The sequence below is a fragment of the Paractinoplanes polyasparticus genome, from assembly GCF_019710575.1.
In the GTDB taxonomy this organism is placed as follows: Bacteria; Actinomycetota; Actinomycetes; order Mycobacteriales; family Micromonosporaceae; genus Actinoplanes; species Actinoplanes polyasparticus.
The window spans coordinates 397945-513287 of the sequence record NZ_JAHWFK010000013.1 but is presented as its reverse complement, the minus strand read 5'-3'; the positions used below and the strand labels follow the sequence as shown (position 1 = coordinate 513287).

The window sequence follows — 115343 nt, the reverse complement described above, 5'->3', positions numbered from 1 at the left end:
TCGCGCAGGGCCTCGGCGGCGACATCATCTACATCTCCAGCAAGAACTCGATCTTCGCCGGCCCCAACAACGTCGCCTACGGCGCCACCAAGGCCGACCAGGCTCACCAGGTGCGGCTGCTGGCGGCCGAACTGGGGGCCCACGGCGTCCGGGTCAACGGCATCAACCCCGACGGGGTCGTCCGCGGCTCGGGCATCTTCGCCGGTGGCTGGGGCGCCAAGCGGGCCGCGGTCTACGGCGTGCCGGAGGAGAAGCTGGGCGAGTACTACGCGCAGCGCACCCTGCTCAAGCGCGAGGTGCTGCCCGAGCACGTGGCCAACGCGGTGTTCGCGCTGACCGGCGGCGACCTGACCCACACGACCGGCCTGCACATCCCGGTCGACGCCGGCGTGGCCGCGGCCTTCCTGCGATGACATCCTTCGCCGCGGTCGACCTCGGCGCGTCCAGCGGACGCGTCATGGTCGGCCGCTTCGCGGACGGTGCCATCGGGCTCACCGAGACGCACCGGTTCGCCAACGAGCCGGTGCGGGTCGGTGGCACCCTGCACTGGGACATCCTCGGCCTCTACCGCGGGATGCTCGAGGGTCTCGGGAAGACCGGCCCGGTCGAGAGCATCGGCATCGACTCGTGGGCTGTCGACTATGGATTGTTGGACGCGTCCGGATCACTGCTGGGCAATCCGGTGCACTACCGCGACGGCCGCACCGACGGCGTGCGCCTCGACATCAGCGACGAGCAGCTCTACGAGGTCACCGGACTGCAGAAGCTGCCGTTCAACACGATCTATCAGTTGGTCGCCGCCCGGGGCACGCCGCAGTTCGAGGTCGCGCAACAGATGCTGCTCATTCCGGACCTGCTGGCCTACTGGCTGACCGGCGAGATCGGCGCCGAGTACACCAACGCGTCCACGACCGGGCTGCTCGACGTGCGGACGCGCGACTGGTCGGCGCCGCTGCTGGTGGAGCTAGGTCTGCGGCCCTCGCTGCTGCCGCCCGTCCGGCCGCCGGGGTCGATCATCGGCGAGTACCGCGGCACGAAACTCACAGCTGTCGGGTCGCACGACACGGCGTCCGCGGTGGTGGGCGTGCCCGCCTTGGGGCAGAACTTCGCGTACATCTCCTGTGGCACTTGGTCCCTCGTGGGACTGGAGCTACCGGAACCGGTGCTCAGTAAGGAATCCCGGGCGGCCAACTTCACCAACGAGGGCGGCGTCGACGGCACGATCCGCTACCTGCGCAACGTGATGGGGCTCTGGCCGCTGCAGGAGTGCATGCGCGAGTGGGGCTCACCCGACATCGGCGATCTGTTGCGACGGGCCTCCCGCGAGAAGCCGGTGGTGATCGACCTCGACGACCCGAGCTTCCTGCCGCCCGGCGACATGGTCCAGCGGGTGGCGAAGGCGGCCGGGCTTCCGTCGGACGCCGACCCGGCGAAGCTGGCCCGATGCATTGTGGACAGTCTGGCGCTGGCCCACCGCAAGGCGATCGAGCAGGCCCAGGAGCTTTCCGGCCGGCATGTGGACGCAGTGCACATCGTCGGCGGCGGCGCCCGCAACGAGTTGCTCTGCCAGCTCACCGCGGACGCCTGCGGGCTACCGGTGCTGGCCGGTCCGGTCGAGGCCACCGCGCTGGGCAATCTGCTGATCCAGGCGCGGGCGGCCGGGGTGATCGAGGGCGATCTGGCGGCGCTGCGCGCGGTGCTGCGCGACACTCAACGGGTCGTTCGGTACGACCCCGTGCGGAGGTAGACGGTGCGGATAGCCCTGTTCGCCACCTGCCTCGCCGACACCATGTTCCCGGCGGCGGCCAAGGCGACCGTCCACCTGCTCGAGCGGCTCGGCCATGAGGTCGTCTTCCCGGTGGGGCAGACCTGCTGCGGCCAGATGCACATCAACACGGGCTATCAGGGTCAAGCCCTTCCCCTCGTACGCCGATACGTGCGCACCTTCGAGCCGTGCGACGTGGTGGTGGCGCCGTCGGGCAGTTGCGTCGGCTCGGTCCGGCACCAGCACGCCATGGTCGCGCGGCAGGCCGGCGACGAGGGGCTGGCCGCCGCGGCCGAGGCGGTCGCGGGACGGACGTACGAGCTGTCCGAACTGCTCATCGACGTGCTGGGCGTGGAGGACGTCGGCGCGTACTACCCGCACCGCGTCACCTACCACCCGACCTGCCACTCGCTGCGGGTGCTGCGGGTCGGCGACCGCCCGCAACGGTTGCTGCGCCGGGTGCGCGGCCTCGACCTGGTCGAGCTGCCCGCGGCCGAGCAGTGCTGCGGGTTCGGGGGCACGTTCTCGGTGAAGAACGCGGACACGTCGACCGCCATGCTGGCCGACAAGCTGCAGCACGTGCTCGAGACGGGCGCCGACGTCTGCACGGCCGGCGACGCCTCGTGTCTCATGCACATCGGCGGCGGTCTGTCGCGGCTTCGCGCCGACGTGCGGACTGTGCACCTCGCCGAGATCCTCGCGTCGACGGAAGTGGAGGCAGCGAGGTGAGCACCTTCCTCGGCATGCCCGCCCACGCGCCTCGCGGGGTCGGGCACCTGCGCGGGGACGAACCGTTTCCCGCCGCGGCTCGAACGGCGCTGGCGAACCCGCAGCTGCGGCGCAATCTCGAGCACGCCACGACCACGATCCGCGGCAAGTCGGGCCGGGTCATCGCCGAAGTGCCCGACTGGCAGGAACTCCGGTCGGCCGGGTCGGCTCTCAAGACGTACACGATGGCGAATCTGCCCCGCCTGTTGGAGCAGCTGGAAGAGAAGGTCACGGCTGCGGGCGGAGTGGTGCACTGGGCGGCCGACGCCGAGGAGGCCAACCGGATCGTCACCGGCCTGGTGCGGCAGACCGGCGAGCAGCGGGTCATCAAGATCAAGTCGATGGCGACCCAGGAGATCGGGCTCAACGAGGCGTTGGGGGAGGCCGGGATCGACCCGGTCGAGACCGACCTGGCCGAGCTCATCGTGCAGCTGGGCCACGACAAGCCGTCGCACATCCTGGTGCCGGCCATCCACCGCAACCGCTCGGAGATCCGCGAGATCTTCCTGCGTGAGATGCCGGGCGTCGACCCGGCGCTCACCGACAACCCGGCCGACCTGGCCGCGGCCGCGCGACGCTATCTGCGCGAGACGTTCCTGTCGACGAAGGTCGCGGTGTCGGGCGCCAACTTCGGGATCGCCGAGACCGGGACGCTGGCCGTGGTCGAGTCGGAGGGGAACGGCCGGATGTGCCTGACCCTGCCGGAAACGCTGATCACCGTGATGGGCATCGAGAAGGTCGTGCCGGCCTGGCAGGATCTCGAGGTCTTCCTGCAACTGCTGCCGCGCGCGTCGACCGGCGAGCGGATGAACCCGTACACGTCGATGTGGACCGGCGTGACCCCGGGCGACGGGCCGCAGAACTTCCACCTCGTGCTGCTCGACAACGGGCGTACGGCCGTGCTGGCCGACGAGGTGGGCCGTTCGGCGCTGCACTGCATCCGGTGCTCGGCCTGCCTGAACGTGTGCCCGGTCTATGAGCGGACGGGCGGGCACGCGTACGGGTCGGTCTATCCCGGCCCGATCGGTGCGGTGCTCTCGCCGCAGCTGACCGGGATCGAGGACAACGCGACGCTGCCCTACGCGTCGTCGCTGTGCGGGGCCTGCTTCGACGCCTGTCCGGTGAAGATCGACATTCCGTCGATCCTGGTGCACCTGCGGAATCAGGCGCCGCACCCGCGTGCGGAGAAGGCGGCGATGGCCGCAGCGGCGTACACAATGGACCGGCCACGGCTCTATCGGCGCGCGCAGCGGGCCGCCAAGCTGACCAAGTTGCTGGGCCGGCGGGGACGAGGATTGCCGCCGCCACTCAACGGCTGGGTCGCGAGCCGGGATCTGCCCTCGCCGCCGGACGAGTCGTTCCGCGATTGGTGGCGGGGGCGATGAGCAAACAGCTGATCCTGGACCGGATCCGGCAGGCCTTGTCCACATCGTCGGCCGAGCCGGAGATTCCGCGCGACTACCGTCGTGGACCCGCGCCTGTGGATCTTGACCGGTTGGTCGACCGCCTTGTCGACTACAAGGCCGTCGTGCACCGCGGATCGGACATCTCCGTTATAGCCCGGCAAATTATCGGCGCGGGGTCCCTTGTTGTCCCGCCGGGGTTGCCCCCGGAGTGGTTGCCGTCCGGCGTGCCCGCTCGCGTGGATGATCGGCTCTCGGCGGCCGACGTCGCCGCCGCCGACGGTGTGCTCACCGCGGCCGCAGTGGCGATCGCCGAGACCGGCACGATCGTGCTCGACGCGTCGCCCGACCAGGGCCGGCGCATCCTCTCACTCCTGCCCGACCTGCACATCTGTGTGCTGCGCCCGGAGCAGGTGGTGGCCTCGGTGCCCGAGGCCGTCGCCCGGCTCGATCCTGGCCGCCCGCTGACCTGGATCAGCGGGCCGTCCGCGACCAGCGACATCGAACTCAACCGGGTCGAGGGGGTGCACGGCCCCCGCAACCTCCACGTCGTCCTCTGGGAGGCAGCATGATCCTCACTCCGAAACCGCGCCGGAAGATCCGCATCGGGCTCGTGGCGGGCGGGCTCGGCACGTACTGGCCGCAGTTCCCGCATCTGCTCCCACAGCTGGAGGAGTCCGCCCGCTACGTCTCCGAACGCTTCCAGCAGATGGACGCCGAGGTCACCGACGTCGGCTTCATCTCCGACGCGCAGGAGGGCGCGGCCGCCGCCGAGAAGCTGCGGCAGGCCGACTGCGACCTGATCGTGCTGTTCCTGACCACCTATCTGACCTCGTCGATGGTGCTGCCGATCGCGCAGCGGGCCAACAGTCCGGTGCTGGTCATCGACCTGCAGCCGACCGAGAAGATGGATCACGCCACGTTCGACACCGGCGCCTGGCTGGCCTATTGCGGGCAGTGCCCGGTGCCCGAGGTCGGCAACCTGTTCCGGCGGGCCGGCATCCCGTTCCGGTCGGTCACCGGCTGGCTGCGGCAGGAGTCGGCCTGGGCCCGCATCTCGCAGTGGATCACCGCGGCCCGCGTACGCGCGGCTCTGCGCACCGCCCGGCACGGCCTCATGGGCCACCTCTACCCGGGCATGCTCGACGTCTCGACCGACCTCACGCTGCTGCCGGCCACCTTCGGCTCGCACGTCGAGGTGCTCGAGTTCGACGACCTGCGGGAACGCACGCTGGCCGCCACCGACGACGAGGTCGCCGAGCGTATGGAGCTGGCGCGGAAGATCTTCGTACTCGACGACTCGGTCAACGAGGACGACTTCGCCTGGGGCGCGCGGGTCTCGGTGGGGCTCGACCGCCTCGCCGACGACTTCGACCTCGACAGCCTCGCCTACTACCACCGCGGACTGAACGGCGAGCAGCACGAGCGGCTGGGCGCCGGCATGATCCTGGGCGCGTCGCTGCTGACCGCCCGTGGCATACCGGCCACCGGCGAGTACGAGCTGCGGACCACCGTCGCCCAGCTGGCCACCCAGGTCGCCGGGGCGGGCGGCTCGTTCTGCGAGATCCAGGCGCTGAACTTCACCGACAACGTGGTCGAGATGGGCCACGACGGGCCGGCCCACCTGGCCGTCAGCTCGCGCCGGCCGCTGCTGCGCGGCCTCGGCGTCTATCACGGCAAGCGCGGCTGGGGTGTGAGCGTCGAATTCGACGTACGCCCGGGGCCGGTGACCCTGCTCGGCCTGGGACAGGACCGGGACGGCTCGTTGTCGTTCATCGCCGGCGAGGGCACCGTGGTCGAGGGTCCGCTGCTCGCCATCGGCAATACCACGAGCCGGGTGGACTTCGGCCGCGATCCGGGCGAGTGGGTCGACGACTGGAGCGCCTCGGGCGTCGGCCACCACTGGTCGCTCTCGCTCGGGCACCGCGCGGCCGACTACCGGGCGGCGGCGAGCCTGCTCGGTATCGAGTTCCGGCAGGTCTGAACCGGGTACTGAGGGGTGGCATGACGATTGTTGTGACCACCCCCACCGGAAATGTCGGCTCCCGCGTCGTCCAGGTGCTCGTGCAGGCGGGCGTCCGGCCGCGGGTGCTCGTGCGCGACCCGGACAGGTTGCCGCCCGACCTGCTGCCGCTGGTCGAGGTGGCTCAGGGCGACCTGCTCGACCCGGGTTTCGTGGCCGACGCGTTCAAGGGCGCCGAGTCGGTCTTCTGGGCCACGCCCGAGGCGTTCGACGTGCCGGATCCGCTGTACGACATGGTGGCGATGGGCGAGAACGCCGCGGCCGCCGTACGCGCGTCCGGCGTCGCCCGGGTGCTGCAGATCAGCAGCGTCGGCGCCGAGCTGCGGCAGGGCGCCGGGCTGATCGACGGGCTCGCCCGCAACGAGGAACAGCTGGCCGCGACCGGAACCGACCTGCTCACGCTGCGCTGCGGCTACTACTTCACCAACCTGCTGGGCATGCTCGACAGCCTGCGCGAGGGCGTGCTGGCCACCACCGTGGCGCCGTCGCGGCGCATGCCGTGGGTCGACCCCCGCGACGTCGGTGACCTCGCCGCGGCCCGGCTGCTGGCCGGCTGGACGGGCTCCACGGTCGCGGCGGTGCACGGCCCGGCCGATCTGAGCTGGGACGAGGCCGCCGAGATCCTGGGAGCCGCGCTCGGGCGGCCCGTCACGGCCGTGCAGATCGCCGATGAGCAGCTGCGCGACGCCCTGACCGGCGCCGGGCTGAGCGAGGTGGCCGCGGCCGGCATCGCCGCGATGACCTCGGGCATCCCCGACGACTTCGAGCCCGAGCAGCCACGGGACTTCCGGAGCACGACGCCGACCACGTTGGCGTCGTGGGCGTACGGGACGCTGCGCGGGGCGGCGGAGCCGTCCACAGAGGAATAGGTTCGCGTCGTCGCGCATAAGCCCTAGGATCGCCAGCGTGACCACACCGATGCGGGTGCCGCCGTCCGAACCCGAGCGGGAGCAGGCAGCCGAGCTGCTCCAACGGGCGTGCGGCGACGGCCGCCTGACGCTCGAACAGTTCAGCGTGCGGGTCGGCGCCGTCTGGGCCGCCCAGACCGCCGACGAACTGGCCGAGGCCACCGCCGGCCTCAGCCAGACGCCGATCGTGGGCTCGGCCCGCACGGTCGACAAGGTCGTCACCATCTTCAGCGAGAACAAGCGACGCGGCCGCTGGCGGCTGCGCGAGCCCCGGCTCAAGCTGTTCACGCTGTTCGGCTCGGCCGAGCTCGACCTGCGCGAGGTGCTGACCGACCAGGACGTCATCGAGATCGCCGGCAGCTGCACGTTCGGCGAGCTGAAGATCATCGTCCCCGAGGGCGTCGAGGTCGACGTGACCGGCACGGTCGTCTTCTCGGCCCGCAACCTGCACCTGGCCGCGGTGCCCCGCCTGCCCGGCACACCCGAGATCCGCGTCCACATCACGACGTGGTTCAGCAACGTCGAGGTCGTCTCCAGGCCGTACGCCCTGCCCCCGGCGTAGGGGTGCTGTTCTCGTGAACCACTTCATCGACGCGCTGACCACGCTCGGCTGGGCTGCCGGTGCACCCCTGTTCGTCTCCGGGGACGAGCGGCCGGGCCGGGTCTCGGTGGTCCACGGCCCGAGCATCGAAGTGATCTGGTTCCCGTCCGATGCCGCGGCTGAGACCACGTTGTTCGAGTTGCGCCGCGATCTGAACCTGCGGCCGGTGGCCGGCGACTGGATCGTGATCGACGGCGGGGAGCCGGTCCGGGTGGTGCCGCGGCGGACGTCGCTGTCGCGTCCCGATCCGAACGAGAGGGACATCCAGGTCCTCGCGGCCAACATCGACACGGTGATGATCGTGTTGCCGATCGACCGGGGCCTGAATCTCAAGAACCTCGAACGGCTCTCGGTGATGGCGTGGGACAGCGGCGCCGATCCGCTGATCGTGCTCACGAAGGCGGACGCCACAGATGACCCCGAGCCGGTCGTCGATGAGGCCCGGGCGGCTGCACCCGGGGTGCCGGTGGTCCTGACCAGCGCCGTCGACGGGCGGGGGCTGGACGAGCTCCGGTCGCGGATGGCTGCGGGGACGACCACAACCATGCTCGGCGCGTCCGGGGTGGGCAAGACGTCGCTGCTCAACGCGCTGGAAGGACACGCCGAGGCGGTTCGGGAGGTCCGGCGCGACGGTCAAGGCCGGCACACGACGACGACCCGGAAGCTGTACCGGCTGGGCAGCGGCGGGGTACTGCTTGACCTGCCGGGGATCCGGTCGCTCGACCTGTACGCCAGCGACGCCGCTGTTGAGGAGACCTTCACCGACGTCGCCGCTCTGGCCGAGTACTGCCGTTTCCGGGACTGCGCTCATGACGGCGACAAGGGCTGCGCGGTCGAGGCCGCGGTGGCCGCCGGTGAGTTGCCCGAGCGGCGGTTGCAGAGCTGGCATGCGATCCGGCGGGAGATGGCGTACCAGTCGCGGCGCAGCGACCCGGCGGCGATGGCCGCCCAGCGCCAGGAGTGGAAGCGTGTCACGAAGGCGAGCAAGAAGGACGGCCGATGACCAGCAGGACCTGGCCGGCGTGCGTCAGCCGATGTCGACCCAGACGTCGTCGAGGGCGCCCTGGAACTGGTCGTTGTCGGGGTAGGAACCCTTGCCGCCGATGCTGAACGGCAGGCGGTTGCTGACCGACAGGTCGGCCGGCAGGGTGGCGCGGCCGCGCGGCACACCGTCGACCAGGATGGTCAGGCGGCTTCCGGAGCGGTGGCACTCCAAGGTGTGCCAGCGGTCGTCGGCCACACCGACACTGCTGATCGCGGCGTGGATCTCGGGCCGGCGGTCGTCGACCAGCACGCAGCTCGGCCGGCCGGCGAGCCCGTCGACCTGCAGCTTGTACTGGCTGCCGCGGGCCGAGTAGCCCTTCTGCATGACGTTCTCGCCCTTGGTGGTCTGGTCGGCAGTCAGCCGTACGGTGGCGCCGTAGCGCAGCGGACGCCGGCCCGGGTTGAGGTCGGTCGTGGTGGCGGCCCGCAGCGCGATCCGCGGACACGGTTCGGCGTGACAGGGCGCCGGGAAAGCGAGTGCCTTCCCGCCGTCCCGCGCGACCAGCTTGAACGAGCCGCCGTAACGGCTCACCGGGCTCAGGTCGTGCCCGTGCCCCGAGACGTCGGCCAGCGGCGCCGGACCGTCGAAGGTGTAGCGGACCCGCTCGACCGGAGCCGTGCCGGTCGCGGCCGCCACCAGCGCGGCGGCCAGCAGTGCCCGCATCATCCGAAGGACGCGTAACGCCGCGCGGTCCGGCCTCCGATAGTGGTGAAGTCGCCGCCGGCCATCACCGTCGCGCCGTTCACCACGAGTGTGCGTACGCCGACCACGCCGTTGGCCTGCGGCGCCCAGCGGCTCAGCGCGCCCGACCGGTCGACCGCGGCCAGCTTCACCCGGGACACCGATCCGGCGTCGCACTCGCCGTCGGCCGCGTCGTCGCTGTCAGCGCAGGCCCGGTCGAAATGACCGCCGACGTAGGCGACGCCGTCGAGCACCGCGACGGCCTGCGCGTCGCCATCGAAGATTCGGGTCCAGCGGGTCCGCCCGCTCGGCGAGTACGCCGCGGCGCGTCCGCCCGGACCGCCCATCGCCGCGTATACACCGGCGTCGTCGACGGCTACCGAGTGCACCAGGGCCGGCGCGTCCGGGCGGAAACCACTGTCGCCACGGCCGCTGGTCGCGTGCACCGCCGACAGCCGGCGCGGGAAGCTGCCGCCCAGATAGACCCGGTTCCCGCGTACGGCCAAGGCGTTGACCACCCCGCCCGCCCGCGGCGCCCACGTGTCGTCGAGCTGGTCGTCGGCCAGCGAGAAGGCGGCCAGATTGCCGCGCCGCTCGCCGTCCACCCGGCTGAAGGTGCCGCCCGCGTACAGGCGGCCGTGACCGACGGCCAGCGTGCGCACGCCACCGGTGATGCTGTGGTCGAAGGAGCCGACTTCGGCGTCGCCCGCGTCGATGCGGGCCAGCGACTCACGTGCCTCGCCGTCGATCTCGTCGAAGTCGCCGCCCACGTAGACCCACCCCGGGGTGACGGCCAGGGCCCGTACCGTGCCGTCGGCCGACGGCGCCCAGTCGAGCAGTTCGCCGGTGCGGCCCGAGAACGCGGCGATGCGGTTACGGGTCACGGTGCGGCCGTCGATCGTCATCCGGGTGAAGGAACCGCCGACATAGACCGTGTCGCCCCGGTGGGCGATCGCGTGGACGGAGCCGTTGAACGACGGTGTGACCCGGTGGGCGAAGGAGCTGACCACCGCGAGGGCGGGCTGCGCCGAGGCGCACACGGCGAGGGCGACGGCGCCGGCGACGGCTGCGCGGCGGACACGCTGAGAGATACGCACGCCGTGTCAACGCGCCACGCGAGCCGAGGATGCGCGCTGTATCCGCCGTATCAACGCCGCTGCGTGGGCGTTGCCGCGACCGTCGGCTGGGCTCAAACCGACGGTGAAGTGAAGCCATTCTCAGCCAGCCACACCCCCCTGCCGCCGGCCAGCGCGAGCGACACGCATCGCGCCTGGTGCGGCGGCAGGGGCGGGAGCGCCTCCGCCGCGAACCACCCGACCGCCACCGACTCGTCGTCGTTGACCCGGGCCGTGCCGCCGCCGTAGCGGCACAGCAACCCGACACAGAGCCAGTGGATCTGGTCGCCGTTGGGAGCGACGGCCAGGTCGAGAGCCTCGACGGCGAGCAGACGTTCCACCGTGACGTCGATGCCGGTCTCCTCCCACACCTCGCGGGCGGCTCCGGTGGCCGGTTGCTCGCCCGGCTCGAGGCAGCCGGTGGTCAGCGCCCACTCGGCGGTGTCCGAGCGGCGAACCATCAACCCCCGGTCGCGGTCGTCGAGCACAACTGCGATCACCCCGGCCAGCGGCAGCGGGTCCCGCCCGATTTTGGAACGCAACGCGACCACGAACTCAGGAATCGGCACGCCGCCAATGTAGAGGCGCCGGTCGACAATTGATCAACGCCTCGGCCGGCAGCACCCCACCACTGGCGGCCGTTCCGACGACCCGGAACCGTCAGGAAACGGCGCCGGCCCGATCAGCGTGAGGCTGGTCGGGCCGGCGGCTGTGCTGGTCAGGCGGGGATGTTGCGCCTGCGCAGGCCCGCCATGCCGGTGGCCGTGAGTAGTGCCGCCAGGAGGGTCAGCGCGATCAGCGGGGTGGCTGTGGCGTCGCCGCCGGGGAGGTGGGGGACGTGGGTGAAGGGGGAGATGTCGAGGAACCACTGGTCGAGTTGGAGCGTCTGGCCGACCAGCAGGATAAGCAGGCACAGGGCGGGCGGGGCCCAGGCCACCGCGGACAGGCGGGGGATCAGCCCGAAGGCCAGCACGGCCAGCGCGGCCAGCACCCAGACTGCGGGCAGCTGGACGAGCGTGCCGGCCAGGATGGCGCCCAGATCGCCCTGGGGGTAGGCGAGGCCGGTGGCCAGGCCCTCGGCGGTGAGCACCACGGCCGGGCCGAGCAGGACGAAGAACAGGTTGGTGCCGGCCCACGTGTAGCGGGACACCGCGGTGCTCAGCACCGCCTCGGCGTGGCCGGTCTGTTCCTCGTCGCGCAGACGCAGCGTGGCCTGTACGGCGTAGCAGGCCGCGATCAGGCCGACTATGCCCGCGGTGCCGGCGAAGTAGCTGTCGACCAGCGCGGTCGAGCCGCCGAGCCGGGCGAAGATGTCGCTCAGGCCCTCGTTGTCCGAGGCGATGTCGAGGACGCTGCCGCCGACCCCGCCGAAGATCAGGCCGAGCAGCGCGAACCCGGCCGTCCAGCCGAGCAGCAGACCGCGGTGCAGGTGCCAGGCCAGCGCGAACGGCGAGCCGAAGGATGCCGATGCCGGGCCGAGCCGGGCGGGCAGCAGCCCGGCGCCGAAGTCGCGACGAGTGAGCAGGACGGCTGCCGTGCCGGCCGCCGCGATCGTGAACAGGATGGTGAGGACGGCCGGCCACCAGTCATTCACGCCGTACGGGAAAAGGTGTTGGACCCACCCGAGCGGCGAAACCCAGGAGAGCCACGACAGCGAGCCGTTGCCGAGCGCCGAGACGTCGCCGCCGACCCGCAGCACGAAGGCCACCCCGAGCGCGACGACGGCAATCGACCGGGCGCTGCGGGCACTGCTGGTGAGCTGGGCGGTGATCGCGCCGACGCCCGCGAAGGCGCAGCCGGTCAACGCCATCTCGGCGCCGAACGCCACCGAACCCATCGCCGGCATGCCCTGACCGAGCATGGCCGCCGTCAGCACCGCGCCCAGCAGCACGCCGGCGACGCAGGTGGTGATCAGCGCGGCCGCCAGCTGGGCGTGCCGGCTGACCGCGGCCGCGCCGATCAGCTCGGTGCGGCCCGCCTCTTCGTCGGCGCGCGTGTGCCGGATGACCGTGAGCAGAGCGCACAGCGCGACCAGCACCGGCAGGAAGCCGGCACGCCAGGCCACCAACTCGCCGAGCGACGAGCCGTGCAGCGGGCCGTACAGCGTCACGAACCCGGCGTTGGACGCGCTGACCTGCGCATAGTTGACCCGCTCGGCCTCGGTCGGGAACAGCCCCTCGAACGACGCCACGTAGCCGGCCGGGATGAGCCCGAGCAGCACCACCCACAGCGGCAGGACGATGCGGTCGCGGCGCAGGATGAGCCGGACGAGTTTGCCGGTGCCGGTCATCGGTCGGCCTTCTGGTACTGCCGCAGGAACAGCTCCTCGAGCGAGGGCGGCTGGCTGACCAGGCTGCGTACGCCGACCTGGACCAGCTTCTGCAGGGCGGGCTCGAGTGCTTCGGTGTCGACGTCGAAACGTACGCGGTCGTGATCGAGCTGGAAGTCGTGCACGCCGGTCAGCGTGGCCAGCCCGTCGGGCGGCCCGGCCAGCTCGGCCTGGATCGACGTGCGGGTCAGGTGGCGCAGGTCGGTGAGCGTGCCGGTCTCGACCGTGCGGCCGTCGCGGATGATCGTCAACCGGTCGCACAGCGCCTCGACCTCGGCCAGGATGTGGCTGGACAGCAGCACCGTACGGTCGCCGCGCCGTTTCTCCTCGAGGATGACCTCGCGGAACACCTCTTCCATGAGCGGGTCGAGCCCGGAGGTCGGCTCGTCGAGGATGAGCAGCTCCACATCGGACGACAGCGCCGCGATCAGCGCGACCTTCTGCCGGTTGCCCTTGGAATACGTGCGGCCCTTCTTGCGCGGGTCGAGCTGGAAACGTTCCAGCAGGTCGGCCTTGCGCTTGGCGTCGAGGCCGCCGCGCAGCCGCCCGAGCAGGTCGATCACCTCGCCGCCGGTCAGGGTGGGCCAGAGCGTGACGTCGCCCGGCACGTACGCCAGACGCCGGTGCAACGCGGTGGCCTCGGTCCACGGGTTGCCGCCGAGCAGGCTGACACTCCCGCCGTTGTGCCGCATCAGGCCGAGCAGGATGCGGATGGTGGTGGTCTTGCCGGCCCCGTTGGGACCCAGGAATCCGTGCACCTCGCCCGTCGCGACGTGCAGGTCGAGCCCGTCGAGGGCGGTGACCTGGCCGAACCGTTTGACGAGCCCCGTGGCGTCGATGGCCTCGGTCATGATGCTTCCTCTCCGGCGATCAGCCGGTCAAGAGCGGCCTGCGCCTGCAGGGCCTGCTCCTCGGTGATGAGGGGTTGGGAGAACAGGTCGAGCGTCGCCTGGAGCATGCGCGCCCAGGTGGCCGGCTCGGTCACATCGCTGCCGAGTGCGCGCGACAGCAGGTCACGCATGGTGAACAGCGACATCTTCATGACGGCGAGCACCGCCACGAACGCCTCCGGGTCGGCGATCTTGAGGTTGGTGGTGGCCAGCCATTGGTGCCCGAAGATCAGCATGCGGTCGAACATGGCGGCGCCGGTCGGCGAACCGTCCATGGTGGAGCGGATCAGGTAGCGCTGGAGCAGCTGGACGCGGGGAGTCAGCCCGTCGAGCGTGTTGAACTCGGTGAACTGGCCGCTGATCTTGGTCAGCTCGTTCAGCGCCCACTCGTCGCACGCGTCGCGCAGGCCCTCTTTGGAGCCGAAATGGTGGCGCAACAGCCCGGACGAGACATCGGCCTGCTGCGCGATGTCACGAATGGTGGCTCCGTCGATGCCACGTTCAGCAAAGAGCTCGATCGCGGCGTCCCGGATGCGCGCACGTGCGGTCAGATCGCTACTCACGTGTGTAGGTTACTACACGCGTGTGTAGTCGAGGGTGTCAGGAAGCCGTCAACATCGATTGGGCTTCGCCCCTTACGCAGGTCGCCCGGTCGGGTTGAGCGTTCTGGGCGCGCCAGCGCCCTGCTCAGCCCGGCCGGGCCCTCGGCGGGAGCAGCGGTCCGTACACCGCTCCCAGCTACGACATTCTGACGTTGACCTTGGTCAGTCTTACCTGCGCTCCGGGAGCAGGCGCTCTTCGTGGTCCAGCTCTCGTTCGAGGATGCGCAGGCCTTCGTCGTTCAGGTTTCCGGCGTCGCGCCAGCGCAAAAGCTCCTCGCGCTGCGCCTCGATCGTCATTCGGCGCACCATGAGGGCCGCCTCGTACTGCGGGGAGGCCGGGACCTCGTCGGAGTCGGCCTTCTCGAGCAGGTCGAGGCGGCGGCGGTAGCGCTCGAGGCGAACCTCCAGCTGCTTGCGCATGTGCTCGATGGCCACGTCCTCGACGTGGTCGTGCTTCTCGGCCCGGACGTCGTCCAGCCGGTCGAGGGCGGCCTGCACCGCGGCCGAACGCGCCTCGTTGCGTTCCCGGGCCTCGTCCGTCTTGTTGGCGCGCAGGCCCAGCCGGTGCGCCAGCGGCGCGAACGTCAGGCCCTGGCCGAGCAGCGTGACCAGCACGACCACGAACGCGCAGAAGTGCAGCAGCCCCCGGTTGGGCACCGATGCGGGCAGTGTGAAGATCGCCGCAAGGCTGATCACGCCGCGGGTGCCGGCCCAGCTGAGCGCCGTGACCTCCCGGCCGTTGAGGGCCTTCTCGGGGTTGCGGGACGTGCCCTCGACGTCGGCTTCGCCACCCAGCCGCAGGTGTAGCGACCGGGGCAGCAGCTGCGTGAGGATCAGCCAGAGCGGGCGCAGCAGCAGCGTCACCCCGACGGTCACGCCGACGGCGGTGGCGATGGTCGCCGTCGTGTACTCGCTCAGCTCGTCGACCACGATCGGCAGCTGCTGGCCGATCAACAGGAAGACCAGGCCCTCGAGCAGGAAGTCGACCAGGCGCCAGACCGCGGTGGTCTGCAGCCGGCTGGCCGCCATGCTGTGCCGGGACGAGTCGTGGCCGATGATCAGGCCGGCGATGACCACGGCGAGCACGCCGGAGACGTGCACCGACTCGGCCAGCACGTAGGCCGCGAACGGGGTCGCCAGGGACATCGCGTTCGAGCTCAGCGTGTCTCTCCGCAGCGGCCGCATGAAGCGGATCGCGTAGGCCACGACCACACCGGCGATCACGCCGCCGATCGCCATGACGAAGAACTTGCCGGTCGCGGACGGGAAGGAGAAGCCGTCGCCGTCGGCGGCCGCGATCGCCACGGTGAGGATGGTGAGCGCGGTCGCGTCGTTGAGCAGGCCCTCACCCTGGATCAGCGTGATCAGTTTGCCGGGCAGCCCGGCCCGGCGGCCCACGGCCAGCGCGGCGACCGGGTCGGGTGGGGCCACGGCCGCACCCAGCGCGATGCCGGCCGCGAGCGTGGCGCCGCCCACCCACCAGCTGATGCCGAAGCCGATGAGCAGCGCGGTCGCCAGCACCAGCAGCACCGACAGGCTGATCACGGTGCGCAGGTGGCGGCGGATGTCGAGCAGCGACGAGTCGAGCGCCGCGCTGTAGAGCAACGGCGGAATCAAGTACGTCATGACCAGCTCAGGTTCGAGCTCGACGTTCGGTCCGGGAAGCACCGCGTACGTGATGCCGGCGATCGTCAGAAGAGCAGCGGCCGGCAGTCCGGTCTTCTCCGAGATCCACCGCATGGCGATGATCACTGCGACGGCGGCCAGAATGAAGAGCAGGGTGTCCTCGACGTGCACAAAACCATCTTTCCCCGCCCGCCCCGCCGATGCGGCCGGGCGGGGAAAGAGCAGTTGTCAGTAGCGGTAGTGCTCGGGCTTGTACGGGCCCTCGATGTCGACGCCGAGGTATTCCGCCTGCTTCTTGGTGAGCGTGGTCAGGCGTACGCCCAGAGCGTCGAGGTGCAGCCGGGCAACCTTCTCATCCAAGTGTTTCGGGAGAACGAACACCTGCTTCTCGTACTCGCCGGGCTTGGTCCACAGCTCGATCTGCGCCATCACCTGGTTGGTGAAGGAGTTCGACATCACGAAGCTGGGGTGGCCGGTGGCGTTGCCCAGGTTCATCAGGCGTCCCTCGGAGAGCACGATCACCGCGTGACCGTCGGGGAAGCGCCACTCGTGCACCTGCGGCTTGATCTCGACCTTTTCGATGCCGGGCACCTTGGCCAGGCCGGCCATGTCGATCTCGTCGTCGAAGTGGCCGACGTTGCCGACGATGGCGTTGTGCTTCATCGACGACAGGTGGTCGGCCGTGATGATGTCGGTGCCACCGGTGGTGGTGATGAAGATGTCGGCCTCACCGATGACATCCTCGATGCGGACGACCTGCATGCCGTCCATGGCCGCCTGCAGCGCGCAGATCGGGTCGACCTCGGTCACGACGACGCGGGCGCCCTGGCCGCGCAGCGTCTCGGCCGAGCCCTTGCCGACGTCGCCGTAGCCGCAGACCACGGCCAGCTTGCCGCCCAGCATCACGTCGGTGGCCCGGTTGAGGCCGTCGACCAGCGAGTGCCGGATGCCGTACTTGTTGTCGAACTTGCTCTTGGTGACCGCGTCGTTGACGTTGATCGCCGGGAAGAGCAGCGTGCCTTCCTTGGCCAGCTTGTAGAGCCGGGCCACACCGGTCGTCGTCTCCTCGGTCACGCCGCGGATCTCGGCCGCGATGCGGGTGAACCGCTGCGGGTCGTCCGCGAGGCTCGCCCGCAGGGTCTCGAGGATGATCCGGTACTCGTGGTTGTCGTCCTCGGTGGCCTGCGGCACCGCGCCGGCCGCCTCGAACTCGACACCCTTGTGCACGAGCAGGGTGGCGTCACCGCCGTCGTCGAGGATCATGTTGGGACCCCGGCCGTCGCCGAAGTCGAAGAGCCGCATGGTGGCCCACCAGTACTCCTCGAGCGACTCGCCCTTCCAGGCGAAGACCGGCACGCCGGCGGGCGCGTCGACGGTGCCCGTGGGGCCGACGACGGTCGCGGCGGCCGCCTCGTCCTGGGTCGAGAAGATGTTGCACGACACCCAGCGCACCTCGGCGCCGAGCGCGACCAGCGTCTCGATCAGGACGGCGGTCTGCACGGTCATGTGCAGCGAGCCGGCGATGCGCGCGCCGCTGAGCGGCTTACTGTCGCCGAATTCGCTGCGCAGCGACATCAGCCCGGGCATCTCGTGCTCGGCCAGGCGCAGCTGGTGACGGCCCGCCTCGGCCAGCGAAAGGTCGGCTACGGCGAACTCGACCCCGTTGACAGAGGTCAGACGGCTTTTGGCAAGATCTGTGCTCACGCGAGGGCTCCTCCCTCATCAGGAGGCGCCCTTGAGGTCATGAAACCCGGGTCGAGCGTGGCGGAGACCGGCACACCGGTTCCGTCGCAGCGCCTCTCGACGCGGGCAGGTAATAGCTTAACCGAGTGCCCGACTTCTTTCCCGCCACGTCGTGAGGATCAAAGCCCCAATCATGAGGCTCCGCACTCAGCTCACGCTCACCGTGACCGCGCTCGTCGCCCTCGTGGTCGCCCTCGCGGGGCTGGTCATCGTCGTGCGCATCGACCACCGGGACCGGGCCGACCTCGACCGGACGCTCGCCCAGCGCGCCGATCGGGTGAAGGCCGCGGCGACGAAGAACGGCTCGCTGCCGACGGACGGGACGTTCGCCATCCGGCTGATCGCCAACGGCGAGATGCTCAAGCAGGTGGGCTCGTCGGCCGGCTTCCCGCTGCCGGTGAGCGACGGCTATTCGACCGTCAACTCGGGCGACGAACAGTGGCGCTCGCTGGCCCAGACCCTCGTGACCGGCGCCCAGCTGCAAATTCTGGTCAGCCTGAACGGCCTCGAGGAGCAGCACGACGATAACGTGCTGATCGTGGATCTGCTGGTGCTGCTCGCCGCCCTGCTCAGCGCGGCCGGAGTCTGGTTCGCCACCGGCCTCGTCCTGCGTCCCTTCCAGCGTCTGCTGTCGGCCGCCCGCGACCTCGATCCGGCCGACCCCGATCAGCACCTGCCCGAGGTGAAGAGCCCGCGCGAGGTGGCCGAGCTCACCGCCACGCTCAACGATCTGCTGGCCCGCGCGCGGTCGTACGAGGCCCCGGAACCCGACGGTGTCCGGTTGCCTCCGGCCGCCCCGACGGTCGAGCCGCCGCCCGCGCCCGCGGCCGTCGCCGCCCCGACGGTCGAGATCAAGGCCGTCGAACCGCCCGCGCCCGCTCCCGCTCCTGCTCCTCCTCCGGCTCCGGCGCCGGTCGAGCCGCCGCCCGCGCCCGTCTCCACCGCGGTCGACGAGTTGCGCCCCAGCCTGGCCGACCTGGGCACCCAGCTCGACCAGCTGATGGACAACCCCGAGATGCCGGCCACCCAGCGTCACCTGCTGCTGGCCCAGATGGCCGACGAGCACCGCCGCATGGTCGCCCTGCTCGACGGTGACGCGTGACCAGTCACGCGATGGGCTGACCACACATCAAGGCTCTTCCATAGGCCCTCAGAAACCCCTCATCCTGTACGCGGGAGGTGGGGCTTCTCGTGAAGCATCCGCACCGGATCCGGGAGATCGCCGCCCAGGCCGGTCTCAGCCAGGCCACCGTCGACCGCGTGCTGCACCACCGTGGCGGCGTGCGCGAGAGCACGATCCGCGACGTCCACCAGGCCATAGCGGCCCTGGACCGCCGCCATGACCAGCCATCCCTGCCGGCCGGCACGTTCACCGTCGACCTGATCGTCGCCGACGGCACCCGCGCCGGCGCTGCTTTGCGATCCGAACTGCCGGCCCTGCGCCCCGCCGTGATCCGCCCCCGCCTGCGCCCCGCTGCCGACCCGCTGACCGAGCTGGCCAAGGTCGCCCGCTCACGGTCCCACGGCCTGATCCTCGAGGCCGCCGAGTCACCCGAGCTCATCGAGGCCATCGGCCGCCTGGAGATCCCGGTGGTCACCCTCAACACCGACCTGCCTGCCAGCAAGCGGGTGGCCCATGTGGGCCTGGCCGAGCCCGAGGCCGGAGCCACCGCCGCCTACCTGATCGAGCAGTGGCTGGCCGACCGGGCCGGTGACGTGCTGATCGTCCTTGCGACGACCGCGGCCGAACGCGTTGCCGGGTTTCGGGCTGAGCTGCGCACCCGCTCTCCGAACCGCCGCCTCCAGATGACCGATTCCGCCCACGTGCGAGCCACGTTGGCCGCCAACCCGTCGATAAGGGCGGTCTATACCCCGGAGCGCGGCCACACCGCCGCCGTGATCGCCGCCTTCGCCGCCGAGCGCCGCAAGTACGACGCCTTCGTGGCCCACGACCTCGACGACGAGAACACCGGATTGCTGCGAACCGGCCACTTGTCCGCGGTGCTGCACCACGACTTGCGCTCTGACCTGCGCGCGGCCTGCCTGGCCATCCTGCAGTCGCTCGGCTCGGTGCCCGGTCCGGTTCGCTCGACCCTGTCCAGCGTCCAAGTCGTCACCCCGCCCAACTTGCCGCCGGCGTGAGACGGACGCCCTCGGCGCGAATCCCTCTCCCGGCGCATCCTCGGCCGGTGAAACCGAACCCCGTGTAGCTGCATCACGGTCGAGCCGGCGAAGAAAGACGGGCAGCGGGGAAAAGTTTCGGGTGGCTGTCCGAATGGGGTGGGCGGCGTTCGTCATGTGGGTGAAGATGCGGAACGAGATGGGGAGACAGCGATGAAGTACATGATGTTCGTCTGCACCGACACCGAGCCCGAGACCGATGAGTCGCGGGTGCCCGACATCGACGTCTGGGTGGCCGAGAACGACGCGGCGGGGCGGCGGCTCGACGGGAACGTGCTGGCGCCGCCGACGGCCGCCACCACCGTGCGGGTGCGCGGCGGTGAGGTGTTGCTGACCGACGGGCCGTTCACCGAGACGAAAGAGGTGATCGTGGGCTACGACATCCTCGAGTGCGCCGACCTCGACGAGGCCATCGCCGTCGCGGCCGCGCACCCGATGGCCCACGGCGGTCGGGTCGAGCTTCGGCCGTACGCCGACCTCTGACATGGACGCCGTCGCCGTTGCGCACCAGGAGCACTGGGGGCGTCTCGTCGCCACCCTGATCCGGGTGACCGGCGACTGGACGCTCGCCGAGGACTGCGCGCAGGACGCCCTGGCCACCGCGCTGGAACGGTGGCCGCGGGACGGGGTTCCGGAGAATCCGGGCGGCTGGCTGATGACGGTCGCCCGGAACCGGGCTCTCGACGTGCTGCGGCGGGCCGCCGTGGAGGATCGCAAGCTGCGGGAGATGGCGATGATCGAAACTCCGGCCCCGAGGGACGACCGGCTCCGGCTGATCTTCACGTGCTGCCATCCCGCGCTCGCTCTGGAGGCGCGGGTGGCGCTCACCCTGCGTACGGTGGCCGGGGTTTCGACCAGTGACATCGCCCGGGCCTTCCTGGTCACCGAGGCGACGATGACGCGGCGGCTGACCCGGGCCAAGTCGAAGATCGCGGCGGCGCGGATCCCGTACCGGGTGCCCGAGGGCGACGCGCTCGACGAGCGCCTGCCGGGGGTGCTGGCGGTGCTGTATCTGCTGTTCAACCGCGGGTACGACGGCGAACCGCGGCTCGCCGACGAGGCGATCCGGCTGGCCCGGCTGCTGGGCACGCTGATGCCCACCGAGTCCGAGGTGACGTCGCTGCTGGCGCTGTTCCTGCTGCAGCACTCGCGCCGGCACGCCCGGCGCGACACGGCCGGCGACCTGGTGCCCCTGGACCGTCAGGACCGCGACTGCTGGGACCGGGCCGCGATCGCCGAGGCTGTGCAGATCCTGCAGCGCACCCCGGTCGAAGGCCCGTACGCCCTGCAGGCCCGCATCGCCGCCTGTCACGCCACCGCCGTCACACCGGGTGACACCGACTGGCGTTCGATAGCGCTCTGGTACGACGAGCTGGCTCGCGTGCAGCCGACCCCGGTGATCGCCCTCAACCGGGCCGTGGCCCACGGCTACGCCTTCGGCGCCGGACGGGGTCTCGAACTGCTCGAGCACACCAGGGACATCAGAGACGCCTACCCGATGGTCATCGCGGTCGAGGCCGACCTGACCGCCCGCGCCGGCGACCTTGAGCGCGCGAAAGACCTGTTCCGCGAGGCCGCCGCCACGACCGGAGACGGACCGGAACGCCGGGCCCTGCTGGCCCGGGCAGCCGAACTCTGAATCTCGCCGACCGCGGCCCCGAAGCGGGAAACGCGTCAGGCCGCTGCCAGCCGGTTGGAGGCGTCGAGCGCGCGCGTCGACCAGCGCACGGCGTCCATGTACTGCGGGGCCAGGTCGTACGAGCCGAGCTCGCCCTTCTCGTACCCGTCGACCGCCAGCAGCACCTGCCCGAGCCGCCCGGTGCCGTCGGTCAGCGCCGCCGTCACCGCGGGCGCCAGGGGGAACTGCTCGGCCATCTCGGCCGACGGGATGCCCAGCACCCGCGCCACGCCGCTGATCACGCCGGACATGAAGGCCGCGTCGGGCGCCGCGCCGAACCACTGGGCCACGTTCTCGCAGAGCCGGGCCCGGGTCAGCACGCCGAGCATGTGCTCCTCGGCGGGGCCGCCGACCTCGTCGAGCACCATCAGCATCGCCCACTGGCGGATGTGTTTGAGCCCCACCATCACCACGGCCTGGCGCACCGACGAGACCCGGTTGGCGTGGCCGGCCGCGACGGAGTTGCTCGCCCGCAGCACGCGCAGTGAGAGGGCCGGGTCGCTGGCGATGATGGCCACGATGCGGGGCATGTCGGTCTCGGGGGCGCTGAGCGCGGTGACCAGTTCGAGGCGGCGCAGACGGGAGGGGGAGAGGCTGGCAACCGTCAGCACCTGGGGGCGGCTCAGGGCGTACCCCTGGCGCAGTTCCATGCCGTAGTGGTCGGCCAGCGCGAGCTGTTCATCGGTCTCGAGCCGCTCGGCCACGAGCTGGATGTTCGGGAACTGCCGGACGGCCGCGACCACCTCGTCGAGTTTGCTCACGTCGCCGTCGAGAAGATCCAATTTGACGTACGAGGCCAGGCCGAACAGCTGCTCGTGCCCGGAGCCCCAGACGAAGTCGTCGAGCGCGATCCGGTAGCCGGCCTCGGCCAGGCGGGTGATCCCGGCGATCACCTCGTCGTCCATCTCGACCGTCTCCAGCACCTCCAGCACCACCTGGGCCGGGCCGAAGGGCAGGGGCAGCTCGCCGGCGAGGAACTCGCGGGTCAGGTTGATGAAGCAGAGGCGGTCGCCGGCGACCTCGCCGATGCCGAACTCGGTGAACGCGTTGATCATCACTGTGCTCGTGGCGTATGTGTCCTGCCGGCCCGCTGCCACGGCGTCCATGCTGCCGCGGAAGAGCAGTTCGTAGGCGACCACGTCACCGTGCACATCGAAGATGGGTTGGCGCCCGACGTGCACGAGCTTGGTGCCGTCGCCTGCCTCCGATGGTTTCACGCGCTGCCTATCGGCCGGACGGGTGCCGAGTTGATGACTTGGCCGAGGTTGATCCGCCGGTCAGCCACCACGGGCTCGCGTAGGCCAGGCCGAAGTCGTTGCAGGCGTGGCCCGCGGGACCGGGCGTGGGGTTGTCCAGGGCCGGGTTCGATACACGCAGCACGACCCAGTCGCCGTCCGAGACGTCGAGCGGCACCGTGATCGTGACGACCTCGCCCGCGGTGAAGTGCACCAGGCCGGCCACCTCGGGAACGGTCGTCCCCGGCCGCAGCACCTGGAGGCAGAGCGTCCGCCCGGCCAGCGCGGAGCCGGCGTCCAGGTCGACCCGGAACGTCACGTCACCCTTGGCGATCGGCAGGCGGCCACCCATCCGTACGCCGTCGGCCGTCGCATCCAGCCGGAGCGCGTCGACGCGACTGGCGAAGAAGCGCCGCGCCCGCATGGCCGACAGCACCCCGGCCCGCGTGTTCCCGGTGAGCCAGAGACCCGTACGCCCTTTGTCGTCGTCGTGGCCCCAGTCCCCGCCGTGCTCGTCGGAGACCCCGGTCAGCCCCGTCCGCCACCCCGCGTTGAGGCAGGCCGACAACGGTGAGTGGTGCGTCGGCCAGCCGCCGAAGAGGTAGTCGTCGCCGTTGTTGAACATCTCGAGCGCGACCATCTGGCCGGCGATCCGGGCGTCGTACGTGAAATCGCCGAACTGCTCGCGCTGCCGTCCCGGATGGTTGAAGCTGCCGATGCCCGACGTTCCGGCGAGCCACTTGTAGAGCGCGGCCGTGTCACCGGCCGTCTTGAGGTCGGCGAACTCGTCGGTGAACCAGATGTTGATGTGGCCGAGGTGGGAGTGCGACCACTCGAAGCCGCGCAGGGTCGTGTACGAGCCGGGCCGGTACGCGCCGTCGGCCAGCTTGCCCAGCTGCCGCCACTTCCGGCCGGTCAGACCGGTCAGCGCCTGGTCGGTGGCGTGGTCGGTCAGCGCGGCCACGTCGAAGCCGGCCGAGCGCATCGACGCGAATGCCAGCTCGGGCTCGCCCATGCCGTCCGAGAGCAGCGTGTGGTTGTGCAGGTCGGCGTAGGCCAGGGTGGTGCCCCGGCTGATTCTCGACGTGCGCCGGTCGCCGGCGGCCCGGCCGCGACCGGGCGTCGCGGCCAGCACGGCCAGTCCGCCGGCGCCGGCCAGCAGGGATCGTCGTCGGACACGGTTGTGGTGATGGGGCGCGCTCACCCGAGGAGCATGTCAAGGCCCCGGGCGATGGTCAGGTGAATCGCGCAAGGGCGGCCGAGGATTGGTCCGTACGAGGTCGGCCGATCAGGCGGTGAGCCACCACGGGCTCGAGTAGGCCACGCCCCACTCGTTGCCGGGGTGCCCGGCCGGGCCGGGGGAGGCGTTGGCCTGGGTGGGGTCGGCGACCCGGATGACCACCCAGGCGCCGTCGGCCAGGTCGAGCGGCACGGTGAACTCGGTCGTCGTGCCGGCGACGGCGTCGACCACCTCGGCCACCTGCGGGGCCCGCGAGCCCGGCCGCAGCACCTGCAGCTTCAGCGGCTTGCCGTCCCATTCCGGGCCGCGGTCGAGGTCGACCACGAAGCGGATGTCGCCCTTGACGGTGGGCAGGCTGCCTCCCATCCGTACGCCATCGGCCGTGGCGTCGAGGCGGAGCCCGCTGACCCGGGTGGCGAAGAAGCGGCGGGCCCGCATCGCCTCGAGCACCCCGTTGCGGGTGTTCTCGGCGACCCACAGACCCGTGCGTCCCTTGCCCTCGGGGAAGCCCCAGTCGGTGCCGTGCTCGTCGGTAACGCCGGTGAGCCCGGTGCGCCAGCCGGCGTTGAGGCACGCGTTCAGCGGGGAGCTCTGCCCGCTCGACCAGCCGTCGAACAGGTAGTCGTCGCCGCGGTTGAACATCTCGAGCCCGACCATCTGGTCGCGCAGGCCGGCGTCGTACGCGAAATCGTTGAACCGCAGCAGCTCGCGGCCGGGGTGGTTGAAGCCGCCGATGCCGCCCGACCCCTCGATCCAGTCGTAGAGCCGGCCCATGCTCGACGAGCCGCCCAGATCGGTGAAGCTGCCGGTGTACCAGACGTTGACGTGCCCGAGCAGCGGGTGCGACCACTCGAAGCCGCGCAGCGCTGTGTAGGCGCCGGGCACGTTGGCGGCATCGGCGAGCTGCCCGGCCCGTCGCCACTCCGAAGACGAGAGGCCCTCGATCGCGAACAGCGTGGTGTGGTCGGTCAGCGCGGCCACGTCGAGGCCGGCCGAGCGCATCGAGGCGAACGCGTTGGCCGGGTCGCCGTCACCGTCCGACATCAGGGTGTGGTTGTGCAGGTCGGCGTGCACCAGCGTGGTGCCCTGGGTGAGGCGAGAGGTGCGAGAGGCGCCCGTGGCCCGCTGGGGCGAGTTGTCGACGGCGACGCCGGTGGTGGCGGCGTGCGCGGTGCCGGGCGTGGCCGCCAGAACCAGGAGGCCGCCCGACGCGGCGAGCAGGGATCGACGGCTGAGGTGGTCGTGCTCGTGGCTCGTCATGAGGCCGAGCATCGCAAGAAAACGACAGCTGTGGATGGCTCAGCGATGAACGGTGGTCTGCCAGAGGCTGTCGGCCGTGGCCATCAGCAGGGTGTCGCCGCGGGCGGCGACGGCGACCGGCTCGGCCGGAGTCTTCCGTCGCGAGCCGGCGATCAGCAGGCTTTCTGCGGCGACGACGCTCTGTCCATGGGCAACGGCCAGATCTCGTACGCCCTGAGGGCCGCCTTCGGACGAGCCGGCCGCAGACCACTGGCCGTCGTGGCGGCGCCAGACCCGGAATTCGTCGCCGCTCATGCCCGCGGCCAGCACGTCGTCGCCGTCGCGGGTCGCGCGCTGGACCTCCAGGCCGTCCGGTATTCGCGCGTCGGGTGACCAACCCTCGGGCCCGGCTATCCAGGCGGCCGCCTTCTGGCCGGCGCCCGCCTGGCCGTTCGCTGCGCCGCCGACGATCAGCCAGCGGCCGTCGGTCAGCGGCACGGCGTCGCGGGCGAACGTTCCGGCGGCGCCCGACTCGCTGAGCGTGAACGCCTTGCCGTCCGGCGAGAACCACGCGGCCGCTCCGCTCGTGCGGTTGCCCGCGATGGCGAACCCTGCCGGCCCGGCGGCGATCCGCCCGACGTCGACGGCCTCGTCTCCGCCGAACGTCTCGAAGGGCGCGGCATTCTCGACCATGCGCTCGCCTTCCACGTGCCACGTGCTGACCCGCGGATTGCCGTGCGCGCCGCCCGGCGTGGCGCCGACCATCGCCACCCTCCCGTCCGTGCAGGCCACGCTCTTGATCACTTGGTGTGGGCCGTAGTAGCTCGTCGGCCGCGGCGCGAACGTGACCGCGGCGCCGTCGATCCACGCGGCCGGGCGGGTCGTGCCGTCGGCGGCCCGGATGCCGCCGACCGCCCACCACCGGCCGTCGCAGTCGGCCACATCGCTGAGCAGCACCGCGCCGTCCGCCGGGATGGTGATCCGGGTCCAGGTGGGGTCTTGCGGCTGATTGCTGCAAGCGGCGGTCAGCAGCACGACCAGCGTGAAAGAAACCGATCGCTTCACGTAAAAACCGAGCAATCTGCCGGAAACTTCGGACTGAACCTTGTGGACTGCGTCACAGCAATCTTATGGTCACAGCCACGCTCCCTCTCCCACCTCAGAGAAGAGTTCGTCGATGTCCCTGGCACTCCGACGGCCCGTCGCCGTGGCCGTCATAGCGTTGAGCGCCGTCGCGGTCGTCCCCGCCGGCGCTGCCCAAGCCTCGCCTGCCCCCGCCGTCCCTGCGGTGACCCGCGCCGCCCTCGATCCCGCGCTCGTCGCCGGCCGGGGCGCTTCGGTCGCCTTCCTGGAACAGGAAGCCGAACGCGCCCGCACCAACGGCACGGTCATCGGACCCGGCCGCACCGCGTACACCCTGCCCGCCGAGGCGTCGGGCCGGTCCGCCGTACGCCTCACGCCCGGCCAGTACGTCGAGTTCACGCTGCCCAAGGCGGCCAACGCGGTCACCGTGCGCTACAGCATCCCCGACTCGGCGACCGGCGGGGGCCTGACCGCCCCGCTGAGCGTCAAGGCCGGCAACGCCAGCCGCACCATGACGCTGACCTCGCAGTACTCGTGGCTCTACAACCAGTATCCGTTCACCAACGACCCGAACGCCGACCTGCTGCACCCGGACTGGTGGATCACCGAGTGCGCCTGCGTGCCCGCCGCCACCACGCCGACGCCGGCGATCACCAAGCCGTTTTGGCCCAGCCACTTCTACGACGAGCAGCGCCTCCTGCTCGGCCGCACGGTCCCGGCGGGCGGGAAGGTGCGCCTCACCGCGTCGTCGGCGGTGCCGTGGACCGTGATCGACCTGCTCGACTCCGAGCTGGTCGGGCTTCCCCACGTCAATCTGCTGGCGGCCAACGTGCTGGCCTTCGGCGCCGACCCGACCGGCCGGCGTGACTCGGCCCCCGCCTTCGACAAGGCCATCGCCTTCGCGCAGAAGACGAAGCTCAAGGTGTACGTGCCGCCGGGCACGTTCCAGGTCAACCGGCACATCGTGGTCGACAACGTGACGATCGAGGGCGCCGGCAACTGGTACACGATCATCAAGGGCGTCTCCGTGCCGCTGGCATCGCCGGCGCCGGACGGCTCGACCCACACGGGAGTCGGCTTCTATGGCAGGTACGCCTCTGAGGGCGGCAGCCGCAACGTGCACCTCTCGGGCTTCGCCATCGAGGGCGACGTCCGCGAGCGCATCGACAAGGACCAGGTCAACGGCGTCGGCGGCGCGATGAGCGACTCGACGATCAAGGGACTTCACCTGCGCCACACCAAGGTCGGGCTCTGGTTCGACGGGCCGATGTCGAACGTCCGGGTCGAGAACAACATCATCGTCGACCAGATCGCCGACGCCCTGAACTTCCACACCGGCGTCACCGGCTCGGTGGCGCGCAACAACTTCGTCCGCAACAGCGGCGACGACGGCCTGGCCATGTGGGCCGAGAAGACCACGAACGCCGGCAACACGTTCGACCGCAACACTGTGCAGACGCCGGTGCTGGCCAACGGCATCGCGATCTACGGCGGCCGGGACAACACGGTCTCGAACAACCTGATCGCCGACCCGATCCGTGAGGGCAGCGCGATCCACGCCGGTTCCCGGTTCGGCGCCGAGCCCTTCACGGGCACTCTGAAGATCACCAACAACACCACGGTGCGTGCGGGCACGTACGAGCTGAACTGGAACATCGGTCTGGGCGCGATCTGGATCTTCGCGCTCGACCGCAGCATCGACGCCGACATCCAGGTCACCGGCGACCACTACCTCGACAACACGTACAACGCGATCATGATGGTCTCCGACTGGCCGGTGAAGGACCTCTACTCGATCCCGAACGTCCACTTCAAGGACGTCCGGATCGACGGCACGGGCACCAGCGTGCTCAGCGCCCGCGTGGCCGGCGGCGCCACCTTCGAGAACGTCGACGCCCGCAACGTCGGCGCGGTGCCGGTCAACAACTGCGGCTCGTTCGGGTTCACCCCGGCCGGCTCGGAGTTCACCGTGACCGACCGCGGCGGCAACGACGGCTGGCTCGCGCCGTGGCTGCTCCCCAACACCATCACCTGTGACGACCGCCCGCCGGTCGTCGCGCCCCCGGCGCCGGCGCCCTTCTGATCGAAGGCCGTCCCGCTCGAGCGATTCGGGCGGGACGGCCTGCTCTTGGTAGCCTTTTCGATCGGAGTCGTCGGTCGGAGGGTTACGTTGAGTCACACGCTGCTGGTCACCGGTGGTGCCGGGTTCGTCGGTTCCGCCCTGATCAAGACCTTGCTCACGGACTATCCGGCCGCGGCCATCGTGTCGCTCGACAACTACTTCACCGGCGTCCCCGAGAACCACGTCAACGACCCCCGGGTCACCTACCTCGACGGCTCGACGGCCGACCTGGCCAAGATCTGGGCCGGCCGCGGTCTGCCCAGCCCCGAGATCGTCTTTCACCTGGGCGAATACTCGAGAATCGTCACGTCGTTCGAGGACCACGACCTGACCTGGGACTACAACCTGCTCGGGACCAAAGAGGTGGTCAAGTTCGCCTCGGCCGCCGGCGCCAAACTGATCTACGCGGGCTCCAGCTCGAAGTTCGGCAACGACGGCCAGGACGAGAACCTGAACCCGTACGCGTGGACCAAGGCCAAGAACATCGAGTACATCCGGAACTACGCGAACTGGTACGGCCTCGACTACGCGATCACGTACTTCTACAACGTCTACGGCCCCGGCCAGATCACCAGCGGCAAGTACGCCACCGTGATCGGCATCTTCGAGGACAAGTACCTGCACGGCGAGCCCCTGCCGGTGGTCTCTCCCGGCACCCAGACCCGCGACTTCACCCACATCGACGACATCGTCCGCGGGATCGTCCTGGTCGCCCAGAAGGGCAGTGGCGACGGCTACCTGCTCGGCGCCGGCCACGAGTGGCCGATCCTCGAGGTCGCCCAGATGTTCGGCGTGCCCTACGAGCTGACCCCGGCCCTGCGCGGCGAGCGCACCCGCGGCCAGGCCGACATCACCAAGGCCGCCGAGCTGGGCTGGCGCCCGGAGCGGCGGCTGGACGAATACGTGGCAGCCTTCGTGGCGGCGAACCCGCTCTGAGCCGCCGCACCAGGGGCAGCGCCCACACGGCGACGAGCGCGATCGTCAGCACGGCGGTCAGGACGTCGGCCCGGCCGTGCCAGAAGAGGCCGGCGAGCCACGGCGTGACGACAACCGTACGAAGTGAAAGCTCGATTCCCATGCCGCCCGATTGCCCGGGAGCCTGACCCGTCCGGGCCGGGGCTGGCCCCCGGAGGTCAACGGCGATAGCGGGGCAGCTTGACCTCCATGACCAGCCCGGTCGGCGCCAGCGGCACGGCCCGCACGGTGCCGCCGCGGGCCTGGGCGAGCTGGCGTACCAGCCACAGGCCCAGACCCCGGTCGTCCGGCGGAGGGCTCTGCCGGACCATCGCCGTCATCAGCTCCGGAGTGGGACCACCCTGATCGGCCACGGTCAGCCGCAGCCGGCGACCGCGCAGCCCCGCGGTCAGCCGGATCCGTCCGGGCGAGTAGCGGACCGCGTTGCCGACCAGATTGATCAAGATCTGCCGGGTGTGCTGAGGGTGCACGAGCCAGCGCATCGCGGACGGGGTGGCCCCCACGCTGAGCCGGTCGCCCGGCGCGGCGGCGGCCACGACCGGCAGCACCACGTCGAGCGGCGCCGGATCGGCCGGCAGGGTGTTGAGCCCCTGCGCGACCGCGGCCGCCTGCCGCAGCACCGACTCGGCGTGCGAGACGTGCTCCACGGCCAGTTGGGCAAGCGCCGCCCGGCGCTCCGCACTGGGCTGATTCTCGATCGCCCGCAGCAGCGAGGTCAGCGTGGCCACCGGCGGCCGCAGCTCGTGGCAGACGTTGCGCAGAGCCAGCAGAGCGGGGTCCGGCTCAGCTCGGCGCGACCTCAGGCGCATGAGTCGGCTCCGTACGGGAATGCGCGCGCCATGCGTGCAGGTATCCGGATCGCCATCGTGGACGACCATCCCCTCTTCGTACGTGGGCTCGAATTGCTGCTGCCCGAGGTGAGCAGCGGCCGGGCCGCCGTGGTGGCCAGCACCGGCGACGCCGCGGCGGCCGCCGGAATGGTCCGCCGGGCCGTGCCCGACCTGGTCATGGTCGACCTGCACATGCCCCCGCCGGGCGGGGTGCGGGCGATCGCCGCCATCCGCCAGGAGTCGCCGCGGGTCCGGGTGCTCGCCATGTCGGGTGACGACGACCCGGGCCCGGCGGTGCAGGCGCTGCGGGCCGGCGCGGAAGGGTTCCTGCCCAAGAGCAGCGAGCCCGCCGACCTGCTCCAGCCCCTGCTGGCCGCGCTGGACGGGTGGGTCGTGCTGCCGTCCGACCTGCTCGCCGCCGTGATGGCCCAGGCGCCGGGTCCACGGCGGATCGCGGTGCCCCTGTCGGGCGAGGAACGCGACCTGTTGCAGTACATCGCGGCCGGCGCGTCGACGACCGAGATGGCGGGCAAGCTCCACGTCTCGGAGCGGACGGTGAAGCGGCAGACGGCCACGCTGCTGCGCAAGCTGCGCGTCTCGAGCCGGGCCGAGGCGGCCGCGCTCGCCGGCAGTGCGGGACTGCTCTGACTCACCATGGCCGGGCGCGTTCCCGGTGCGGACCGGCTCAAACGGCTCTCTTCGCGGTGCGTGTCACGCGGCGAATGTACGGATGACGAGGAACACGTTGAGCGCGATGATCAAAGCGGCCGCCAGCATGGCGATCGCCGTCGTTACCGGGTGGTTTGTCTGGTCGCCCATGATGTCGCGGCGCCGGGTCAGCCAGATCAGCGGGATCAACGCGAACGGCACCCCGAACGACAGCACCACCTGCGACCAGACCAGGGCGGCGGTGGGGTCGACCCCGACCAGCAGGATCACCATGGCCGGGGCCATCGTGACCAGGCGGCGCAGGGTCAGCGGGATGGTGCGGCCGATGAAGCCCTGCATCACGACCTGACCGGCGTACGTGCCGACGCTCGACGACGCGAACCCGGAGGCGAGCAACGCGATCGCGAAAGCCAGCGCGGCGTACCGGTCGAGGGTGAGGCCCAGTCCGGCGTGGATGCCTTCCAGGGTGTCGGTGCCCGGGATGCCGCTGCCGAAGAACAGCCGGGCCGCGATCGTCAGCATCACCAGGTTCACCAGCCCGGCCAGGCCCAGGGCGAGCAGCGTGTCGATCCGCTGGCAGCGCAGCACCGTACGCCGCTCGGCCGGATCGGCGGCGGCCGCCGACCGCGACTTCGTCAGCGCCGAGTGCAGGTAGATGACGTGCGGCATGACGGTCGCGCCGAGGATGCCGGTGGCCAGCAGCAGGCTGTCGGTGCCCGAGAACGTGGGCACCAGCCCGCCCGCGATCCCGGCCACGTCGGTGCCGGCCCGCAACGCGTCGTAGACGAAGCCGAGCAGAATTACCCCGAGCAGCCCGCCGATCACGGCCTCGAACCGCCGTACGCCCCGCTTCTGCAGTCCGAGCAGCGCGAACGCCACCACGCAGGTGATCAGCCCGCCCACCGGCAGCGGAATGCCGAAGATCAGGTACAGCGCGAGCGCGCCACCGATGATCTCGGCCAGGTCGGTCGCCATGGCGACCAGTTCGGCCTGCACCCACAGCACCCGCGAGACGGGGCGCGACAGGTTCTCGCGGCAGAGCTCGGGCAGATCGCGGCCGGTGACCACGCCCAGCTTGGCCGACAGCGACTGGATCAGCATGGCCATCAGGTTCGCCGCGACGATGACCCACACCAGCTGATAGCCGAAGGTGGCGCCGCCGGTGAAGTTGGTGGCGAAGTTCCCGGGATCGGCGTACGCGATGGCGGCCACGAAGGCCGGCCCGAACCAGGGCGCGACCCGCGCCACCTGTCGCTTGATCGGCAGCGCGACGTCGAGAACCACCATGGTCGCCTCAGTCCCCGTTCCGGTGACCCGTGAGTGCCAGACCAGGACCCGTACGGGCCAAGGCACGACCGGGCCACGAACTGACCCGTCTGGGACATCCGTACGGGTAGCTGGTTGAGCGTCCCGCCTTCGTCTCCTTGGAGGAACGATGTTCAAGCACGTCGACTACCTGCAGTTCCAGGCCAAGCCGGAGAAGCCGGACGCCTTTTTCGCCGCCAAGCTCCAGGAGCTGGTCGGTGGCCAGTTCGGCGAGATGACCGTGATGATGCAGTACCTGTGGCAGGGCTGGTCGTGCCGCGTGCCCGGCAAGTACAAGGACATGATCATGGACATCGCGACCGAGGAGATCGGTCACGTCGAGATGCTCACGACCATGCTGGCCCGCCTGCTCGAGGGCGGCCCGGCCGAAGCCACCGAGAAGGCGGCGGCAGCCAACCCGGTGCTCGCGGCCGTGCTCGGCGGCCAGAACCCGCAGCACTCCATTGTGACCGGTGGCGGCGCCATGCCGACCAACAGCCAGGGTGTGCCGTGGAACGCCGGCTACATCGTGGCCAGCGGCAACATGCTCGCCGACTTCCGCTCCAACGTGTCGGCCGAGGCCCAGAGCCGCCTGCAGACCAGCCGCTGCTACAACATGACCGACGACCGCGGCGTCAAGGACATGCTGCAGTTCAACCTGGCCCGCGACACCTACCACCAGCAGCAGTGGCTGCTGGGCATCGAGCAGCTCATCGAGGACGGCTTCACCGACAGCCCGATCGAGAACTCGAACGGCGACGTCGAGAAGGACTTCGCCCGCCGTACGTTCTACAGCTTCGACCCGGCCAGCACGGCCGGCGAGGGCCGCTGGGCCCAGGGTGAGACCCTGCTCGGCGACAAGATCGACTACGTTCCCGACGCCCAGCCACTCACCGACGACAAGCCGCTGGGCCCCGCGCCCGACCCCAAGCTGTTCGTCACCTACGACGGCTCCCAGGGCAAGGGCAAGCCCGGCACCGGCGCCGGCGCCCACGCCCAGGGCGTCGCCAACGTGGTCAACAAGATCAAGGGCGCGCTCGACTAGACAAACAACACTTCTTGCCTCACGGCCGGGCGGCGTTGCCGCCCGGCCGTGGCTGTCTTTCCTGGGAACGGCGACTCGGCTCACTCGAAGCGGGTGTTGCCGGGCTCACCGATGATGGGCGGCATGCAACCCCACCGTGGAGCCGATCGTCATCGGGGTGTGAGACGAGACAGAGACGAGCAGTTCCACGATTTCGTGGTGAGCCGGCGACCTCGCCTTCTCCATACGGCGACCCTGCTCACCGCGGGCGACACCCACTTGGCCGAGGATCTGGTCCAGGCGACGCTGACGAAGCTGTACGTCGCTTGGCCGGCTTTCCAGCGGGCGGACAACCCCGACGGGTATGTGCGCCGCGTGCTGGTCAACGCGTTGATCGACGAGAAGCGGCGGGTCTGGCGGCACCGGGAGCGAAGTATGGCCGAGCTCCCCGACGTCGCCGGTGACACGCCGGGCGGTGCCGGAGCCGCGGGCGAGGCCGTCAGACAGGCCCTGCGTGAGCTCCCACCCCGGATGCGGGCGGCCGTCGTCTTCCGCTACTTCTACGACCTCGACGTGGCAGCGACGGCGGACGCGCTCAGCTGCTCGGAGGGCAACGTCAAGAGCCAGACAGCGCGCGGTCTGGATCGTCTCCGAGCCGCCCTGCACGGCAGCGCCCGACCCACCTTTCTCAGCCAGGGAGCCACCCCATGAACGACCTGCGTGACCACTTCCAGGAGATCGCCGGTCCGATCTCCGCCCCCTCGAACGACCAGATCGAGGCCGACCTCACCCGCGGCCGTCGCGCCCTGCGCCGCCGCCGGGTCGTCCAGGCCTGCACCGGTTCCGCCTTCGGAGTGGCCGCCCTGGCCGCTGCCATCGCCGTCGCCACGAGCACCAGCGCCCCCACGGCTCCGGAGGACCGCGTGGTCGCCGGCGCCGCAGCCGTTCAGCTCGTCGCCTACAAGGGCGAACAGCCCAAGGGCTTCACCGTCGACAAGGTGCCGGACGGCTGGTTCGTCCAGGCCAGCGAGCTCGGCTACGTGACGATCGCCCCCGACAAGGCCAAGAACCCCGGCCCCGGCGTGAACCCGTCGACCGACCCGGTCTACGACAAGGACTCGTTCGCCGACAAAATCGTCGTCATGCTCGAGTCCAAGGACCAGAGCGGCCCGTCCCGCGAGGGCAAAACGGTTAAGGTCGGCGACCACAGGGGCGTGCTGCTCAAGAGCCTGCGCGGCGAAACCCCCGACGGCCCCGCCCCGACCGCCCCCGGCGGCGACACCGGCTGGGAGCTCTGGATCAAGCAGCCCTCCGGCATCTACCTGATCGTCCAGGTCTGGCAGGGCCTCGGCCTCAGCGAAGCCCAGATCGTCGAACTCGGCGCCGGCGTCCACGTCCACAAGGACGCCGTTCAGGGCGTCGGCTGACCTTCCTGCCCCGCCGAACGGCCCGCGACCCCCAGGTCGCGGGCCGTTCCGGTCAGCCGCCGAGCAGCACGCGCAGGTTGGTCAGGCTGGTGACCAGCGCGCTCGTATAGCCCATGATCCGGCCTGCCCACTTGACCACGGCCGAAGCGATCTGCGCGGCCACGACCGGAATTGTCACGACCAACAGCGCCTCGGCGGCCCAGACAATGGCCCGAGCGACCAGATCAGCGATCAGATCCCGCACGATGTCGCGGGTGAACTGCACCAGATTTCCCGCTGCCTGAGTAGCTGCCGCCATCGTGGAGGCGAGCACGCTCAGCCCGCCCACACCGTCGACGTTGTTCGCCATCAACTGCTGGTAGGAATCGGCGGTCGTGCCCTGCCATCCCGGCAGGTCAGTCGCCAGATCGGCCTGCAGGTCGGAGGCCAGCGCCTGCAGTTCGACGGCCATGTTGGACCACGTCCCGGCGTTGGCCCTGACCTGGTCGGGAATTCCGGCCAGCCGGTCCAGAACCTCGCGCAGCGGCTCGAAGTACTCCATGGCCCAGCTCAGACCACTGGACAGAAGCGCGCTGAACGGATCGAGCACGATCGCCGCCGCCTCGAGCGCGAAGGCGCCACCGGCCAGGGCGCCATCGACCCAGCTTCCGCTCTGCACCGCGTTGTTCAAGCCTTGGAAGCTTTCCGCCAGGCCCACACCCGCGGTTCCGGTACGAGTCGAAACTACGCTCGCGACCAGAGAGCTGTCCGTCATGGCGAGTCCTCCATGCGCCCGGCGCGGCGGATGCGCCGGGCCGCGGTGTCGTCGGTCTCCGCGTATTCCTGAGTTGTCCGTATCAGCGCCTCGGCGGCCCGGACCAGATTCCGCTCGACGTCGGCGAACAGCTGGTTCTGCCGCTGGTGCCGGCGCTCCAGGACCTCGGCCATCCAGCCACACAGGACGCCGTAGGCGGCCTCGTTGCTGCTGATGCTCGCGCTCGCCGATCTGATGGCAGCGACCCGTTGACGCAAGGCCTGCAGCTTCGCCGCGTGCGCGCGTAGCTCCTCGACGTCGACCGCGAACCCTTCGACCATCTGCCGGTCACCCCCTCAGCGCCTGAAGCGTGGCTAGCGTCTCGGGATAGGAGCGGAAATGCACCCCGCTTCGGCCGGCGCGTTCGGCGAGGGTGAAGACCAGGCCTCGTACGCGTGGAAGGGCGCCCACGATTTCGCGCACGTTCCTGGGCGTGAAGTCGAATCCAACCAAGAGCGGATGACGGCCGGCGAGCTCGTCGAGGTCGGCGATCTGAAACTCCTCCTCGTATTCGGGTGCGCGGTCGCGCAGAAAAGTCCAGGAGTCGCGGTACTCGGGCAGCACGTCGGCCTGAAAGAAGGAGGCCTCCAGGCCCGGCTCGTCGAGGTAATCGCTGAGAACCCAGGACGGGTCATCGTCGTGGGCAATCTCGATACCGCCGTAGACGATGCCGACACCGGCGTCGTTCAGCCGTGCCCGTACGTCGGCCGGCGCTACCATGCGCCGCGCCGACTGCACCATTCGGGAATGCGTGGCGTGAGCGATCCGCAGGATCCGATCGGGATCGCCCGCCAGATCGAGGACCGGCACCAATGTCGCCCGGGCCAGAGCGCCGTCCATCGCGGTGGCCTGCTCGAGTGAGATCGTTCGGCCGTCGTCGAAGCGCGGATCCGGTGTGAGGTCGATCCCGAGCAGGTCGGCCCCCAGCTTCTCGAGCGTGACGGCCTCCTCGACCGAGCGCACCCGATCCACCTTGATCAGCTTATTCGTCATAGCGCACCACGTTTCCGCCCAGCTCGTCGGCGCCTCGGAAGTCCCTCGGGACGACCCAGGTCTTTCCCTGCGTACTCGTGGAAATCTTCCAGTACGGCGAACCTTCCGGCGTGTGCCGCCCGCCGCCGGGGTGGACCTGGATGTTGGTGATCTCGGGATGCCCTTGGATGCGCACCTGCTGGGCCCGCTGAGAAGTGCCGCTTCGGGTGCTCTGCTCGACATGGGCCCGGTAGCCCGCCGCGGTGAATTGATCGGCGATGTCCTGCGCCGACCTTCCGGCGACCGACCGCGGATCGCCGACGATGGTGTCAACGAAACCGTGGGCGCTGTCCGCGTCAGCCCGGGTCGCGCTGAGGGTGACGTCGGCGCTGTCACCGCCGGGGCCGTTGCTGGTGCCTCGTTCACCTGCCAGCCCCGCCTGAAGCCGAGCCGCAGCTGCTTCTTCCTGGGCGGCCGCGTTGTCGCCGCCCGGTCGTGGCCGGTGCGGTGACGGCGACCCGTCGTCACCTCCGCCGCCCCCGCGCGGCCTGGACGGCGCCATGAGATCCCCCGGCAAAGCGATGATCACTGTCGATGTCTCATCGTATTGCCCCGTCGCCACCGTTCCCGGTCACGCGATGTTCAAGCTACATTCCGGCCCTATGACGACTGGGGCCGAGCAGCGGGCCGGCGAGATGGTGGCGGCGGTCCGTGACGATCCCGCGCGGCGGTTGGGGCTGGCTGCTGCCTTCTATGAAAGGCCGGACATCCGGTCGTACCGGAGGGCCGAGGTTGCCTTCATGAAATGGCAGATCCGATGTGGAGTGCTTCGGGCGGACGGCGGCAGCCCGTGGTGGCGGGCCGTGAACGAATCGTTGCTGCGGGACGCGGCCGAGGCGGATCTGCTTTTCCGGGGGGCTGCCGGCGCGGGCAGCAACCGCAGCGTCGGTTTCTGGTTGGCCTTTCTGCGGGCGCCGGGGCCCGAGCGCTGGTATCGCGCGCACAATTCGAGCATCGTCGGCGGCTATCTGCGGCATCGAGATCTGGTCGCGGGTGAGGGGTCGCTCGAGCGGTTCTTCATGGATGTGGCTCTGCTCCGAGTGCTTTATGCCCACTGCCTTCTCGTACGGCCGAAGCTCGCGCTCGGAAGGCTGGCGGTGTTCGGCCGTCTGCTCGGCGACCCCCGCCGTCGCGGCGCCGACCTGTTTCTCTCGCTCAAGGATGTGCTGCCCGACGCGTACCCGTTGGGAAAGGTCGGCATCGACAAGGTCCTGGCGGCCGAGAACTACCTGTCGCGCATCGTGGATTACGGCGTCATCGTGCCGCGGATTCCGCAGCTGTACGCGCACGCCGCCGAGGATCTGGGCGAGCCGGAACTGGCCGGGTTGTGCCGCGACGAGTCCCCGGTCTACGCGTGGCCCTACGAGGAACGGCACGTCTGGCGTACGGACAAGTCGCCGTTCGCCATCGCCTTGGCCCGCGCGATGACCCGCTCAGATTGAGTCGTGTGCGACGCGCAACGCGGCCGTGCGCGCCTGGTCGGCGACAGCCCGCCACCGGCCGATCTCTCTGATCGCCGCCTCCAATTGCTGTTGTGATTCGCGCAGCTGCCGATCTCCGGTTCCGCGTACGTCGTCGACCGGTGGCGGAGATTCGCCGACGGCCCGGGCGGCGCGCTCGATCGTCCGGCGCAGCCCCGGCCCTCGCGTGCGCACCTCCTGGATCAGCTCATCGCGCTGACGACGGGCGAATTCGGCCTCGTGCCAGGCGAGGCGGTCGTCCTTGGCCCGTCCCGCGTCGGGTTTGCGGATGCTCCCGATACGCCTTCGCATCTCTTCGCAGGCGCGCAGAGCCTTGTCGCAGATCCGCACCGTTTCCACCAGCACCCGGAACTCGGGGTCGTCCCGGACCAGCAACGGCTCGAGCATTCCGTCGACGCGCTCGGCATAGCCGGCGTACCTGGCTTCGGCTTCCGCCAGCGCTTTCTGCGCGGTTCTGTGCTCGTCGCGGGCCCGCCGATATTGCTGGGTCCGCCCGTCGTCGGCGCTGAACAGACCACCCAGCAGCCGGTCGCGCCAGTCGGTGCCACCGGCCGATTGGGTCAGCCCCTGCTCGGCCGCCTCGAATCGCCGCCGAGCGGTCACCAGCTCTTTCTGAGCGGCCCGCAACAGTACGACGTGGGGCGCCAGAAGAGTGCGATCCCGATCGCTCAGCACCTCCTCACGGTATGTCGTATCGTGCCCACGAACCAGGAGGTGTCATGGGCGCCAAGACTGCGCTGCTGGCTTTCACCGACGGCGATCTGAGGCCGGCGTTGCGGGGCGCGACCCGATCCGATCCCAGCGAGGCTGAGGCTCTGGTCCGGCGGGTCCTTCCCGGCTGTGACGTCGCGCTGGTCGGCGACAGCAGTCTCTTTCAGACGTACCCGCCCGAAGACATCGCCCATGTGACTGTGCTGCCCGGCGCTGAGTTCGTGTGCGACCAGCGGCTGGTCCTGGATCGTCCGTCGGAGCTGCCGGAACATCTGCTCCGGGCCGGCGCCGGTCGGCGGATCGTCATGCACGGCATGCATTCGGTGGTGGATTGGCTCTGCTTCGCGGTCTGGGAGGACGGGAAGCTGGTTCGTTCGCTGAGCCTCTCCCCGGGCAGCGGCATCATCGAGAACATCGGCGAGCCGTACGAGTTCGAGCGCCCGTTCTGGAACGGCCGGCATCCGGTCGAACCGGTTCCCGGTTGGGAGGATCGAGAGCCGTACCCGCTGCCTTTCCATCCGTTGGAACTGGGTGAGGTGGCTCTGAGCGCCTTGTTCGGCTTCGTCATCGAAGGAGACCCCGGTCCGGACGATATCGAGGCGGAAGACGTTCCCGTGCACGTCTTCCGCGTCGGCGACCCGTCAGGTCAGGAACTGGCAGCACGCGAGGCGGCTCACGAGCGGGCAAAGCGCGATCTGGGCCCGTTCACGATGTACGAGATGGGTCCGGACGGCACGATGCGGGAGGTCAGCTGGGAAGAATTCGAGAAGGCCCATCCCCCGAACGCACCCGAGTCTCATTCGTGATCTTCGAAGGGTTGCCCATTGAGCAATCTCCATAGTTAATTCTCCTGCCGGTCGAGCGGGGGCTCGCCCCGGTCATAGGAGGAGAAATAGTGAAGAGAGCTCTAGGGCTGGCGCTCGCCGCCGGCCTGGGTGTGGTCCTCGGCGTGCCGGGTGTCGCATCCGCCGCCTGGCACCCGGACTCACCGACACCGGTCGCCATCGGGTGGACCGACTCGGCGAAACCCGGCAAGGCGTTCCCCACCGGCAACGGTCTGGACCTGCCGCTGGGCACCTCGCAGGACGACGCCGGCGTCACGCACACGTCCCGCGTCTACGCCACCTTCGACCTTTCCGAGTACGAGGGTGCGAAGGTCACCGGTGGCACGCTCTACGTCGTGGAGCGCAGCGCCGCCGACTGCACGAAGCGCTCGATCGAGGTGTGGCGCACGAAGGCGCTGCCGAGCCTGCCGACGTGGAACAAGGCGCCGGCCGAACTGTCCAAGCTGGATGAGATCCAGACGCCTGAGTACTGCCCGCGGGCGAACATCAGCTTCGACGTGAGTTCCGCGATCGCCGACGCCGTGGCGAAGAAGCAGCGTCTGGTCAGCTTCGTGCTGCGGGTGTCGGCCGACCACGAGGCCGACCCGGCGTACGGCCGGGAACTGAACTGGTACAACACCGTACGGCTCGGCCTTTCGCACAACACGGTCCCCAAAATCGACAACACGCACCTCTACAACGCCGGCTTCCCGTGTACGCAGCTGAAGCCGTACCCCGTGGTGGGTGGCTTCGCAGGCAGCCTGCAGGCGCTGGTCACCGACCCCGACGAGATGGAGCGCCTCACCGCCGAGTTCGCGATCTGGCCGGTGGGCAGCCCCGACGACCGCACGACCTACACCGACAACTACCCCCAGAGCGGCCGGGTGGCGAACGCCAACGTGCCGCGCTCGAACCTGGTGCAGGGCACGGCGTACGGCTGGCAGGCCCGGGTCAGCGACGGCACGGAAACGTCATCCTGGTCGAAGAAGTGCTTCTTCAAGTACGACGGCATCGCCCCCTCGGCGCCCGTCGTGACCTCGACCAACCACAAGCCCGACACGTGGGGCCCGGTCGGCGAGCACCCGACCTTCGTGTTCGACGGCCACAAGGACAAGGACATCGCCGGCTTCCAGTACTCGTGGAGCGGGCTCGGCGTCCCCAGCACGTGCGAGGGTGGTGACCACGGCCAGCTGATCTGCAAGGACCCGTTCGACCGGACCGGCACGGTGAAGGCCGACGTCCCCGGCGGAAAAGCGACCGTCACCCTCAACCCCGACCGGACCGGCCCGGTGCGGCTTGCCGTCCGCTCGATCGACCTGGCCGGTAACGCGTCGCCCGAGACCACCTACAGCACGTCGATCACCCGCAACGAGCCGGTAGTCACGGTCGAGAGCGGCACGCCGGAGTGGGGCCAGGAGGTCCTCCTCAAGATCACGCCGGCCCCCGGCATCACCGGCGTCACGGAGTACGAGATCAAGCGCGAGGGCCAGAACTACACCGACACCAGGACGCCCGGCGAGGACGGCGTGGCCTACTACAGCTTCGTCGCCTCCGAAGTCGGCGGTCCTCAACTACAGATCAGAAGCAGGAGCGGAGATACCTTCGTCTCGGCCCCGGCCAACTGGACCGCGTACTTCCCGCCCTGGCCCGGCATCCAATCAAACGTGTACGACATCACGGGCGCCCAGCCCAAGGGCGGCGTAGGCGTCGAGGGCACGTTCACCTTCACCCCGCCACCGGGCTGGCAGGAGGTAGCCACGTACCGCTACACCATCGACGCCGACTGGGACACCGAGCCCACCGTGATCGAGGCCGACGAGAACGGCCGGGCCAGCGTCACATGGACCCCGCAAACAGCGGGATACCACTCGCTGGAGGTGAACGCAGTCAAGCCGGACGGAACCATGAACGTGCACGGCCACTCGGTCTCGTTCCAGGTAGCAGGCTGACCGCCGGGCCCGCCGGGCTTCGGCCTGGCGGGCCCCCGGGCCACCTCCTGTGTTTCAGCGCGCCCGGCGGTAGTGCATGGCCACCGCGCCGTTGCGGAGCGGCTGCGCCGAGAGCAGCTCGAGCCGGCGCGTGGCGGGCAGCCCGCCCTGGTACAGCGTCGGGCCGTGGCCGGCGATCCTGGGATGGACGAGCAGCTTGTACTCGTCGATCAGGTCCAGCCGGTCGAGCTCGGTCGCAAGCTTGCCACTGCCGAGGAGCACACCGGCCGCGGTCGCATCCTTGAGCTTCTGCACGCCCTCCCGCAGATCCCCCGCGATGTGGTGACTGTTCTCCCACGGGAAGTCATTACGCGTCGACGACACCACATACTTGGGCTTCGCCTGCAGCTTGACCGCCCACTCGCGCACAGCCGGCGGCGCCTCTTCGTCACCACGAGCGACGGCCGGCCAATAGCTCTCCATCATCTCGTAGGTGACGCGACCCCACAGCATCGCCCCGCCCTCATCCATGAGACGCGTGAAGAAGGCATGCGTCTCGTCGTCGGCGATCCCCTCCTGGTGGTCGACGCAACCGTCCAGGGTGAGGTTGAGGCTGAAGATGAGCGCTCCCATGGCCGCGGAGTCTAACGCCGCTACGGCTGGGCTCAGGCTGGCGTCGCGTACACCCGAGAACCGGTCCTTGGCTCATCGAGAGCGTTCGAGGTACGCAGAGTTCGCGCGACCAGCGACACACAGCCGCGCCGAGCCGCATCGCGCAGCACACCGGTGCCGATCGGGCGAGGTCTATCAAACCAGGCCACGGCGCAGAACTGATGGTGCCACTGCCGTCCTGACCGGCGCATCACAGGCCGAGACCGCCCGCGCCTACGGCGTCTCGCAAGGCCGGATCAGCCGGCTCATGACCCGCTACCACGCTGAAGGCGAAGCAGCGTTCGAGCCCCGCTTCCCGCGCCCCGAACACCCGCCCCGCCGCCACCCCGGCCGCGACAGTCGAACTCGTCCAGGTCCTGCGCAAACAGCTCGGCGAGGCCGGCCTGGACGCCGGCGCCGACACCATCGGCTGGCACCTGCAGCACCATCACGACACCGTGCTGTCACGGGCCACGATCAACCGCATCCTGGTCCGCGCCGGGCAGGTCACACCCGCACCGGCGAAACGGCCGAAGAGCTCATACATCCGCTTTCAAGCCGAGCAGCCGAACGAGACCTGGCAGTCCGACTTCACCCATCACCGGCTCACCCGCCCCGACGGCCGGCCTGGTTCCGACGTCGAGATCATCACCTGGCTCGACGACCACTCCCGCTACGCCCTACACATCAGCGCCCACCCGCGGATCACCGCCGTCATCGCCCACACCACTTTCCTGCAAGCCGCCCAGCTCCACGGATACCCGGCGTCCACGCTCACCGACAACGGCATGGTCTACACCGCCCGCTTCGCCGGCGGCCGCGGCGGACGCACCGCCCTCGAGACCGAGCTCCGCCAGCAGAACATCATGCAGAAGAACTCACGACCCAACCACCCCACCACCTGCGGCAAGCCGAACGGTTCCAGCAAACGATGAAGAAATGGCTCCGCGCCCAGCCCCACCAGCCGGCAACCCTCACCCAGCTGCAAGCCCTGCTCGAGGTGTTCACCGACGAATACAACCACCGCCGCCCGCACCGCTCACTACCGCACCGGGCCACCCCGGCCACCGCCTACCAGGCCCGACCCAAAGCCACACCCGGCACCGACCGCAGCACCGACACCCACGACCGGGTCCGCCACGACACCATCAGCAAAGCCGGCACCATCACCCTGCACGTCCACAGCCAACTGCACCACATCGGCATCGGCAAGACCTACGCCGGAACCTACGTCCTACCCCTGATCCACGACCCCGACGTCCGCGTCATCGACGCCGCCACCGGCGAAATCCTCCGCGAACTAACCATCGACCCCCGCCGCGACTACCAGCCCACCGGCCGACCACCCGGCCCAGCCCCCACCAAACAAAAAGCCCGAACCTACGAAACGTAGGTTCGGGCTATTCCGATGTCCTGAGACATCACATGGTGCCCCCGGTAGGAATCGAACCTACGACACACGGTTTAGGAAACCGATGCTCTATCCCCTGAGCTACGAGGGCCTGCGGCCCATATCGTACCTAGCTGGGGATATCCACGAGTGCCCGGGCGTCCCGTCGGGTGCCCACCGGTGTCATCTGGTCGACCGGTTGCGGTTCCGTCGCTGGTCGGAGCGCGTCCGGAGCAAACCCCGCGCACACGCGGCTCGGCGTGCCCGGCAGTGACCGCGGGTGCCCAGCGCTGACGTCGAGTGATATTCACTCGCCGAGCACGTCCGGAGCATTAGCGGCGACCTCTGAAGGTGACATGCCCAGGATTTTATCCGTGGGAGAGCTGGCAGGACTTCCGCCGACCGTCGTTCCTGCGGCCGGAATGACCTTCCAGCGCCAGTGCCGTTCCAGGGGTTGGGCAGGCGTAAGAGGAGTAGTACTGGTAGCCGCCCACCGTGGTCTATCGCCCTGCCCAGTGCCGGTAGGCGTCGATCCATACCGAACCGTCCGGTGGCGGGGCGGGTAGTGGCAGGTCGAGCAGGTCGATCCGCTGCCGGTCACAGCCTCGAGCGCAGATGGCGACGATGTTGTCACCGATCAAGTCGACTTTCTTCACGGTGACCTCGACACCGAGCACGGTGGTGGCGAACGGTACGACCAGGTGGTCTTCGATCATGGTGAACAGGCCAGTGAGCTGTTCGTCGTCGTTGTACGCGTCGACGGTGGCTTCTTCGATCATCGCCTCGAGCGCCGCGTTCCGCTTCGGTGCCATCGGCGGAGGATAGCGGCCGGTCGTCGTAGGTTCGAAGCCCGATACGTCAGAATGATCCAGTGGATGCGACGGCTGAGCACGCCGACCTACGCCGCGCGGTACAGCGTTTACAGACCGAGAACGCGAGGCTGTCGCGGCTGCTGGAACTGCGTGGTCAGGACACTGCTCCGCCCCCGGAGCAGCTATCCGCCCCGGTCGCCGTGCCGGGCATGGTCACCATGGCGTCGCCGGTGGCGGACAAGTTAGCCTTGTTCGCCGACCGGTTCCGGGCCCGTACCGACGTGTACGCCGTCCGCTGGGAGAACACTCGTACGGGTGCATCTGGGTGGTCGCCGGCCGTCGCCGGCGGCTGGCGCAAGGGCATTGATCGGCGCAGCGCCACTCATCTACCCCGCACCCCGCAAGTCGTGGCGGCTCATCTCGTCGGCGACGTGTTTATGGGTCTTTACCCGCTGCTACCCAAGAACACGTGTCAGTTCGTCGTCGCCGACTTCGACGGTGCGATGGCGATGCTCGACGCGCTCGCCTACGTCAAGGCGGCGAGGGCCAGTGCTGTGCCGGCCGCGCTGGAGATTTCCCAGTCGGGCCGTGGGGCCCATGTGTGGATCTTCTTCACGGAAGCGCTTCCTGCGGCGACGGCGCGAGCTGTCGGTACCGCGTTGTTGCACGAGGCGATGGTGCTGCGCGGGTCGATGGACCTACGGTCGTACGATCGGCTGTTTCCCAATCAAGACGTCGTGCCCGACGGCGGGTTCGGCAACCTCATCGCCGCGCCGCTGTACGGCCGCCGCCGTAAGGAAGGCCTCACCACGTTCCTCGACCTCGGCACTCTCGAACCGCACGAGGACCAGTGGGCGTTCCTCTCCACGCTGGATCGGCTTAGTCCTGGCGATGCAGAGCGCCTCTCCCGCAACGCAAAACGCTCCACCACCGGAACCGACGTCGCCACGATCAGCAGGTCCGCCGCAACGCGGGTCCATCCCGCGCTACCTGCGGTGGTCCACGCGGGTCTTGGTGCCGGGTTGAACCTTGACACCGGCCAACTCACCCCGGCCGCGCTCGCGACGTTCAAACACGCGGCTGCCATGGCCAATCCGAAGTTCTACGAACTGCAGCGCCTGCGGAAATCAACCTGGGACACCCCGCGATTCATCCGCGGCTATGACCTCACCCTCGACGACCACCTGGTCCTGCCCCGCGGGCTGCGCCACTCCATCCACTCCATCGTCGAACAGGCGGGTTCGCGGCTTTCCGTCACCGACGCGCGAAACCCCGGCCGGGAGATCGACGTGGCGTTCACCGGCGAACTCACTGCCAAGCAGGGGACCGCGGTCGGCGCCCTTCTCGCCCATGACGACGGGCTGCTCATCGCCCCGCCCGGCTCCGGCAAGACCGTCATGGGCTGCGCCGTGATCGCCGAGCGTGGCACGTCCACCCTGATCCTCGTCGACCGCAAGGCCCTCGCCGACCAGTGGCGCATGCGCGTCGAGCAGTTCCTCGGTATCAAGCCCGGCCAACTCGGCGGCGGCCGGCGCAAGCTCACCGGCATCGTGGACATCGCGCTGCTGCCGTCGCTGGCCAGACGCGACGACATCGCCACCCTCACCCTCGAGTACGGGCATGTGGTTGTCGACGAGTGCCATCACCTCGGCGCCGCCGCGTACGAGCACTCCGTCAAAGCGATCGCCGCGCAGTTTTGGCTCGGTCTCACCGCCACGCCCACCCGGCGTGACGGTCTCGGTCAACTCGTCACCTGGCAACTCGGCCCAGTGCGGTACACCATGACCGACGACGAACAGGGCACTCTCGCCGCCGCCATGAACGCCGGCACTGGACCGCGGCGCGTGCTGTTCCAGCACGACACCAATTTCCAGGTCGGCGACGTCGACCTGGACGCGCCGGGCGCGCTGGCCGAGGTGCACCGGAGATTGGCCCTCGACGAGCCACGCAACACTCTGATCGCCGATGACATTGCTGCGGCCCTGACGCGTGGCCGCAACTGTCTGGTCCTCACCCGACGAGTCGCCCATGTCGAGGCTCTCGCCGCCATGCTCGCCGCACGGGGACATCAGCCGCTCGTGCTCCAAGGCGCGATGAGCACCACCGACCGACGGGCGGTTGTCGAACGACTTGACACAGCCAAAGCGGGTGACGCTCTGTTGGTCATCGGGACCACGCCGTTCATCGGCGAAGGCTTCGACGCCCCAGCCCTGGATACGCTCTTCCTCGCCGGGCCGATCTCCTACGACGGCCTGCTCGTTCAATGCGCCGGCCGCGTCATCCGAGCCGCACCAGGGAAGGACACCGCCGAGGTCCACGACTACCACGACGTTGCCACCCCCGTCCTTGCCGCCTCATTGCAGCGGCGCATGCCCGGATACCGGACACTCGGATTCACGGCGGCATGAAAAACTCGCCAACGAGATGGACATCGACCTCCACGACCCCCGCCGAGCAGGTGGCCTTGACGTCCGTTCTCCACCGGTCGACGGCCCCGAAGCTGAACTGGTTACCGAGTCCACCCACCAACTGGCGGCGCCCGAGTCGCCCGGTAGGTTTTCGGCGTGAGTAGCTCTTCGGAACCTCATATCGCCCGTACCGCGTACGAGGCTTTCCTCGCCGATCTGCGGCGTGAGCCGTCCGCGGCCGACTATGAACAGTGGGCCACCGATCACGCGGGTGATCCCGAAGCGGCCCGGGCGCTGGTGGATGCCGGGTGGTCGATTGCCCGCAGCAGCGGCGACCTTGAGCGGGCGCTGGAACAGTTCCGCCGGGCCGCGGGGTTCGGCGGTGAGGTCGGCAGGGACGCTCAGGTCGGCATCGCGGAGCAGCTCTACGCGCTGCATCGTGATCAGGAAGCGGACGAGGTCCAGCGTGCCCTCCGGGCCGAACTGGACGACCAGCCCAGCAGCCTGGAAACCGTGCGCGTTTTCGATGACATGACGGAGATGCTGTCCGACGCCGGGCAAGACCACCTCGCCCTCGAATGGTGCCAGGCCGGAGTGGATCGGGCGGTCGAAGCCGGCGACGACCCCGAGGTGGAGGAGCGTCGGCATGCACTGCTCTTCAGCCGCTCCTACCTGCGGGAGAAGCTGGGCGTAGAACTCGACGAGGAGGATCTTGAAGCGCTCGCGGAGTCCGACTCGTCGTTTGCGGAGCTCGCAGCGACGATTCGCGAGACGCTAGGTTCTTTACCGCCGGGCAGTGGGGCCGACGCAGCCCGTGCGGAGGGAGCGTTCGACGGGATCGTCCTGCGGTGGGTTCGAGAGGACTTCAGCGCGGTCCGCTCCCGCTGGCCGGAATCGACGACGGCCTATGGAGACGTTTACGAGACGTACGCCGGGCGGATCCAGCGGGAGGCCCGATCGTATGAACAGTCAGGCGCGACTCGGGTTCGCCTGGTCTCCGGCAGCCTTGCGGACTACGAGGCATACGCGAAGGCGCAGCAACGCGATCCGGCCGCCCCGTCGACCCGCCGGGACTATGGCGAATGGTGCACCACGGCGCGGCCCGATCGGGTACGGCTCTGGCCGCCCGAGCGTAACGAGGCGTGCTGGTGCGATTCGGGACGTAAGTACAAGAAATGCTGCGGAGCACCAGCCCGCAACTGACGCTCTCGATGAACTCGCCATGCCTTCCGAGCTGGAAAAATACCTTCAGCGATCGACTTGATGTTCGCGAGGGCTCGCGCGATCGTTCGTGCACCGGTACCGCGGGGGTGCGCCTCCTGCGGCAGCGTCGCCGGGCACCTCGCGCACGAGTTGCCCGGCGCGTGGCTTTCGCTGCTACGGCACTGACTACGCAGCGCCCCCGCATTGCGATGGGCCCGCGACTCTTCTCTCGGATTCGTCAGGCGGAACTGGCGCTAGCTGGAGCGTTCGTCGCACTATTGGTACGATCGCTCCATGTCGAGACGCACTGCCATAGCCGCGATCAGCCCCGTGACCGGTGAGCAGTGGGGCATGATCACCGCAGGGCAAGCCCGTCGGCTCGGGGTGTCCCGCCAAGATCTGAACCGTCTAGTCGATGACGGCACGCTGGCCGTCGTCGATCAGGCCATGCGGGTGTATCGGCTCACAGGCGCGCCCGAAGACCCTGACCTCGACCCGCTACGCGCGGCGTGGCTGCAACTCGGCGGCGCGCAATCGTGGCACGAACGCACCACCGTCCCGAACCTCGTCATCAGCCACCGCAGTGCTGCACACCTACGCGGACTCGGTGGCCTGATTCCGTACGAACACGAGTTCTACGCCACCACCCGACTGCGACCACGACGCGACGACATCAAGCTGCGCGTCCGGTCACAGATTGCCCCGGACAGCTGGGAGATCTGGGGCGGGCTTCCGGCGCGCACCGTACCGGCGATCATTGACGATCTGCTCGCCGACGGCGAGGACGAGTCCGCGGTGGCTCAGGTCGTGCAGGATGCCCTCGCGCTGGGCCTGCTGCGCGATGAAGCGCTCACCTCGATCGTCGGGCCCTACACGGTCGCCTATGGCCACACCGACCCAGGCGAGTTCGTCCAGGTACTCACCGGCAAGGGGGCGCGCCCATGACCGAGCCCGCGTTTCGGTATCAGACACCTTCGGCGTTCAGGACGGCACTCAAGGAACGTTTCGGGCAGATCGCGCGTACCGACCGGCGCTACCCACTCGCTGAACTCCAGCGACAGTTCGCCTACGACCGGGCACTCGCCCGGCTGTTCAGCTCCCATGACGCCGACCGGTGGGTCCTGAAGGGCGCGGGGGCGCTATTAGCCCGGCTCGCCACGGCTCGGCACAGCAAAGATGTCGACGTCTTCTTCAACGCTACCGAAGCCGCCGTCGATGACGCCGTTGACGCTCTGCGTGCTGCACTCCGTGCCGACATCGGCGACCACTTCGCGTTCGACGTCACCCGGATCGCTCCCCTCCAGGAGGAGGCCAAAGGGGCCCGTGTGCACGTCAACGCACGACTCGGCCCGACGTCCTTTGCCGGCTTCCACATCGACGTCGTAGTGGGCACCGCCATGACCGGCACACCGGATGTCGTCGCACCGCTGACGCCGCTCTCCATTGACGGCCTCGTCCGGCCGCACTATCGCGTCTTTCCGATCCCCGACCACCTGGCCGACAAACTCTGCGCGACGATCGGCACCTACGTCCGGGACGGACAGTCGGCGAGCAGCAGCCGAGTTAAAGATCTCGTCGACATCGCGATCATCGCCAGCACGCAAACCTTCAGCGCCGACCGGCTACGCACCGCGGTCGTCATCAACGCGGCGATACGCAAGGTTGAACTTCCCGACCGATTCATCGTGCCCGACGAGGGCTGGGCAAGGCGTTACCCGAAGGTCGCGGCCGAAGCACCCGGCATCGTCCCGGACTACGACACCGCCGTGAGCCTCGCGCGCCAGATCTTCGACCCCATCCTGGACGCAACAGCGACCGGTGTCTGGGATCCGTCGGCGCGGGTCTGGAGCCCAGAGTGACCCCACCGCCCAGATCGCGGGCTGGCACGACAGATCACCGTCCGGGACACGAACTCGGTCAACTGCTCCGGCACACGCACGTCGTCTTCTGCCGCGACGCTCACGACGCTCCTCGAACTTCTTGATCGCGGTCAGAACCTGCAGGACCTGGTGCGGCCACGCCTTGCCGCTTTGTCCTGGGTGTTGACTCTCGGGTCACCGGGTCGGGCAGTTCCGGGAAACGGGCCTGCCAAAGCGCTCGCATTCGGACGGGCAGCCATAGAAGCGGCCATACTCGGCGCAAGATGTCGGCATTGAGCCAGCGACTGAGGTCATCAGTGGTGGCCGCCTGATTCAACACCGTTTGATACATCACTCGAAGGTCGCCTGGATCGTCCAGGTCGTAAGTGCTGTCGCCCGACCAATCCAGTGACCGATCGAGCGTCACCTGACCGACGGCCGGGCCATGCAGATCGGCGAGGCTTGTCGGCACGACGTAGTGCCGCTGGTCCGCATAACGCGAATCGCGCGCCGCGCCATCGACCGCTGCCATCTGCTTTACCCCCTGAAGAGACCGGCCCAGCCGGTGCGGTCGACAACCGTCGGGCAGGATTGGTCTCGTGCTGATCGTCCGGGCGACCAAGAAGCTGCGCCAGCGGCTCGGGTCGGCGACGCCGTATGACGGTGAATCGTCGACCACCCTGCTCGGCGAGTGGTACGCAAACCTGCTGCCGTGGCGGCCCCAGCAGTTGATCCTGCTGGTCAACGAGGAGACCCTGTTGCCGGTGCTGATGCCGCTGGCGCTGGGGGCCACCGTGCCGGCCCGTATCGGACCGGAGATCGCCGCTGCTCTGGCCGCTCACCGGGCGCCGGCGGCCGTCATCGAGGGCGAGTTGAGGCAGATGCGGGACTGCCGGTTCGGTCCCACCGCGAACCGCAGCGTCGTCGGCATCATGAACGAGTTCGCCTACCTCGCCGACGTTTACCGGCACTCCGACCCTGGCAGAAGCCTGGCCGAGTTGGGCCTGAAGCTGGCGGAGACGCCGTGCAGTCCGCTCTACCGCCGCCATGTCCGGCCGGACCGTGAGCTCGAAGCGTTCCTGCAACTCGTCCAGCGCTCGGACTCCTGATCCTGCCGCCGTCCGGCCGGGGTGGCCAGCGTGTCTTTCGTTGTCACCCAGATGCTGTTCGTTCCCGCACGAACGACTCGCTACGTGGGCGTCAGTAGTAATACGCGTGGGCGGTGGCCGGAGCCGTCCCGGCCCGCCGGTAGGCGCGCATGATCGCTACGACCACCTGGTTGAACAGCCGTTGGTTCACACCCGCAGCGGTGCCTGACGGCTCGCCCACTGCGGGATCGAACAATAGATCCCCGATCGGCTGGCCGCTGTCGTCGGCTGGCCGGAACCGCCGGGTCGGTACCTCGAAGGTCACGTAGCCGGTCTGTTGGTCGGCTTCCCAGCGGTACAGCACCGACTCGCCGCTCGGGTCGCCCTGCGCCCAGATACCGATAGAGGCGGTCATTGCCGGCACCGCCCACAGCCACCGAACACGTCAGTCCTTTCGTTGATAGCCGACCCCATCGCGCGCTGCGGCTTCAGGGTCCCACGTAAAGCCTGCGTCGTTGGTGGCGGTGTGCGCGCGTCCGTAGCTGGGGTCTCCGGTGCTGGCCATGTAATCCGATTCGAATCGCTCGTGCCGCAACAGGTCGATGTCGGCCGGGTGCGGGTTGCCGGTGGCGAGCCGTTGCCATGCCTCGGCCATGCGGGGGTTGGCGTCGAAACGTGCCACGGTGTTGTCGCCGTACAGATCGAGCAGGTGCTCGTCGCGGAAGACGTGGTTTTTGATTGTGGTGATGTCTTCCGTGCTGAAGCCGTATTCTCGCGCGGTCGCGGCGACCGCCGGGAGCTCGTCATCACTGGCGCGAAAAGTGTCGTAGGCCCGGTCTGCCCATTCCTCCTCGAAGTCGATGTCACCGCGCGGACGCCGTAGTTCCCCACCGGTCTGTCGCACGGCGGACGTCGTGTCGGGTGTGGTCGCTGTCGGATCGGAGCGGCTGAGCTTACGAAGTGCCGTCTTGAGACCATCGAGGACGCCGGTCAGCTCGTTGAGCTTGCCGCTGAGTCGTCGCAGGCTGTTGAGCAGTGCTCGGATGAAGCCTTGGATGCGGTTGACCCATTTGGCGACCAGTGTGGCTACCTGACCGATGACCACCGGGGCGCCGATGCCGAGAGTTAGCCCAGCCTCGGCCAACCACATGGGCAGGCGGGCGGCGAGGGTGGCCACGAACTGGGCGATCAGGTCACGGACGATGCCGCGGACCAGTCCGACGAGCAGTCCGGCTCCTTCGACAGCGTACGAAATCGCCTCGGACGCCTTGGCGATGCCGCCGAGCGCATCGGCCTGCTGGGCGGCATGGTTGCGGTAGGCGTCGCCGGAGGCGCCGGACCAGCCGTCCGTGTGCGACCGGACGGCGTTGGCGTAGTGCTGTTGGGTGGCCGTCGTAGCGGCGGCGACGTTGCGCCAGGTGGCGGCATGGGCGGCGATCTCGTCGGGCTGACCGGCCAGCCAGTCCAGGCCCTGCTTCAACGGCCGCACGTGCTCCATCAGCCAGCCGACACCCCAGGCCACCAGCGAGCCGAGCGGGTCGACGACCGTGCCGAGCAGGTCCAGGGTGCCGCCGACGCCGCCCAGGGTGCCGTCGACCCAGCTGCCGTCCTGGATGCCGCTGCTGATTTGCGCCGCGTCTTCGGCCAGGCCGAGGCCGGTGTACCAGGTGGTCGAGCTGTTCGCCTGAGCGACCAGCGGATTGTCGGTCACAGCGGAAGATCGAGGTGCTGGGTCGCGGCTGTGTTCAGCTGCCGGGCGCTGCCGGCGTCGGCGGCGTTCATCCCCGTCGCGGTCGCCCGCAGTTTCGAGGACGTCTCATCGAGCGCGTCCACCGCGTCGCTCATGACCTCCGTGGCGCTGCCGAACAGAGGGCTGAGCAGGGCCGGCAGGAATTGGCAGAGCTGCCCGTACGCCTGACTGTCCATTGCGACTTCGCCTGCCGCCGATCGAGCCCGCAGCATCTCATCGGACGCCTCACTCACGGTGCTGGCATGGCGTATCACCGCCTCGGCGGGAAACTCCACACCTTCGCTCACCGGTCTTCCTGACGTTCAACAGTCGGGAATCGGGTCTCGAACGACTGGAGTACCGCGCGTCCCGTCTCGGTGTCTGCGCCCACGGTGTCCTGGACCTGATCGGCGACCAGACCGGATAGGGCCGCCTGGGCGCGCCGCATGACCGACACGATCTCGTCGGCAAGGCGGGGGCCAGACAAATCGTGTACGCGCTCGTCGAGCTCAAGGCGCTCGATCTGACCGGCAGACCCCACCGTGACCCGAATCGCGCCGTCGCGGCCCTCCGCCGTGCCGGTCAGCGCCGCCACCCGCCGCGACAGCTCAACACTGCGCGCCGCTTGGGCGTTCACCTGCCCGACCCAGGTATCCAGCCAGTCCTCAGCAGCATCGGCGCCGTCCATGGGCTCACCCCCATCGATGTCTTCCGACAGGTTATCGAGCGCTTGCTATCTGGATCTTCGACTCGGTCTTGACGGGCCTTCCGAACCGATGGCAGTTCGGCCACGGTGCAGACGTACTCCGAGCCCGAACCACTCCGCGGGTTCTGCCGCGCGACTATTCCGACGAGGGCTCGTCACGCAGATCGCGACGCCATGCGGCGAACCGTTTCCGGACGTCGTCGAGCGCTTGACCGGTGATGCCGTATTGGGCGAAGTCGTCCGGGTCCAGCAGATCGGCCTGTCCGAGAGCGTCAGCGAAGATCCGCCGGTCGAAGCCCGCGATCGGCGCGTTCGGCGAGGCGTAGAACGGCTTCGTGGGTGTACCTGCCTGATCGCAGGGCGGCATCGATGTCGACGAAGTCACGCGCGAACGCCCGCCCGTAGAGCGCACTCATCTTGTTCGCCACCGCGTCATCGGGATGCAGAACCGGTCCTACGGCCATGAGAATCGGTTCGTTGGCTCGCCAATCCACGCCGAGTTCCACCTTCGACGTGTGGCTGCCGTCGGTCACTGTTAGTCGGGCGAACGTGTCATAGCGCCGTTCGAGGTCGACAGTGAGGCCGTCGTCGCGGTACGCCTGAATAACGGCGGCGACCGCTGTGCCGAACTCGTTGCGGCGGTTCCAGCCGGTGAACAGGTCGATGTCCTCGCTGGGCCGCTCAAGAAGACCGGCTGCCTGGACCGCGTATCCGCCGGCCAGGGCGAAGCCTTACCGCTGAGCGGCCGCAAGCCCCGTACAAGCGAGTCGTTCGTGAAAGGGATCCACCAGTTGCTACGCGGCGTTCGTGCGGGTAGCGGCCAGTTCCGGGAAGCGTTCTTCCCAGCGTCGCCGGAGCTGCGGTGGCAGCCAGAGTGTGGGCCAGAGCCGGAGAAGCACGTCACCGGAGAGCCACATGTGCAAGTCCTCGAGGGTGGCGGCCTCGGTGAGTACCGCCTTGTACATGCTGGCAAGGCGAGCGGGGCGACTCAGGTCGTATTCGGCGTGGCCGGACCAGTCGAGGTGGTGGGGGAGTGTGATCACGCCACGGGTCGGCCCGTTCAGCGCGGTTAGCGTGTCGGCCAGAAAGTACGGCTTCCGATCACCGTACGGAAGGTAGCCCACCGGCGGCCGGGATACCGGCTCGTGCCGCCCGGTGTTAACGCCTTCAGAGGACTCGCCCACGACTCCAGCGTACTGGGCATCCCCGCACACTTCGTGCATACGCCCAGGCAAATGACAGTCTTCAGTCCTCGAATTCTGACAATCGACTCCTCCTTGCCCTAGGAGTTCTGCCCGAAATGCGTACTACATCACTTTCGGTGTGAGCCGTTCGGCTGATTCTCAAATCGGGGTGTTCGCGAGAGCTGACAAAGGTCGGTTTGAGGGTGTGAGGGAAGTGGGCGGCGGCGCCGGAGGCTGCCTCCCGCAAGCGGCCCCACGCCATCGATGATCGGCGCTCGCCATTGGCGCGACCTATCCGCGCTCACGCCGCTCGCGAGCGCAACCCGACGTCGTTCCACTCGGGCGATGCCCGAGGAGGTGCGCGATGCATCGACCAGCCCTCACGACGCCCCATCGAACAACACTCTGGAGCCTTCGTGTCTACACACCCATCCATATCGGGCATTTCACCCCGTGCGCTCCTCAACTGCCATCCCGGCTTGCCGTCCGATCGGATCCGGCGCTTGTCCTCCCTGTTGACCTCCGTTGGGAAACGGACCCGTGAATCGGCATCACGGCGCAGCACAACGCGCCTTTCCTCTACCGCGCTCGTCCTGCGACAGACCCTCCAGTCTGGGTCTCTCCCCCGGGGGAGACGACATGGTTAGGTCGCTGCGGTACGTCGATCCCGTCCTGCGCGTGCAGTCGCAGATCACCGACCGGGACTGCGTCCTGCTCGACTGGCTCGCCGAGCACGGTGTGCTGACCTCGGTGCAGATCGCGCAGGCGTTGTTCCCGTCGCTGGACTACGCGCAGGAACGGCTGCGCGCCCTGGTCGGTCTTCGGGTGCTGGAACGGTTCCGGCCGAACCGGGCCGGCGGCGGCTCGTTCCCGTACCACTATGTCCTTGCCCAGTTGGGGTTGGAGGTCATCGCGGCGCAACGCGGCGAGCGCCTTGAGCGCGGCTACCGCGACCGGGCCCGGCGGCGCCGCTGGCAGTTGACCAACCGCGCGAACCTGGCGCACCTGGTCGGCGTCAACGGCTTCTTCACCGCCCTGGCCGGTCACGCCCGCACCCGGCCCGGCTGTGAACTGGCGCGGTGGTGGTCGGCCCGGCAGTGCCAGCAGATGGGCGCCTTCGCCGGCGAGGGCGCCGACGTCACCGAACGTACCTACATCCCCAGTTCGCGGCCCGACGGACACGGAATCTGGATCGAAGACGGCTCGGAGATTCCGTTCCTGCTGGAGTACGACACCGGCACCGAACGGCCGCTCTCCCGCCTGGTCGACAAGATCGACGGATACGAGGAGCTCGCCCGCGTCACCGGGCGAGTGTGGCCGGTGCTGTTCTGGCTGCCCGGCCCGCTCCGGGAGCGCCACCTGCACGAGGAACTGACCGATGCCGGTGTGCGCTACCCCGTTGTCACCGCGACCCACGGCGCGGGCAACCCCGCCGAAGCGGAGTGGTGGCTGCACCGCCGATCGGGGCGGCGCCTGCGCCTGGCCGAGCTGTGCGGCCGCAACCTAATAGCCGTGGCGCGGTGAACGCCTGACCGGCTTTCCCGTAGTGACAGCCACCGCCGAGACCTTTCCGTGCCGGGTGACAGACGGCGCCTTCTGTCACCGCGCGTACGGCCGCGGTGGTGACAGATGCGGACGCTATCGTCGCGCCCCCGTCGCATCGTCGCCGGCACGCCTGCGGGCTGTGCCCGTCCGGGCTCCGTTTTCATCCATATCGACCGGAGGATCCACACCATGAAGTCCCGCCAGCACTTGCACACTCCCGCCTTCGCGTCCCGCCGCGTCCCCGACGAGAACCGTCGTGAACGTCCTCCGGCGCGTACGGCACGGACCGGTCCGCGGGGGGTGGTCCCGTAGCAGCAAAGTCGTTCGCCGGACCGGACCGTCCGCGGCAACCGCGCCGAGGGACTGGCCCAGATTCTGATCATGCTCGCGATCGGCGCAGCCGCAGGAGCCGCGAGCTTTCACCCACGTCCACAACGTTGCCGCGAGCCACGGGCAGCCGGGCTGGCTCGCCTGGGCCGACGCCATCGTCCTCGAGTTGATGTCGATCGCCTCCGGCCTGGAACTACGCCGCCGGCGACGCGAACACACCTCACCCCGGTTCCCCGCCGTGGTGCTGGGCTGCGCGGTCGTGCTGTCGCTGGCGGCGCAGGTCGTCGAAGCCGAACCGTCGCCGATCGGCTGGACGGCCGCCGCCATCCCGGCACTGGGTTTCCTGGTCATGGTCAAGGTCGCGCTAGCCACACCGGTGGACCGTCCGCCTCGAAACTCGACGATTCCCCGGTCCGCGCAGAGCCCGCCGACGCACCCGCGGTCCGCAGCGCAGCAAACCCGGATCAGCGGTCCACACCGGACCGGCGCCGGTCCCGTGGACCGTCCGCCGAGGTGGAAGACCTGGGGACCGTGCTGCCCGCCGCCCGGGCGATCAGAGACCGCCTGGCCGTCAGCGGCGAACCCCTGACCCGTGGCGCGCTCGCTCGCCACCTGCGAGCCGGTGGCACCAGCGTCTCCAACTCCAAGGCCTCCGCGCTGCTCAAGACGCTCAGGTCCGAGCGGGAGCCGCCACCGACCCGCCAGTACCGCGGCTCCGGTCCGGACTGGCAGGCCGAAAGCCCACGTCAGCGGCGTGATCACGGCGCTGACGTGAATTCCCGACTGGAGGGAGGTGATGCAGCATGACAAAGCTTTCAGAACGCTTCCCGGAGATCTTCCCGCCGGAACGTCCGGTTGTGGACCACGACGCCGAACAGTTCGCCCGGATATGGCTGCACGAGTCCCGCCGCCGCATCGCACGTACCGTGCCGGTGATCGCGGTGGTCCGCGAACTGGCGGCGACGCTGCGCGACGATCAGATCCCGGCACCGCAGGTTCTTCTTGCCCTGCGGCGCGCGGTCAGTCTGCTCACCGTGCTCGCCGACGTGGAGCACGTCAACCAGCAGGTGGTCGATTACGGCTGCTCCGAATTCGAGGACAGAGTCGAAAGGAACCGGCTCCTCGGTCGCGAGGCCATCTCGCGGCCGGGGGAATCGACGCGGTTCGCCAAGGCGTGGCTGCTCGCCAGCCCCGCTGAGGCCATCCGTACCGAACCGGTGATCGCCCTCGTCGAGCAGCTGCTCGACAGCCTGATCGTGCAGATGCCGGCCGTCGCCTACGACTGCCTGCAGCAGGCTGTCCCGGTGCTCAACGTCTTCGCCCGCGAAGACGACAACACCGCCGGCATCGCCGGGACGGCGGATTCCACCGCCGAGTAACCCATCCACACCTCACCGCCGAACGGGGCTGTCCCGCCGCCACGGGCAGGACGGCCCCGTCCCGGCGCGGACAAACCGCCGCTCACTATGTCGCCGTGAAACCCTTCAGTACGGCGGTGAGCCGCTCGTCGTGCGGATGGTGCCGCCGGCCCTCTTCCAGCACCGCCCGTGCCGGGCCGGCAAGGTTGTCGGCGAGAGCGACCACCGCGTCGACGTACTCCCGACGTATGAGGTACCGATAGCCGGCCAGCCACAAGTACCCGGCGCCGTCGGCAAACGGCCCCGCATAGGCGTCCACCGCCCGGCGCAACGCCGCGACCCGCGACTGCTGCTCGGGTGCGGCAACAGCGTCCGCGACAGCGTCGAGCATCGTCCACAAGTCGACGTCGAACCCAGCCCGGTCCAACACGTACTGATGCTGCCGCACCTTCAGGTAGCTGCCGTCACCGCCTAGCCGAGCGAAGACCTGCCGCAAGTTGTACGTGTAGGTGTGCAACCGCTCCACGGCCTTACTCCGGGACGGCTCAGGCAGCAGGTCCTCGAGGATGAAGTCCTGATGCACGCTGCCGCCGCACGCGATCAGGTACGTCAAGAACTCCAGGGAACGCTTCCGGACGTGCACATCCGCGGGAACATCCAGAATCTCCGGCTTCCCGAGCACCCGCACCCTGATAACCGCACGAGAACCACCACCGGCGTCGGTTCCATTGGGCAGCCGCTCCGGACGGCCAAGCACCGGGAGGGTACGGGCGTCCGGCCATAAATCCACGTCACCACCATCGCGACCGCCGGCCCGATCATGCATGAGCAGGACGGTAACGCATCAACCACCAAAGCATGGACGTCAATACGTACGCGCCAACCCGCCATCCTGACTGGGAGATACCTTGACCGATCGTCGCCGCACCCGGACACCCGCCGGTCCTGAACCGCCCACCGATTCGCCGCCGACCATCGAGGACCTGCAGGCACTCGGCGCCACCACCGACGTGGTCACCGCCGGAAAGCTCCTCGGCATCTCCCGCAACACCGCCTACCGACTGGCCCACCGCGGAGCGTTCCCACTGCCGCTCATACGCGTCGGCGCTCAGTACCGCGTTCCGACGGCCGCCCTAATCGCCGCTCTTCACCCGCAACCAGGAGAGCCACGCACTGTCAGCGGCGAAGCGCCGTAGCCACCGCACCAAGACGACTTGATCAATGTTAGGAGCAGAGCGTGAATGACGAGCGAGCACCGAAAAACCGTTGCACACCAACCCTCATACGCTGGGAGCGTCCACCTCGTGGCCACCGACACCCCGTTCAAAGTCTGCCGTTGCAAGGACCCTGATACCGACCGACCACTGCGCAACAAATGCCCGAAACTACGCCGCGCCAACCGATCCTGGAGCCTCACCCACGGCCAGTGGGCATACCAGCTCGAACTCCCGGCGACCGCCGACGGGAAACGACGCCAACTGCGGCCCAGCACCGGCTTCGAGAACCGCGATGCCGCACAGGACGAAATCGATCAGGTCCGTCGACTGCTTGACCTTGCCGGCAAAGACCCGAAACGGCTGACCGAGGTCGCCGACCTCATCCAGGCCTCCCGCCGCGCCACCGGCGAGCTGCCCGACCTCGACACCGTCCGGTTCCGCCTGAAGACCGACAGCGCACTCGGCGGCATCCCCACCCTCGCCCAGTACCTGACCGGCTGGGTCAACGACATCGAGATCGACGAGAACACCCGCCGCAGCTACGCCAACCACATCACCACCCACCTGATCCCGCACCTCGGCGACGTCGCCCTCGACCAGCTCCGGCCGCACCACATCCACACCCTCATCCGCAAAATCAAAGAACGAAACGAGGAAATCCTCGCCAAGCGAAACGACCCCGACCCCGCCGTACGCAAAAGCGTCGCCGGCAAACGACCCACCAGAGACGCAACCCGCTCCCGCATCCGCGCCACCCTGCGCAAGGCCTTCAACGACGCCCTCCGCGAAGGCATCATCGCCGGCATAGCCAACCCCGCCGCCCTGGTGAAGACCCCCAACAAACGATCCCGACCGATCGTCTGGGAACCCGAACGCGTCGAACGCTGGCAGACCACCGGCGAAGTCCCCAGCCCCGTCATGGTCTGGACCGACGAACTACTCGCCGACTTCCTCGACTACGCCGCCGACCACGCACCCGACATCCACCCGATGCTGCACCTCATGGCCTACCGCGGCACCCGCCGCGGCGAAACCTGCGGCCTGCTCGACGCCGAAGTCCGCCTCCGCAAAGCCGAAATCGGCATCATCAACCAGATCACCACCTACGGCGGCGGAAGCATCCGCCACAAAAAACCCAAGAGCGAAGCCGGCAACCGCGACGTCATCCTCGACCCCGACACCGTCGCTCTGTTCACCAGTTATAAAGCCCAGCGAGCGAAGTGGCAGCTGGCCGCCGGCCCCGCCTGGCCCGACACTGGCCTGTTCTTCGTACGCCCAGACGGCAGAGCCTGGCACCCCGCCGCGGTATCCCAGCGGTTCCGCCGCCTCATCCAACGCGGCGGCTTCCCACCCATCCGCCTGCACGACCTACGCCACTGCGCCGCCACCATCGCCCTCGAAGCCGGCATCGACATCAAAGTCGTCTCCGAACAACTCGGCCACTCCACCACCACGCTGACCCGCGACACCTACCAGAGCGTCTCCAAGGAGCTGCACCACGAGGCCGCCGGAGCGGTCGCCGAACGCATCAAAGCCAGACGCCGCACCGTCTCCTGATCTCGGCTGGTGATCAGAAAGTTTGAGCACGAATTGCCGCTGGCTACTCGTAGGCGCAGCGTCACATCTGACGACGGGCATGCGGCTAACTCCGCGGAGCCGGTGATCGGCTACGCCAACTTAGGCTCGCGGTCTCCGTGGCCTTTCCGCATTGCGTCGGAGCACGAAGCGTCACATCGCCTCCACGGACGTGAAGACCTGTAGCCAAGTTCGGCCAACCGTGACAGCCTGTCTCTGCTCTGATGGTCACTGTCGCGCCGGGCACCACCACAGTTACGAGCTCTCCCCGGCCGCTGGCGAGCTGAGCCACCTCCGAACCGAGGTACGCGACGTTTGTGCGCTGCACCAACCGCAACAGGCGACGTCCGCGCAATCAGGCACCTCCGGAAGCGCCCGCCTGTGACGCGGAACGACTGCACCGAACGGTTGTCTTTTTCTCCGATCGGATGAACCAACGGTCGCCACGTCGCCCGCGCGGAATACTGGCGCAGGCACGAAGGAGGAACGATGGCGTCACAGTTGTCGTGGCTCGACAGCTCTCGCGCGGAGCAGCAGCGGGTGCGCGAGTTACTCAACATGTTCAGCGAGCACGAAAGCCGCGATGAGTTGGGCATCGGTCAAGTTCGCGACGCGTTCGGCGACCTTCTGTTTCCAGGAACGTCGACGTTGCATACCCGGGCGCGGTATTTGCTGATTGTTCCCTGGTGTGTGCAGCAGGCCGCTCGCCGCACTACCCGGGACCAAGCCGTGGAGCTCGACCGCGTGGAACGCAGCGTCATTTCCGCTCTGTCCTCGGCAAACGCGACCGATGGCCTCATCGGCCGGCGGGCGTCGACCGGAGTCAAGACCCTGCCCTCGACAATCTACGCGTCCGCACTGCGCCGCTACCACATCGACAATGGCGACGAGCTGGATACCGCGACCGATGATCCCGAAGCAGCGGAGCTGACTGACCGGCAGGCGGGCCGGTGGCCGGCTACCCTGCCGCAGCCGCCGACTGGTTTTCCCGAGACCGTCGGATCACTTCACCTGACCGCGAGCGAGGCCACATGGCTGCGGGAACGCATATTGACCAGCGTGCCTGGAAGTTTGCTGGCCCATCTCCTTCAAGCGGGCAATCGGCCCGAGCCGGACACCACTGCCCCGTGGTGGACGGCCGCTGTCGCCTCCGCGCCGGCACGAGTGAGAACCGACCTCGAGTACGCGCGCAGGTTCTCCATCTGTTTGCATGGCGCCGCTTTGCTCTACAACCTGCTCGTCGCCGAGGCGTATGAAAAGGCGGAGAACGACACCGCCGAACTGCCGGACTATCGCGAGTTCCTTGCCGACTGGGCAGAACGGATGGAGACCGTTGAGCCGTGGGACCGCGGCGACATGTGGACCCGGTTGCTCACCGTCAATCCGCGAATCGCTACCAACGTGCGTGTCCGTATTTTCGTTGAGACGTGGCTCGATCTTGTACATGCCGGGCGCGCAAAGGACGCTGCCGACGACACGCAGCTGCGTGACCTGGTCGCCCGGCGGGAGAGATCTGTGAAAAAGACCCAGTCACGGCTGATCAACAGCAAGCTGCTTAGGAGCTGGACCGGCGCCTCGGGTACCCGACAGCTGGTGTACCGCTGGCCTCAGGTCCGCCGGATGCTCATCGACATCCACGACGGCATGGAGACGACCGATGCTGCTGCCGCCTGACGGACGCTCACTGCTCACTGACCTTTTACGGCCGCCGCCGGGATACTCGTTGGACCGGGCCGTTGCCACCACTTTCACGCTCGAGCTCGACAGCCTGCTCACCGCGCCGCTTGCCTTCGCCGCCCATGCGATGCGCGAACAGCAGGATCCGATCTCAGTGATGGATGGCGTGCGGCGTTGTGCCGACCGAGTAGACGTGTTCTGCCAAGCAGGCCAGATCGCGCCACCGCCGGGCAACTCCAGCCTTCTACTCCTGCTCGAAGAGATCATCCATCCGGTACGCCGTCCACGCCCCGGCCGACTCTTCCACCCCAAGATGTGGTTGGTCCGGTACGTCAGTGACGAGGACTGGCTACTGCGCCTCATCGTGCTCAGCCGGAATCTGACCAACGACCGCAGCTGGGACGTCAGCTTGAGCCTGGACGGCGCCATCGGCACGAGGCCTGACGCTAGGAACGCGCCGCTGGTCAAACTGCTGAGGCACACCATCACCCTCGCCGGTCAACCTGTGCCCGAAGACCGCCGTGCGGCGATCGATGAACTGCTGGAAGACCTGAGACGCGCCGTTTGGGAACTGCCGGAGGGGTTCCAGGACATTGCTTTCTATGCGCTCGGCGTGCCCGGATCCCGGCCGCCTGACTTCGCCGGCACCCGACACTTGATCATGTCTCCGTTTGTGGAGAACGACGGTCTGGACCTCTGCGCCCCCGGCAATGGCGATCTCACCATCGTCAGCCGACAAGAGCAGCTCGACCGGCTACCCGACGGTTCCCTGGACGGGTGCACGGTGTTCGTCCTGAACGACCTCGCGGCGCTCGAACTCGAAGACGAAGCCGGCCCCGCGCATCTCTCAGGCCTACACGCCAAGACTTACGTCGTTGAGAAGGGACACCGTGCCCGGGTCATCGTCGGATCGGCCAACGCCACCGGAGCCGCCTTCTCCGGCAATATCGAACTACTCGTCGAGCTCGCCGCCTCGAAAGAGAAACTGGGCATCAACAAGCTGGCCGGCGAAGATTCGGATCTGCGGGCGATCCTCGAGGAATACGAACGGCACGACCTCGTCGAGCCCGACGATGACAGCGGCTGGGCCCTTGAGAACTACTTACGCGACATCGCGGCCGTCGCTTTCAGCGCGACCGTCCTCAACGGCGGAGAGCCGTACGAGCTGCGCGTACAGACGGCAGAGGACGTGGTGCCGCCGCCTGGAGGGCGACTCACCCTCAGCCTGCTGACGCGACCAGACCAAGCGATAGACCTACCGGCCGAAGCCGTCTACAGCGGGTTAGCCACCACTGAAATAACCCGGTTCTTGCTGCTCACCGCGGAAGGGCAGGACGGCACGATCCGGCGGGCCGTAGTGATAGCCAGCCTGACCGGCGACCCGTACGACCGGCTCGACCGGGTCCTCGCTGAGCAGATCAACACACCCGAGAAATTTCTGCAGTTCTTGATGTTGCTTCTCGGTCTCGGCGTCCCAGGCCAGTTGACCGCCACAGGCGAAGCGGTCGGCGGAGGTGGAGTCTGGCAGCAGAGAAGCAGCGGCGTGCTGGAACTCCTGCTCGGTGCGCTCGCCGATCGACCCCACCAGCTCGACGATCTGGCCGGGCTGGTGCAACACCTGGCCGCGACCGAGGAAGGTAGAGGTGTTTTGCCGGAGGGCTTCCTGGAACTCTGGCAGCATGTCGATCAAGTTCGCCGAGATCTCGCGACCGCCGAGGCAAGCGCATGAACGGGCTGAAGGACTTTCAGCGCGACACAGTCGCATACGTGCTCGACCGGTACTTCGGTGCGGATCCAACTCGCCGTTTCCTGGTCGCCGATGAGACTGGGTTAGGCAAGAGCGTTATCGCCGGCGGTGTCGTGGCCGCGCTGATCGACCGCCTCCAGCACGATGACGCGGTCGGACGCATCGACATCATCTACATCTGCTCCAACCAGGATGTCGCTGAGCAGAATCTCGTTCGGCTGGCCGGACCGCACCACGCCCCGCAAGCGATGTCGAGCCGACTCACCCTGCTGGGCCGCGAGCTACCTCGGTTCGCGACGCAGCCACAACAGGGAAAGCCGGTGAACCTGGTGTCGTTCACGCCGGGCACCTCGTTCTCTCCGGGCTGGCGTACCGGCAAGGCCGAGGAGCGCGCCATGATCCATTGGCTGCTGTTCCACGATGGCTGGGACGGATGGCAGCGCAAAGCCGCTCTGAGGATCCTCCAACGCACTACGGGGTCACTGGAGCGGTTCCGCGTCGTCTGTGACAACTTCGAACGCACTCTCACAGATGGCATCGACCCGCGGGTCGAGAGTGAATTCCTGACCCGCGCCGAAGACAAAGGGCTGCTCGACCGGTTCGACGACCTGGTCGCCTCTATCGGCCGTCGATCCACCTTCACCGATGGCGAACACGCCGTCTCCAAAGAGCTGGTCGGCGAGCTACGCGCCACCCTGGCCGAGGCGGGGGTCGAGGCCCTCGAACCCGACCTGGTCATCCTCGACGAGTTCCAGCGCTTCCGGACACTGCTCGATCCCGAGCTGGGCGGTGAGGCCGCCGAGCTGGCCCAGAATCTGTTCAACCATCGGGATGCGCGGGTCCTTCTGTTGTCCGCTACCCCCTACAAACCCTTCACCTTCGCCGAAGAAGCCAAAACCGACGATCACCACGCCGACCTGGGACGGATCCTGCGCTTTCTCTGCTCCGACGAGAAATGGAACGACGCGGTCAAGACCGCGCTGCGGACGTACCGCGACGCGGTTGTCACCGGCGCCCCGACTAACATTGCCCGCGGTGAGATCCGAAATCTGCTGCTGCGAGTTATGAGCCGGACTGAACGCCCGGCCCTCGGCCAGCACGCCATGCTGACCGAGCACATCACGCCAGCAGCCGGAGTCAATCAGGCGGAGATCCGCTCGTTTGTCGCCATGAAGCGACTTGGGACTGCGCTCAACGCGCCAGTGCTTCTCGATTATTGGAAGTCAGCACCCTATTTCCTCAACTTTGTCGAAGGCTATCTACTCGGCGACCACCTGCGTGAGGCCCTGCACGACGACCTGGACGAAGAAGTACAGGAGCTACTGGGATCAGCGCAGCTACTCGACGCCGCAGCGATCCAGGCGTACGCACCGATCGATCTCGGCAACGGCAAGCTGCGCAGCCTGGCCGAACAAACCGTCGGCCGAGACTGGTGGCGATTGCTTTGGCTTCCCCCATCGATGCCCTACTACGTCCTCGGCGAGCCTTTCGCTGGAGCAGCCCAGCAGGGAATCACCAAACGTCTGGTGTTCTCCTCGTGGAACGCCACCCCGACAGCAGTGTCGGCGCTGCTCAGCTACGACGCCGAACGCCGCATTCGTGAGGGCCGCAGCGAGATTCCGCGTAGTCGGCTGGACTACCGGATGAATGAGGGACGCGTAGCGTCGATGAGTTCGGTCGCTTTGTTCTGGCCGCATCCGGCGCTGGCAGCGGCCTGCGATCCACTCGCTGCCGCCAGAGACGATCCCGCCCGCCTCTCAGATCTCACGGCGATCGAAGCGCGGTGCCGCGACCGATTGGTCGCAGAGGCGCCGGCAACCTTTCGCGACGCCCAGCACACCGGCGAACCTCAGCCGTGGCGAGCCGTACTCAGTTGGCCGAATGCTGTGCCAGATGTCTCTCTCGAGGCGGCCATCGAGGCCGCTACCAGCGACGCTGACTCAACGCACGCCACCGAGGACGATGCGCTTACCGGGCTACTTCAACACTTCCAGGAAGCCTTCGCGGTAGTCGCTGGCGCTGGGCCCGTCAGTGCCAGCCCCGAAACCGTCGCGGACGACCTTGTGGCCCTCGGAATGCACGGACCCGGCAACATCGCGTGGCGTGCTCTCAGCCGGCTGGTCAACGACGACAGCACCGTCACCCCGCAAGGACTGTGGCAGGCCGCGACTACCATCGCCGCCGGACTGCGCAGCCTGTTCAATCGTCCGGAGTCCATGTTGCTGCTCGACCAGCTTCGCTTGGACGACACCTACTGGCGTGCCGTCTTGAGGTATTGCGCGGCTGGCGGCCTGCAGGCTGTACTCGACGAATACCTTCACACGTTGCGCAGCTCGGCGGCGGAGACGCCTCTAACTGACGTTGATCTGCAGACCCTGGCGCATGAGGTCAGCCGGGCTCTGACACTGCGCCCGGCGCCCTACTCCGCTCTCGACCCGCTCAACCCCAGCAGCCGGATCCGGATGACCGGGCGGTTCGCCCTACGCTACGGCGGTCGCGGACTGGAAGAAGCAAATGCGAAACGTATGACCGGGGTCCGCCACGCCTTCAACAGCCCGTTCTGGCCCTTCGTGGTGACGACCACCAGTGCAGGCCAAGAAGGCATCGACTTCCACACCTACTGCTCAGCCGTCGTTCACTGGAACACACCAGCCAATCCCGTCGACTTCGAGCAGCGAGAGGGGCGCGTGCACCGCTTCGGCGGCCACGCCGTAAGGCGAAATCTTGCCGCGGCCCATCGCACTGAAGCCCTGCGGTCGGCCGCCCCGGACGTCTGGCAGGCAGCGTTTGACGCGGCACGCCAGGAGTCGCAACTAGGAGATATGTCGCCGTATTGGGTGTACCCAGGTGCCGCACACATTGAGCGTCACGTTCTACCTCTACCGTTGAGCCGAGACTTCGCCCGCTACGAGCAGTTGCAGAAAGACTTAGCGCTGTACCGTCTCACCTTCGGTCAGCCGCGGCAGGAGGACATGCTCGCTTTGCTCAACAGCACCGGCCTGGCCGACCACCCGGAGTCCCTACCAACGATCGACCTCCGACCCCCGCCGCGCGCCGCCTCACCCGCTTCATGAGGCGGTAGCTGTACATCTCGGATGAGAAGACCGATCCAAGCCTGCGAGTGGCCTGCTGCCTGAGCGGTCCTTGCGACCACCGGCCAGTCCAGAGTCTGCATAAAGCTATAGAGAAGGCCTCGTTGCGCATAGTTGCCGCTATGGTGCTGTCGTCCTTCGCTGTATCACGACTAGCTCGTCGCGGGCCCGAGTCGCTGCGACATAGGTCAACGAACGGCTTCGGAGTTCTGCGTCCGCGCGTTCGGACGGTTCGAGCTTGGCAAGGCGTTCCGTCTCCGCCGGTGATGGTTTGCCGACGGCGAGTACGACCTTGGAGAACTCGGTGCCTTTGGCGCGGTGCATGGTGAGTACCGGCACGCGCCCGGCCGGTGGACGGTCTCGGTCGACGGCGCGGGCATCGATTCCTGCCTCGGTTAGGGCGGTGGCGACGCGGTCGCGGTGGTATCGGTCTGGAACCAAGACCGCAACGTTCTCCTCGGGATCGCCTGCGTCAAGCCAGATTTGTACGTGACGGACGACCGCGGCTGTTTCTTCGGCCAGAGAATCGACGGTCTCGACGACGGGTGCTGGGCCGGTTCGGGCCGAACGGTAGCCAGTGCTCTCCGGTTCATCCTGCAGGTCGACGTATTGACCTCCGGCGAGGATCGTCATGGCGTAGTGAAGGTTCTGCGCTGTGGTTCGGTAATTGAGAGTCAATCGCTGAGAGCGGCCGACGATGGCGACTCCGTACCGCCCAAGGACCACACGGGTGCCATAGATGCGCTGGTGGGAGTCTTCGGCGACGAACAGATCGTCGGGGTGCTCACCGACGACGGCACGGAGCAGGAGCCAATGGGCGGGTGAAAGGTCTTGGCCTTCGTCGACGAGCACGTGGTCGGCGGGAGGCCCCCCGGCCGCCGTCAGGTGCGCTGCGGCTACTACGGCTGCTTCAGTGAAGTCGAGACTGCCGTCCGCTCGGCACCGGGACCGATATGCCTCGATCAGCGCCCAGACGGCCCGCCGCTTGGTGCGGTCCAGAGCCACCCCCCTGCCTGGTCGGCGTACGCGCATGTAGCCCACCTCGTCGTGCACCTTGTTGGGCAGGACGACGTTCGCGTACTCGGCAGCAAGGAACGTCTCGTTGGCAAGCTCGTGCGGAAGCACGGTGCCGGTCGATTCGACGACTTCCCGCCACTGGGTCGGTGCTGTGCGGGCCATCGGCGTCGTGCGTTCCTCCCCGAGCACCTCCCGCATCGCCGGGACGAGACCACGACCGGCGGTTCGGAGTACGGCGGACGCGAGCGCGTCCACCCCGGTCACGTACACGCCGGGCTGGCCGAGCGTCTTCGACTGCGGCGCGCGTGGGTCGAGTTGGGTGAGGCTGTCACCCAAGGCTTCGGCGAGGTTGGTGGTGAAGGTGGTGAGGACGATCCGGGCGTCCGGGCTGCGCCGAGCGAGGGCGCGGGCCCGATGGAGCAGCACGACAGTCTTGCCGGTGCCGGCCCCGCCGGACAGGCGGAAGGGGCCGCTGTAAACACGGTCGACATAGCGGCGCTGCTCGGGATGCAGGAAGATGCGCCAGGCGCTGAAGTCGCCGCCTTCGATGACCCGGCGCAGTTCCTCCTGGTCGTCGATGAACGCATACTGCAGTGCGGCGGCCGGCCGTTTGAGGGATTCCAGCACATCGGCGTCGTCGTCGCCGGACGTGGCGGCCTTCTCCAACTGCATGCGTCGGACGATCGCGTCGATGGCGTCGCCAGCGGCCAGGTCCACGAGGATGCTGCCAATCCAGCCGTCGTGGCGTTGCGCGAGGTCGAGAATGCCGTCCTCGTCGAGGGCCGTCAGGGCGCGGGCGACGACCTCCTCGGGGAGTCCGAGCCGTTCGACGAGATCGGTGCGTTCGTGGCCGAGCCTGGCGAAGAGCGGCTCGGCGGTAGTCGCGGGGACGGGCGGAACCGGCGCTGGGGCGGGTGCGGGCTCGATCTCCTCGATCTGAGGCAGACCGTTGATCGGATTGACCTTCAGGCGTACGCGTTGCGCGATGGCGATGGCGTCGTCGTGCGGCCAGATGCCGTGGATGACGTAGTGGGTTTCACCCTCGCCGTCGAGGCGGAACATGACGGCCCGCCAGAACTCGTCGACTCGGCCGGTGCGCACCCGCGGGTCGGTGCTGTGGTGGATGGGCTCGACGTGCAGGCCGGGGGTGGCGTCGTCGATGCTGAGCTTCTGCAGGAAGGTCATCGCCTTGCCACGGATCGAACCGTCGATCTTGCTGGCCAGTTTTCCCATGATGATGGTCGGCATCAGTGTCCTTCGTCCGTGGCAGCGGCGGAATGCGTCAAGGCGGCGACGACCTCGTCGGGTGTGGGCTCGACCAGGTGCCAGCCGTGGCGGGTCAGGTCAGTGCGGTCCTCGGGCGGCATGTGCGGGAACGCCACGGCGATTCGTACCGTCGGCCAGCAGATGTCGAGCGGGATACCGTCCGGGCCTTCCGCGCCGATGGTCGGCGGTGCGACGCCGTGATCCGCCAGCGCGGCGATCAGTTCCTTCTCGGCCTGAGAGAACGCGGCTTCGTACAGGTCGGCCCAGGCGCCCATCGGCCGGTGCGACTGGGCAGTGTCGGGTCGGCCGTCGATCGGTGCGATGAGGCTGGTGGTCGTCACGACGGTCGGCCAGTCACGTGGGCCCAGCGCGGTCGCGAGACGAAGCCAGGAGCGCCAGTAGCCGGCGTGTTTTTCGTCGAGTACCTCGTCCCGGTCGTCGAGCACGACCGCGACCTCGACGACGGCCGTGGGCCGCATTTCGACGACGGCTGCGAGGGAACCGTTTCGATGCAGGTGTACGCGCCGTTCCCCGCCGGGCGATTCCTCACCGAGCAGGACAGCCCGGCCGACCTGGGCCAGCGTGACGTCCGGCGGGATCTGGACGGGCTGGGCCCCGGCGGACAGGAACATCGGCACAGCACGCGCCACGGCCTGGACAGCGGCCGGATTCGGGTCGCACACCCAGCCGATCAGCCAGTCGACGAGTCCGCGGCCCAGCACTTTGTAGACCTCCGGTGGCGCCTGGAAACCCGGCACGTTCATCAGGCTGCCCGCCAGTCCCGCGTTCCACCACAGGGGGGCGGTGTGGGTGCCGGCTTCGGCTTCGGCGATGTCGGCGCTGGTGAGGGCGACCACCAGCATGCCCAGGTCACGAAGGTTGGCGCGTTTGGTGGCGTCGTCGGCGAGCCGGTTGACCGAGGCGGTGGCATGGTAGGCGCGACCGTCGGTGAAGATCGCGACGTCGGGCACGTTTGTGTCGTTGGCCTTGAGCAGGAAGTCCGGCCGGGAGTCGGCGACGTTCACCTGCGGGGTCAGCGTCCAATGTCGAGAAGTGCCGGGAAGGGTGAAGCGGGCGACGTTACCGACGGGCGACGGCGTCTCGGTCACTGCCGCTCCGCACCGACGCAGCCGGCCCAGGAAAACCCGATGGAACGCACGTTCCAGATGAGATTCCGGTTCTTCGTGCGGGGCCACCTCGGTCACCGTCCACGTCGTGTCCTCAGCCGTCTGCTCATCGGGAGACAACCCGAGCAGGGTGCGCAGATGCCGGTCGGCAGAAGCCCGCGACACCCGGCGGATCACTCCCGGTGGAGTGAAAGGTAGCAGGCAGCGATGGCAGGCGAGACGCTCCTCGATGCGGCACTCGCAGTCGCGTACCCGGTTCCAGGCGAGGATCAGCAGTTGGCGGAACTGTTCGGGCTCGGCGAGGCCGGCTAGATATCCGGTGCCACCCGGCACCGTGTCGTGCAGCAGGATCGCGTCGTGATTGTCGCGGCCGTCGGTCAGCGTCGGGTCGACGACCTGCTCGACCCGGATGTGGTCGGGCTGCCCGCCCATCTGCTCGCGCAGGCCCAGCAGCAGTGCCGCCGACAGACTCGGAACGGCGAAGTCGTCGCCGAGGCTGACCGTGTGCGGCAGCCGGACCAGCAGACCCTGGGTGCGCAACGTCCGGGACAGAGCGACGGTGCTGGTCATCTCGCTTGGCGAGGTGCGGTAAGGGCACCAGGGCCGGTGTTCGTGCGGCCGGTTTCGGCCGCTCTCGGTGTCGCGTTTGCCGCAACCGGAGCAGACTCGGAACAGAGTTCCCTGTCGTTCGGCCCCAGCGATGGTTCGGGTCTGTCCGTGCCCAGACGGGCCGAGATTGAGCCAGCGGATGTCTACCGAGCGCAGATGGCTGCAGCCCAGCCCGACTCCGGCGGTAAACCAGCGCCGGGTCACATGGTCCGGGTTCACGTCGACGGTGGTGACGACCTGGAACGCCACCCGGCCCCGCTCGTCGCGGCGGTCGGAGATGGCCACCTCGTCGCGGCGCAGTTCGGCCGAGACCCTGGTCAGTTCCACCACGTCGAGACGCTGCCCTGTGTCGTGGATGCCACGGCTCCCGCAGCGGGGGCAGGAGACGGGGGTGGCCTCTTGGCCGGTCTCAGTCAGATCAGCCCCGTGACCACAGTCTGGGCAGAACGCCCACGGCCGGATCGAGGCGCCGTCCAAGCCGAGATCCACGGCGTCGATCTCGATCTCCCAGCCGCGGGCGTAGAAGGTGGCCCCGGGCGCGAACTCGCGCAGGGCCTGCGCCGACCCTCGTTGGAACTGGGCACTGTCGTAGCGATGCTTGCCGTCGTCCGGGTCGATCCAGGAAAGCCCGACGTCCAATGTGACGGTGTCGTCGATCAGCGTGTAGTTGGGCAGCAGGCCATACTCCTCCAGCACACCGATCCAGTGGCTGCTGCGCAGGTGAGTGAGCTGACCGCTGGTCAACTTCCGAGTCGCGTGCGCCGAGCGCAGCGCCTGCCGGTCGTCGTCGGTCACCGCGGGTGACTGGGCACGCGCCTCCAACTCGGGAAGCAGTTCGACGATCTTCGCCCGGCGCTGTTCGAGTTCCGTGACCGTCCGTTGCCATCGCTCGCTGGCTTCCCCGGCGTGCCGGGCGAAGCCGCTGCTGCGTGGGCCACCCTTCGCCACCAGCCACTCTCGTAGCCCGGCCACCACGTCGACCGGTAGGTCGGTGAAGGTGGCGACGAACCGGGGAAGCTCCTCTTCCCAGGACTCTTCGGCACGCAACACCAGGTCACCCAGGAAGGTTCCCGGTGCATGAGACCCGATGGCCCCCGCGGCCTTGGTCGGGTGTCGCCGACTCTTGTCCCGGGCGAACCCGTCGATCAGGTAGGCGGTGTACTGGCGCCGCAGGATCTCCTCCGCCGCCAGATAGGTCGCCGGTGGCCGCACCTCTCCGTCGATCACCGACAGCGGGTCGCCGAGCTTCGGCAGATGCTCACCACGGCCGGTCACGAACGCCAGGTCGAAGGCGTTACCGGTGAGACGTCCGGCCCGGCCGACCCGCTGAAGGTACGAGGCGACAGTGCGAGGCAGCGACGCGAGGAAGACCGCCGACAGGTCACCGATGTCGATACCCATCTCCAGCGTGGGCGTGGCGACCAGCACGTTCGGTGACTGCGGACTGGTCGCCGAGCCCCTGAACCCGTCCTCGTAGGCGAGGCGGGTCTCGTCGTCGAGCAGACTGGTGTGCTCCCGGGCCACGACCCGCCGCATGTCCGGGGACGCATAGAGGCGGCGATAGAAGTTGTCCGGCAGCGGCTGCGCCTGCAGCCGCCCCCGGCACCGTACGTTCAGACAGGGTGCCCCGGAGAGTTGGGCGACGGTGGCGATGCCGCCGGGTGTGCCGCCCCGGCAGGTGTCGCAGACCAGCAGATGCCGCCCGGAGTCCAGGTCGATCTCAGCGGTCGGGGCCACCACGACACCGGAGGCGGGAAGGGCGTAGACGGTGGCCCCGGACTGGCTGGTCGTCGTGGAGAGCACGCCGTCCCTGGCGAGCCGCTCGAATAGCATCCGGGCGAGCCTGCCACCGTCGAGCGGGGAGACGTCCAGCACCCGCGACGTCCAGCGGGCATACCAGGATTGGGACGACGTCACCGGGTCGAGGTGGGAGTAGTTGGTCGGGCCCGGCGAGCCACCGACCTTCGGGTACGCCGGTCGTGGCCGGTCCCGGGGGAAGGCCGGCATGCCGTCACCGCGTGGTCGGCCACCCCAGATCGACCAGTCCCGGCCGTCCTCGGCGCGGTACCGGTCGAACCACGGGTGCTCGATCGCGCCCTGCGCCCGCATCCGGTCCAGCACGCCGCGCACCCACTGCACCAGCGTGTCGTCGCCGACCCCGTTCGAGCCCAGCCGCTCCTGCCAGGTGGTGCCGCTCAGCGCGGCCCGAGCCAACCCGGCGATGCGAGCCGGCAGACCCGCCTCCACCTCGACCGCGACGGAGCCGGTCAACTCCAAGGTGCGGCCGATGCGGGAGTTCAGCCCGAATTCCAGGGCCGCGTCCAGAGCCAGCCGCTTGCGTACCCGGGAATGCACCGACGTCTTCACGGCACGCTGCCGCTTCGCCTGCCAGAACGGGACGAACGACTCCCGGTCGGCGCAATCCGGGGCCAGGATCCGATAGCGCCGGACCGGGTCGTCACCGGCCGCCGCCAGCACCTCCTCCACCAGCCGGTCGAGGGTCAGCGCCCCCTCGGCCACCGCCTCGTGCAGCACCGACCGCAGGGTCAGGGTGTGCGACCGCGCCTGCACGAAACCGGCCCGATGCGCCGCGTCCTGCACCGAGTCGGTGAAGACCAGCGCCTTCTTCTCGTCGGCAGCGAGCTTCGGGGCCCCGAAAAGGGTGGACAGCGACACCGACAGCAGCGTCGCAATGGCACTGCCCAGAAATCGGATGCCGTCCTCCTGCCCGCACGACGGGCACGTGTCCTTGCGACTGGCCTCGTCGGCACCGTCCCCGACGTTCGTCAGCACCGGAAGAGTCCATCCGTCGCGCAGATCCTGGTCGTCCACGTCGACCCGGTTCAGCAACTCCCGGCTGCGAACCGCGAACCACACCAGACCCTCGATCGGCGAGTCGCTCCCGGTCGTGGCGGCGGCCTCCGCCGGCGCGTACAGCAGGGGCCGGAACCGGCCCTCCCGGGTGGCATGTCTCCGTCGGATGCCCTCGTCGTCGGGGGCCAGGCTGTCGCCCACCGGCGCCAGACCGACACCCCACCCGGAACGTCCGCAATGTCGGCAGAAGATCGCCGGAAACGACGGATGGGCCTCCTCCGCCTCGTCACCCGCGGCCGCCGGGCCGTCGTCGCTCCACCGGAACCGAGCCGTCGCTGCCGCAGCCCGATCGACACGGGTCAGCTCCCGCACCCACAGGTGCGCCTCGACCGACAGCGCCTCCAGGCCGACGACCTTGCGCACGTGCCCCAGCATCGCCAGCACCTGCGATAACAACGCCTCGGCCTGCTCCGGCTCGTCCTGCGGACCGAACACCCGGGCCGTCAGGTCGCCGAGCGCGACGGCCTGACCAGCTGTCCGCGCCAACTCGACCACCAACGGATGCGCATGGCACAGCGCCGACAACAGATCCGGTGGAACCTGGGCGATCTTCTCGTCAGCCACCCCATAGAGAAGACCCAGGACGGCGTACGCGGCCTCGGCCCCGGAGGCGTCCACGCTCACCTCGAGCAGCGGCCGCAGGCCGGAAGCACGCAACTGGTCGACGGTCGAAGGGGTGAAACCGGCCGCCGCGACCGTCTCGGCGGCACCTTCCACCCACTCCGGCAGCCCTAGCCGAGTCTCGGTGACCACCGACGCCGAGTCGAAGCGCTCCCCGAACACCGTGTGGGCGAAGTCCCGCATCACCGAGGGATCACCCTTGTCGCCCAACGTCGCGGATGTCGCGACCGGAGTCATCAGACCCAACGGCCGGGACCGGGCCGCATCGTCGACCGTCGGGTCGTCGTCACGCCAGTGGCTCTTGAGAGCCAGGCCGAGACGGCGCAGCAGCATCGCCACGTCGGTGCCCTGCGCGCCGTCGTAGGTGTGGAACTCGTCCAGCACCAGATAGCGCAGACTGGTCGCCGACTGCCGCCACAGCTCCTGGTCCTCGGACCGCAGCAACAGTTGGTCGAGCATCTTGTAGTTGGTGAGCAGCAGGTCGGGTGCGGTGTCCCGGACCGCGGCCCGGTCGGTGATCAGGCCGTCCGAAGTCACCGCGGTGCGCTGGGCGTTCTCCTGACCGGTATAGAGTGCAGCCGTCACCCCGGCCAGCGCCGGATGCGTGGTGAGCAACCTGGTCAGACGGGCTGCCTGGTCGTTGGCGAGCGCGTTCATCGGATACAGGATCAGCGCCTTCGTGCCGGTCACTCCGGCACGCCGGGCTCGGATCACGTGGTCGAGGATCGGATGCAGGAACGCTTCGGTCTTGCCCGAGCCCGTGCCTGTGGTGACCAGCGTCGGCAACGGCCGGCGGGGCTCACCGCCGACCGCCGACGCCAGGCGCGCGAATGCGGTTGCCTGGTGACCGTATGGCGGAAACCCCTCGTACCACTCCAGACTCGACCGCCAGCCCTCTTCGGCCGGCCGGAACGGCAGCCTCAGCCGCACGTAGGGGCCCTTGAACATGCCCGTCTCCGGGTTGGACAGGAATCGGTCCAGACCGTCCCGGGCGTCGCCGTCGGTCAGCCCGAACGTCGTCGTCAGGTAGTCGACCAGACCCTGCCGGACTCGGGCCGCCTGAAACGTCGGTAGGAGCTCGCTCACGAACGCTCCCGCAGCCGCTGCTTGAAGACCGCATACGCCTGCCGCATGTCCGCCTCACGATCCAGAGTCACGAACGGCAGCTCGTACGTGTATGTGAAGCCAGTCTGATTGGTCGCGGTACGTTCCTCCTCGGTGATCCGGTCACCCTTCTTCCGCCATACCGTGAGTACCGAGTTCGGTACGAGCCGTCCGTTGGCGTCATAGAAGTAGACGTTGCGGTCGTAGCCACGCAGCACTGCGAACTGGGTATGGTAAATCGAACACAGTTCGTCAGCAGTCAACCCCAGTATCAACGCGACCAAAGCGTCGACTTCTAACAATGCCTGACGACGGTCGGCTGCGATCCGAAGCGGCGTGTCCTGAGTCCACTCTGGGTCGACTTGCCCTAGCGGCTTCCGTCGCCGGTGCTCGAATCCGCCAGTCCAGATGTCTCTGTCGAACGCTGCCAGGTGGTTATTGCGCCACAGATCGGCGTAAGCGTTGGTGACACAGTTGAGTCTTAGCGCCCGCAGAGTCAACAGACTGCGCGCCTGAGGTTCGGTACCAATCCACGGCAGTCGTGTGATGGCAGGACCCCGGATATCCCCTTTCGGGGCAGTGCGGGTCAGGAAGTCGCAGACCAGAGACCCGAGGATGGCCTGGATTAGGCCAACATCGCCATCAGACCTGTCTGGATCGCCAGCTGAGACGATGCCGTCAACGTGGGCGGGACCAGGCGGAACGATGCTTGGAATCAACGTGCGTTCGCCCTGGTTGGCGGCCATACGGCGCCAGGCGATGCGGTAGTGGTCGCGGGCGGGATCAGGTCGGTCCTCGTCGCCCCAGTCGGTGTAGGCGCAGTCGTAGGCGTACCGGTCGCCGATGGGCTGGTAGGCGGTAGCCGGGATCGCATCAGCCGGTAGCTGCTCGAAGTCCGTCGCGGACCAGTCCTGGTTGTTCCGCATGGTCGAGTTCGGCGTCTTGTAGAGGGGCGTCGCTACGAACAGATGCGGCCCTTGCAGGATCACGTCGTCCCACGATGCCGGGACAGCCCACTCCGATTCAAAGTAGCCTTTTCGCCGATCAGTTGTCTCGTTCCAGCCCTGCGAGAAGCGAAGACCGACTTCACTCATGCGTCTGGCGCGAGACAGCTTTTCCAGAACGGCAGCAGCAGATCGATTTACCGCGTACACCATCCGGGTTCGCCGAACCGGAACCGCGTCGGTCTCCATGGTGGCATGCCAGGCTTGCAGCGTTTTGTCGGTGACATGGGTGATCCGCGAGCCGTGGGGGCGCACGTCCCAGTTGCCGTCGTCGTCCTTGAGACCAGGCTCGGGTCCAGAACCGTCGTGGGCGATGGAACGCACCGCCGTGTCGGGGTGGTACAGCCAACTCGCTTGGGTAAATGCCGGTGCATCGCGCCGAGATCCGTGCACCGTGATGCCGTAGTGCTTGTGGTCCTCGATCTCGAAGAGAATCAGCTCGTTGACGAAGTGCCAGTGGCGGCGGAGACGCAGATACAGCTCGGAGCGGAGCAGACCCGCCTTCTCGTCGGTGAAATGAGAGTTCAGGTGAATCATGCCGATCGTGCCGCGTTCCGATCCGTGCCGCCACATCACCTCTATGAAGCAGCGATAGAGGTCGGGCCGTAGCCCTACAAGGTGCGGAAATTGCGGCGCCGCGCTGACGGCGGATCCCACGCAGGATGTATCCGCGATACCGTCGATGACGAATTCCGTCATGTCGGGGAGGGCGAGCGTCGCGGTTCGCTTCGCGGTGACTTGTGCCTGACTCGGCTTGAGGGCAAGCTGCCACCAAGGGTCGCCCTCGGCGAGCAGTGCTGCGACATCGACATCGGGTCGCACCCAGGGCGGGTTACCGACCTGCAGGTCGAAGCCACCACGGGCGAAGACTGAAACGAAGTCGAGGTTCCAGTGGAAGAACCCCTGCCGTTGGGCGATACGTTCGCAGACCACCAACCACGGGTGTTTCTGCAGCACTTCGTCGATGGCCTCCGCACTGGCGAAACCGATCTCAAGAGGCTCGGCGTCGTCCAACTCGTTCCAGGTCATGCCAGCACCGAAGCGCAGTTCGACCGGCTTGCGCTTGTGCACGTCTGGGTTACGGCCCAATAGCGACTGCAGGCCCGCGATCCACTGGGTGACGGCCGGAGGTTCGATCACCTCGCCGTTCACGGTGGCGAGCGAATCGGTAAGCGGCCAGAACCACAATGCGGTCCAGGCGTCCATGGCTCGGCGTAGCCGACGGTAGGCGCCGCCCTGATCGGTGAGCGCTGCTTCGATTTGCTCACGGGTCACCGCGCCGCCGGCGGGTAGCGTTCCCGCTCCCCATACAGGGATCGACCGGCGGATCTGCTCTTCGGCGATGGTCAGTCGACGATAGGTGATCTGCCACAGTGCTTCGACGCGATGCGCGAGTTCGGCGTACGCGTCGATCTGGGTCTTGGTGGGTTTGTTTCGCGTGCAGGTCCGCCATTTCTTGAGCTTCGCGGCTGCGGCTGGCGCGAGGGCCGCGGCCTCTTTCGCGTCGGCGGCGGAGCCCCAACCGTCGGCGGGCAGCAGGAAGTGGTGGATACCGTCGGTGGCGACGCGTCCGGTGTCGATGTCTTCGATCAGGGACGGCAGCGGCACTTCGTGCGGGACGGCGCCCAGCCAGGACTTGTCGGCAACCTGGCTGCGGCGGTAGACGGCGCGGCGGGCGCCGATCAGCGAGTTACCGCGGCGCAGGTGCAGGCCGAACCAGGGCGCCGACAGGCCCTCTACCATGGTGTCCAGCCAAAGCGTGATCTCGGCGAACTCGACTGCCGTGTCGTTGAGGTCGACGCCATAGACGTTGTGCAGTGCGAGGTACGCCTTGACCTGCTGGAGCCGCTTCGGGTAGTCGTCCGGGTCGATGCGCTGGCCGAGTTCCTTCTGGCGGCGTTTGAGGTATTGGTCGGCGAGCTGGCGGACCGCTTCGATGGCGAACGCACCCGACCCCAGTGCCGGCTCGCAGATCGTCATCCGCAGGATCTCTTCGGCGGGCGTGTCCTCGGTGAGCAGCTCCTCCAGCGCTTGGCCGACGGTGAAGCGGGTCAACACCTCGGGCGTGTAGTAGGACGCCGACTGTTGGCGTTCCCGGCCGGCGAGGCGGAACACGAACGAGCCCTGCTCGTGCACCACCGGACGGGGCTCGCCGGTAGCTAGGTCGACGGTTTTGACGAAGTCAGCGGCGTCTAGATGGTCGGCACGGTTGACCGGAACGACCCAGGAGCCCTTCGAGCCGTCGCCGTTTTTGGCCACCTCGAACAGACGGGTGTCTGCGAAGAAGCCGGTGTAGGACATCAGGCCCTCGTAGACGGCGCCGAGCTGGTTGATGCCGAGTTCGGCGTACGAGATGAAGCCCCGGTCCTTGCCTCGCTGTTCCTTGCTGAGCAGCAGGTGGGCGAGCACCTGCTGGATGGCGACGTTACCCAGCCCGACCTCGTCGATGTGCGCGGTGGCTGCGGGCCGGAACAGGTCGGCCCGCAGCGGGTTGAAGGTCAAGCCCGGTGCAACTGCTGCATCCTCACCGACGGTGGCCGTCGGGCTGCCTTTGTCGACGAGCCGGAACAGCACACCCAGCGACTCGTAGAGGTGGGTGCCGTTGCGAGCCCGGGGTGTGGCCAGTTCGACCTGGACGAGTTCGCGGAGCCGGTCGAGGCTGTAGCCCTGGTCGTATTCGGGGGCACCGACCGGCAGTACTCCCAATTCCGGGGAGGCTTCGGCGTAAAGCAGGAACAGGATCCGATAGAGGAAGCGCAAGGATTGCCGGGCGAGCGGCTGGGCTTCCGAATTCGGCAGCGGCGGCAGTCCTCGGGCGCGTCGGCGGTCGACGACCTCGTTGGCGACGATCTCGATGGAGAGGCGTACGCCGTCGCGCAGGTCCTGAGAGACACCGACGGTGTGCTTGACCGACGCATCCAGCACGCCGTGCCACCACTGTTTGCCGTCGGCGTCCGGGGCGATCGATTCGGCGCAGAGGCAGGCGAGTGCCCGGTCGATCTCGCCGCCTTTCTTGGTGTCGTTGCGTTCACAGACGAGCTGAAGGTCGACGGCGAGGTAGCGGCCCTCGGCCCAGCGCTCGCGTTCGGCGAGCAGTGCCCATCGCCCGGCCAGCACGAGAGCAAGCTCGGGGGCGTCGTCGGCGACGAAGAGGGCGGACAGCAGCCGGGCGGCACTCTTGATCTCGTCGCCGTTCTCGGTCAGCTGGATCGGCTCGGCGAGTGTGACGGCGTCCCGGGCGAGTAGCTCCTCGACGGCGTCCACGGGCAAGGCGGTCAGCACAACCAGCGGAGCGGCCCCGGCAACCCCGGCCGAAGAGACGCGGGTGATCGGCCCAGTCGTGGCGGTGACCAGGCCGGGTGCGTCGAGGCCGAGGACGGTCCGCAGGGTCGTGACGACGCGGGCGGGAACACCGTGGGCGGCACGACTTCCGCTCTGGTCGGTGGCCGCGGCTGGGCCGAGGAGTTCGGAGAGGGTGGCCAGGTCGGTTTCCAGGTCCCGACGGACTGCCAGGAATCGGGAGCGGGCCGTCGAGCGCTTCTCGGCCTCTTCAGCGTCCCAGACGGAGCGGCGTTCGAGGACCTTGGCGCGGAACGACTCCTTGGTGGCCTCGGTCGTGAAGTAGTGCTCGGAGATCCAGCCTTCGCCGACGAGGATCGCGTCCGACCCGCTCACTTGTCGTTCCCTTCGGTGTCGGGCACGACCACCAGCAACGGGCGTACCAGTTGGCGGGACGGGGCCATCGATGCGGCCAGTTCGCGTTCCTCGTCGATGCGGTCCCGGTCGGCCTGTAGATCGCTGCGCCGGATCAGGACGTCGGCTCCGGCGTCCCAGGCGTCGAGTTTGCGGCGCCACTCGTCGACCCGCTGTTGTGCGTCGCGGCTCGCCGCCTCGAAGACGTTCTTCTCCAGGTAGGCCGACGCCTGCTTGACCGCGGGGCCGATCAGAGGCTGGAGCAGGTCGAGACCGGCGACGGCGCCGGGGTTGGCCCGGGAGGTGGCCCAGCCGAGTTCCTGCAGCGCGGCCTGGGCCGAGCGGTGCGGCGTCACCAGGACGAACGAGGGTGCTTCCGGATCGGGGAACTGCGCGGTCAGCCACGAGGTGGAGACCACCTGACCACGCTTGTTGGTGAGGGCGCCGAGCAAAAGGACGGTCGGAGCGTCCACCGTGCCCCGCACGGCGAAGACCTCGTTGCGGCCCAGGGCTGCTAGGGCACGGTCGGCTGCCCAGTCGAGGACCGGGTGCAGCGGACTCAGGTAATGCGCGTCGGGCCAGGTGGTGCCGGTGCGGTCGCGTAGTGCGGCGGTGAGCCGTTCCTGGCCGCGGGCCGTGGTGGTGGCGAGAACGAGACGTTCGGTGACCTTGCGGTCGGTGAGGTAGCTCTGTGGCAGTACGTCGAGGCGTTGCACCAGGTCCGGTGGCGGGACGAGTTCGGCCGTGCCGAACGCCTCGTCGCGGCGCCAACCGACGCCGCCGCGAGCCGGTGGTGCGGTCGGATCGATGAAGGCCTCTCGCAGGGCTTCCTCCAGGTAGGAGACCTCGTCGTCGTAGAGGCCGGAGCCCGCGTTGCTGGTCTCCTCGACGGCGGCCGGCGTAGTTGGCTCGACGGTCTCCAGAGCCGGACTGTCGAAAAGCTGGGCGAACATCGCGGCCAGGTCGTTACCGGCGGCGACCTCGGCGACCGGACGAATGACGTCATCGAGCTTTTTCGTGCCCGCCAGGACTGAACGGATCTCGTCTTCCTCGCCCTTGACGTCGTATCGCCCCATCAACGAGGCGACGTCACCGAGAGCGGTATGCGCCTCGTTCTCCTTTTCGATGAGCTTCGACAGCACACGGACGTCACCAGCGAACTTGCCGCTGGACGGATCGAGCACAAGGGCGGTGATCCGGGGCGGATGCTTCTGGCCGTAGCGGTCGATGCGGCCATTGCGCTGCTCGATCCGGATCAGGCTCCACGGGATGTCGTAGTGGATCAGCTGATGGCACTGGGCGTGCAGGTTGACGCCCTCGGAAGCGACGTCACCGGTGACCAGCACACGAACGGGTGCCTGCTCCTGCTTGAAGCGTTCGACCACATCCTGTTGCTCCTGGTCGGTGAGTCCACCGTGCATCAGGTCGACGGCGTTCGTGGCCAGCCCCAGGTCCTTCGGCAGGTTGCGGTGAAGCCAGCGCAGCGTCTCCAGGCGTTCGGCGAAGACCACCGCGCGGACAGACGAGTTCGGCCCGACGCCGATCTCCTTCAGGTACGCGATCAGCCGGGTGTACTTGGCCGACGGCTGCTTGATGGTCTGCTCGTTGAGTTTGCCTAGGTGGCGCAGCGCCCGTAGTTCACGCTCGGCTCGGTCGGACGGGACCTTCGAGTCCTTGGCCACACGGTCGATGCGGCCGTCGATGGTCTCCTGCAGCGCCGCCGGTGAGGAGAGGAACGCCTTCGCCAGCGTCCACGGGAAGAAGGTCCCACGCTGGCCCGAGTAAGGACTGCCGCCTTCGCCGGGCCACAACCAGGTCTGCTCCAGTTCCTCGGCGACGGCGTTCTCGGCGGGGGTGGCCGGCACGAGAATGTTGTTCGGTTCCTGGCGTTCGGCCCAGTCGGCACCGACGGCGTTTGCCACCTCGGGGCTGTGCCGATGCCGTCGGACGACGAGCCGGCGGATCTCGGTGCGGTCCAAGTCCCCGCTCGGCGGCACCGCGGACGGGTCGAGCAGGCGCACCAACTCGGCGAAGGATTCGGCCTTGCCGTTGTGCGGGGTGGCCGAGGCGAGGATCAGGGCCTCGGCGTGGCGGGCCAGCAGCCGGGCAAGTCGGTTGTTGAGGGTGGCCGCGTTCGACAGGTTGTGCGACTCGTCGATGACCACGGCGTCCCAGCGCTGTTTACGCAGGCTGGCCACATAACGGTCGGACTTGAGCGTGTCGATCGAGATGATCGCCCGGCGGTAGTAGGTGAACGGGCTCCGGGTGGCCGGCAGTTTCTGCCGAACCCGCTGGATGCCGGCGGTATCGAGTCGGACGAACGGCAACGCGAACCGGGTCCACAGCTCGTGCTGCATCTGTTCGAGCACGTGGCGGGGCGTCACCACGAGGATGCGGTCACCACGACCCCGGCGGACCAACTCCGAGAGGATCATGCCGATCTCGAGGGTCTTGCCGAGGCCGACCGCGTCGGCAAGCAGGATGCGTGGTCGCAGGTTGGCGGGGTCGAGCGCTTTACGAACGGCGGATTGCTGGTAGCCGAGAGCCACAGCCAACCCCTGGGTGGCGACGGACAACGACTGGTCGGCGAGGGGCACCGCGGTCTTGCGGATCGTCGACTCCAGCCATAGCCGGGCCGTTCGGTAACGCGGGCTCTCGTCGGCGGTGACTACTGCGTTCGCCGGGTCCAGCGGAGTGATCGTGTCCAGGCTGGTGTAGAACGATGCGACCGTGTCGCGGACCAGTTCACCCAGGCCCTGCACGTGCACGAGAGTGCCGTCGGCGGTCTCCTCGGTGGCGCGGACCAGCCACTCCTCGTCTCGGATCTCGACCACCGCGCCAGGAGCGAGCGAGCGGCGGACGTCGGGCTTCGGTGCCGTCACAGCAAGGATCTCCACTTTCCCGATTAAAGGCATATTCAGCTACAAGTCGGCCACTGATCGGAGCAGCCTAACGCCCGGCGAGCCGACCGAGTCTCACCAGATAGGTTGGAGAGATGGGCCGAAAGTCCACCCTGCCGACACCACTGGACGCCGCAACCTCGGCTCGCCTCGCCCGCCAGGCACGGGCAGCCACGAAACCGGAGCTTGCGCTACGCCGGGAACTGCATCGGCGCGGTCTGCGATACCGGGTGAACCATCCGCGGCTGCCCGGGCGCCCGGACATCGCGTTCACCCGGGCGAAGGTCGCCGTCTTTGTCGACGGCTGCTTCTGGCATCGCTGTCCAGAGCACGGCACCATGCCGCGCAACAACCGGGACTGGTGGCAGGACAAGCTTGATCGCAATGTCGCCCGAGACCGTGCCAAGGACTCCGCGCTCGCCGATCTCGGCTGGACCGTTCTGCACGTCTGGGAGCACGAGCCGCCGTCGGCCGCGGCCGATCGGGTGGAGCAGGCCTGGCGGGAAAGCGGATCCATGATCATGGCGTGACCCGCTGCCTCCGCAGGTAGCCGTCTTTGCCGAACAGGGCTCCGCGGTCCAGGAACCGGTTGAAAAACCGGCAGGACGGTTCGCCGACATGCACGCAGGCGCTGCAGGCGCCACTGCCTATGCTGCATCCCGGGTCCAGCGGGCATCGGTGCTCGGCCTCGACGAAGGCGGTCAGCAGGTCGTCGAGGTTGGACTCGAAGACCGCCTGCATGCCGCCGAGGACGAAGTCGCCACGGGCTGCCGCGTAGACGAAGAACCCGAGATGGCCCGGCACCAGGTACTCGCTGAGAGCGTCGCGCTCGATGCCGGCGAAGACCGCCGTCTGCCGGATGAACCGGTGCGCGTACGTGTGAATCAGCTTGAGCAGGTCGGTGCCGGTGGACTCCACCTTCGGGTCGTCACGCTTGGTGGGGATCACCGCAGATTCCAGGATCGCGACCCGTGCCGCGAACGGGTCGGTCGACTCAGGCGTCCACCCCGACAACCGGTGACCTCGGTTGGACAACCACGTAGCGACACGCACCGGATCTAGGCGAATCAGGAAAGCCTCGGTCTCCGCCAGGTTGCCGTAGAGGCGGTAGCCGCCTCGCTTGCGGCGGAACGGCACCAGCCGGCACTTCGACGGATCGTCCTCGCCGCGGGTGTAGCCGTACATCGCGTTGAGCACCGGAAACCTGTCGACGAGGTCGAGTCCGTCGATGCCGGCCCGTTTCAGGGCTGGCGGATAGGCGTCTCGGTAGCGGCTTTCGAGGGGATCGCCCGGGTCCGGTGCGTGCAGTTTCGTCGTCGGGGTCCGGCTCTCCGCCAAGGCCATCGCGATGTCGAAGGCTCCGCGTTCGGCCTCGTCGCGGCGCGTCTGAGAGAGGAGGTCGACCGGATGATCGCCGGCCTCGGCCAGCTGGCCTGCCTGCTCTGCGAAAGTCGCCATCTGCTCGGCGATCTCCGGCGACATGTTGCCGGAGATCAGCTGATCGAAAAGCTCCTTGCGGGTCGGCTTCGCTGCCACGTCGGCGGGCCGAGCCGCGGTCAACCCTTCGACCACCCAGATGAGCGCCTTTCGGTAGCCGCCGGCCAGCTTGAGGTTCTCACGGTGCTCCGGCCGCGGAGGGTTGATCAGCACCATGCCACGCGGCACATACACCATCCGGGCTTTGTGCACGTTCCATCGGACGGTTCCATCACCGCACGCGCACTTGCGTCCAAAGCCGAGCCCCGGCATCGTCTCGACGCGGCATGTCGGACAGACGAATTTGATGTCTGCCGCCTTGGCGCTCTTCGGAGTGACCAGCTGGACATCGTCGTGCTGGGGACACCGCTTGATCCAGGGCTCGGCGATGGCGCCGCACTCGTGCACACCGACGAAGTGCAGCTGCCCCCAGGCCTTCTTCCCGCATTTGCAGCGGGCTTCCTCCGACTTACCGATGCGCTTGCAGGCGCGGCACAACCACACTCGCGGATAGCGCTCGACCGTGACGCCGCGGCGCTCGTCGAGCTCCACCACTTCCACGGGCACCTTGCGCAGCAGATCTGCGGCCATGCCGCTGTCCTTGTCGTTCGCGGTCCACGCGCCGATTTCGTTGAGCAGGCTCCATCGGACCAGGTCCGAATCGACCTCGATCGGGCTGGGCGCGGACCATTCGTCGACCCGGTAGATGTCACCGCGCAGGTCAACGGTTTGCGCGGGCAAGAAGGTCCGAAGGATCTGGCTGCCGCTACGGGATCCCAGCTTCGTCATGTCGTCCGCCTTCAGTCGTGGATCGGAGCTTGAGCCTCGACATCACGGAGGCTGGTCATCGGGGACGGACTGCCGATTTGAAAGGTGTACTGGGCCTTGCTGGCCGGGTCCTCCAGCTCGGCGAACCACTCTCGCACCCAGTCGACGATCTGCTGCTGGTGCAGGGAATCCTCTGGCCCGTCGAGCCCGAGGATCGCCGCCATCGCTGCGGCCTCGTCGACCGGTCCGATCCCGGCATCGTGGGCATACTGTCGCAGCTTCGAAGATGTGCTCAGCCGCTGCTTGCTGGCCGGCTCGTGAAGCATCAAGACACGTGCTGCCATCACACCCGGCATGGTGATAGCCAACACGCGCCGACTACGGCGGGTGATCGGAATGGCGTCGACGAACCTGTCGCCCTGGCTCACGTACTTGTCGAAGTGCCGGAACGTCTGGGCGTCGCGTTCTCGGGCGATCTTGTGCAGGACGTAAACCAGCCCCGGATACCGGCGGCCGACGCGCGCCGTCGTCTGGATAAACTCGGCCGTGGTCAGCGGCAAGCCGAGCATGACCATCGTGTTGAGCCGGTTGACGTCAACGCCATGAGACAACATCGAGCTGGCGGCGATCACGTGGATGCGGTCCTCGAACTTGTCCTCCGGCTTTTCCAGCCGTTCCAGGATGTTGCGTACCTCATCGAAGTCGGTCTGACCGGTCAGCTGTTCGATGTTGATGCCGGTGACGGTGTTGTTGCTACCAAGGCTTCGGCCGGCGGCCTCCACGTCGTAGAGCGTCGAGCCGTAGACGACGTCCGTGCCGTACATGCTGATCAGTTTTTCCGCATGTCCCAGATCGACCCCGGCTTCCGCGCACACCCGTGCCGTCTCGTCCACCAGTTCGCGAACGCATCGCTGCAGGGCATCCAAGGTTCGGTCGCTGACATGCTCCAGCGTCACGCCACGCGGTGCGACAGCGACGAAGCGCCGCAGTTTCGTGGCGTTCGGGACGGTCCAGAAAGATTCACCGGCTCTCGGCCCCGGCTGCGGAAAGACGCGGCCCTTGCGCCGGTACAGGATCTTGACTTGGTGGTCGTATCCGGTCAGGGTCGCACTGCTGGCAACGATTTTGGCGCGGCTGCCGCAGAGCTTGTCCTGCAGATGGTCGAGCAGGCTCTCGTAGTGCGAATCGACAGCGCCCAGACTGTCGCGCAGCAGGTGAAGCTCGTCCTGCAGCCGAAGCGACGGGCCGAAACGCTCTTCCGGCATAGGTAGCGGTTTGAGCGTGCCCTGGCAGCCGGGAACGAGGCAACCGTTCGGCGATTTCGAACGAGTCGAATAGGTGAAGCCGTGCCACTCCTCGGAACAGAGCTTCTGCGGTGGGCCGAGGAGACCGCGCATCGCCTGCTGCAGGCCGATCGATGCTGCCTTGTCGAGGGTGCCCACGACCACCGTCGGGAGGAACCGAAAGATCTCCTGGTCGACGATGTAGACGGGCAGTGGCCCCCGCTTCCAGGGGCAATGCCCGTTGGTGCAGTGGTGCTCCAGCTTCCAGTGTTTCCTGTCGAACTTCATGGCCAGACGTTCGTCGCCACAGAACGGGCAGTGCAGCAGTACCCGGTACTTCTCTTCCATGCCCGGGGTGTCCGGAGTGATGTCGTCTTCCTTCTCCGGCTTGGGGACGATCTTGTTCGGCGTGCCCGCCTGCCCGACGAGGAATCCGAGGCTGAATGGGGCGGTGCGCCGAAGGTCCTCCTGCTGCTGGCGGACGATCTCGGCGCCGGCGAGGGCGTCAGCGAACCGCTGCGTTTGCTGCAGGCTCAGCAGCCGGAGGGGGAAACGGGACCACGCGGTCACGCCCGTGCGCTTTCCCGTCAATCGATCGAAGAACGCGGCGGTCAACAGCAGCCCGAGGTACGTCTCGGTCTTGCCGCCGCCGGTGGCGAACCACACGGTGTCGACGTAGTCGGCTTCCTCTTTGGGTTCGGCCAGGAAGCGGATGGAGGACAGCAGGAAACCCACCTGGAAGGCACGCCATGTGCTGTAGCCACGGCCCTTCGCGCTCAGCCCGATCGCCTCGTTCATGAGCTGGAAGGACCGCAGGATCTTCGGGTGAGTCTGCAGCAGCTCCAGACCGACGCGTACCCGATCGAGCTCGGCGATGACCTCGTCAGCTGCCGTCTGAGCCTTGGCACGCATGTCCTCCGTCCACCCATCGGCTGAGTGGCGTGCCTCCAGCGCAGTCTGCGACCAGTGCCGGTGCGCGTACTCGTCGAGTGCGTCCACCAACTCGGTGAGCACGGGGATCGGGTCGTTCGCGAGCCGATCGAACGACAGAACAGGCTCGGGACGGTCGCTGTTCCAGTAGTCCGGCCGGTAGGTCTGCACGCTGACGGTGTCGGAGGTGCGGAACGCCCCCGTCGGCAGCACCTCGACGCCGACGTTGATGCCGTACGCCGGCACCCGGCGGTCGTACCGGAAGCTGTCCGGCAGGGCCTCGATCTGGAACGGAACGGTTGCAAGACCCGCCACCTCGAGTTGCGTCTCGTAGAGATGCGAATCAGCCAAGCCCGGAACCTTTGCCAGACTTGTGTTCACCAACTCCACGACCAGCTCGGGCTCCTTGTGCCAGTCCTCCACCTCGACCCGGACCTCGGCGCTCAGGCCCGGTGCGCCGACGGCCGCGAACGCGGCCTGCAGCTGCTTGGCCCCGAACTTCCCGCCGCTGGCGCCCACGACGACCGGAATCTTCTCCTCGACCGGGCCGGTGCGCCACCACGGCATTTCCGGATGCGGCCCGTCCTTGGGATCCTTCACCCAGGCTCGGGCCCGTACCGTCACCGTCATCGACCACGGGGCCGCATCGGCCGGACGGAACCGGAGGCCGATCGCGCACGGATCCAGCCGCTCCGATCGGTCGTCGCTCACATCCGTGCGAACCTCGTCCTCGCTGGCGAGCCGCCCCAGCCAGAAGGTTCCGGCCGGCGCCACCTCCAGCCGATCCAGACCATCGCCCCGCCCAGCTGCCGTCACACGGCGGTCCAGCCAGCTGACGAACCTGTCGCACGCCTCATCGAAGAGCTGATCCTTGCTGTCACTCATCACGCTTTCCCTTCGGCGGAACGGTGGGACGGATCGCCGCAGGTTCGTCGGTCACGTACGCGCGTAGGGGTGCTGCACCTTCATGCTCACGGAGTGTCGCCATGGCCTTGGCCTGGATCTGCCGGATCCGCTCCCGCGTGACGCCGAAGTCCGCGCCGATCTCCTCCAGCGTCTCCTCCTCACCCGTATCGAGGCCGTACCGGCGCTGGAGGACACCCACAGCTCGCTCCGGCAGCAGCTTCTTGAGGGTGCGATCGATATCGGCGCGCAGCATCGTGTGACCGACGATTTCCGCCGGATCGGTGCGTCCGTCACGTTCGTCGTCGTTCGCGAGGACATCCGAAAGACGGAGATCTCCCTCGTCGCCCAGGAGTACGTCAATGCTGCGTATCGGCTGCATGAAGTCCAACATCGCCTGCACCTTGCCGGGTTCCATGTCGGCTGCGTCGGAGACTTCCCTCAGGGTCGGCTCACGGTCCAGGCGACCGGTGAGCTTCCGGATTGCCTTCCGCACCTTCTGGACCTGCTCGTGGACGTGGACGGGGATACGAATCACGCGGCCTTCATCCGCGACTGCTCGCTCGATACGTTGCCTGATCCACCAAGTTGCGTAGGTGGAGAACTTGTAGCCCTTGGACCCGTCGAAGAGGTGGGCGGCGTGCATGAGCCCTATGTTGCCGTGCTGGATCCGATCGGCGAACTCGAGACCGCTTTGGTCGTAGTGCCGCGCCTTCGCGATGGACACCACCAGCCGTAGATTCGCGCACACCAATGCAGTGTGCGCGTTGTGACCTTGCTCGACGCGGTTCCGCAACGATCGCCGCTCGTCGCGCGAGAGATCGCCCCAGCGCGAGTCGAGTTCTGCGAGTGCGACCTCGCCCTGCTTCATCATCGACCACAGTTCCACCTCGCGGCTTGCGCCGATCAGGGGGTGCCGGCCGATCTCTCGCAGGTAGTGACGGACCGAGTCTCCGTTCAGCTCCCTGGTCGGGTCTGCGGACCTGGATGGGCGAGCCTCGACGGACGTCGGCAGATCGACACCCGCATCCTCCAGCAGACTGAGCAGTTCACCGTGCTGGGCGGCGGACAAGCCACGACGGGTCACGAGCAGTGCGACCTCAGCACGCGTCACCCGGCCGCCGGATCGGGTCCAGTCGCCGAACAGATCGTCGAACGCCATCCCCACCGCATCGCGGGATGCAGGAATCGCAGACGGTTCGGGTTCGTCGCCGAACATCCAGTCGGGCCCGTCGTCCGCGGGTTCTTCGTCGGTCTGCCCTTCATCGCTGGCAGCACTGTCCGCGGAGACTGGATGCGTGTCTCGCACGTTGTCGGGACCCTTGGGTATCGACGGGTGGTCGACGAGCACGGAGACGTGTGTCCGCTGGCGGGGCGCGGTGGTTCGGCTCGGGGCTCGTCGGCGTGTCAGCAGCGCCAGCAGATCTTCGACGTCGTCTTGGGTGAGGTTGTGCCGGACGACGAAGTCTGCCAACAGCGACTTCGCCTGGTGCCTCTCGTGGCTATCGAGAATCGCCCGCAGCTCGTCCATGAGAGCTGCGGAAACGCTTACGGAAGGCGGTGCCGAAGGCTTCGCGGTAATCGTCATTGATCCCTCCCCGTCCGTGGGGCTCCGAGAGTAGAGCGGGGGTACGACAAAAATGGGCTTATGGAACAAATATTCTATTTTTTTGGTGGTGCGCCGTTCGGATCAAGGTGGCTTGCAGTGCCCAGGTTCCAACCCCAAGTGATCGTTGACACGCTAGTAGTTCCATCAGTCGTCAAGCGGGACCGAGGAGCTCGTGTTGCACATATGTCGATGATTCGACCGTTCGTCGTTCTCGGGTGGTCGAACGGACACGCGGTGATCCCGGACAGCGTCGACGCGCGTCGACCAACTAAAGTCCCAGCATGGCTCCGCGAAACGTCAAGATCTCCGCAATCGACCTCTTTTGCGGTGTCGGTGGTCTGTCGTACGGGTTGCAGGAGGCAGGTATCGATGTCGTCGCGGGCGTCGACATCGACCCAGCATGCGACTACCCGTACCGGGCCAACGTCCGTGCGCCCTTCCACAAGAAGGACGTCTGCGAACTGGCGGCCGACGAGCTGGCTGAGATGTGGCCGAAAGGCTCGATCCGGATGCTCGCCGGTTGCGCGCCTTGCCAGCCGTTCTCCTCCTACCGCCGTGGGGCCGATACCTCGCAGGAAGCTCAGTGGCCGTTGGTCGACGAGGTCGGGCGTCTGGTCGAAGGCACCATGCCCGAAATCGTCACCATGGAAAACGTTCCTCGCATCGGAAGCACCCCGGTCTTCAAGGCGTTCGTTGCCAGGCTCGAAAAACTCGGCTATGCGGTGGATTTCGACTCCTGCCACTGCCCCGCCTACGGCGTTCCCCAGCATCGGCGTCGCATGGTCCTCGTCGCCTCACGTCTGGGCGAGATTCGTGTACCCAAAGGCAAGGTCGCGCCAGCCGACTACGTCACCGTCGGGCGCGCCCTTCGCGAGCTACCCGCACTCGACCACGGAAAGACCGACCCCACCGACCGCCTTCACAAGAGCCGGACACTGACGCCGATCAACCTCGAGAGGATCAAGAGCTCGACTCCGGGTGGCACCTGGGGGGAGTGGCGCGAAGACCTTCGATCTCCGTGTCACCGCAAGTCGTCCGGGTCGACCTTCCGCAACGTCTACGCCCGCATGGTCTGGGACCAGCCGTCTCCCACCATCACGACCCTGTCCTACAACTACGGCGCCGGACGTTTCGGGCATCCCGAACAAGATCGGGCGATCTCTCTACGGGAGGCTGCAATCCTGCAGAGCTTCCCACGCGACTACGAGTTCGTCTCGCCCGATCAGCCGGTGCAGTTCGCGCCCCTCGGGCGGCTCATCGGCAACGCCGTACCGCCGAAGCTGGCCCAAGCGGTAGGCGAAGCCGTCCTCGGCCACGTAGAGGCAAGTCAAGGCCCGGTAGCGAAGGCTCGTCGACGTGCAACGATGCCTCCACCAGTCTTGAACACATCACAGCACCAATCCTCCCTCCCCCGGACCGCCGGAAAGCGTGCGACAGCGGCATGACCCCGCACGCCTGACCACGGTTGCCTCTGATTTGCCCGCGAGTGGTTGCGCTGCTGCTCAACGGCGGAGCTGAGGACGTCCGCGATAGCGGCGTCAGCGTCCAGATGGCCGGCGGCTTCACCGGGCTACGCGGCACCGGTGACCTTCTCGTAAAGGGTTCACGCCATGCTGGCCGAGCCAACTGCGCTCTTTCCGGCGACAGATGCGGGCGCTTCGACGGGTCTGGACGCCCATGGTTGTGGCGGATCGGCTGAGCCATCACGGGCCGAACCTGCCCTATCGTGATCGAATGCCTGAGACGTTCGAGGTCGACCGGGTCGACCGTATCGCGGACATTCTTTTCGGCGTTGCTACGGCGAAGGGGCTGATCGGCTATGGCCCTCTTGCGAAGCGGGTGGAAACCAGGCCTGACTTCCTGAGCCAACCGCTCGAAAAGGTTTCTCGCCGAGCGTTCGACAAGGGCGAGCCGCTATGGAGCGCGCTGGTCGTTTCACGTGACACCGCCCGGCCGAGTTCGGGCTTCTACGGCCTGGCCCGAAAGATGCGGCCAGAGTATGCCGCGCTGAGTGACGACGAGCTGTGGCAGCAGGAACGTGAACGTTGTTACCAAGCGGCCTCCTAGAAATCGGATACTGGCCACTCCGGTCGGTGCCACATCGTGGCTGGCGTAAAATGACGAGAGCCGCCCCGGGCGCTGCGATTGCCTGGTCACAACGAAGGTGCCGGCTCGAGCTACGCTCGCTGCCCCCGAATGTCTGTTAAGACGGGATGCTACTCGTGACCTGGCGGATTTTTAGCCAGCCCGGTACGTCGGGTCAGGGTTCGGCACGTGAGTGGATCTCCGGGTCGGATGATTCATCGTCGACCGTGCCCGCTGCATTCCGGGCGTTCCTGGTTACCGGTGGGCGAGAGGTGTCTCGCGAGCTGGCACGAGCATCGCAGGCAATCGATGTGCAGCTCGGCACCAGTGAACATCGCCGGTCACTCGAGGGTGCCGTCGACCGTCTGCGCCACAGCGTGGTACACCTTGAAGCTGTCTGTGAGTCCCTTGCGGACCGTGATGTCGAACGGCCGTTCCGGGTCGTCCTCATGGGCCGGACGATGGCTGGCAAGAGCACGCTTTTCGAGTATCTGTCGGCCGGCGATGGCGACCGCGTCGGCGATGGGAGGCAGCGATACTCCCGAGATTCCTGTGTCCGGGTGGCGAAAGAGATCGGCGTCGAGATCGTCGATACTCCGGGTGTCGGCGCCATGGACGGCAGAGAGGATTACGAGGTCGCGTTCGGTCAGGTCGCCGACGCGGATCTGATTCTCTGGGTGGCGACCGATCAAGCGACGCAGGAACAGACCGGGCGTGCGCTGGAGCGGCTGTCCGACCTTGGCAAGCCGATCCTCGTGGCTCTGAACTGTCTCGCCGACGTCACCGATGAGATCGGGCTGCTGGACATGCTCGAAGAACCCGGGCTGGTGTTCGGAGGTGACGCGGAAGGGAACCTGGCGCCGATCCGCCGTCACCTTCTGCGAGCCGGTGGGCGTTACATCGACGCGGTGGCAATTCACGCCCAGGCGGCCGAGTTGGCGCGCTCGGGTTCGCTGAGCGTCGAAGAATCCCGCATCCTGCACGCTAACAGCCGGATCGACTCCCTGATCAGCGCCCTTCGGTTCCAGGCGGATCGCACCGTCGAACAACGGCGCATAGTCAGTATCTGCGACAATCTGCGTCTCGCTCTCCTGGACGCCGCCAGCGCCCTGGAGGACGCACGCGCCACGGCGTCCTCGGCGCTCACGGCGAGCATGGGGATGCAGCTCGAATTCCGTAAACGCGCCTTACGGCGGGTGGACGATGCGCACGAGGAAACCAAAGCGGCCTTCGCAGCAGCCATTGCCGCCCGTGAGCGCTGGGCCGAGAGCGTGGACGTCGACCGGGACCTCGATGAGATCAACGAACGGCTGAACCGCGAGATCGCCGTCCTCCGCACGGAAGTCGAGCAGTCCGTTGCGGACGCCGGGCAGCGACTGACTGCCGACCTGAAGGGCGTCGCGATCGATGTGGCCGACGATTGGGCGGGGCTGGGCGTCGATGGCTTCCAGGACCTCGGGGGTAGAGGTGCGGTCTGGGGCAATCGTGCGGTCAAGGCTGGTGGGCGGTTCGCCGTGGGCCTGGGCGGACTCGCACTTGGCGCGAAGGCCGGCGCTGTCGCCGGCACCTTTCTGACGCCTGGTCTCGGTACTGCGATCGGTGTGGTCGCTGGCGGCGTCATCGGACTCGCCGTCAGCTTTCTCGGACTCGACCGGTTCATCGACTGGATCGGTGACGAAATCTTCCGAAGTGCCGCGGAGGTTCGTGAACGCCGCCGCCGGAAGGTCCGCGACCAGATGTCGGAGCTGCTGACGAAACTCAGGGATGGTCTCGTACCGGAATGCGACCGGATTCGCCAGGACTGGCTCGATGCAGTCGAGGACGAAGTCGCCCGGCAGTACGCGGCCTGTGCCGTGCTCGAGCGTTCCATCGCGGTGCTGCAGCGTGTCGCGTCGGACGAGGTCGAGCCGGCGATCACCCGGATCGACACCGAACTCGGTCGTGAACTGTTGCGCTGCACGGGCCATGAGCGGGTGGCCTCGGCCGTCATCCGTGCCACCCGCTGGCGGGGTGCGGGCATCGCGGTCGAGGTTTCGGGGCCGAATTTCACTGAGCTCACGCTCGACCCGACGACGGAGTGCGTGGAACGCATCGTGCCCACATCGGTGCATTCATCGGCGAACACCAACGCGCTCCAGATCATCCGGTACCTGGCGGATCGCGAGGTGACTGTGCACGAGACGGGCTCGGACACCCTAGACATCGCCCTGAACGAGCCTGTCGCTCCGGGTGCTTGGGAGGCATGGCACGCTCTTGCGCGCGTGCACACCGGGGTCGACGTGCGAATCAAGGAAACGGACGAAGGAGGCCCTCGTGACGAACGTTCTCGTGCATGAACTGCCATCGCGGGCGCAGGAGTTGATGTCACGCTTGCAGCACGTATTGAGTTTGAATCCCGGCGTGCTCGCGGGGGAGCTTCTCGCCCGCGCACGCATACAATCCCGACAGAAGCCGCGAATGGTTCTCACCGGTCAATTCAGCAGTGGTAAGTCGAGCCTGATCAAAGCGTTGACCGACGGGGATGTGGAACCCGTCATCGACGCCGACATAGCTACCGATGCCGTCACCGAGTACGAGTGGGACGGCTCGGTGGTGCTCGTCGACACACCAGGTGTCCAGTCCGGTCTGCGAAGTCACGACGAGTTGGCCGTCGGTGCGATCGGTGAGGCGGACTTCATTCTGTTCGTCGTCACCGTGAACCTCTTCGACGACGCATCCAGGGACTACCTGCGGCACCTGGCGAACGATCTCCAGTTGTTCGGGCAGATGATCGTGGTGATCACGCAGGCCGGCAAGCAGGCGGCGGCCGAGGGCGTGCGCGACAAGGCTGTCCAGGATGCGCTCGGCACCTTGGCGTTCAATCTCCCGATCGCGGAAGTCGACTCCGTCTACTACCTGCGAAGTCTGGATGGCGGTCCCCGGGCCGACGCGCTTCGAACGCGTTCCGGCATCGACGAGTTGCGCTTGCAGATCAACAAGATCAGTGAGGACCGGGGGCAACTCGCTCAGCTCCGGCAGCCATTGCACCTCATTCGCCAGCTGTGTGACGAAGCACAACAACTGTTCGTGGAAGACTCCCCATCACAGGACGCGCTCGGCCTGCTCGCCGCGCAGCGTTCCGCGGTTTCCGACCGTCGCTACATGATCGAGAGGTCTTTCCTCGCGGCCGAGGCGGAGTTCAAATCAGCGTGCCTGGTCAACGTGACGGCGTTCGTCGATACGGCGACGAGTCTCCCCGCCGATGGCTCACGGGCGGGAGATGCTCTCGACGCAGCGGAGTCAAGGCTGGTGGAGGCACTCGACCGTCATGCCGAGCAATTCGCTCACGCGATCAACAGGCTGACCGAGATGCAGCTCGACAAGTTGTCGGAACGGCTGCTGGAGATCGGCGACAGCAATCGAGCTCAGCACCTTCTTCACCCTTCGGGCAATGTCGCGCTGGAAACGCCGGACGGCCTGGGGGCTACGCCTTCGGACCATGCCACGCACGACCGGTTCACATCGGTAGTGGACTGGCGTGGGGTCGCCGATCAGATCACGAAGGGTCAGAAATGGTGGGGGGCGGGCGACGGCCTCAAGAACGCGTCGGGGTCGGTCGGCCACACCGTCGTCAAGGACGTCGGCCACCTGTTCGGGAAAAAGTTCAAGCCCTGGGAAGCGCTGAAGATCGCTGACAAGATCGGCAAGGCCGCCAAGATCGGCGGTTTCGCGATACAAATTGGCCTGACGGGCTACGAGGTCTGGAAAGGCGAACGCGAAGTGCGTAAGGCTCAGCTCGAGAGCGAGCGTCAGCACGCGGCGTTCATCACCGAGATCATGGGGCACGCCGACAAGATCGCGGCCGATGCGCGCCGCCAACTCTGGGAGATCATCGACCCGCCCATGGAGGTATTCCTCGCCGGGGTCCAAGCAGCACAGGACGAGATTCTCGGCGCTGACCTCGCGCGCGGAAATGCCACTCGCGAACTGAGTGCGATCGCATCAGAAGCGGATCGCCTCCTCGCCGAAAGTACGGCGGCAGCGAATAGCCGCGACGCGCCCAGTCCGGCGCATCAGGTCCTTGACACTCGACGTGCCGCATACTGATTCGGGACGGCCCGTTCGAGTTGGGCCAGACGTCCGGTAGGCGCTAGCCTCGTCGAGGCTTGGCATAGGTCCGACCCAATGAGCACAGGCCGAGCAATAATGCCGCACGGACAGCCTGTGCAAACAGGGGAGGTGCAGGTGAACGCGCTGTCGCATTCTGTGCATCGCACATTAGGAAACCGATGCTCTATCCCCTGAGCTACGAGGGCCTGCGGCCCATATTTTTACCTACCAGGGCATACGCGGGAGCGGCCGGGCGGGGTAGGTGATCGCTTCCGGCTGCGTCCGTGCTGGTGTGGGGCTCGGGACACCGGAGAGGTCGGCAGTTCGGCGGCGGGCGAGTGCTGATCTTCGAGCGTAGATCGCCTTCTTGGCGGGGACTGTGAGCGGTTCGGCCGAATCGGCGGAGGCTGTGCGGTTCTACGGTGCGTGGCATGTCGGTGCCGTTTGATGTGTGGGGCCAGCGTGGGTGGGCCTCGATGGAAGTGGCTGGCGAATCGCATTATCTGGGGGCTATCAAGGCGCTCGTCGGTGCCGGCGTTCGGGCGGACGGCAGTGAAATTGTGGCTGCGGTCCAATTGGTGCCTGAGCCGCTCAACAAGCACGATCGCAACGCGGTTGGGGTGTGGGGCAGCGCGGGGCAGATCGGGTATCTGCCGCGGGAGGAGGCTGGGCGCTACTCGGCCGTGTTGATGGAGCTGGTGGCCCGCGGGTGGACGCCGCAGGTGTCGGCACGGATCTGGGCTGCTCATTGGCCGGATCGGCGGGATGGGTTCAGTGCCTCGGTTCGCCTCGAGCTGGCCGAGCCGCACATGCTGGTGCCTGCGAACCGGGCGCCGGGTGTGCCGCACGAACTGCTGCCTGTGGGGGCAGCGATTCAGGTCACGGGCGAGGAGAACCACCTGGCAGACCTGGCGCAATGGCTTCGGCCCGAGGGCGAATGCTGGGTTCATGCGACCTTGCACGAGGTCACCGAGCAACTGGCCCGCAGCACCCGGACGGTGGTTGAGGTCCGGATCGACGGGCGGCGGGTCGGGCAGCTCACTCCGCGTATGAGTGGGGAACTGCTGGCGGCCGTTCGGCATCTCGACCAGCGCGGGATGGTCAGCGGGGCGCGGGCGATCGTCAAGGGCAACAGGATCAAGACCGAGGTCGTACTGTACGTGGCCCGGGCCCACGAGCTGCCGGACAGCTGGCTCGCCAGCTCCCCGGAATCCACTCACGAATCTCAGCCGCTCACCGCTCGGCCGGTCGCTCGAGGCGCCGCCTCAGCACCGATGGCGTCCGCTTCGGCCACAGCCGGACCGCCCCCACCCATGTCGTCCTTACCCCCGACGTCGTCCGCGCCAGTCACCCCCGCGCCGGCTATGTCTGAGTCGGTGGCACGCCCGATCGGCTCCGTCCCCGCCACGCCGGTTCCGTACGTGTCGGCAGCGCACGAGCCGACGGCCCGAGCGGCCCCTGTCTCAGTCGAGCCGGTTGTACTTCCGGCAGGTGTCCGGGAGCGGCAGACAACGAGCGACTCCGGTGGATACCGATTCAATGCCCCGCCGAACTGGCCGGAGCCGCCTCCCGGGTGGTCGCCACCACCGGGGTGGTTACCTGATCCCGGCTGGGGGCCGCTGCCCCCGGGATGGCAACTGTGGATTGAGGACAGTCCGGTGGACGCGCCTGTGCCGTCACCGGTCGTCCCCAGCCCTCAGGTGCCGGAGCTCGTGGCACTGAGTCGACCCGTGCCGACGCCCGTCGTGTCGAGCTCGCCGGAGCCGGTCGAGCAGGACATCCCGCTGTTCGGGGCCCGGGGCAAGGCGCGCGAGCTGGCAGCCGAAGTGACGTCTCTACGCGCCGAGCGGGACCAGCTCCGCGCCGAGATGGACCGGCTCGGGCTGGTGGAGATCCAGGAGCTGGAAGCGCACCGCCGGCGCCTGAGGGACGAGATCGCCGGACTTCGAGCCCAGGCCGCAGCCGAGCAGGCCGAGCTTCAGCGGCGCCTGGCCGATCTGCGCCGGCAAGTGGTGGTCACGGAGGAGAAGGCCCTCTTGCAGGAGGCCGGAATCTACAACTACCAGCATCCGCTCGGCGACTCCGTGGCCTACCAGGATGTGCTGGCCACACTGCAGGAGCAGATCAAGACGATGGCGAAGGCCGACGGCGGCGCCATCCTGGCCGCCTCGGGCTGGACCGTCAACGGGTCGGCGGCGCAGGGGCGGACCATGCTGCGCGACTACTCCAAGTTGATGCTGCGCGCCTACAACGCCGAAGCCGACAACCTCGTTCGTACGCTGAAGCCCTACAAACTGCAGGCGGCCGTCGAGCGACTGGGCAAGGTGGCCGCCACCATCGCCCGTCTCGGCAAGACGATGGACATCCGCGTCTCCGAGGACTATCACCGTCTGCGGGTCCGCGAGCTCGGCCTCACCGCCGACTACCAGGAGAAGCTCGCCGAGGAGAAGGAACGGGACCGGGAGGAGAAGGCCCGGCTCCGCGAGGAACGGCGCCTCCAGCAGGAGATCGACCGGGAGCGGGCGCGGCTCGACAAGGAACGGCAGCATTACGCCAACGCGGTGGCTGCCTTGCAGGCGCAGGGCGACAGTGAGGGCTTGGCGCAGTTGCAGCAACGCCTGGAGCAGATCGACGCCGCCATCCAGGACGTCGACTATCGGGCGGCCAACGTGCGGGCCGGATATGTGTACGTCATCTCGAACGTCGGCGCGTTCGGCGAAAAGATGATCAAAGTGGGGATGACCCGACGGCTCGAGCCGATGGACCGCGTCCGCGAACTCGGCGATGCCTCGGTGCCGTTCCTGTTCGACGTGCACGCGCTGTTCTTCTCCGACGACGCCGTCGGCATCGAGGCGCAGATGCATGCACGGCTGGCCGATCGCCGGGTCAACCTGGTCAACCAGCGCCGGGAGTTCTTCCACGCGACGCCGGCCGAAGCTCGGCAGCACCTCACCGAGCTCGCCGGCAACCTGTTGCAGTACGAGGAGCTCCCCGAGGCCCTGGAGTATCGCCAGAGCCTCACGCACGCCCGCAAAGGGCTACCAGCCCCCGATGCCGGCTAGGGGAAGATCTCCAACCGCGTCGTCCTGATCGACAGAAGTCGGTGGTGTTGCGGAGAGTGATGGTGATGCCGGCAACCAGCGGTCGTAGTGAGGGGAATCGCCGTCGCACAAGGTGGCCACACCTCGGTCACAATGCACAGCTATCCTTGCTGGCCGTCGGACCGTCACGCTGAAGGGAAGTACTCCGCTCATGCCTCAGGTGGTGACGTTGTCGGTGGTGACGCCGATGTTCAATGAGCGCGAGGCGGTCGACCAGTTCGTCGGGCGGCTGCGGCCGGCGCTCGACGGGCTGGGGGAGTCGTACGAAGTCATCGCCGTGGACGACGGCAGCCGGGACGCCACCGTGTCGCGGCTGATGCAGTTGCGTGTCGACTGGCCGCAACTGCGCGTGGTTGCCCTGCGACGCAACGTGGGGCACCAGACGGCTCTGCGGGCGGGGCTGAAGGCCTCGCGCGGCGAGTACATCGTGAGCATCGACGCCGACCTGCAGGATCCGCCCGAGACGATCGGCGAGATGCTGGCCGCGGCCCGGCGCGACAAGGTCGACGTCGTTTACGGCGTGCGCAGTGACCGCAGCACCGACACTGCCTTCAAGCGCAACACCGCGGGCCTCTACTACTGGGTGATGCGCCGGCTGGTCGGGCCGTGGGTGAGCGACCAGGCGGGCGACTTCCGGCTGATGAGCCGCGCGGTGGTCGACGTGCTCAACGACCTGCCCGAACCCCGGCCGGTGTACCGCCTCGTTGTGCCGTCGCTCGGGTTCTCCAGCACCGAGGTGAGCTACGTGCGCGAGGAGCGGGTCGCGGGCGAGACGAAGTACCCGCTCAGCCGCATGATCCGGCTGACCTTCGACAGCATCACCGGGTTCTCGGCGTCGCCGTTGAAGATTGCGACCTGGCTCGGGCTGCTCAGCTTCCTGCTCTGCGTCGCGCTGATCGTGACCGGGTTGGTCGCCTGGGGCACCGGCGCGACCGTTCCCGGTTGGACGTCGCTCTACATCGCGGTGTTGCTGCTGGGTGGGGTGCAGCTGATCTGCCTGGGCCTGCTCGGCGAGTACGTGGGTCGTATCTACGCAGCCAGCCAGGGCCGCCCGGCGTTCCTCGTGGCCTTCGATACGGCAGCGCCCACCCCGCAGACGGCCCACCCGCTCTCCGGGGGCCCGCTGACGGTCGAGATCGAAGCGGCCGAGCTGGACCGCGAACGCGCGCCGATCGCCTGACCCTGGGGATAACTACCGTCCGTACTCGGCCGGCTTGTGGACAACTCCGAAGGCTCCTCGCCCGAGACCGTAGGGTCGAGTCCTGCCCCCTCAGGGCGCGAGGTCTTTGGCAACTGAAGAAGGTGTGTGCAGCTCCACGTGGCCGTCGACGACGGTGACGATCACCCGGCCGTCGGGGAAGAGAGTCAGCGCCTCCTCCGGGAGCTGCAGGCGGCCCAACCCGTCGAGGTTCGCGGTGTGGGTCTGGCCCGATTCGTGCGCCCCGGAGAGCACGCCGTGCCGCATGCGCAGAACAGTGTCGGCGGCGTCCATGGCGCGCGCGTCGTGGGTGGCCATGACGACGGCGCTGCCCTCTGCGGCGCGGGCGCGCAACATCCCTAGCACCAGGGCGGCCGAGGTGTCGTCGAGTTCGGCCGTGGGCTCGTCCGCGATCAGCAGAGCGGGGGCGCCGACTCCGGCGGCGGCTACGGCCAGGCGTTGCTGTTCGCCGCCGGAGAGCGCGTCCGGTCGGGCCGCGGCGCGCGAGGTCAGTTCCACCTCGGCCAGAGCGGCGTCGGCGTCGACCCGTACGCCGCGCAATCGGGCCATCTGAAGGATCTGGCCACGGGCGTCGAGCTGAGGGAACAGGCTGTGGGACGGTCGTTGGGCGACCCAGCCGATCTCGTTGCGGCGCAGCCGTTGCAACTCGCGACGAGAGAGCGACGAGACCAGGCGTCCACGGTGGCGCAGCTCGCCGCCGGCCGGTCGCTCGCGCAGGGCGAGCACGGCGAGCAGGGTGGATTTGCCGCTGCCGGACGGCCCGGTGATCGCGCTGACCCGGCCGCCGGTCACCCGCACGTCGACGCCGCGCAGTGCCTGCGTGGGGCCTGTCCGGGCGGCGTACAACTGGAGCAGTTCGCGGCCCTCGAGGATCGGCTCATTCGTCACGGTAGGCCGCCTCCTCGGAGGACGATCGATCCCGGGCGACCAGCACGGCCAGCAGGGTGGCCAGGACGGCCGCGCACGCCGTGACCACCAGGGCGGTGGGGGAGAGGGTGAACAGCAGCCGGGGCAGCAGGCCGGGCTGGTCGTCGAGCAGGCGGGCGCCGAGTGGCGCCAGGGCCAGCACTCCCGCCACCGAAGCGGCGAAGGAGATCGAGGCCAGCAGGACGAATTCGACCGCCCGCGCGCGCCCGACGCGCCGGCGGCCCAGACCGACCCGGGCCAGCATGAGGTCGGCCGGGCGGCGCAGTGCGGCCGTGCGCTGCGCGTAGATACAGAGCGTCAGAATTGCCAGCAACGCGAGGTAACCGGCGATCGCGAGCTGGTAACCGCGCGCACGGCTGGTCGCGACGTAATCCGACCCCTGTCGCAGCGCGGCGGCGGTGTCGATGCGCTCGGGTTGCACGTCCTTGTGTGGCGCCACGACGGCCTGCACCCCGTCCGCGCCACCGGAGCTCCACAGGAACACCTGCGGGAAGACAGAGTTGCTGAGCTGGTTGCGTGGTCGCAGGCGGGGATCGTCGAAGGCGAGCTTGCCCAGCGTCGGGTCGGCCGCGGCCACGTACATCGGTCGCCCGCGCTGGCCGGGGAACGCGCGCACCCGTGCGGCGACCTCGAAGTACTGGTCGCCGAAGCCGACCTCCATGCGGATCGTGTCGACGTCGTCCGAGGCGGGATCGGCCACGGTGATCACCCGCGGCCGGCCGATGGCGTCGACCGGTTCGGCCGCCAGCGCCGCGACCGCCGCGCGGGCCTCGGCCAGGTCGGCGCCGCGGCCCCACAACGCGACCTCCGCGAAGCGGGCGGGGTCGATTACCAACAGGTCCTTCTGATCGTCGTCGAGCAGCGTCCGCACATCGGTCCGCCAGACGACCGTGTTGCCGGGCGGCAGCGGTGGCACGCGTACGCCGGCCACCGGATCGAAACTCGGCGGGTTTAGCGGGTCTTGCTTCGGCACCAGCGGCGCCGCCTCGTCGAGCTGCCACGAGCCTTCGAGGACGCCGACACCCTCGGCGCCGGCCGCCACGGCGACCCGGTCGTCGGCCGAGATCTCGGTCGAGTGCACCGCGGAAAGTGCGAAGAGCAGCATGCCGAGGCCGGCCGTCACCACCACAACGGTCAGCCGGCGTTCGGCGCCGCCGGAACTAAGCCGGCGCCGGGCGAGCCACAGAACGGCACGCGCGGGTGACCCCGGCAGCCGGGCCTGGCGGCCGGCCAGCCGGCTTGGCAGCCAGCCGGCGAACACACCGACCGCGGCCAGAACGAGCAGCGGCACGAGCAGGTCGACGCCGCCCGCGGGGCCGCCGGCGCTGATCAGTCCCCCGGCGGCCACGAGGGCGGTGATCACGACCATCGAACCCCAGGGCAGAGCTCGCCGGGCCGTGGCCGGAGGGGCCGGGCGTACGCGCCGATAAGCTGCCAGCATCGCGACTGCTGCCACCGCCGCCAGGCCGGCCAGCACGGCCGCGCCACCCGACCGGGCGGCCGGAGCCAGCGATTCCGTGACGGTGCCGGGCGGCCCCAGCCGGACGACCAGCTGCCAGGCGACGAGCCAGCCGAGCGCCGCGCCGGCCACGGCCGGCAGCAGATGTTCGAGCAGCCACAGGCCGCCCACGCGGATCGGGGACAAGCCCACCGCGGCGGCGTGGCGCAGCTCCCGCTCGCGGCGCCGGGCTGACAGCAGCGCCACGGCGAGCACGGAGGCGAGCCCGATCGTGATGGCCGCCCATTCCACCGGACGGGTTCTCAACCGTACGGCCTCGGTCGTGGTCTGGGCAGTGGCGACGATGCGGCTGATGCCGGTCGCGAACCGCAACGCGAGCGGATCCTCCCCGTCAACCATCGGCTGGGCCTGGGCATACCTGCGGCGCAGCAGCTCGACCTCGGCCGCCGTGCGCCGCGCGTCGGCCAGCGTCGTCCCCGGCGTCAGCGCGGCCTCAACCGACCAGAACAGCGGATCGTCGACCGACTGCGCCAGCCGCTCCACCGTCGGCAGGTCGCCCACAAGCAGGTACGCCGGCAGGGTCTCGTACTCCGTGTCGGGCGGGGTGTCCCCTCGTCGCAGCGACCATTTGCGGCTGCCCGGCACGTCGGCCGGAAGCCGTCCGCCCGCGTCGACCGCGTAGACGCCGCTGACCGTGGTCGTCGCATTCCGCGGTGTGCCCCGGGCGCCCTGTCGCAGGGATAGGCTGATCTTGTCGCCGGTCCGCACCCCGAGCTCGGCGGCCACCGGCTCCGGAAGCCAGAGGCCGTCCCGGCCCGCGGGCCCCTGCGCGACGAGCTCGGCCGCCGGGTCCTGAACCGTGAAGAACCGCCCGCGCTCCTGCTTGCCGCCGGCGCTGACCGTGAAGCCCCAGTATTGCGGCGAGGCCAGTTCCGCACCGATGGACTGCCCGGTCAGGTCGGGTTCGCCCAGCCCGGGCACCGCGCGCAGGTCGGCCATGACCGGCTGCTGGTCGGCGCTGCGCGGCCCGACGTCAGCCGACACCCGCACGACGGCCGCGTCGTTCTGCCGGGCCGACGCCGGAATCTCGTCCTGCCGCACCTGGAACGCCGCGTTGTCGGAGGCTTCGGCGAACATCGGACCCGCCGCGCCGGCCGCCCCCAGCACCAGAAACGCGGTGACGATGAGCACCGACCACGCCCGCTGACGCACGCCACCGAACACTGCGGCCACAGCGAGCCGGTCGCGCATGGTCCTCCTCCGGCCACGGGGCCTACGCCGAAGAAGCTATAACACCGGGCTGCCTTTCCGAGGCCCCCCGCTCAGGCTCGGCGACGTGACCTTGCCTGCGGAAGCGGCTTTGATCGAAGCCGCTCGTTCACTCGTGCGAACGCAAGGCGACGGCGACGTTCACACGGTCGCCGCAGCCGTCCTCGACGAGAACGGCCGCACCCATGTCGGCCTCAACCTGTACCACTTCACCGGCGGACCCTGCGCGGAACTTGTGGCGCTGGCCGCCGCCCGTGCCGCCGGTGCCCGGGCCCCGCGGCTCATCGTTGCCGTCGGCGACGCCGGCCGCGGTGTCCTGGCCCCGTGCGGACGGGACCGACAGGTGCTGAGCGACTACCACCCGGACATCGACGTCATCGTCCCCACCGTCTACGGCCCGCGAGCGATGCCGATCGCCGACCTGCTGCCACACACCTATCGGTGGCAGACGCAACAATTGCAGCGCCTGCGGTTCCGGGCCGGTCACCTGCCCGCCGTACGCGACGGAAGCAAACGCGTGACCATGAGATTCCAGGATCCGGTTGTGGTCGGCCCGGCGCTGCTGGTGTTCGAGTCGCAATCCCTTCCGGGGCGCATCACGTCGACGGTGGCGAAGCGGCTCGACGACATCACGGACGACGAGGCCCGGGAGGACGGCTTCACGAGCGCCGCCGATGTGCTGCCCGGCCTGCGCGACTACTACCCGGAGCTGCAAGCGGACAGCGAGATCGTGATCGTCCGCTTCGAGGTGGACGGGAACTGATCACCGCGGGACGGGGACGGCGATGCGGAGGGCTTCGACCAGGCCGCGGTAGAGGTCGTCGGATTCGAGGAGGGCCTCGTGGGTGCCGACGGCCCGGACGCGGCCGTGGTCGAGCACGATGATGCGGTCGGCCTCGACCACTGTGGACAAGCGGTGGGCGATGGTCACGACGGCCGAGGAGCGGGCCCTTTCCCGTACGGAGTCCTGGAGCGCAGCCTCGGTCAGGGCGTCGACCTGGGCCGTGGCCTCGTCGAGCAGCAGTACCGCCGGGGTGCGGACCAGGGCGCGGGCCAGGGCGATCCGCTGGCGTTCGCCGCCGGAGAGTTCGGCTCCGGAGAGCTGCGTGTCGAGCCCATCGGGAAGGGACGCCACCTTGTCGGCCAGGTGCACGCGCTCGAGTACGGCGTGCAGCTCGGCCTCGGTGGCGTCGGGCCGGCTGAACAGGAGGTTGTCGCGGATGGTGCCCGGCACGACCGGGGCCTCCTGTTCGACGTACGCCAGCTCGGACCGGATCTCGTCGTGGCTGAGCTCCCGGTACGGGCGGCCGTGCAGGTAGAGGTCGCCCGACTGCGGGTCGAGGAAGCGCAGCAGCAGCGAGAACAGCGACGTCTTGCCGGCGCCGGACGGGCCGACGATGGCGGTGTGGCCGCGGGACGGAATGGTCAGCGTCACCCCGTCCAGGGCAGGGCGGGAGTCCTCCGCGTAGCGCAGCGTCACGTCGCGCACGGCCAGGACGGGAGCATCGGGAACCTGGACGCCGGGGCGCGGATCCGATGTCTCGGGGGCCATCGCGTAGACCTCGCTGATCCGGCGGGCCGCGGCGATGCCGGATTGCAGGGCGGTCACGTTCTGGGTGAGCTCGCCGATCGGGCCCATCAGCTGGAACGCGTACAGCAGGAAGGCGATCAGGCTGCTGACCTCGAGCAGGCCGGCGTCGGCGCGCCAGGCGCCCACCCCCAGCACCGCGATGATGGCCAGGGAGACTCCGCTCCACGAGACCGTCCAGACCCAGGCGGCGCGGCGGGCGGCCCGGACGTTGTACGCGGCGGCCCGGCGGGCGTCGGCCTCGATGCGGCTGCCCTGGCGGGCCTCGGCGCGGCTGGCCTTGACCGTCCGCATCGCGCGCAGCGTGCCCTCCAGCCCGCCGCCGAGTTCGCCGACCGCGTCCTGGGCGAGCTTCTGGCTCTTGCTGATCGTGGGCAGCAGCACCGCCATGATGGCGCCGACGATCACCACCGCGGTCAGGGTGCACAGCAGCAGCACGATGTCGAGCGTGCCCATCAATACCAGGGTCGCGATGAAGGCCAGCGAGGCGTTGACCAGGCCGACGATGCTGGACGACGCCTGGTGCAGCAGGCCCGGGTCGGCCGTGACCCGGGTGACCAGTTCGCCGGTGGGGCGGCCGGTCAGTTCGGCCAGCCGGGCGCGGAAGTAGCGCTGGATCACCGAGAGCCGCGCGTCCAGGACGACCTGCTCGGCCAGCGTGCCCATCAGGATCCACTGCCAGAGGCCGATGACCGCGCCGATCACCACGAGCACCAGCAGCAGCGTGATCGGACCGGTCAGCGCGTCGCCGGTGCCGAGCGTGTCGATGATCCGCTTGGTGGCGAGCGGAGCCGCGAGGTTGGCGGCGTTGGAGATCAGGCCGAGGACGAGTCCCAGCACGAGGACCCGGAGGTGCGGGCGGAGAAGGCGCAGCAGAATCTGCATGGTTCGTAGTGGAACACAGTTGTTCCATCTCGGGCAATGACAATTCCCGTACAGTATTGCCGTGACCTCCGGAGTCAAGAACCGCACGCGGCAGGCGATCATCGATGCCGCGATCCACCTGCTGGCCGGCAATCCGGCCTGCTCGCTGGGCGACATCGCCGCCGCGGCGCAGGTCGGGCGGACCACACTGCACCGCTATTTCGGCGAGCGCGCCGACCTTCTCGCCGCCGTCGCCACCGAGGGCGGCGAGCGTCTCGGGCGGGCCGCCACCCTGGCCGACCTCAACCGAGGCACCGGGGCCGAGGCGCTGCTCCGGCTCTGCCGGGAGTATTTCGACCTGGGCTCGCTGCTGTCCCTGATGTTCAGCGGCCAGGCCGGGGAATGCTGGGAGTCGCAGGACGAGCAGTTCCTGGTCGGCGTCATCGAACGCGGCCGTGCCGACGGCTCGATCGACCCCGCGCTGCCGCCGGACTGGGTGATCACCCTGCTCTGGAGCCAGCTCTACGCGGCCTGGGAATACCGTGCCCAGCGGCCCGAGGAGTCCCGCCACCACGTGCTCGACCTGCTCACCCGCACGCTGTCGAACGCGTTGCGGCAGCCGCCGAGCTAGCCCGGCGGCTGCCCTCTTCAGGCCGGTTGACGGGACTAGGCGTGGCTCACCGTGAGGCTGTAGAACTTCACCTTGGCGCCGTTCGAGGTGCTCTCCGAGGACGACTGGTTGTACGAGCCGGCCTTGAAGTACTGCTTGTACGGGTTGAACGACGACGGGATCGTGTAGTTCGTCCGGCTGCCGTTGATGGTGACGCTCGCCTGGTTGCCCCGCACGTTGAGCACGTAGGTCCACCGCTGGCCGAGCGCCACGTTGCCCAGCTTGTGCAGCGTCTGGCCGTCGGTCGGGCTGCGCTGCTGGCCGAGGTAGATGTCGCCGTTGGCCCGGTAGTAGAGCTCGAGCAGCGGCTTGGTCGACGGCCCGCCGGTGCCCAGCTTGACCTGGCCGACGGCGACGTTCTTGGTCACCGAGACGATCCGCAGGTCGGCGCTGAGCGTGTGGTTGCCCGCCAGCGCCCAGTTGGCGGCCGAGCCGTTGGTGTTCATCTCGCGCAGCTCGGAGCGGGCGTATTTGGAGTTGGGCGTGGTCACGCCCTTCTCCGGCGCCCAGAAGGTCATCGACCCGTCGTTCTTGTCGGTCCAGAAGTACGTCGGGTTGGAGTACCCGTTGGCCCCCTTGAGCTGGGCCGGCTGGATGGTCTGGGGTGCGCCGGGGGAGCCGATGGGCAGTTGCAGCGACCAGACCGAGAGGTTGAAGTTGCCGCCCGGGGCGACGGCGGGGTTGAGGGCGGCCGCGTTGGCGTTGGTGATGCCGAGGACGCCGAGCCCGGCCACGACGGCCGTGGACAGCGCGGCGGCGAGCAGCGTGCGCTTCTTCATGGGGATACCTCGTCTGCCGTTGAGGGGATTGGCAAGAGGCTTAACAATAAAGAGCGACATCGATGTCAGGTCAAGACCGCTTCTTAAACATCCTTAAATAAAGTCGTACGATCCTCATCCATGCCGACCGACCGGTTCAGCGACACCGTCCAGCTCGTCGCCGCGCCGTCGGCGGTCTATGCCCACCTGATCGACCCGCGGAGCTACGTCGGCCTGTCCCCGCTGGTCGTAGCCGTTCGTGACATCCGCGCGAGGGGCGACGAGACCTCGTACGTCGCCGTCGAGCGCATCCCGCTGGGCCCGTTCCACTGGAACAATCCCATTCGTGTCACGCTCACCGGCTTCGATCCCGACCGCCGCCTGGTCAGCCGGGTGGTCAGCCCCGGCGGCGTCCGCCTGAGCGCGACCGTCGACCTGGCCCCGGCAGGCGCCGGTACCGCCCTCACCGAGACGATCGAGGTCAGCTCGCCGGCCGTGCTGCGCTCGTTCGTCCGCAAGCAGGCCACCTCGGTCCAACGCGCCCGCCTGGCCGAGCTGAGCCGCCGCTTCAGCCGCTCAGTCCCGCCCGGCCGCTCAGTCCCGCCCGGCCGCGAGGATCTCAACGACCCAGCGTGATCCACTGGCCCGAGGCGGCGGACTGCTCCATCGCCTCCAGGGCCTCGGCGGCCCGGATCGCGTCGGCCAGCGTCGGCCCGTACGGCCGGCCGTCCGCCACCGACCGCAGGAAGCGCGCGGCCTCGATGACCTTGAGGTCGTCGTAGCCCATCGGGATGCCGGCGCCGGGCTGGAACGCCCCGAAGTCTCCGTCGAGGGGACCGACGTGAACCGTGCGCACCGGCTCGTCCTGATAGGACGGCCCGGCGCCGACGCCCAGCTCGCCCATCCGGCGGAAGTCCCAGAACAGCGCGCCCGCCGTGCCATGGATCTCGAAGCCGTAGCTGTTCTGCTCGCCCACTGCCACCCGGCTGCAGTCGAGCGTGACCCGGGCCCCCGAGGCCATCCGCAGCAGGCTGCCGAGCCAGTCGTCGTTCTCGACCGGACCGGGCGGCCCGCTGCCCCGCTGGTGGCCGGCCGTGGCGGCGGCCGGTCGCGGCCTCTCGGGGATGAAGACGGCCGTGTCGGCCACCAGCGCGTCGATTTCGCCGAGCAGGAAGCGCACCAGGTCGACGCCGTGGGCGCCCAGGTCGCCGAGCACCCCGTTGCCGCCCCGGGCCCGCTCGAACCGCCAGCTCAGCGCGCCGTCGGGGTGGGCGGCGTAGTCGCTCAGGAAGCGGAACCGGGCGTGCGTGACCGTGCCGATCTCGCCGGCGGCGACGATCGCCCGGGCCTTCTCGACGGCCGGGGCGTTCCGGTAGTTGAACCCGACGGTGACCTGCACGTCGCCGGCGATGGCGCGCGCGTCGGCCGCCGTCAGGCCCACCGGCTTCTCGATCCAGATGTGCTGGCCGGCCGCCGCGAACGCGCTGCCCATCTCGCGGTGCAGGAAGTTGGGCGCCGTGATGCTGACCGCCGCGACCCGCGGATCGCCGACGAGGCGCCGCCACTCGGCGGTCGACTCCTCGAAGCCGTAGCGCTGGGCAGCCTCGGCGGCCCGGCCGGGCACGTCGTCGGCCACCGAGACCAATCGCACTGTCGGCGCCGTGGGGAAGTGGTGGGGCACCCGGGCGTACGCCTGCGTGTGCACCCGGCCCATCCAGCCGAAACCGATGACGGCGACGCCCAGGGCGGCCATGTCAGCTCGTCTTGCGGCGACGGGTGACCAGGAAGATGCCGAGAGCCACGACGGCGAGGCCCGCGACGATCAGCGCGATCAGCAGGCCGTTGCCCCCGGAGTCGTCCTGATCGGAGGCCAGCTCGGTGGTGGCGGGGGCACTACTGGCCGGCGGCGGCACGGCGACCAGGGATTCGTCGGCGGCCGGCGTGGTGGGGGCGGCGGCGGGGGGTTCGGCGGTGGCGGACGGGTCGGCCACCGTGAACTTGTAGGAACCCTGGACGGTGTGGCCGTCCTTGGAGACCACGCGGTACGCGACCGTGTAGGCGCCGTTGGCCAACGCGTCGAAGGTGACCGTTCCGGTCGCCCCCTCGACCTCGGGTTCGGAAGTCTGGACCCTGGCGGCGCCGGTGACGGTGATCGTCGTGTAGTCGGGGTTGAGCTTCTGCAGGAACTTCAGCTTGACGCTGGTCGGGGCCTTGGTGACAGTGGCGCCCTTGGCCGGGGTGGCCTGAGCCAGCGCGTTGTGGGCGAACGCCGGGGCGCCGGGCAGCAGCACGGCCAGCATCGCGGCGAGCGCGACAAGCAGGCGGATCGGGCCGGGGCGGCGGGGCTTGTCCATGAGTTGAGCGGGTCCTTCCCGTCGCGGGCGTTCGTGGCGCCATCGTAGTTCCCCGGGTTGGTCGCTCCCGGACGTGCCGAAGTTCCCGGGAACACAGCGGCGGTGCCGGGCGCTGGATGCGCCCGGCACCGGCCGGGGACCTGTGGGGTTGTGAGAAGTGAATTGTTTCCTGGGGCGCCTCCTTTCGGGAATTCTATTCGGGCGCGCGTCCGGGCCCGTCCGGGAATGTATTTACGAAAGCATTACCCGCGGCGGTGCGGCCCGCGGTGCCCACGATCGTCGAAACGGTCGCGGTCGCCGAAGCGGTCCCGGTCACCGAACCGGTGGTGGCCCGGCCGGCCCCAGTCCCAGCCGCGCTCCACCTCGAGGGCGAACTTGCCGCGGTGGAAGCCCCGGCGCTGGAAGTCGCAGTCGTAGTCGTCCCACCGGCCGAACCGCTCACCGATTCGTCCGGCCAGGTCACAGGCTCGGTAGGACCGGTAGTAGCCGACGACCACGTCGCGGTCGCGGAACCGGTCGGCCTGGCTGGCGCCGGTCTGGGACTTGGCCGCGCTCGGCGCCGACACGTCGGCGGCCTGGGCCGGGCCGACCCCGAAAGCCACGCCGGCCAGCAGGCCGAGGCCGGCCGTGGTCAGGATCCGCGTCACCTTGTTCATGTCCAACTCCTTTTCCGGAGGGTTTTATCGCCAATTCCGTGTTGCATGATCAGGAAAGCATCTCCGAGCACCGGAACACGCCATTCAACACGCCGGGTAACCCGGAAGGTCGATGGCCGAAAAGAGGATGGGTAATGAGACGTTTCGGCACCGCGATATCGGGATAAGGAATTTGCGGGTGCTCCGCGCCGAGCGCGTCTTAGGGGTATTTCACCGATCCGCCTGAGGCGCGCGGGTCCATAGGCTGCCTGCGTGCAGATGGTCGGCGATCTGATCGGGGGACTGCCCGCGGGGCTGGTGCTGATCGTCGTCGCTGCGCTCGTGGCCGCGGAGGCGGCGCTGCTCGCCGGGCTGGTGCTGCCGTCGGCGACCGCGCTCGTCGCGCTGGGCCTGCTGGCCAACGAGGGGGTGGTCGGCATCGGGCCCGCCGCGCTGGTCGCAACGGGGGCGGCGGTCCTCGGTGGCACGGCCGGATACTTCATCGGCCGGCGCCGGGGACCGCGGGCGCGGTGGGTGAAGGAACGACACTGGCAGCGGGCCGAGCGCATCTTCGACAAGCACGGCGGGCGCGCCGTCTTCTTCGGACAGTGGGTGGTCGGCGCGCGCACGCTGGTGCCCCGCCTGGCCGGGATGAACGGGGTGTCGTACCGGAGGTTCGCGACCTGGCACAGCCCGGCCGCGGTGGGCTGGGCGCTGTGGCTGGTCGGGGGCAGCTATCTGGCCGGCGCCTCGTACGACGTGCTCGCCGCCCGCGCCGGCCGGGCCGGCGGCGCCCTGGCCGTGCTCACCGTGCTGCTCGTCGGTCTCGTGCTCGCGGGCCGCTGGCTGGGTAACCACCCGCCGAGCGTGCCGGCCGGGCTGACACGCCGGCTCGCATCGGTCGCGGCGCCCCTGCGGATCAGAACCCTGGTCGGCGGACGGGTGGTCCCCGTGCTGGCCAGCCTCGGAGCCCTCGTCCTGCTGGCCGCCTTCCTCGTCGCCGCCGTTCCGCTGATCGTCGAGCTCAGCGGGGTCGCCGCGGCCGACGACGCCGTCGCCGCCTGGGCGCGGGGACAGTGGACCTCCGACGGCTACCGCTTCGCGCTCGACCTGGCCACCTCGGTCAGCCCTGAGATGCTGCTCGGCGCGGCAGCAGTCGTCGCGCTGGCTCATGCCTGGTGGCGGCGTCGGAGCCTGCTCAACAGCCTCGCCCCGATCGCGCCCCTGGCCGTCCTCACGTTGATCCTCGCCGTCATCGACCCGCCTTCGTGGCAGGGGCCGCCCGACGTGTTCTTCCCGTCCGCCGCCGAATATGAGGGACCGCTGCCGGTGAGCGAGGCCGGTCCGGCGCTGGCCGCCCTCGCTGCCGGTCAGACCGCGCAGCTGGCCGCGGCGATCGGCCTGCTGACATGGCTGCTGTCGAGGCGTCTGACCCGGCCGCGACGCGCCACGGCCGGCACGGTGGCCGCCGCCGTTCTCACCGTCAGTGCCGGCTCGTGGGTCTATCTGGGCTGGAGCCCGCTGAGCGAGACGATCGCCGCCGTGCTGCTCGGTGTGGCCTGGGCCGTCCTGAACGCCGCCATCTGGGCATCCCACAAGCCGGTCGACGCGGCGCGGTTGCTCGAACCCGTGCCTTAAGGTGCGGGCTATGACCCTCGACGGGCTACGGCGCCGCACGCACGCCGCGGTCGACGCCCTCGAACGGCTCGTCGGCGGGCTCGGCACGGCGGTGCTCGCCCTCGCCCTGCTGTTCTGGCTGTTCATCGTGGCGGTGACCAGCCTGGCCGGCGTCGGCCTGGTGTTCGCGCCGACCGCCGTCCGGGCGGTCCGCGCGGTGGCCGACCGGGAGAGGGCCCGTCTCTCGCGCTGGGGCCCCGAGATCGTCGGTCCCGAGCCGCTGGCGCCGGGCCTGCGCGCCTGGAGCGACCCGGCGGTGTGGCGCGAGGTGGCCTGGCTGGTCGAGCACGCGACGCTCGGGTTCGTGATCAGCATCTTCAGCCTGACCATCCCGCTCTCGGCGGTGCAGGACCTGACGTACCCGTTCTGGTGGTGGCTGGTGCCGGCCAACTCGGCGCCCGGGCTGGTGTTCTGGTCGGTGCACACCCAGCTCGACGCGCTGGCGGTCGGCCTGTACGGCGTGGCCTGGCTGGCCGTCGGCTTCTTTGCGGGCCCGTGGCTGGCCCGGGCCCAGGCCTGGCCGGGGCGCCGTCTGCTCGCCCCGCCGCCCGGCACTGACCTCTCGCTGCGCATCGTCGAGCTGACCGCGACCCGGGCGGCCGCCCTCGACGCGCACGCGGCCGAACTCCGCCGCATCGAGCGCTCGCTGCACGACGGCGCGCAGAACCGCCTGGTCGCGGTGAGCGTGCTGCTCGGCGCGGCCCGGCGGGCGGTCGCCCGTGACCCGGCGATGGCCGCCGACGTGCTGGAACGGGCCCAGGCCGCGGCCGAACAGGCCCTGGCTGAGCTGCGTACGGTCGTCCGCGGCATCCTCCCGCCGGTGCTCGACGGCCGCGGCCTCGACGGCGCGCTGGCCGGTCTGGCCGCCGACTGCGGCGTGCCCTGCCGCCTCGACGTCGAGCTGCCCCGCCGGTGTGCCGTCTCGGTCGAGGCCACCGCCTACTTCGTGGTGGCCGAGGCGCTCACGAACATCACCAAGCACAGCGGCGCGACCGCGGCCGGGGTCACCGTGCGCATCGAGGATCAGCAGTTGAAGATCAGCATCGAGGACAACGGCCGCGGCGGCGCCGACGAGGACGCCGGATCCGGGATCACCGGCATCCGGCGGCGCGTCGAGGCGTACGACGGAAGCCTGACCCTGACCAGCCCGGCCGGCGGGCCGACAACCCTGCGAGTGGAGCTGCCGTGCGGATCGTGATCGCCGAGGACGACCCGCTGCTGCGCGAGGGCTTGGCGTTGCTGCTGCGCGCCGAGTCGCTCGACGTGGTGGCGACGGCGGAGGATCCGGCCGCGTTCCTGGCTGCCGTGGACGAGCACAAGCCGGACGTGGCGATCGTCGACGTGCGGATGCCGCCCACGCACACCGACGAGGGCATCGTCGCGGCGGTCGAGGCGCGCCGGCGGTTGCCCGGCCTCGCCGTGCTCGTGCTCTCGGCGTACGTGGAACAGGCCTTCGCCACCGACCTGCTGGCCGGTGGCGCCGCCGGCCTGGGCTACCTGCTCAAGGAGCGGGTGGGCCGGGTCGAGGAGTTCCTCGAGGCGCTGCACCGGGTGGCGGGCGGCGGCACGGCGATCGACCCCGAGGTGGTCGGCCTGCTGCTCGCGCGCAACCGGCCGGACGACGCGCTGGCCCGGCTCAGCCCGCGCGAGCACGACGTGCTGGCGCTGATGGCCGAAGGGCTGGGCAACACCGCGATCGCCGAGAAGCTCGTGGTCACCGAGGGCGCCGTGCACAAACACATCCGCAGCATCTTCGCCAAACTCGACCTGGCCCCGGACGACCGCGCCGACCGCCGGGTCATCGCCGTGCTGCGCTACCTGCGTAAATAGGGCCAGGTAGCGCAGGCTGTACCGCGAAGAGGCCAGCTGGCTTCATCGATCTTGGCCACCGAAAAAATTAGCGTTTGCCGTGTCAGTAAACGACACGAGAGGCGCTGAGATGAACGACATGCTCGCGGTCCGGGTGGAAGGACTCACCCGGACGTACGCCACCGACGGGCAGCGGGTCGCGGCCCTGGCCGGGGTGGACGCGGCCTTCGCCCGCGGCACGTTCACCGCGGTGATGGGCCCGTCCGGCTCCGGCAAGAGCACGCTGCTGCAGACCGCCGCCGGCCTCGACCGCCCCTCGTCGGGCCGGGTCTGGATCGGCGACACCGAACTGTCGAAGCTGTCCGAGACCAAGCTGACCGAGTTGCGGCGCGACCGCATCGGCTTCGTCTTCCAGTCCTTCAACCTGATCGGCGCGCTCACCGTCGAGGAGAACATCCTGCTGCCGTCCAAGCTCTCGGGCGAGCGGCCGGACTGGCACTGGCTGGGCAGCGTCATCGAGCGGTTCGGCCTCACCAACCGGCTGACCCACCGGCCGGCCCAGCTCTCCGGCGGTCAGCAGCAGCGGGTCGCCATCGCCCGCGCGCTCGCCGTGCGGCCCGACGTGGTCTTCGCCGACGAACCGACCGGCGCCCTCGACACTCAGACCGCGGCCGAGGTGCTTGCGCTGCTGCGCTCGACGGTCGACGAGTTCGGCCAGACCGTGGTCATGGTGACCCACGACCCGGTCGCCGCCTCCTACGCCGATCGGGTGCTCGTGCTGGCCGACGGCCGGATCGTGCGCGACCTG

Annotated in this window: 93 protein-coding genes, 1 tRNA gene and 3 pseudogenes (2 of these 97 only partly in view); 53 read left to right on the top strand and 44 right to left on the bottom strand. The window is 68.6% G+C overall.

Annotation, left to right across the window (positions count from 1 at the left end):
* The 9 genes in view from KXC43_RS17315 to rsgA are tightly spaced (at most 37 nt apart) and all read left to right on the top strand, a layout consistent with a single transcriptional unit that may run on beyond the window.
* On the top strand, positions 1-413 hold the end of the coding sequence (locus KXC43_RS17315; protein WP_221377054.1) for a bifunctional aldolase/short-chain dehydrogenase. It extends 1618 nt beyond the left edge of the window; 413 of the gene's 2031 nt are visible here — the last part of the coding sequence; its start codon lies off the left edge, out of view; it ends in the stop codon at positions 411-413.
* Positions 410-1747 (top strand): rhamnulokinase, encoded by a 1338-nt coding sequence (locus tag KXC43_RS17310; RefSeq protein ID WP_221377053.1) that lies wholly within the window; start codon positions 410-412, stop codon positions 1745-1747. Before KXC43_RS17315 ends, KXC43_RS17310 begins: the two co-directional genes overlap by 4 nt.
* A 3-nt stretch (positions 1748-1750) precedes the next feature.
* A complete protein-coding gene (locus KXC43_RS17305; protein WP_221377052.1) occupies positions 1751-2494 on the top strand; it encodes a (Fe-S)-binding protein in 744 nt (247 codons plus the stop codon).
* On the top strand, positions 2491-3918 hold the full coding sequence (locus KXC43_RS17300) for a LutB/LldF family L-lactate oxidation iron-sulfur protein (RefSeq protein WP_308129117.1): 1428 nt from the start codon (positions 2491-2493) through the stop codon (positions 3916-3918). Before KXC43_RS17305 ends, KXC43_RS17300 begins: the two co-directional genes overlap by 4 nt.
* Positions 3915-4508: a LutC/YkgG family protein gene (locus KXC43_RS17295; protein WP_221377051.1), complete on the top strand. Its 594-nt coding sequence runs from the start codon at positions 3915-3917 to the stop codon at positions 4506-4508. The genes KXC43_RS17300 and KXC43_RS17295 overlap by 4 nt, the downstream gene beginning before the upstream one ends.
* Positions 4505-5920 carry an L-fucose/L-arabinose isomerase family protein gene (locus KXC43_RS17290; RefSeq protein ID WP_221377050.1) on the top strand — a complete coding sequence of 472 codons (1416 nt, stop codon included), beginning with the start codon at positions 4505-4507 and terminating at the stop codon, positions 5918-5920. Before KXC43_RS17295 ends, KXC43_RS17290 begins: the two co-directional genes overlap by 4 nt.
* 20 nt (positions 5921-5940) lie before the next feature.
* Positions 5941-6828, top strand: coding sequence for an NmrA family NAD(P)-binding protein (locus tag KXC43_RS17285; protein WP_221377049.1), 888 nt, complete (start codon positions 5941-5943; stop codon positions 6826-6828).
* A 37-nt stretch (positions 6829-6865) separates the two neighbouring features.
* Positions 6866-7429 (top strand): DUF1707 SHOCT-like domain-containing protein, encoded by a 564-nt coding sequence (locus KXC43_RS17280; protein WP_308129116.1) that lies wholly within the window; start codon positions 6866-6868, stop codon positions 7427-7429.
* A 13-nt stretch (positions 7430-7442) separates the two neighbouring features.
* Positions 7443-8471 (top strand): ribosome small subunit-dependent GTPase A, encoded by a 1029-nt coding sequence (rsgA, locus tag KXC43_RS17275; RefSeq protein WP_308129115.1) that lies wholly within the window; start codon positions 7443-7445, stop codon positions 8469-8471.
* 24 nt (positions 8472-8495) lie between these two features.
* Here rsgA and KXC43_RS17270 read toward each other — a convergent pair whose 3' ends face one another.
* From KXC43_RS17270 to ahcY, 8 genes are all read right to left on the bottom strand, one after another.
* Positions 8496-9179 carry a LamG-like jellyroll fold domain-containing protein gene (locus tag KXC43_RS17270; RefSeq protein ID WP_221377048.1) on the bottom strand — a complete coding sequence of 228 codons (684 nt, stop codon included), beginning with the start codon at positions 9177-9179 and terminating at the stop codon, positions 8496-8498.
* A complete protein-coding gene (locus KXC43_RS17265) occupies positions 9176-10291 on the bottom strand; it encodes a hypothetical protein (protein ID WP_221377047.1) in 1116 nt (371 codons plus the stop codon). Before KXC43_RS17265 ends, KXC43_RS17270 begins: the two co-directional genes overlap by 4 nt.
* Before the next feature lie 92 nt (positions 10292-10383).
* On the bottom strand, positions 10384-10878 hold the full coding sequence (locus KXC43_RS17260) for an NUDIX hydrolase (RefSeq protein ID WP_308129114.1): 495 nt from the start codon (positions 10876-10878) through the stop codon (positions 10384-10386).
* Between the two features lie 149 nt (positions 10879-11027).
* On the bottom strand, positions 11028-12599 hold the full coding sequence (locus KXC43_RS17255; protein ID WP_221377046.1) for an ABC transporter permease: 1572 nt from the start codon (positions 12597-12599) through the stop codon (positions 11028-11030).
* Positions 12596-13489 (bottom strand): ABC transporter ATP-binding protein, encoded by an 894-nt coding sequence (locus tag KXC43_RS17250; protein WP_221377045.1) that lies wholly within the window; start codon positions 13487-13489, stop codon positions 12596-12598. The genes KXC43_RS17255 and KXC43_RS17250 overlap by 4 nt, the downstream gene beginning before the upstream one ends.
* A complete protein-coding gene (locus KXC43_RS52350) occupies positions 13486-14091 on the bottom strand; it encodes a TetR/AcrR family transcriptional regulator (RefSeq protein WP_221377044.1) in 606 nt (201 codons plus the stop codon). The genes KXC43_RS17250 and KXC43_RS52350 overlap by 4 nt, the downstream gene beginning before the upstream one ends.
* Positions 14092-14298: 207 nt before the next feature.
* Positions 14299-15927, bottom strand: coding sequence for a Na+/H+ antiporter (locus KXC43_RS17240; protein ID WP_221377043.1), 1629 nt, complete (start codon positions 15925-15927; stop codon positions 14299-14301).
* Positions 15928-15984: 57 nt separating this feature from the next.
* Positions 15985-17460, bottom strand: coding sequence for an adenosylhomocysteinase (gene ahcY, locus KXC43_RS17235; protein WP_221377042.1), 1476 nt, complete (start codon positions 17458-17460; stop codon positions 15985-15987).
* Positions 17461-17632: 172 nt separating this feature from the next.
* Between ahcY and KXC43_RS17230 the strand changes: the two genes are divergently transcribed.
* The 4 genes from KXC43_RS17230 (at position 17633) to KXC43_RS17215 (ending at position 21319) form a co-directional block, all read left to right on the top strand.
* Positions 17633-18601: a HAMP domain-containing protein gene (locus tag KXC43_RS17230; protein ID WP_221377041.1), complete on the top strand. Its 969-nt coding sequence runs from the start codon at positions 17633-17635 to the stop codon at positions 18599-18601.
* Positions 18602-18690: 89 nt separating this feature from the next.
* Positions 18691-19641, top strand: coding sequence for a LacI family DNA-binding transcriptional regulator (locus KXC43_RS17225; protein ID WP_221377040.1), 951 nt, complete (start codon positions 18691-18693; stop codon positions 19639-19641).
* A gap of 192 nt (positions 19642-19833) precedes the next feature.
* The gene (locus KXC43_RS17220; protein ID WP_221377039.1) at positions 19834-20163 is read left to right on the top strand and encodes a YciI family protein; all 330 of its coding nucleotides are present in this window, start codon (positions 19834-19836) and stop codon (positions 20161-20163) included.
* 1 nt (position 20164) lies between these two features.
* Positions 20165-21319: an RNA polymerase sigma factor gene (locus tag KXC43_RS17215; RefSeq protein ID WP_221377038.1), complete on the top strand. Its 1155-nt coding sequence runs from the start codon at positions 20165-20167 to the stop codon at positions 21317-21319.
* A gap of 35 nt (positions 21320-21354) precedes the next feature.
* On the opposite strand, the gene KXC43_RS52725 is transcribed toward KXC43_RS17215, so the two are convergent.
* From KXC43_RS52725 to KXC43_RS17195, 4 genes are all read right to left on the bottom strand, one after another.
* Entirely contained in the window at positions 21355-22575 is a 1221-nt protein-coding gene (locus KXC43_RS52725; protein ID WP_308129113.1) for an EAL and HDOD domain-containing protein, read from the bottom strand.
* A 7-nt stretch (positions 22576-22582) separates the two neighbouring features.
* Positions 22583-23797 (bottom strand): CehA/McbA family metallohydrolase, encoded by a 1215-nt coding sequence (locus tag KXC43_RS17205; protein ID WP_221377037.1) that lies wholly within the window; start codon positions 23795-23797, stop codon positions 22583-22585.
* 84 nt (positions 23798-23881) lie between these two features.
* Positions 23882-25093, bottom strand: coding sequence for a CehA/McbA family metallohydrolase (locus tag KXC43_RS17200; RefSeq protein ID WP_221377036.1), 1212 nt, complete (start codon positions 25091-25093; stop codon positions 23882-23884).
* 39 nt (positions 25094-25132) lie between these two features.
* Positions 25133-26137, bottom strand: coding sequence for a hypothetical protein (locus KXC43_RS17195; protein WP_221377035.1), 1005 nt, complete (start codon positions 26135-26137; stop codon positions 25133-25135).
* A gap of 112 nt (positions 26138-26249) precedes the next feature.
* Here KXC43_RS17195 and KXC43_RS17190 point away from each other — a divergent pair, with 112 nt between their 5' ends.
* Together KXC43_RS17190 and KXC43_RS17185 are read left to right on the top strand one after the other, a co-directional pair.
* On the top strand, positions 26250-28238 hold the full coding sequence (locus tag KXC43_RS17190; RefSeq protein WP_221377034.1) for a glycosyl hydrolase family 28-related protein: 1989 nt from the start codon (positions 26250-26252) through the stop codon (positions 28236-28238).
* Positions 28239-28325: 87 nt separating this feature from the next.
* The gene (locus tag KXC43_RS17185) at positions 28326-29213 is read left to right on the top strand and encodes an NAD-dependent epimerase/dehydratase family protein (protein ID WP_255644147.1); all 888 of its coding nucleotides are present in this window, start codon (positions 28326-28328) and stop codon (positions 29211-29213) included.
* 197 nt (positions 29214-29410) lie between these two features.
* On the opposite strand, the gene KXC43_RS17180 is transcribed toward KXC43_RS17185, so the two are convergent.
* On the bottom strand, positions 29411-30061 hold the full coding sequence (locus tag KXC43_RS17180; RefSeq protein ID WP_255644146.1) for a sensor histidine kinase: 651 nt from the start codon (positions 30059-30061) through the stop codon (positions 29411-29413).
* A 30-nt stretch (positions 30062-30091) separates the two neighbouring features.
* Between KXC43_RS17180 and KXC43_RS17175 the strand changes: the two genes are divergently transcribed.
* Positions 30092-30730, top strand: a complete 639-nt coding sequence (locus tag KXC43_RS17175; protein ID WP_221377032.1) for a response regulator — start codon at positions 30092-30094, stop codon at positions 30728-30730.
* Between the two features lie 63 nt (positions 30731-30793).
* On the opposite strand, the gene KXC43_RS17170 is transcribed toward KXC43_RS17175, so the two are convergent.
* Positions 30794-32038 (bottom strand): Nramp family divalent metal transporter, encoded by a 1245-nt coding sequence (locus tag KXC43_RS17170; protein ID WP_221377031.1) that lies wholly within the window; start codon positions 32036-32038, stop codon positions 30794-30796.
* Between the two features lie 148 nt (positions 32039-32186).
* Between KXC43_RS17170 and KXC43_RS17165 the strand changes: the two genes are divergently transcribed.
* The 3 genes from KXC43_RS17165 to KXC43_RS17155 all read left to right on the top strand — a co-directional run bounded on the left by KXC43_RS17165 (position 32187) and on the right by KXC43_RS17155 (position 34507).
* A complete protein-coding gene (locus KXC43_RS17165; RefSeq protein WP_221377030.1) occupies positions 32187-33101 on the top strand; it encodes a manganese catalase in 915 nt (304 codons plus the stop codon).
* 159 nt (positions 33102-33260) lie between these two features.
* Positions 33261-33791, top strand: coding sequence for a SigE family RNA polymerase sigma factor (locus tag KXC43_RS17160; protein WP_221377029.1), 531 nt, complete (start codon positions 33261-33263; stop codon positions 33789-33791).
* A complete protein-coding gene (locus KXC43_RS17155) occupies positions 33788-34507 on the top strand; it encodes a hypothetical protein (RefSeq protein ID WP_221377028.1) in 720 nt (239 codons plus the stop codon). The genes KXC43_RS17160 and KXC43_RS17155 overlap by 4 nt, the downstream gene beginning before the upstream one ends.
* Positions 34508-34559: 52 nt before the next feature.
* Here KXC43_RS17155 and KXC43_RS17150 read toward each other — a convergent pair whose 3' ends face one another.
* The 4 genes from KXC43_RS17150 to KXC43_RS17135 are packed head-to-tail and all read right to left on the bottom strand — an operon-like array spanning position 34560 to position 36834.
* Entirely contained in the window at positions 34560-35261 is a 702-nt protein-coding gene (locus KXC43_RS17150; RefSeq protein WP_221377027.1) for a WXG100 family type VII secretion target, read from the bottom strand.
* Positions 35258-35581 carry a type VII secretion target gene (locus KXC43_RS17145; RefSeq protein ID WP_221377026.1) on the bottom strand — a complete coding sequence of 108 codons (324 nt, stop codon included), beginning with the start codon at positions 35579-35581 and terminating at the stop codon, positions 35258-35260. The genes KXC43_RS17150 and KXC43_RS17145 overlap by 4 nt, the downstream gene beginning before the upstream one ends.
* Positions 35582-35588: 7 nt before the next feature.
* Positions 35589-36263, bottom strand: coding sequence for a beta/alpha barrel domain-containing protein (locus KXC43_RS17140; protein WP_221377025.1), 675 nt, complete (start codon positions 36261-36263; stop codon positions 35589-35591).
* A gap of 19 nt (positions 36264-36282) precedes the next feature.
* Positions 36283-36834 (bottom strand): hypothetical protein, encoded by a 552-nt coding sequence (locus KXC43_RS17135; protein WP_221377024.1) that lies wholly within the window; start codon positions 36832-36834, stop codon positions 36283-36285.
* 100 nt (positions 36835-36934) lie between these two features.
* Between KXC43_RS17135 and KXC43_RS17130 the strand changes: the two genes are divergently transcribed.
* Positions 36935-37774 carry a hypothetical protein gene (locus KXC43_RS17130; RefSeq protein WP_221377023.1) on the top strand — a complete coding sequence of 280 codons (840 nt, stop codon included), beginning with the start codon at positions 36935-36937 and terminating at the stop codon, positions 37772-37774.
* Here the strand turns inward: KXC43_RS17130 and KXC43_RS17125 are convergent.
* Positions 37766-38488: a hypothetical protein gene (locus tag KXC43_RS17125; protein ID WP_221377022.1), complete on the bottom strand. Its 723-nt coding sequence runs from the start codon at positions 38486-38488 to the stop codon at positions 37766-37768. The two genes, KXC43_RS17130 and KXC43_RS17125, sit on opposite strands and share 9 nt — an antisense overlap.
* 44 nt (positions 38489-38532) lie before the next feature.
* On the opposite strand from KXC43_RS17125, the gene KXC43_RS17120 reads away from it, so the two are divergent.
* Together KXC43_RS17120 and KXC43_RS17115 are read left to right on the top strand one after the other, a co-directional pair.
* Positions 38533-39330, top strand: a complete 798-nt coding sequence (locus KXC43_RS17120) for a DUF6928 family protein (RefSeq protein WP_255644145.1) — start codon at positions 38533-38535, stop codon at positions 39328-39330.
* A gap of 89 nt (positions 39331-39419) precedes the next feature.
* On the top strand, positions 39420-41297 hold the full coding sequence (locus KXC43_RS17115; RefSeq protein ID WP_221377021.1) for a CBM96 family carbohydrate-binding protein: 1878 nt from the start codon (positions 39420-39422) through the stop codon (positions 41295-41297).
* Positions 41298-41351: 54 nt separating this feature from the next.
* On the opposite strand, the gene KXC43_RS17110 is transcribed toward KXC43_RS17115, so the two are convergent.
* Entirely contained in the window at positions 41352-41909 is a 558-nt protein-coding gene (locus tag KXC43_RS17110; protein ID WP_221377020.1) for a dihydrofolate reductase family protein, read from the bottom strand.
* Between KXC43_RS17110 and KXC43_RS53220 the strand changes: the two are divergent.
* The 3 genes and pseudogenes from KXC43_RS53220 to KXC43_RS17095 all read left to right on the top strand — a co-directional run.
* Positions 41806-42237: pseudogene (locus KXC43_RS53220) on the top strand (helix-turn-helix domain-containing protein); the annotation flags it as partial. The gene KXC43_RS17110 and the pseudogene KXC43_RS53220 sit on opposite strands and share 104 nt — an antisense overlap.
* 148 nt (positions 42238-42385) lie before the next feature.
* On the top strand, positions 42386-42862 hold the full coding sequence (locus KXC43_RS17100; protein ID WP_221377019.1) for a DDE-type integrase/transposase/recombinase: 477 nt from the start codon (positions 42386-42388) through the stop codon (positions 42860-42862).
* Positions 42859-43320, top strand: a complete 462-nt coding sequence (locus KXC43_RS17095; protein ID WP_221377121.1) for an integrase core domain-containing protein — start codon at positions 42859-42861, stop codon at positions 43318-43320. Before KXC43_RS17100 ends, KXC43_RS17095 begins: the two co-directional genes overlap by 4 nt.
* 33 nt (positions 43321-43353) lie before the next feature.
* Here KXC43_RS17095 and KXC43_RS17090 read toward each other — a convergent pair.
* Both KXC43_RS17090 and KXC43_RS17085 read right to left on the bottom strand, forming a co-directional pair.
* Positions 43354-43429: transfer RNA gene (locus KXC43_RS17090), tRNA-Arg, on the bottom strand.
* A gap of 388 nt (positions 43430-43817) precedes the next feature.
* On the bottom strand, positions 43818-44129 hold the full coding sequence (locus tag KXC43_RS17085; RefSeq protein ID WP_221377018.1) for a calcium-binding protein: 312 nt from the start codon (positions 44127-44129) through the stop codon (positions 43818-43820).
* A 59-nt stretch (positions 44130-44188) separates the two neighbouring features.
* Here KXC43_RS17085 and KXC43_RS52720 point away from each other — a divergent pair, with 59 nt between their 5' ends.
* The 4 genes from KXC43_RS52720 to KXC43_RS17065 all read left to right on the top strand — a co-directional run bounded on the left by KXC43_RS52720 (position 44189) and on the right by KXC43_RS17065 (position 49599).
* Positions 44189-46537 carry a DEAD/DEAH box helicase gene (locus KXC43_RS52720; protein ID WP_221377017.1) on the top strand — a complete coding sequence of 783 codons (2349 nt, stop codon included), beginning with the start codon at positions 44189-44191 and terminating at the stop codon, positions 46535-46537.
* A 156-nt stretch (positions 46538-46693) separates the two neighbouring features.
* Positions 46694-47740 carry an SEC-C domain-containing protein gene (locus KXC43_RS52715; RefSeq protein WP_221377016.1) on the top strand — a complete coding sequence of 349 codons (1047 nt, stop codon included), beginning with the start codon at positions 46694-46696 and terminating at the stop codon, positions 47738-47740.
* Positions 47741-48070: 330 nt separating this feature from the next.
* The gene (locus tag KXC43_RS17070) at positions 48071-48685 is read left to right on the top strand and encodes a type IV toxin-antitoxin system AbiEi family antitoxin domain-containing protein (RefSeq protein WP_221377015.1); all 615 of its coding nucleotides are present in this window, start codon (positions 48071-48073) and stop codon (positions 48683-48685) included.
* Complete coding sequence (locus KXC43_RS17065; RefSeq protein ID WP_221377014.1) at positions 48682-49599, top strand: nucleotidyl transferase AbiEii/AbiGii toxin family protein; 918 nt, start codon at positions 48682-48684, stop codon at positions 49597-49599. Before KXC43_RS17070 ends, KXC43_RS17065 begins: the two co-directional genes overlap by 4 nt.
* Positions 49600-49699: 100 nt before the next feature.
* Here the strand turns inward: KXC43_RS17065 and KXC43_RS17060 are convergent, their stop codons facing one another.
* On the bottom strand, positions 49700-50131 hold the full coding sequence (locus KXC43_RS17060) for a hypothetical protein (protein ID WP_255644144.1): 432 nt from the start codon (positions 50129-50131) through the stop codon (positions 49700-49702).
* Positions 50132-50198: 67 nt separating this feature from the next.
* Here KXC43_RS17060 and KXC43_RS17055 point away from each other — a divergent pair, with 67 nt between their 5' ends.
* Positions 50199-50708 (top strand): DUF6933 domain-containing protein, encoded by a 510-nt coding sequence (locus KXC43_RS17055; protein WP_221377013.1) that lies wholly within the window; start codon positions 50199-50201, stop codon positions 50706-50708.
* A 91-nt stretch (positions 50709-50799) separates the two neighbouring features.
* On the opposite strand, the gene KXC43_RS17050 is transcribed toward KXC43_RS17055, so the two are convergent.
* From KXC43_RS17050 to KXC43_RS17025, 6 genes and pseudogenes are all read right to left on the bottom strand, one after another.
* Complete coding sequence (locus KXC43_RS17050; RefSeq protein WP_221377012.1) at positions 50800-51102, bottom strand: hypothetical protein; 303 nt, start codon at positions 51100-51102, stop codon at positions 50800-50802.
* A gap of 30 nt (positions 51103-51132) precedes the next feature.
* A complete protein-coding gene (locus tag KXC43_RS17045) occupies positions 51133-52398 on the bottom strand; it encodes a WXG100 family type VII secretion target (protein ID WP_221377011.1) in 1266 nt (421 codons plus the stop codon).
* Entirely contained in the window at positions 52395-52712 is a 318-nt protein-coding gene (locus tag KXC43_RS17040) for a type VII secretion target (protein WP_221377010.1), read from the bottom strand. Before KXC43_RS17040 ends, KXC43_RS17045 begins: the two co-directional genes overlap by 4 nt.
* Before the next feature lie 8 nt (positions 52713-52720).
* The gene (locus KXC43_RS17035; protein ID WP_221377009.1) at positions 52721-53104 is read right to left on the bottom strand and encodes a YbaB/EbfC family nucleoid-associated protein; all 384 of its coding nucleotides are present in this window, start codon (positions 53102-53104) and stop codon (positions 52721-52723) included.
* 154 nt (positions 53105-53258) lie between these two features.
* Positions 53259-53910: pseudogene (locus KXC43_RS17030) on the bottom strand (nucleotidyl transferase AbiEii/AbiGii toxin family protein).
* 6 nt (positions 53911-53916) lie between these two features.
* Positions 53917-54306, bottom strand: a complete 390-nt coding sequence (locus KXC43_RS17025; protein ID WP_308129112.1) for a hypothetical protein — start codon at positions 54304-54306, stop codon at positions 53917-53919.
* Between the two features lie 639 nt (positions 54307-54945).
* Here KXC43_RS17025 and KXC43_RS17020 point away from each other — a divergent pair.
* From KXC43_RS17020 to KXC43_RS17010, 4 genes and pseudogenes are all read left to right on the top strand, one after another.
* Positions 54946-55830 (top strand): replication-relaxation family protein, encoded by an 885-nt coding sequence (locus KXC43_RS17020; protein ID WP_221377008.1) that lies wholly within the window; start codon positions 54946-54948, stop codon positions 55828-55830.
* Between the two features lie 499 nt (positions 55831-56329).
* Positions 56330-56770, top strand: a pseudogene (locus KXC43_RS50875) (hypothetical protein); the annotation flags it as partial.
* Positions 56695-56988: a hypothetical protein gene (locus KXC43_RS50870; RefSeq protein ID WP_255644143.1), complete on the top strand. Its 294-nt coding sequence runs from the start codon at positions 56695-56697 to the stop codon at positions 56986-56988. The pseudogene KXC43_RS50875 and the gene KXC43_RS50870, both read left to right, overlap by 76 nt.
* Positions 56985-57560: a hypothetical protein gene (locus KXC43_RS17010; protein ID WP_221377007.1), complete on the top strand. Its 576-nt coding sequence runs from the start codon at positions 56985-56987 to the stop codon at positions 57558-57560. The genes KXC43_RS50870 and KXC43_RS17010 overlap by 4 nt, the downstream gene beginning before the upstream one ends.
* Before the next feature lie 85 nt (positions 57561-57645).
* Here the strand turns inward: KXC43_RS17010 and KXC43_RS17005 are convergent, their stop codons facing one another.
* Positions 57646-58365, bottom strand: a complete 720-nt coding sequence (locus KXC43_RS17005) for an AfsR/SARP family transcriptional regulator (RefSeq protein WP_221377006.1) — start codon at positions 58363-58365, stop codon at positions 57646-57648.
* Between the two features lie 82 nt (positions 58366-58447).
* Between KXC43_RS17005 and KXC43_RS17000 the strand changes: the two genes are divergently transcribed.
* From KXC43_RS17000 to KXC43_RS16980, 5 genes are all read left to right on the top strand, one after another.
* Complete coding sequence (locus KXC43_RS17000; RefSeq protein ID WP_221377005.1) at positions 58448-58735, top strand: helix-turn-helix domain-containing protein; 288 nt, start codon at positions 58448-58450, stop codon at positions 58733-58735.
* A gap of 108 nt (positions 58736-58843) precedes the next feature.
* A complete protein-coding gene (locus tag KXC43_RS16995; RefSeq protein ID WP_221377004.1) occupies positions 58844-60313 on the top strand; it encodes a tyrosine-type recombinase/integrase in 1470 nt (489 codons plus the stop codon).
* Between the two features lie 507 nt (positions 60314-60820).
* The gene (locus KXC43_RS16990; RefSeq protein ID WP_221377003.1) at positions 60821-62005 is read left to right on the top strand and encodes a DUF6361 family protein; all 1185 of its coding nucleotides are present in this window, start codon (positions 60821-60823) and stop codon (positions 62003-62005) included.
* Complete coding sequence (locus KXC43_RS16985) at positions 61989-63737, top strand: phospholipase D family protein (protein WP_221377002.1); 1749 nt, start codon at positions 61989-61991, stop codon at positions 63735-63737. The genes KXC43_RS16990 and KXC43_RS16985 overlap by 17 nt, the downstream gene beginning before the upstream one ends.
* Entirely contained in the window at positions 63734-66829 is a 3096-nt protein-coding gene (locus KXC43_RS16980) for a DEAD/DEAH box helicase (RefSeq protein WP_221377001.1), read from the top strand. Before KXC43_RS16985 ends, KXC43_RS16980 begins: the two co-directional genes overlap by 4 nt.
* A 138-nt stretch (positions 66830-66967) precedes the next feature.
* On the opposite strand, the gene KXC43_RS16975 is transcribed toward KXC43_RS16980, so the two are convergent.
* From KXC43_RS16975 to KXC43_RS16960, 4 genes are read right to left on the bottom strand one after another with little or no spacing between them, the layout of a single operon-like run.
* Positions 66968-69112 carry a UvrD-helicase domain-containing protein gene (locus KXC43_RS16975; RefSeq protein WP_221377000.1) on the bottom strand — a complete coding sequence of 715 codons (2145 nt, stop codon included), beginning with the start codon at positions 69110-69112 and terminating at the stop codon, positions 66968-66970.
* Positions 69112-75447, bottom strand: coding sequence for a DEAD/DEAH box helicase (locus KXC43_RS16970; RefSeq protein ID WP_221376999.1), 6336 nt, complete (start codon positions 75445-75447; stop codon positions 69112-69114). The genes KXC43_RS16975 and KXC43_RS16970 overlap by 1 nt, the downstream gene beginning before the upstream one ends.
* Positions 75444-80144 carry an Eco57I restriction-modification methylase domain-containing protein gene (locus KXC43_RS16965; protein ID WP_221376998.1) on the bottom strand — a complete coding sequence of 1567 codons (4701 nt, stop codon included), beginning with the start codon at positions 80142-80144 and terminating at the stop codon, positions 75444-75446. Before KXC43_RS16965 ends, KXC43_RS16970 begins: the two co-directional genes overlap by 4 nt.
* The gene (locus KXC43_RS16960; RefSeq protein WP_308129124.1) at positions 80141-83044 is read right to left on the bottom strand and encodes a helicase-related protein; all 2904 of its coding nucleotides are present in this window, start codon (positions 83042-83044) and stop codon (positions 80141-80143) included. Before KXC43_RS16960 ends, KXC43_RS16965 begins: the two co-directional genes overlap by 4 nt.
* Before the next feature lie 113 nt (positions 83045-83157).
* Here KXC43_RS16960 and KXC43_RS16955 point away from each other — a divergent pair, with 113 nt between their 5' ends.
* Positions 83158-83592, top strand: a complete 435-nt coding sequence (locus KXC43_RS16955; RefSeq protein WP_221376996.1) for a very short patch repair endonuclease — start codon at positions 83158-83160, stop codon at positions 83590-83592.
* Here KXC43_RS16955 and KXC43_RS16950 read toward each other — a convergent pair.
* Genes KXC43_RS16950 through KXC43_RS16940 form a run of 3 tightly spaced genes read right to left on the bottom strand, consistent with a single transcriptional unit; the run spans position 83582 to position 89953 of the window.
* Positions 83582-85327: a DUF8724 domain-containing protein gene (locus tag KXC43_RS16950; RefSeq protein ID WP_221376995.1), complete on the bottom strand. Its 1746-nt coding sequence runs from the start codon at positions 85325-85327 to the stop codon at positions 83582-83584. The genes KXC43_RS16955 and KXC43_RS16950 overlap by 11 nt on opposite strands.
* 11 nt (positions 85328-85338) lie before the next feature.
* Positions 85339-88404 (bottom strand): helicase-related protein, encoded by a 3066-nt coding sequence (locus tag KXC43_RS16945; RefSeq protein ID WP_221376994.1) that lies wholly within the window; start codon positions 88402-88404, stop codon positions 85339-85341.
* Positions 88397-89953, bottom strand: a complete 1557-nt coding sequence (locus KXC43_RS16940) for a sigma-70 family RNA polymerase sigma factor (RefSeq protein ID WP_221376993.1) — start codon at positions 89951-89953, stop codon at positions 88397-88399. Before KXC43_RS16940 ends, KXC43_RS16945 begins: the two co-directional genes overlap by 8 nt.
* 359 nt (positions 89954-90312) lie before the next feature.
* Here KXC43_RS16940 and KXC43_RS16935 point away from each other — a divergent pair, with 359 nt between their 5' ends.
* From KXC43_RS16935 to KXC43_RS16910, 6 genes are all read left to right on the top strand, one after another.
* A complete protein-coding gene (locus KXC43_RS16935) occupies positions 90313-91476 on the top strand; it encodes a DNA cytosine methyltransferase (RefSeq protein WP_221376992.1) in 1164 nt (387 codons plus the stop codon).
* 289 nt (positions 91477-91765) lie between these two features.
* A complete protein-coding gene (locus tag KXC43_RS16930) occupies positions 91766-92098 on the top strand; it encodes a hypothetical protein (protein WP_221376991.1) in 333 nt (110 codons plus the stop codon).
* Between the two features lie 155 nt (positions 92099-92253).
* Positions 92254-94452, top strand: a complete 2199-nt coding sequence (locus KXC43_RS16925) for a GTPase (RefSeq protein WP_221376990.1) — start codon at positions 92254-92256, stop codon at positions 94450-94452.
* Entirely contained in the window at positions 94430-96202 is a 1773-nt protein-coding gene (locus KXC43_RS16920; protein WP_221376989.1) for a GTPase, read from the top strand. The genes KXC43_RS16925 and KXC43_RS16920 overlap by 23 nt, the downstream gene beginning before the upstream one ends.
* Before the next feature lie 434 nt (positions 96203-96636).
* Complete coding sequence (locus tag KXC43_RS50865) at positions 96637-99267, top strand: SNIPE associated domain-containing protein (protein ID WP_255644142.1); 2631 nt, start codon at positions 96637-96639, stop codon at positions 99265-99267.
* 190 nt (positions 99268-99457) lie between these two features.
* Complete coding sequence (locus tag KXC43_RS16910; protein ID WP_221376988.1) at positions 99458-100486, top strand: glycosyltransferase family 2 protein; 1029 nt, start codon at positions 99458-99460, stop codon at positions 100484-100486.
* A gap of 90 nt (positions 100487-100576) precedes the next feature.
* Here the strand turns inward: KXC43_RS16910 and KXC43_RS16905 are convergent, their stop codons facing one another.
* Positions 100577-101413: an ABC transporter ATP-binding protein gene (locus tag KXC43_RS16905; RefSeq protein WP_221376987.1), complete on the bottom strand. Its 837-nt coding sequence runs from the start codon at positions 101411-101413 to the stop codon at positions 100577-100579.
* Positions 101403-104162, bottom strand: coding sequence for an ADOP family protein (locus tag KXC43_RS16900; RefSeq protein WP_221376986.1), 2760 nt, complete (start codon positions 104160-104162; stop codon positions 101403-101405). Before KXC43_RS16900 ends, KXC43_RS16905 begins: the two co-directional genes overlap by 11 nt.
* 133 nt (positions 104163-104295) lie before the next feature.
* Here KXC43_RS16900 and KXC43_RS16895 point away from each other — a divergent pair, with 133 nt between their 5' ends.
* Complete coding sequence (locus KXC43_RS16895; protein ID WP_308129111.1) at positions 104296-104943, top strand: ASCH domain-containing protein; 648 nt, start codon at positions 104296-104298, stop codon at positions 104941-104943.
* Here the strand turns inward: KXC43_RS16895 and KXC43_RS16890 are convergent, their stop codons facing one another.
* Positions 104944-106653, bottom strand: a complete 1710-nt coding sequence (locus KXC43_RS16890; RefSeq protein WP_221376985.1) for an ABC transporter ATP-binding protein — start codon at positions 106651-106653, stop codon at positions 104944-104946. It abuts the gene before it with no gap.
* A gap of 61 nt (positions 106654-106714) precedes the next feature.
* Between KXC43_RS16890 and KXC43_RS16885 the strand changes: the two genes are divergently transcribed.
* Positions 106715-107263, top strand: coding sequence for a TetR/AcrR family transcriptional regulator (locus KXC43_RS16885; protein WP_308129110.1), 549 nt, complete (start codon positions 106715-106717; stop codon positions 107261-107263).
* A gap of 35 nt (positions 107264-107298) precedes the next feature.
* Here the strand turns inward: KXC43_RS16885 and KXC43_RS16880 are convergent, their stop codons facing one another.
* Positions 107299-108081, bottom strand: coding sequence for a polysaccharide lyase family 7 protein (locus KXC43_RS16880; protein ID WP_221376984.1), 783 nt, complete (start codon positions 108079-108081; stop codon positions 107299-107301).
* A 120-nt stretch (positions 108082-108201) separates the two neighbouring features.
* Here KXC43_RS16880 and KXC43_RS16875 point away from each other — a divergent pair, with 120 nt between their 5' ends.
* Positions 108202-108696 (top strand): SRPBCC family protein, encoded by a 495-nt coding sequence (locus KXC43_RS16875; RefSeq protein ID WP_221376983.1) that lies wholly within the window; start codon positions 108202-108204, stop codon positions 108694-108696.
* Here the strand turns inward: KXC43_RS16875 and KXC43_RS16870 are convergent.
* The 3 genes from KXC43_RS16870 to KXC43_RS16860 all read right to left on the bottom strand — a co-directional run bounded on the left by KXC43_RS16870 (position 108680) and on the right by KXC43_RS16860 (position 111070).
* Entirely contained in the window at positions 108680-109813 is a 1134-nt protein-coding gene (locus KXC43_RS16870; protein WP_221376982.1) for a Gfo/Idh/MocA family protein, read from the bottom strand. The genes KXC43_RS16875 and KXC43_RS16870 overlap by 17 nt on opposite strands.
* A gap of 1 nt (position 109814) precedes the next feature.
* Entirely contained in the window at positions 109815-110414 is a 600-nt protein-coding gene (locus KXC43_RS16865; RefSeq protein WP_221376981.1) for a copper resistance CopC family protein, read from the bottom strand.
* A 242-nt stretch (positions 110415-110656) separates the two neighbouring features.
* On the bottom strand, positions 110657-111070 hold the full coding sequence (locus KXC43_RS16860) for a hypothetical protein (protein ID WP_221376980.1): 414 nt from the start codon (positions 111068-111070) through the stop codon (positions 110657-110659).
* Positions 111071-111328: 258 nt separating this feature from the next.
* Between KXC43_RS16860 and KXC43_RS16855 the strand changes: the two genes are divergently transcribed.
* The 4 genes from KXC43_RS16855 to KXC43_RS16840 all read left to right on the top strand — a co-directional run.
* Positions 111329-112687, top strand: coding sequence for a DedA family protein (locus tag KXC43_RS16855; RefSeq protein ID WP_255644233.1), 1359 nt, complete (start codon positions 111329-111331; stop codon positions 112685-112687).
* A 10-nt stretch (positions 112688-112697) separates the two neighbouring features.
* Positions 112698-113924, top strand: coding sequence for a sensor histidine kinase (locus KXC43_RS16850; RefSeq protein ID WP_221376978.1), 1227 nt, complete (start codon positions 112698-112700; stop codon positions 113922-113924).
* Positions 113912-114556 (top strand): response regulator transcription factor, encoded by a 645-nt coding sequence (locus tag KXC43_RS16845; protein WP_221376977.1) that lies wholly within the window; start codon positions 113912-113914, stop codon positions 114554-114556. Before KXC43_RS16850 ends, KXC43_RS16845 begins: the two co-directional genes overlap by 13 nt.
* Before the next feature lie 118 nt (positions 114557-114674).
* Positions 114675-115343: the 5' portion of an ABC transporter ATP-binding protein gene (locus tag KXC43_RS16840; protein ID WP_221377116.1), read on the top strand. It continues 57 nt past the right edge of the window; the window shows 669 of its 726 coding nt (coding positions 1-669); its start codon is at positions 114675-114677; its stop codon lies beyond the right edge, outside the window.

Coding starts and splice junctions, on each gene's coding strand:
- KXC43_RS17310 (WP_221377053.1), top strand. CDS start 410: ATGACATCCTTCGCCGCGGTCGACCTCGGCGCGTCCAGCGGACGCGTC.
- KXC43_RS17295 (WP_221377051.1), top strand. CDS start 3,915: ATGAGCAAACAGCTGATCCTGGACCGGATCCGGCAGGCCTTGTCCACA.
- KXC43_RS17290 (WP_221377050.1), top strand. CDS start 4,505: ATGATCCTCACTCCGAAACCGCGCCGGAAGATCCGCATCGGGCTCGTG.
- KXC43_RS17285 (WP_221377049.1), top strand. CDS start 5,941: ATGACGATTGTTGTGACCACCCCCACCGGAAATGTCGGCTCCCGCGTC.
- KXC43_RS17270 (WP_221377048.1), bottom strand. CDS start 9,179: ATGATGCGGGCACTGCTGGCCGCCGCGCTGGTGGCGGCCGCGACCGGC.
- KXC43_RS17255 (WP_221377046.1), bottom strand. CDS start 12,599: ATGACCGGCACCGGCAAACTCGTCCGGCTCATCCTGCGCCGCGACCGC.
- KXC43_RS17250 (WP_221377045.1), bottom strand. CDS start 13,489: ATGACCGAGGCCATCGACGCCACGGGGCTCGTCAAACGGTTCGGCCAG.
- KXC43_RS17230 (WP_221377041.1), top strand. CDS start 17,633: ATGAGGCTCCGCACTCAGCTCACGCTCACCGTGACCGCGCTCGTCGCC.
- KXC43_RS17220 (WP_221377039.1), top strand. CDS start 19,834: ATGAAGTACATGATGTTCGTCTGCACCGACACCGAGCCCGAGACCGAT.
- KXC43_RS17215 (WP_221377038.1), top strand. CDS start 20,165: ATGGACGCCGTCGCCGTTGCGCACCAGGAGCACTGGGGGCGTCTCGTC.
- KXC43_RS17200 (WP_221377036.1), bottom strand. CDS start 25,093: ATGACGAGCCACGAGCACGACCACCTCAGCCGTCGATCCCTGCTCGCC.
- KXC43_RS17190 (WP_221377034.1), top strand. CDS start 26,250: ATGTCCCTGGCACTCCGACGGCCCGTCGCCGTGGCCGTCATAGCGTTG.
- KXC43_RS17180 (WP_255644146.1), bottom strand. CDS start 30,061: ATGCGCCTGAGGTCGCGCCGAGCTGAGCCGGACCCCGCTCTGCTGGCT.
- KXC43_RS17175 (WP_221377032.1), top strand. CDS start 30,092: ATGCGTGCAGGTATCCGGATCGCCATCGTGGACGACCATCCCCTCTTC.
- KXC43_RS17170 (WP_221377031.1), bottom strand. CDS start 32,038: ATGGTGGTTCTCGACGTCGCGCTGCCGATCAAGCGACAGGTGGCGCGG.
- KXC43_RS17165 (WP_221377030.1), top strand. CDS start 32,187: ATGTTCAAGCACGTCGACTACCTGCAGTTCCAGGCCAAGCCGGAGAAG.
- KXC43_RS17155 (WP_221377028.1), top strand. CDS start 33,788: ATGAACGACCTGCGTGACCACTTCCAGGAGATCGCCGGTCCGATCTCC.
- KXC43_RS17150 (WP_221377027.1), bottom strand. CDS start 35,261: ATGACGGACAGCTCTCTGGTCGCGAGCGTAGTTTCGACTCGTACCGGA.
- KXC43_RS17145 (WP_221377026.1), bottom strand. CDS start 35,581: ATGGTCGAAGGGTTCGCGGTCGACGTCGAGGAGCTACGCGCGCACGCG.
- KXC43_RS17135 (WP_221377024.1), bottom strand. CDS start 36,834: ATGGCGCCGTCCAGGCCGCGCGGGGGCGGCGGAGGTGACGACGGGTCG.
- KXC43_RS17130 (WP_221377023.1), top strand. CDS start 36,935: ATGACGACTGGGGCCGAGCAGCGGGCCGGCGAGATGGTGGCGGCGGTC.
- KXC43_RS17120 (WP_255644145.1), top strand. CDS start 38,533: ATGGGCGCCAAGACTGCGCTGCTGGCTTTCACCGACGGCGATCTGAGG.
- KXC43_RS17110 (WP_221377020.1), bottom strand. CDS start 41,909: ATGGGAGCGCTCATCTTCAGCCTCAACCTCACCCTGGACGGTTGCGTC.
- KXC43_RS17095 (WP_221377121.1), top strand. CDS start 42,859: ATGAAGAAATGGCTCCGCGCCCAGCCCCACCAGCCGGCAACCCTCACC.
- KXC43_RS17085 (WP_221377018.1), bottom strand. CDS start 44,129: ATGGCACCGAAGCGGAACGCGGCGCTCGAGGCGATGATCGAAGAAGCC.
- KXC43_RS17065 (WP_221377014.1), top strand. CDS start 48,682: ATGACCGAGCCCGCGTTTCGGTATCAGACACCTTCGGCGTTCAGGACG.
- KXC43_RS17060 (WP_255644144.1), bottom strand. CDS start 50,131: ATGGCAGCGGTCGATGGCGCGGCGCGCGATTCGCGTTATGCGGACCAG.
- KXC43_RS17050 (WP_221377012.1), bottom strand. CDS start 51,102: ATGACCGCCTCTATCGGTATCTGGGCGCAGGGCGACCCGAGCGGCGAG.
- KXC43_RS17035 (WP_221377009.1), bottom strand. CDS start 53,104: ATGGACGGCGCCGATGCTGCTGAGGACTGGCTGGATACCTGGGTCGGG.
- KXC43_RS17020 (WP_221377008.1), top strand. CDS start 54,946: ATGGTTAGGTCGCTGCGGTACGTCGATCCCGTCCTGCGCGTGCAGTCG.
- KXC43_RS17010 (WP_221377007.1), top strand. CDS start 56,985: ATGACAAAGCTTTCAGAACGCTTCCCGGAGATCTTCCCGCCGGAACGT.
- KXC43_RS17005 (WP_221377006.1), bottom strand. CDS start 58,365: ATGCATGATCGGGCCGGCGGTCGCGATGGTGGTGACGTGGATTTATGG.
- KXC43_RS16990 (WP_221377003.1), top strand. CDS start 60,821: ATGGCGTCACAGTTGTCGTGGCTCGACAGCTCTCGCGCGGAGCAGCAG.
- KXC43_RS16985 (WP_221377002.1), top strand. CDS start 61,989: ATGCTGCTGCCGCCTGACGGACGCTCACTGCTCACTGACCTTTTACGG.
- KXC43_RS16980 (WP_221377001.1), top strand. CDS start 63,734: ATGAACGGGCTGAAGGACTTTCAGCGCGACACAGTCGCATACGTGCTC.
- KXC43_RS16975 (WP_221377000.1), bottom strand. CDS start 69,112: ATGCCGACCATCATCATGGGAAAACTGGCCAGCAAGATCGACGGTTCG.
- KXC43_RS16955 (WP_221376996.1), top strand. CDS start 83,158: ATGGGCCGAAAGTCCACCCTGCCGACACCACTGGACGCCGCAACCTCG.
- KXC43_RS16950 (WP_221376995.1), bottom strand. CDS start 85,327: ATGACGAAGCTGGGATCCCGTAGCGGCAGCCAGATCCTTCGGACCTTC.
- KXC43_RS16945 (WP_221376994.1), bottom strand. CDS start 88,404: ATGAGTGACAGCAAGGATCAGCTCTTCGATGAGGCGTGCGACAGGTTC.
- KXC43_RS16940 (WP_221376993.1), bottom strand. CDS start 89,953: ATGGACGAGCTGCGGGCGATTCTCGATAGCCACGAGAGGCACCAGGCG.
- KXC43_RS16935 (WP_221376992.1), top strand. CDS start 90,313: ATGGCTCCGCGAAACGTCAAGATCTCCGCAATCGACCTCTTTTGCGGT.
- KXC43_RS16930 (WP_221376991.1), top strand. CDS start 91,766: ATGCCTGAGACGTTCGAGGTCGACCGGGTCGACCGTATCGCGGACATT.
- KXC43_RS50865 (WP_255644142.1), top strand. CDS start 96,637: ATGTCGGTGCCGTTTGATGTGTGGGGCCAGCGTGGGTGGGCCTCGATG.
- KXC43_RS16910 (WP_221376988.1), top strand. CDS start 99,458: ATGCCTCAGGTGGTGACGTTGTCGGTGGTGACGCCGATGTTCAATGAG.
- KXC43_RS16900 (WP_221376986.1), bottom strand. CDS start 104,162: ATGCGCGACCGGCTCGCTGTGGCCGCAGTGTTCGGTGGCGTGCGTCAG.
- KXC43_RS16890 (WP_221376985.1), bottom strand. CDS start 106,653: ATGCAGATTCTGCTGCGCCTTCTCCGCCCGCACCTCCGGGTCCTCGTG.
- KXC43_RS16880 (WP_221376984.1), bottom strand. CDS start 108,081: ATGAAGAAGCGCACGCTGCTCGCCGCCGCGCTGTCCACGGCCGTCGTG.
- KXC43_RS16875 (WP_221376983.1), top strand. CDS start 108,202: ATGCCGACCGACCGGTTCAGCGACACCGTCCAGCTCGTCGCCGCGCCG.
- KXC43_RS16870 (WP_221376982.1), bottom strand. CDS start 109,813: ATGGCCGCCCTGGGCGTCGCCGTCATCGGTTTCGGCTGGATGGGCCGG.
- KXC43_RS16865 (WP_221376981.1), bottom strand. CDS start 110,414: ATGGACAAGCCCCGCCGCCCCGGCCCGATCCGCCTGCTTGTCGCGCTC.
- KXC43_RS16860 (WP_221376980.1), bottom strand. CDS start 111,070: ATGAACAAGGTGACGCGGATCCTGACCACGGCCGGCCTCGGCCTGCTG.
- KXC43_RS16855 (WP_255644233.1), top strand. CDS start 111,329: ATGGTCGGCGATCTGATCGGGGGACTGCCCGCGGGGCTGGTGCTGATC.
- KXC43_RS16850 (WP_221376978.1), top strand. CDS start 112,698: ATGACCCTCGACGGGCTACGGCGCCGCACGCACGCCGCGGTCGACGCC.